Source organism: Agrobacterium sp. 22-226-1 (assembly GCF_053522345.1).
The window spans coordinates 57,467-167,334 of record NZ_JBNWCP010000013.1; the positions used below are offsets into that span (position 1 = coordinate 57,467).

Annotated in this window: 101 protein-coding genes (1 of these 101 cut by a window edge); 44 read left to right on the top strand and 57 right to left on the bottom strand. The window is 61.1% G+C overall.

Annotation, left to right across the window (positions count from 1 at the left end; translation table 11 throughout):
* The 7 genes from ACQZ5K_RS20190 to ACQZ5K_RS20220 form a co-directional block, all read right to left on the bottom strand.
* On the bottom strand, positions 1-368 hold the start of the coding sequence (locus ACQZ5K_RS20190) for a nucleoside hydrolase (RefSeq protein WP_448741208.1). The gene continues 553 nt to the left of window position 1, outside the view; only the first 368 of its 921 coding nucleotides appear in the window; its start codon is at positions 366-368; the stop codon falls past the left edge of the window.
* Between the two features lie 2 nt (positions 369-370).
* Entirely contained in the window at positions 371-1,396 is a 1,026-nt protein-coding gene (locus tag ACQZ5K_RS20195; RefSeq protein WP_448741209.1) for an ABC transporter ATP-binding protein, read from the bottom strand.
* On the bottom strand, positions 1,389-2,168 hold the full coding sequence (locus tag ACQZ5K_RS20200) for an ABC transporter permease (RefSeq protein ID WP_125146475.1): 780 nt from the start codon (positions 2,166-2,168) through the stop codon (positions 1,389-1,391). The genes ACQZ5K_RS20195 and ACQZ5K_RS20200 overlap by 8 nt, the downstream gene beginning before the upstream one ends.
* Positions 2,165-2,992 (bottom strand): ABC transporter permease, encoded by an 828-nt coding sequence (locus ACQZ5K_RS20205; protein WP_078053248.1) that lies wholly within the window; start codon positions 2,990-2,992, stop codon positions 2,165-2,167. The genes ACQZ5K_RS20200 and ACQZ5K_RS20205 overlap by 4 nt, the downstream gene beginning before the upstream one ends.
* A 164-nt stretch (positions 2,993-3,156) precedes the next feature.
* A complete protein-coding gene (locus ACQZ5K_RS20210) occupies positions 3,157-4,179 on the bottom strand; it encodes an ABC transporter substrate-binding protein (protein WP_137005542.1) in 1,023 nt (340 codons plus the stop codon).
* Entirely contained in the window at positions 4,176-5,237 is a 1,062-nt protein-coding gene (locus ACQZ5K_RS20215; RefSeq protein WP_137005541.1) for a LacI family DNA-binding transcriptional regulator, read from the bottom strand. The genes ACQZ5K_RS20210 and ACQZ5K_RS20215 overlap by 4 nt, the downstream gene beginning before the upstream one ends.
* A gap of 133 nt (positions 5,238-5,370) precedes the next feature.
* Entirely contained in the window at positions 5,371-6,291 is a 921-nt protein-coding gene (locus ACQZ5K_RS20220) for a LysR family transcriptional regulator (RefSeq protein WP_135399623.1), read from the bottom strand.
* Between the two features lie 96 nt (positions 6,292-6,387).
* Between ACQZ5K_RS20220 and ACQZ5K_RS20225 the strand changes: the two genes are divergently transcribed.
* Complete coding sequence (locus tag ACQZ5K_RS20225; RefSeq protein WP_137005540.1) at positions 6,388-7,575, top strand: acyl-CoA dehydrogenase; 1,188 nt, start codon at positions 6,388-6,390, stop codon at positions 7,573-7,575.
* 80 nt (positions 7,576-7,655) lie between these two features.
* Here ACQZ5K_RS20225 and ACQZ5K_RS20230 read toward each other — a convergent pair whose 3' ends face one another.
* Positions 7,656-9,722 carry a TonB-dependent receptor gene (locus ACQZ5K_RS20230; RefSeq protein ID WP_448741210.1) on the bottom strand — a complete coding sequence of 689 codons (2,067 nt, stop codon included), beginning with the start codon at positions 9,720-9,722 and terminating at the stop codon, positions 7,656-7,658.
* A 298-nt stretch (positions 9,723-10,020) separates the two neighbouring features.
* On the opposite strand from ACQZ5K_RS20230, the gene ACQZ5K_RS20235 reads away from it, so the two are divergent.
* Positions 10,021-10,797, top strand: coding sequence for an IclR family transcriptional regulator (locus ACQZ5K_RS20235; RefSeq protein WP_137005956.1), 777 nt, complete (start codon positions 10,021-10,023; stop codon positions 10,795-10,797).
* Positions 10,798-10,799: 2 nt separating this feature from the next.
* Here ACQZ5K_RS20235 and ACQZ5K_RS20240 read toward each other — a convergent pair whose 3' ends face one another.
* Complete coding sequence (locus tag ACQZ5K_RS20240) at positions 10,800-12,101, bottom strand: NtaA/DmoA family FMN-dependent monooxygenase (RefSeq protein ID WP_137005538.1); 1,302 nt, start codon at positions 12,099-12,101, stop codon at positions 10,800-10,802.
* Positions 12,102-12,314: 213 nt separating this feature from the next.
* Here ACQZ5K_RS20240 and ACQZ5K_RS20245 point away from each other — a divergent pair, with 213 nt between their 5' ends.
* The 7 genes from ACQZ5K_RS20245 (at position 12,315) to ACQZ5K_RS20275 (ending at position 20,424) form a co-directional block, all read left to right on the top strand.
* Positions 12,315-13,115, top strand: a complete 801-nt coding sequence (locus ACQZ5K_RS20245; protein ID WP_137005537.1) for an ABC transporter ATP-binding protein — start codon at positions 12,315-12,317, stop codon at positions 13,113-13,115.
* Positions 13,112-14,125, top strand: a complete 1,014-nt coding sequence (locus tag ACQZ5K_RS20250; RefSeq protein WP_137005536.1) for a FecCD family ABC transporter permease — start codon at positions 13,112-13,114, stop codon at positions 14,123-14,125. The genes ACQZ5K_RS20245 and ACQZ5K_RS20250 overlap by 4 nt, the downstream gene beginning before the upstream one ends.
* Positions 14,126-14,136: 11 nt before the next feature.
* Entirely contained in the window at positions 14,137-15,201 is a 1,065-nt protein-coding gene (locus ACQZ5K_RS20255) for a FecCD family ABC transporter permease (protein WP_137005535.1), read from the top strand.
* Positions 15,202-15,224: 23 nt separating this feature from the next.
* Positions 15,225-16,178: an ABC transporter substrate-binding protein gene (locus ACQZ5K_RS20260; protein ID WP_448741211.1), complete on the top strand. Its 954-nt coding sequence runs from the start codon at positions 15,225-15,227 to the stop codon at positions 16,176-16,178.
* 235 nt (positions 16,179-16,413) lie between these two features.
* Positions 16,414-17,253, top strand: a complete 840-nt coding sequence (locus ACQZ5K_RS20265) for a siderophore-interacting protein (protein ID WP_137005533.1) — start codon at positions 16,414-16,416, stop codon at positions 17,251-17,253.
* A complete protein-coding gene (locus ACQZ5K_RS20270) occupies positions 17,246-17,524 on the top strand; it encodes a phosphopantetheine-binding protein (RefSeq protein WP_448741212.1) in 279 nt (92 codons plus the stop codon). The genes ACQZ5K_RS20265 and ACQZ5K_RS20270 overlap by 8 nt, the downstream gene beginning before the upstream one ends.
* 62 nt (positions 17,525-17,586) lie before the next feature.
* Positions 17,587-20,424, top strand: a complete 2,838-nt coding sequence (locus ACQZ5K_RS20275; RefSeq protein WP_448741213.1) for a condensation domain-containing protein — start codon at positions 17,587-17,589, stop codon at positions 20,422-20,424.
* Positions 20,425-20,720: 296 nt separating this feature from the next.
* Here ACQZ5K_RS20275 and ACQZ5K_RS20280 read toward each other — a convergent pair whose 3' ends face one another.
* Both ACQZ5K_RS20280 and ACQZ5K_RS20285 read right to left on the bottom strand, forming a co-directional pair.
* Entirely contained in the window at positions 20,721-22,067 is a 1,347-nt protein-coding gene (locus ACQZ5K_RS20280; RefSeq protein ID WP_448741214.1) for a condensation domain-containing protein, read from the bottom strand.
* 60 nt (positions 22,068-22,127) lie between these two features.
* Complete coding sequence (locus tag ACQZ5K_RS20285) at positions 22,128-26,576, bottom strand: amino acid adenylation domain-containing protein (RefSeq protein ID WP_448741215.1); 4,449 nt, start codon at positions 26,574-26,576, stop codon at positions 22,128-22,130.
* A gap of 81 nt (positions 26,577-26,657) precedes the next feature.
* Here ACQZ5K_RS20285 and ACQZ5K_RS20290 point away from each other — a divergent pair, with 81 nt between their 5' ends.
* The 6 genes from ACQZ5K_RS20290 (at position 26,658) to ACQZ5K_RS20315 (ending at position 34,026) form a co-directional block, all read left to right on the top strand.
* Entirely contained in the window at positions 26,658-27,833 is a 1,176-nt protein-coding gene (locus ACQZ5K_RS20290; protein WP_448741216.1) for an isochorismate synthase, read from the top strand.
* An 18-nt stretch (positions 27,834-27,851) separates the two neighbouring features.
* Positions 27,852-29,477 carry a (2,3-dihydroxybenzoyl)adenylate synthase gene (locus ACQZ5K_RS20295; RefSeq protein WP_448741217.1) on the top strand — a complete coding sequence of 542 codons (1,626 nt, stop codon included), beginning with the start codon at positions 27,852-27,854 and terminating at the stop codon, positions 29,475-29,477.
* A gap of 96 nt (positions 29,478-29,573) precedes the next feature.
* Positions 29,574-30,443, top strand: coding sequence for an isochorismatase family protein (locus tag ACQZ5K_RS20300; RefSeq protein WP_448741218.1), 870 nt, complete (start codon positions 29,574-29,576; stop codon positions 30,441-30,443).
* 13 nt (positions 30,444-30,456) lie between these two features.
* Positions 30,457-31,212 (top strand): 2,3-dihydro-2,3-dihydroxybenzoate dehydrogenase, encoded by a 756-nt coding sequence (gene dhbA / locus ACQZ5K_RS20305; RefSeq protein WP_448741219.1) that lies wholly within the window; start codon positions 30,457-30,459, stop codon positions 31,210-31,212.
* Between the two features lie 62 nt (positions 31,213-31,274).
* Positions 31,275-31,985 (top strand): 4'-phosphopantetheinyl transferase family protein, encoded by a 711-nt coding sequence (locus ACQZ5K_RS20310; protein ID WP_448741220.1) that lies wholly within the window; start codon positions 31,275-31,277, stop codon positions 31,983-31,985.
* Positions 31,986-32,112: 127 nt separating this feature from the next.
* The gene (locus ACQZ5K_RS20315) at positions 32,113-34,026 is read left to right on the top strand and encodes a PhoX family protein (RefSeq protein ID WP_448741221.1); all 1,914 of its coding nucleotides are present in this window, start codon (positions 32,113-32,115) and stop codon (positions 34,024-34,026) included.
* Positions 34,027-34,130: 104 nt separating this feature from the next.
* Here ACQZ5K_RS20315 and ACQZ5K_RS20320 read toward each other — a convergent pair whose 3' ends face one another.
* The 14 genes from ACQZ5K_RS20320 to ubiT form a co-directional block, all read right to left on the bottom strand.
* Complete coding sequence (locus ACQZ5K_RS20320) at positions 34,131-34,826, bottom strand: cytochrome c3 family protein (RefSeq protein ID WP_448741269.1); 696 nt, start codon at positions 34,824-34,826, stop codon at positions 34,131-34,133.
* A 2-nt stretch (positions 34,827-34,828) separates the two neighbouring features.
* Entirely contained in the window at positions 34,829-35,320 is a 492-nt protein-coding gene (locus tag ACQZ5K_RS20325; RefSeq protein ID WP_374997448.1) for a nitrate reductase cytochrome c-type subunit, read from the bottom strand.
* The gene (gene napA, locus ACQZ5K_RS20330) at positions 35,290-37,794 is read right to left on the bottom strand and encodes a periplasmic nitrate reductase subunit alpha (RefSeq protein WP_448741222.1); all 2,505 of its coding nucleotides are present in this window, start codon (positions 37,792-37,794) and stop codon (positions 35,290-35,292) included. Before napA ends, ACQZ5K_RS20325 begins: the two co-directional genes overlap by 31 nt.
* Complete coding sequence (locus tag ACQZ5K_RS20335) at positions 37,769-38,056, bottom strand: chaperone NapD (RefSeq protein ID WP_003520944.1); 288 nt, start codon at positions 38,054-38,056, stop codon at positions 37,769-37,771. The genes napA and ACQZ5K_RS20335 overlap by 26 nt, the downstream gene beginning before the upstream one ends.
* Positions 38,049-38,549 (bottom strand): ferredoxin-type protein NapF, encoded by a 501-nt coding sequence (locus tag ACQZ5K_RS20340; RefSeq protein WP_448741223.1) that lies wholly within the window; start codon positions 38,547-38,549, stop codon positions 38,049-38,051. Before ACQZ5K_RS20340 ends, ACQZ5K_RS20335 begins: the two co-directional genes overlap by 8 nt.
* A gap of 7 nt (positions 38,550-38,556) precedes the next feature.
* Positions 38,557-38,742, bottom strand: a complete 186-nt coding sequence (gene napE, locus ACQZ5K_RS20345) for a periplasmic nitrate reductase, NapE protein (RefSeq protein WP_003585411.1) — start codon at positions 38,740-38,742, stop codon at positions 38,557-38,559.
* A 201-nt stretch (positions 38,743-38,943) separates the two neighbouring features.
* Entirely contained in the window at positions 38,944-40,131 is a 1,188-nt protein-coding gene (locus ACQZ5K_RS20350) for an NnrS family protein (protein WP_448741224.1), read from the bottom strand.
* Positions 40,128-40,880, bottom strand: coding sequence for an ATP-binding cassette domain-containing protein (locus ACQZ5K_RS20355; RefSeq protein ID WP_448741225.1), 753 nt, complete (start codon positions 40,878-40,880; stop codon positions 40,128-40,130). Before ACQZ5K_RS20355 ends, ACQZ5K_RS20350 begins: the two co-directional genes overlap by 4 nt.
* Positions 40,877-41,686, bottom strand: a complete 810-nt coding sequence (locus ACQZ5K_RS20360) for an ABC transporter permease (RefSeq protein ID WP_448741226.1) — start codon at positions 41,684-41,686, stop codon at positions 40,877-40,879. The genes ACQZ5K_RS20355 and ACQZ5K_RS20360 overlap by 4 nt, the downstream gene beginning before the upstream one ends.
* Positions 41,687-41,691: 5 nt before the next feature.
* Positions 41,692-42,675, bottom strand: coding sequence for an ABC transporter substrate-binding protein (locus tag ACQZ5K_RS20365; protein ID WP_448741227.1), 984 nt, complete (start codon positions 42,673-42,675; stop codon positions 41,692-41,694).
* Positions 42,676-42,822: 147 nt separating this feature from the next.
* Entirely contained in the window at positions 42,823-43,206 is a 384-nt protein-coding gene (locus ACQZ5K_RS20370) for a hypothetical protein (RefSeq protein WP_448741228.1), read from the bottom strand.
* Entirely contained in the window at positions 43,203-44,141 is a 939-nt protein-coding gene (ubiV, locus tag ACQZ5K_RS20375) for a ubiquinone anaerobic biosynthesis protein UbiV (RefSeq protein ID WP_448741229.1), read from the bottom strand. The genes ACQZ5K_RS20370 and ubiV overlap by 4 nt, the downstream gene beginning before the upstream one ends.
* Before the next feature lie 5 nt (positions 44,142-44,146).
* Positions 44,147-45,124, bottom strand: a complete 978-nt coding sequence (gene ubiU / locus ACQZ5K_RS20380) for a ubiquinone anaerobic biosynthesis protein UbiU (protein ID WP_448741230.1) — start codon at positions 45,122-45,124, stop codon at positions 44,147-44,149.
* Complete coding sequence (gene ubiT / locus ACQZ5K_RS20385; RefSeq protein ID WP_448741231.1) at positions 45,115-45,630, bottom strand: ubiquinone anaerobic biosynthesis accessory factor UbiT; 516 nt, start codon at positions 45,628-45,630, stop codon at positions 45,115-45,117. Before ubiT ends, ubiU begins: the two co-directional genes overlap by 10 nt.
* A 149-nt stretch (positions 45,631-45,779) precedes the next feature.
* Here ubiT and ACQZ5K_RS20390 point away from each other — a divergent pair, with 149 nt between their 5' ends.
* The 3 genes from ACQZ5K_RS20390 to ACQZ5K_RS20400 are packed head-to-tail and all read left to right on the top strand — an operon-like array spanning position 45,780 to position 48,288.
* Positions 45,780-46,130 carry a DUF488 domain-containing protein gene (locus ACQZ5K_RS20390; protein WP_448741232.1) on the top strand — a complete coding sequence of 117 codons (351 nt, stop codon included), beginning with the start codon at positions 45,780-45,782 and terminating at the stop codon, positions 46,128-46,130.
* A gap of 56 nt (positions 46,131-46,186) precedes the next feature.
* Positions 46,187-47,701: a UbiD family decarboxylase gene (locus ACQZ5K_RS20395; RefSeq protein ID WP_448741233.1), complete on the top strand. Its 1,515-nt coding sequence runs from the start codon at positions 46,187-46,189 to the stop codon at positions 47,699-47,701.
* Positions 47,698-48,288, top strand: coding sequence for a UbiX family flavin prenyltransferase (locus ACQZ5K_RS20400; RefSeq protein WP_448741234.1), 591 nt, complete (start codon positions 47,698-47,700; stop codon positions 48,286-48,288). Before ACQZ5K_RS20395 ends, ACQZ5K_RS20400 begins: the two co-directional genes overlap by 4 nt.
* Positions 48,289-48,292: 4 nt before the next feature.
* Here ACQZ5K_RS20400 and ACQZ5K_RS20405 read toward each other — a convergent pair whose 3' ends face one another.
* Together ACQZ5K_RS20405 and ACQZ5K_RS20410 are read right to left on the bottom strand one after the other, a co-directional pair.
* Positions 48,293-48,970 carry an NnrU family protein gene (locus ACQZ5K_RS20405; protein ID WP_448741235.1) on the bottom strand — a complete coding sequence of 226 codons (678 nt, stop codon included), beginning with the start codon at positions 48,968-48,970 and terminating at the stop codon, positions 48,293-48,295.
* A 12-nt stretch (positions 48,971-48,982) separates the two neighbouring features.
* Positions 48,983-49,138 carry a hypothetical protein gene (locus ACQZ5K_RS20410; RefSeq protein WP_003520964.1) on the bottom strand — a complete coding sequence of 52 codons (156 nt, stop codon included), beginning with the start codon at positions 49,136-49,138 and terminating at the stop codon, positions 48,983-48,985.
* A 136-nt stretch (positions 49,139-49,274) separates the two neighbouring features.
* On the opposite strand from ACQZ5K_RS20410, the gene ACQZ5K_RS20415 reads away from it, so the two are divergent.
* The 8 genes from ACQZ5K_RS20415 (at position 49,275) to ACQZ5K_RS20450 (ending at position 55,948) form a co-directional block, all read left to right on the top strand.
* Positions 49,275-49,808, top strand: coding sequence for a cytochrome c oxidase subunit 3 (locus tag ACQZ5K_RS20415; protein ID WP_448741236.1), 534 nt, complete (start codon positions 49,275-49,277; stop codon positions 49,806-49,808).
* 4 nt (positions 49,809-49,812) lie between these two features.
* Entirely contained in the window at positions 49,813-50,103 is a 291-nt protein-coding gene (locus tag ACQZ5K_RS20420) for a hypothetical protein (RefSeq protein ID WP_448741237.1), read from the top strand.
* A gap of 166 nt (positions 50,104-50,269) precedes the next feature.
* On the top strand, positions 50,270-50,722 hold the full coding sequence (locus tag ACQZ5K_RS20425; RefSeq protein ID WP_448741238.1) for a c-type cytochrome: 453 nt from the start codon (positions 50,270-50,272) through the stop codon (positions 50,720-50,722).
* Between the two features lie 24 nt (positions 50,723-50,746).
* Positions 50,747-52,093 (top strand): nitric-oxide reductase large subunit, encoded by a 1,347-nt coding sequence (locus ACQZ5K_RS20430; RefSeq protein WP_137411895.1) that lies wholly within the window; start codon positions 50,747-50,749, stop codon positions 52,091-52,093.
* Between the two features lie 64 nt (positions 52,094-52,157).
* Entirely contained in the window at positions 52,158-52,970 is an 813-nt protein-coding gene (locus ACQZ5K_RS20435; protein WP_174058660.1) for a CbbQ/NirQ/NorQ/GpvN family protein, read from the top strand.
* A gap of 16 nt (positions 52,971-52,986) precedes the next feature.
* Positions 52,987-54,885, top strand: coding sequence for a VWA domain-containing protein (locus ACQZ5K_RS20440; protein ID WP_448741239.1), 1,899 nt, complete (start codon positions 52,987-52,989; stop codon positions 54,883-54,885).
* Positions 54,886-55,030: 145 nt separating this feature from the next.
* Positions 55,031-55,336, top strand: coding sequence for a DUF2249 domain-containing protein (locus ACQZ5K_RS20445; protein ID WP_448741240.1), 306 nt, complete (start codon positions 55,031-55,033; stop codon positions 55,334-55,336).
* 78 nt (positions 55,337-55,414) lie between these two features.
* Positions 55,415-55,948 (top strand): DUF2249 domain-containing protein, encoded by a 534-nt coding sequence (locus ACQZ5K_RS20450; RefSeq protein ID WP_448741241.1) that lies wholly within the window; start codon positions 55,415-55,417, stop codon positions 55,946-55,948.
* Positions 55,949-56,032: 84 nt separating this feature from the next.
* Here ACQZ5K_RS20450 and ACQZ5K_RS20455 read toward each other — a convergent pair whose 3' ends face one another.
* Positions 56,033-57,265: an NnrS family protein gene (locus ACQZ5K_RS20455; protein ID WP_448741242.1), complete on the bottom strand. Its 1,233-nt coding sequence runs from the start codon at positions 57,263-57,265 to the stop codon at positions 56,033-56,035.
* A gap of 236 nt (positions 57,266-57,501) precedes the next feature.
* Here ACQZ5K_RS20455 and nirK point away from each other — a divergent pair, with 236 nt between their 5' ends.
* The 3 genes from nirK to ACQZ5K_RS20470 all read left to right on the top strand — a co-directional run bounded on the left by nirK (position 57,502) and on the right by ACQZ5K_RS20470 (position 60,519).
* Positions 57,502-58,644, top strand: coding sequence for a copper-containing nitrite reductase (gene nirK / locus ACQZ5K_RS20460; protein WP_448741243.1), 1,143 nt, complete (start codon positions 57,502-57,504; stop codon positions 58,642-58,644).
* 106 nt (positions 58,645-58,750) lie between these two features.
* Positions 58,751-59,668 (top strand): SUMF1/EgtB/PvdO family nonheme iron enzyme, encoded by a 918-nt coding sequence (locus tag ACQZ5K_RS20465; RefSeq protein WP_448741244.1) that lies wholly within the window; start codon positions 58,751-58,753, stop codon positions 59,666-59,668.
* Between the two features lie 149 nt (positions 59,669-59,817).
* Positions 59,818-60,519 (top strand): Crp/Fnr family transcriptional regulator, encoded by a 702-nt coding sequence (locus tag ACQZ5K_RS20470; protein ID WP_003522052.1) that lies wholly within the window; start codon positions 59,818-59,820, stop codon positions 60,517-60,519.
* A gap of 72 nt (positions 60,520-60,591) precedes the next feature.
* Here the strand turns inward: ACQZ5K_RS20470 and ACQZ5K_RS20475 are convergent, their stop codons facing one another.
* The 11 genes from ACQZ5K_RS20475 to ACQZ5K_RS20525 all read right to left on the bottom strand — a co-directional run bounded on the left by ACQZ5K_RS20475 (position 60,592) and on the right by ACQZ5K_RS20525 (position 72,261).
* The gene (locus ACQZ5K_RS20475) at positions 60,592-60,987 is read right to left on the bottom strand and encodes a c-type cytochrome (RefSeq protein WP_448741245.1); all 396 of its coding nucleotides are present in this window, start codon (positions 60,985-60,987) and stop codon (positions 60,592-60,594) included.
* 69 nt (positions 60,988-61,056) lie between these two features.
* Positions 61,057-61,617, bottom strand: a complete 561-nt coding sequence (locus tag ACQZ5K_RS20480; RefSeq protein WP_448741246.1) for a gluconate 2-dehydrogenase subunit 3 family protein — start codon at positions 61,615-61,617, stop codon at positions 61,057-61,059.
* Positions 61,617-63,302, bottom strand: coding sequence for a GMC oxidoreductase (locus ACQZ5K_RS20485; RefSeq protein ID WP_448741247.1), 1,686 nt, complete (start codon positions 63,300-63,302; stop codon positions 61,617-61,619). Before ACQZ5K_RS20485 ends, ACQZ5K_RS20480 begins: the two co-directional genes overlap by 1 nt.
* 154 nt (positions 63,303-63,456) lie before the next feature.
* Positions 63,457-64,311, bottom strand: coding sequence for a sugar phosphate isomerase/epimerase family protein (locus ACQZ5K_RS20490; RefSeq protein WP_448741248.1), 855 nt, complete (start codon positions 64,309-64,311; stop codon positions 63,457-63,459).
* Between the two features lie 129 nt (positions 64,312-64,440).
* Entirely contained in the window at positions 64,441-65,610 is a 1,170-nt protein-coding gene (locus tag ACQZ5K_RS20495) for a Gfo/Idh/MocA family protein (protein ID WP_065655239.1), read from the bottom strand.
* Positions 65,611-65,621: 11 nt separating this feature from the next.
* Positions 65,622-66,671: a sugar phosphate isomerase/epimerase family protein gene (locus ACQZ5K_RS20500; protein WP_448741249.1), complete on the bottom strand. Its 1,050-nt coding sequence runs from the start codon at positions 66,669-66,671 to the stop codon at positions 65,622-65,624.
* Positions 66,672-66,704: 33 nt separating this feature from the next.
* On the bottom strand, positions 66,705-67,727 hold the full coding sequence (locus ACQZ5K_RS20505) for a LacI family DNA-binding transcriptional regulator (protein WP_448741250.1): 1,023 nt from the start codon (positions 67,725-67,727) through the stop codon (positions 66,705-66,707).
* A 3-nt stretch (positions 67,728-67,730) separates the two neighbouring features.
* Positions 67,731-68,699: an ABC transporter permease gene (locus tag ACQZ5K_RS20510; RefSeq protein ID WP_065117786.1), complete on the bottom strand. Its 969-nt coding sequence runs from the start codon at positions 68,697-68,699 to the stop codon at positions 67,731-67,733.
* Between the two features lies 1 nt (position 68,700).
* On the bottom strand, positions 68,701-69,645 hold the full coding sequence (locus ACQZ5K_RS20515; RefSeq protein ID WP_448741251.1) for an ABC transporter permease: 945 nt from the start codon (positions 69,643-69,645) through the stop codon (positions 68,701-68,703).
* On the bottom strand, positions 69,642-71,135 hold the full coding sequence (locus ACQZ5K_RS20520; RefSeq protein WP_448741252.1) for a sugar ABC transporter ATP-binding protein: 1,494 nt from the start codon (positions 71,133-71,135) through the stop codon (positions 69,642-69,644). The genes ACQZ5K_RS20515 and ACQZ5K_RS20520 overlap by 4 nt, the downstream gene beginning before the upstream one ends.
* Positions 71,136-71,238: 103 nt before the next feature.
* Positions 71,239-72,261: a substrate-binding domain-containing protein gene (locus ACQZ5K_RS20525; RefSeq protein WP_448741253.1), complete on the bottom strand. Its 1,023-nt coding sequence runs from the start codon at positions 72,259-72,261 to the stop codon at positions 71,239-71,241.
* 304 nt (positions 72,262-72,565) lie between these two features.
* On the opposite strand from ACQZ5K_RS20525, the gene ACQZ5K_RS20530 reads away from it, so the two are divergent.
* A complete protein-coding gene (locus ACQZ5K_RS20530) occupies positions 72,566-72,961 on the top strand; it encodes a (R)-mandelonitrile lyase (RefSeq protein WP_448741254.1) in 396 nt (131 codons plus the stop codon).
* 157 nt (positions 72,962-73,118) lie between these two features.
* The gene (locus ACQZ5K_RS20535; protein WP_196379653.1) at positions 73,119-74,078 is read left to right on the top strand and encodes a LysR family transcriptional regulator; all 960 of its coding nucleotides are present in this window, start codon (positions 73,119-73,121) and stop codon (positions 74,076-74,078) included.
* Positions 74,079-74,227: 149 nt separating this feature from the next.
* Here ACQZ5K_RS20535 and ACQZ5K_RS20540 read toward each other — a convergent pair whose 3' ends face one another.
* Positions 74,228-75,478 carry a Zn-dependent hydrolase gene (locus ACQZ5K_RS20540; protein WP_448741255.1) on the bottom strand — a complete coding sequence of 417 codons (1,251 nt, stop codon included), beginning with the start codon at positions 75,476-75,478 and terminating at the stop codon, positions 74,228-74,230.
* A 547-nt stretch (positions 75,479-76,025) separates the two neighbouring features.
* Here ACQZ5K_RS20540 and ACQZ5K_RS20545 point away from each other — a divergent pair.
* Together ACQZ5K_RS20545 and ACQZ5K_RS20550 are read left to right on the top strand one after the other, a co-directional pair.
* Complete coding sequence (locus ACQZ5K_RS20545) at positions 76,026-77,342, top strand: MFS transporter (protein ID WP_233283611.1); 1,317 nt, start codon at positions 76,026-76,028, stop codon at positions 77,340-77,342.
* Positions 77,343-77,403: 61 nt separating this feature from the next.
* The gene (locus tag ACQZ5K_RS20550; protein ID WP_448741256.1) at positions 77,404-78,042 is read left to right on the top strand and encodes an RraA family protein; all 639 of its coding nucleotides are present in this window, start codon (positions 77,404-77,406) and stop codon (positions 78,040-78,042) included.
* 88 nt (positions 78,043-78,130) lie between these two features.
* Here the strand turns inward: ACQZ5K_RS20550 and ACQZ5K_RS20555 are convergent, their stop codons facing one another.
* The 3 genes from ACQZ5K_RS20555 to ACQZ5K_RS20565 all read right to left on the bottom strand — a co-directional run bounded on the left by ACQZ5K_RS20555 (position 78,131) and on the right by ACQZ5K_RS20565 (position 80,513).
* Positions 78,131-78,535 (bottom strand): RidA family protein, encoded by a 405-nt coding sequence (locus ACQZ5K_RS20555; RefSeq protein WP_448741257.1) that lies wholly within the window; start codon positions 78,533-78,535, stop codon positions 78,131-78,133.
* Complete coding sequence (gene lhpI, locus ACQZ5K_RS20560; protein ID WP_448741258.1) at positions 78,532-79,494, bottom strand: bifunctional Delta(1)-pyrroline-2-carboxylate/Delta(1)-piperideine-2-carboxylate reductase; 963 nt, start codon at positions 79,492-79,494, stop codon at positions 78,532-78,534. The genes ACQZ5K_RS20555 and lhpI overlap by 4 nt, the downstream gene beginning before the upstream one ends.
* Positions 79,495-79,613: 119 nt before the next feature.
* Positions 79,614-80,513 carry a LysR family transcriptional regulator gene (locus tag ACQZ5K_RS20565; protein ID WP_448741259.1) on the bottom strand — a complete coding sequence of 300 codons (900 nt, stop codon included), beginning with the start codon at positions 80,511-80,513 and terminating at the stop codon, positions 79,614-79,616.
* A gap of 136 nt (positions 80,514-80,649) precedes the next feature.
* Here ACQZ5K_RS20565 and ACQZ5K_RS20570 point away from each other — a divergent pair, with 136 nt between their 5' ends.
* Together ACQZ5K_RS20570 and ACQZ5K_RS20575 are read left to right on the top strand one after the other, a co-directional pair.
* Positions 80,650-81,423 (top strand): SDR family oxidoreductase, encoded by a 774-nt coding sequence (locus tag ACQZ5K_RS20570; RefSeq protein WP_020811096.1) that lies wholly within the window; start codon positions 80,650-80,652, stop codon positions 81,421-81,423.
* A gap of 150 nt (positions 81,424-81,573) precedes the next feature.
* Entirely contained in the window at positions 81,574-82,452 is an 879-nt protein-coding gene (locus tag ACQZ5K_RS20575) for a hypothetical protein (RefSeq protein WP_448741260.1), read from the top strand.
* A 19-nt stretch (positions 82,453-82,471) separates the two neighbouring features.
* Here ACQZ5K_RS20575 and ACQZ5K_RS20580 read toward each other — a convergent pair whose 3' ends face one another.
* Positions 82,472-83,506: a LacI family DNA-binding transcriptional regulator gene (locus ACQZ5K_RS20580; RefSeq protein WP_059761019.1), complete on the bottom strand. Its 1,035-nt coding sequence runs from the start codon at positions 83,504-83,506 to the stop codon at positions 82,472-82,474.
* A gap of 139 nt (positions 83,507-83,645) precedes the next feature.
* Here ACQZ5K_RS20580 and ACQZ5K_RS20585 point away from each other — a divergent pair, with 139 nt between their 5' ends.
* From ACQZ5K_RS20585 to ACQZ5K_RS20615, 7 genes are all read left to right on the top strand, one after another.
* Positions 83,646-84,680, top strand: coding sequence for a Gfo/Idh/MocA family protein (locus ACQZ5K_RS20585; protein WP_137005483.1), 1,035 nt, complete (start codon positions 83,646-83,648; stop codon positions 84,678-84,680).
* Positions 84,681-84,692: 12 nt separating this feature from the next.
* Complete coding sequence (locus ACQZ5K_RS20590; RefSeq protein WP_137005482.1) at positions 84,693-85,595, top strand: sugar phosphate isomerase/epimerase family protein; 903 nt, start codon at positions 84,693-84,695, stop codon at positions 85,593-85,595.
* Positions 85,596-85,657: 62 nt separating this feature from the next.
* Positions 85,658-86,890 (top strand): ABC transporter substrate-binding protein, encoded by a 1,233-nt coding sequence (locus ACQZ5K_RS20595; protein WP_448741261.1) that lies wholly within the window; start codon positions 85,658-85,660, stop codon positions 86,888-86,890.
* A 115-nt stretch (positions 86,891-87,005) separates the two neighbouring features.
* Entirely contained in the window at positions 87,006-87,908 is a 903-nt protein-coding gene (locus ACQZ5K_RS20600) for a carbohydrate ABC transporter permease (protein WP_137005480.1), read from the top strand.
* Positions 87,905-88,732, top strand: coding sequence for a carbohydrate ABC transporter permease (locus ACQZ5K_RS20605; protein ID WP_065655228.1), 828 nt, complete (start codon positions 87,905-87,907; stop codon positions 88,730-88,732). The genes ACQZ5K_RS20600 and ACQZ5K_RS20605 overlap by 4 nt, the downstream gene beginning before the upstream one ends.
* A complete protein-coding gene (locus ACQZ5K_RS20610) occupies positions 88,729-89,814 on the top strand; it encodes an ABC transporter ATP-binding protein (protein ID WP_137005478.1) in 1,086 nt (361 codons plus the stop codon). The genes ACQZ5K_RS20605 and ACQZ5K_RS20610 overlap by 4 nt, the downstream gene beginning before the upstream one ends.
* A gap of 54 nt (positions 89,815-89,868) precedes the next feature.
* Entirely contained in the window at positions 89,869-90,090 is a 222-nt protein-coding gene (locus ACQZ5K_RS20615; RefSeq protein ID WP_127756858.1) for a hypothetical protein, read from the top strand.
* 19 nt (positions 90,091-90,109) lie between these two features.
* Here ACQZ5K_RS20615 and ACQZ5K_RS20620 read toward each other — a convergent pair whose 3' ends face one another.
* The 7 genes from ACQZ5K_RS20620 to ACQZ5K_RS20650 form a co-directional block, all read right to left on the bottom strand.
* The gene (locus ACQZ5K_RS20620) at positions 90,110-90,736 is read right to left on the bottom strand and encodes a dual specificity protein phosphatase family protein (protein ID WP_135398367.1); all 627 of its coding nucleotides are present in this window, start codon (positions 90,734-90,736) and stop codon (positions 90,110-90,112) included.
* A gap of 48 nt (positions 90,737-90,784) precedes the next feature.
* Positions 90,785-91,699: an inositol monophosphatase family protein gene (locus tag ACQZ5K_RS20625; protein WP_175422200.1), complete on the bottom strand. Its 915-nt coding sequence runs from the start codon at positions 91,697-91,699 to the stop codon at positions 90,785-90,787.
* A 61-nt stretch (positions 91,700-91,760) separates the two neighbouring features.
* The gene (locus tag ACQZ5K_RS20630; RefSeq protein ID WP_137005474.1) at positions 91,761-92,882 is read right to left on the bottom strand and encodes an ABC transporter substrate-binding protein; all 1,122 of its coding nucleotides are present in this window, start codon (positions 92,880-92,882) and stop codon (positions 91,761-91,763) included.
* A gap of 49 nt (positions 92,883-92,931) precedes the next feature.
* A complete protein-coding gene (locus ACQZ5K_RS20635) occupies positions 92,932-94,080 on the bottom strand; it encodes an ABC transporter substrate-binding protein (RefSeq protein ID WP_127756862.1) in 1,149 nt (382 codons plus the stop codon).
* A gap of 14 nt (positions 94,081-94,094) precedes the next feature.
* Positions 94,095-95,219: an ABC transporter substrate-binding protein gene (locus ACQZ5K_RS20640; RefSeq protein WP_448741262.1), complete on the bottom strand. Its 1,125-nt coding sequence runs from the start codon at positions 95,217-95,219 to the stop codon at positions 94,095-94,097.
* Between the two features lie 33 nt (positions 95,220-95,252).
* The gene (locus ACQZ5K_RS20645; protein ID WP_003522023.1) at positions 95,253-96,386 is read right to left on the bottom strand and encodes an ABC transporter ATP-binding protein; all 1,134 of its coding nucleotides are present in this window, start codon (positions 96,384-96,386) and stop codon (positions 95,253-95,255) included.
* Positions 96,386-98,239, bottom strand: a complete 1,854-nt coding sequence (locus ACQZ5K_RS20650) for an ABC transporter permease (protein WP_137005472.1) — start codon at positions 98,237-98,239, stop codon at positions 96,386-96,388. The genes ACQZ5K_RS20645 and ACQZ5K_RS20650 overlap by 1 nt, the downstream gene beginning before the upstream one ends.
* A gap of 513 nt (positions 98,240-98,752) precedes the next feature.
* On the opposite strand from ACQZ5K_RS20650, the gene ACQZ5K_RS20655 reads away from it, so the two are divergent.
* Entirely contained in the window at positions 98,753-99,739 is a 987-nt protein-coding gene (locus ACQZ5K_RS20655) for a LacI family DNA-binding transcriptional regulator (RefSeq protein ID WP_137005471.1), read from the top strand.
* A gap of 48 nt (positions 99,740-99,787) precedes the next feature.
* On the opposite strand, the gene ACQZ5K_RS20660 is transcribed toward ACQZ5K_RS20655, so the two are convergent.
* The 4 genes from ACQZ5K_RS20660 to ACQZ5K_RS20675 form a co-directional block, all read right to left on the bottom strand.
* A complete protein-coding gene (locus ACQZ5K_RS20660) occupies positions 99,788-101,431 on the bottom strand; it encodes a Na/Pi cotransporter family protein (RefSeq protein WP_448741263.1) in 1,644 nt (547 codons plus the stop codon).
* Positions 101,432-101,513: 82 nt separating this feature from the next.
* Positions 101,514-103,199: a metallophosphoesterase family protein gene (locus tag ACQZ5K_RS20665; protein ID WP_448741264.1), complete on the bottom strand. Its 1,686-nt coding sequence runs from the start codon at positions 103,197-103,199 to the stop codon at positions 101,514-101,516.
* Positions 103,193-103,801, bottom strand: coding sequence for a dual specificity protein phosphatase family protein (locus tag ACQZ5K_RS20670; protein WP_448741265.1), 609 nt, complete (start codon positions 103,799-103,801; stop codon positions 103,193-103,195). Before ACQZ5K_RS20670 ends, ACQZ5K_RS20665 begins: the two co-directional genes overlap by 7 nt.
* 61 nt (positions 103,802-103,862) lie before the next feature.
* On the bottom strand, positions 103,863-104,702 hold the full coding sequence (locus tag ACQZ5K_RS20675) for an inositol monophosphatase family protein (protein ID WP_137005467.1): 840 nt from the start codon (positions 104,700-104,702) through the stop codon (positions 103,863-103,865).
* Positions 104,703-105,044: 342 nt separating this feature from the next.
* Here ACQZ5K_RS20675 and ACQZ5K_RS20680 point away from each other — a divergent pair, with 342 nt between their 5' ends.
* Complete coding sequence (locus ACQZ5K_RS20680) at positions 105,045-107,030, top strand: putative bifunctional diguanylate cyclase/phosphodiesterase (RefSeq protein ID WP_137005466.1); 1,986 nt, start codon at positions 105,045-105,047, stop codon at positions 107,028-107,030.
* A gap of 348 nt (positions 107,031-107,378) precedes the next feature.
* Here the strand turns inward: ACQZ5K_RS20680 and ACQZ5K_RS20685 are convergent, their stop codons facing one another.
* Together ACQZ5K_RS20685 and ACQZ5K_RS20690 are read right to left on the bottom strand one after the other, a co-directional pair.
* Positions 107,379-108,479 carry a hypothetical protein gene (locus tag ACQZ5K_RS20685; RefSeq protein ID WP_137005465.1) on the bottom strand — a complete coding sequence of 367 codons (1,101 nt, stop codon included), beginning with the start codon at positions 108,477-108,479 and terminating at the stop codon, positions 107,379-107,381.
* Positions 108,476-109,868: DUF4150 domain-containing protein (locus ACQZ5K_RS20690; RefSeq protein ID WP_448741266.1), on the bottom strand; the 1,393-nt coding region annotated here is incomplete at its 5' end. The genes ACQZ5K_RS20685 and ACQZ5K_RS20690, both read right to left, overlap by 4 nt.

Sequence of the window (109,868 nt, forward strand, 5' to 3'; positions counted from 1 at the left end):
AGCGGTCCGAGTGCGAGAATGCGCTTCTCGCCTTCCCCCTCCAGCCAGCCGCAGAGCGCGGCAAAGGCATCGCTGTTCGGCACGGCCGGCGCATCCGGCAGGCTTTGGCCGACGGTCGGAATGCCGTTATCGCCCAAAATGCATTGCGCGGTTTCGAGCGCACCCAGCACCGGCATGGCGCGGCCCTGATGGATCGGCATCGACCAGCCGAAGGCTGAGACGGCGCCTGCAGCATTGCGGCAGACCGCCTGAAGCGTTGTGTTGCCGAAGACCAGCGAAATGCCGTCAATGGCAAGGCCCGACGATTGCACCACCATGATGGCGGTGATGTCGTCAAAGCCCATATCGGTATCGATCCACACACCCATGATCAGTTGAACGCCTTGAGGCTTGCCGCCTTTTCGACCGGCAGGTCGAAGGCGAGCGTATCGCCGATTGCGTGGGAGGTCAGGGCAGCGTCCGTTTCCGCCTTGATGGGGCCGAGCGGCGTATCGAGCAGATATTCGCGGTTGTTGCCGGCAAAGGAGGTGCCGCGCACGGTTCCCTGGAAAGGACCTGAACCGAGGGTGACCATGCGCGGCCGCCAGGCCAGTCCGGATGCTGAAAGGACTGGTCCGGGAAGCGGTGTTGTGCCGTTTGCGGTTTTGAGCGCGCCGCCTTCCAGCGCGAAGATGTTTTCAAAGCCGACGAAATCCGCCACGAAGGACGAAACCGGCGCGTTGTAGATATCTTCCGGCGTGCCGATCTGCTCAATCTTGCCGCCCTTCATGACGACAATGCGGTCGGCGAGCGCCAAAGCCTCGATCTGGTCATGGGTGACGAAGATCATCGTCACGCCGGTTTCCTTCTGCACGCGCTGCAATTCGGTGCGCATTTCGAGCCTGAGACGCGCATCGAGGTTGGAGAGCGGCTCATCGAGCAAAAGCACCTTCGGTTCCATGACCATGGAGCGCGCCAGCGCCACGCGCTGCTGCTGGCCGCCGGAAAGCTCCGCCGGCTTTCGCGAGGCGAAGCTGGACAAGCCCACCGATTTCAGGCCGGAGGCGACCTTGTCCTCCAGCGCCTTGCCGTTCATGCCCTTGAGCTTCAGGCCGAAGGCAACGTTTTCATAGACCGTCAGATGCGGGAAAAGTGCGTAAGACTGGAACACCAGACCGACGGCGCGCTTGTTGGCCGCGACCCGCGTAATATCGGCCCCGTCGAGATCGATGCGTCCGCCGGCCACCGGCATCAGCCCGGCAATGGCGCGCATCGTCGTGGTCTTGCCGCAGCCGGAAGGCCCCAGAAGCGCGAGCAGCTCGCCCTTGCGGATATCGAGATCGAGGTCCTTGACGGCGACATTGCCGCCATAGGCGAGCGAGACTTTTTGGAGCGAAAGGTAATTTGCGTCAGACATAACGGGAGAACCCCAGGAAACGTTCGGCCATAAAGACGATGCCGATGGAAAGGAAGGCGAGCAGCGAGGAGAGTGCGGCCACGGAAGGATCGAAGACGATTTCCATGTAACCCAGCATGTCGATGGGCAGCGTCCGCACGCCCGGACCCGACAGGAACAGCGATACCGGCACCTGGTTGAAGCTCGTCACGAAACCGAGAATGAAGGCTGAGAGAATGCCGCCGCGAATATTCGGCAGCACGACGCGGAAAAATGCGCCGACCCGCGACGAGCCGAGCAGCACCGCCGCCTCCTCGATATCGGAACGCAGATTGTTGAGGCTGGCTGACACCACCCGCACCGCATAGGGGAGGATGAGCGCAGTGTGGGCGAGGAACAACGCAAGCGTGATGCCGATGCCGAAAGGCACGACGAAATAACGCAGCAGCGCGAGACCGACGATGATGCCGGGCACGATGATCGGCGCCGAAACGATGGTGCGCACGGTCTCGGCAAAAGGCAGCTTGTAGCGCGACATGGCGTAAGAAGCGGGAATGCCGAGGATGAGTGCCGTGAACGTTCCGCCGATGGCGAGGAACATCGACATCGCAAAGCTTTCGCGAAAACTTTCCACCGTGAAGACCTTGGCGATCCATTTCAGCGAAAAACCCTGTGGCGGAAAGGCGAGCGTATCGCCGGCCGAAAACGAGGCCGCGACGATGATGAGGAACGGCCCGATCAGGAAACCGACGACAAGCAGAAGCGTGAGCGGAATGAAGAGCTGCCGGGTCATTTCTTGTTCCTTGCGGTGGCGATGCGCTTCAGCAGGATATTGGCGGCAAAGCTCATGACGATCAGGATGAAGGCGATGACGCTGGCGGAGACGAAATTGTTGGAAACCGTCACCTGCTGGTAAAGCAGGGTTTCCAGCATCAGCACCTTGGAGCCGCCGAGAATGGCGGGCGTGATATAGGCGGTCAGCGAACCGGTGAAGACCAGCGTGCCGCCGACGACCAGCCCTTCCTTGGTGAGCGGCAGGATGACCTTCCAGAACACCTGCAGCCAGCTTGCGCCGAGAACGCGGGCAGCCGCAATCGTATCCTTCGGCATATTCTCAAGCGCGCTGATGAGCGAGATGATCATCAGCGGCAGGAACAATTGCAGAAGACCGATGAAGACGGCCGTTTCGGAAAACAGGATACGGATCGGCCCGTCGCTGAGGCCGACGGCCTGCAGCGCCTGATTGACGATGCCGGTTCGACCCAGAATGACGATCCAGGCATAGGTGCGGGCGACCGGCGAAATCATCAGCGGCAGCACGACCAGATTGACGACGTGCCCCTTCGCGCCCTGCGACAGGTTGACGATGGCGAAGGCCGCCGCATAACCCACCACCGCCGAGACGATGGTGACAAGCGCGCCGAGCTTCAGGGTGCGCAGGAAAACCGTCTGGTTCAGCGGATCGGTGAAGAAATCGGCGTAAGCCGACAATGTCCAGCCATCGGCGGTGCGAAAACCCTCCGACAGCAGGATGAAGACCGGCACAAGAAAGACCGCCGCCGCGAAAATTGCGGCGGGCAGGGCAAGCGCCAGCGCTTCGGCCCGGTTCTGAAACATGGGTTTATTCCCTGAACGGCCTGAGGGCCGGTTGTTTGTTCAGCCAGACGCGCCGGCTTACGATCAAATGGGTGGAAAAGCGGTCAGGGGACGACCGAACCGCTTTTCCGGGAATGGAGCCGCCCTGACGGACGTTCAGTGCCCCATTCCAAACGGTGAATGACTTACTGGCCGACCTTGGAATTCCACTCCGACAGCCACTTGTCGCGGTTATCCAGCGTCACGTCGGAAGGGATGAGCTGAAGGCTTTTTGCGGTTTCGTCGCCATAGGTGATGTTGTTCGCCACCTCGTCGGAAACCTTGACTTCCCTGTTGGTCGGGCTGTCCACCAACTTTTCGGCCAGCGCCTTCTGAACGTCGGTCGAGAGCCAGAAATCCATGAACTGCAACGCCAGTTCTTCGTTCTTCGTGCCCTTCGGCACCACGAGCACATTCATGCCGCCGGTCTGGCCTTCCTTGGGCGTTGCCCAGGCAAGCGGCAGGTCGAGCTTGGTGAAAGGCGCCCAGGAGAAGCGGCCGATCGGGGCTGCCCAGATTTCTTCCTGCTGCATCAACTGCACCAGCTGCGAGGACTTGACGTAGAAAGTGACGATATCGTCCTTCTTTTCGCCCACGGCCTCGATGGCGCCAGAAAGATCGGGCGTATCCTTGCCGATGGCCTTGCCGAGCATATAAAGCGCCGGCGGGCCCTGGTTGGTGGTGACATTCGGGAAGGCGACGTGGTCGACAATGCCGTCCTTCAAAAGATCGGCCCAGCTGTCGATCTTCATCTTGTCGGTGCGGTAAACGATTGACGTGGCGTAGAAATTGACGCCGACGCTCATGCCGTCGCCATTCGGATCCTTGGCGATGTCATAGAGCTTTTCGATATTCGGAACCTTGGAAGCATCGATCTTCTGGATCAGGTCCTTGCGAGTGGCCGACAGCGCATCCGCCATGGAAACGATGGCGAGATCGACCACCGGATTGGCCTTGTTGGCCTCCATCTTGGCCAGACGCTCGACGCTGTTGCCGGTCTCGACGACCAGCTTGCAGCCGCATTGCTTTTCGAAGGGCGTATAGACCAGCTCCTTGAATTCGTCCTGCGCGAAGGCGTAGACAGAAATCGTCAGCGTCTTGTCCTGCGCCTGCGCGGCGCCCATCGTCAGCATAAGGGCGGCGCCCGATGCAAGAATGATCTTTTTCATGGTGTGAGTTCTCCTGCTGTCGTTTTTTTGGCTTCAATCGCATCATGCTTTGCCTTGCCGGTGGAGCCGCGCATGATCAGCGCCATCGGTACTTTCGAGATATCCGCCGTCACATCGACAGCGACGCCGTTTTCGCCCGCGCCGTCAATCGCCCGCAGCAACGCGCCGACGGCCAGATCGGCAATGCGGCCCATATCCATGCGCATGGTCGTCAAGGGCGGGGTGACCACGGCGGAAAAGATGAGATCGTCGAAGCCGGTTACACTGGCCTCTTCCGGCACCTCAATGCCCTCGCGCTGCAATTCCGTGAGCACGCGCAACGCATGCAGATCGGATACAGCGGCAAAGGCGGTGAAACCTTCGGCAACCTTTTCTGCAAGACCAAGCCGGCAACCCGCGCCGCCCGCCTGTTCAATGGCGTCCACCCAGAGCGTTTGCGTCACGCACGCCTTGCCAAGACCATCGCGAATGCCGCCAAGACGGTCGTTCTGCACGTTGGAATCGCGGTTCTTGCCCACCAGCACCACCTTGCGATGGCCAAGCCCGGCCAGATATTCGCCCACCTGCCGGCCGCCATCCCAATGGTCGGCGGCGACCGTGTTGCCGGGCGTCGAGGGGCTGTCGATCACCGCGACGGGACAATCGACATCGGCAATGCGCGTGCCGCGACGGGGAACGATGACCATGCCATCCACACCGCGCTCGATCAGCCGGTTGATCGCATCCGTCTGCATGGCGATCTCACCGCGCGAGTCGGCGATGAGCACGCCGTAACCGGCAGTGACAGCCGCCTTTTCGATGGCCTGCGCGATCTGCGGAAAGAGAGGATTGGCAATATCCGGCAGAACCAGCCCCAGAACGCCGCTTCTGCCGGTGCGCAGCGCCCTGCCCGCCGAACTCGGCACATAGCCCAGATCGCTTGCCGTCTTGCGAATGCGCTCCACCAGCTCCGGCGAAACGCGGCCCTTGCCCGACAGCGCATTGGACACGGTTGCCGCCGACACGCCGAGTGCCGCTGCTATCGCGCTCAGATTGGTGGCAGGCCGTGACGACGCCATGATGGTCCGGAAAGACTGATTAAACGTTTAATCACGATAGTCGAGCAGGGCCGCGCTGTCGAGTCCGGAGGAGGGCAAAATCGGCGAAAACCCGGGCATAAAGTCTAACTGCCCGAAAAAAGTGCGATTATTTTTATGGGGCTTCGCTGTTCACTGCGCGGTATGCCTCCACCTGCCGCACCAGCCAATCGCGAAACAGCACGACCGGCACATGATTGGCGCGCGAAAGCGGCGCCACGGCATAATAGGAGCTGGGGCTTCTGGCCTGATGATCGAAGGCCTTTACCAGTTGCTTCGATTTCAGTTCGTTATCGATCAGAAAAAGCGGCATCAACGCCACGCCAAGCCCGGCGATGCAGGCCTGGGCCACGCTGGAAAACTGTTCGAAGCGCATGCCCTGCGGCAGGGCGAGCGACAGGCCGAGGCTTTCGAACCAGTGACCCCATGCGCCCGGCCGCGAGGCCATGTGCAGCAACGGGAGGGCGGCGATATCCTCTCCCTTTTCCACGGGATGGGCGCTGAGAAATTGCGGGCTGCACACCGGCGCGACCATTTCATGCATCAGAAAGGTGCTTTCCGCACCCGGCCAGTCGGCCTGACCAATATGGATCGCCATATCCAGCTGCTCGCGCTCGAAGTCGAACTGGCCGATGCGGGTGGCGAAATTGATGGTGATTTCGGGGTGGTTCGCCACGAAATCCGGGATACGCGGCAGAAGCCAGCGGGTGCCAAAGGTGGGCAGCATGGCGAGGTTCAGCGTATTGCCATGCGTTTTGGTCATGATCTGCAGCGACGCGGAGCGTATCTCGCCAAGGGCGGAGGCAATCGATTTTGCATAGGCGCGGCCCTCGGTCGTCAGCGCCACGCCGCGTGCACCACGTTCGAACAGGCGCACGCCAAGCTGTTCTTCCAGTGACATAACCTGCCGGCTGATCGCCCCCTGCGTCAGGGCAAGCTCATCGGCGGCGGCGGAAAAGCTTCCGAGCCGGGCCACGGAATCGAAGGCGGCGAGCGCGCTGGTGGATGGCAGAAGTTTGCGGCTGAGAGACGTCATGAGCCATTACTATATGTAATGCAAAAATGAGTAAACATGGCTTGTGCCGACTGGCTCGAATACCAATAATCCGGCCAGCAAATCCGGAGGCATCACGTGAGCGAACACGCAGCATTCAATTGGCAGGACCCTTTTCTGCTCGAAGACCAACTGACCGACGACGAGCGAATGATCCGCGACGCCGCCGCCGCCTTCGGCAAATCGGAACTCTTGCCGCGTGTCTCCGAGGCCTATCTTTCCGAAACCACCGAGCCTGAACTGTTCCGCCTGATGGGCCGCACCGGCCTTCTCGGCGTCACCCTGCCGGAAGAATACGGCGCGGCCAATGCCAGCTATGTGGCTTACGGCCTCGTCGCCCGCGAAGTGGAGCGGATCGACAGCGGATACCGCTCGATGATGAGCGTGCAGTCCTCGCTCGTCATCCATCCGATCTTCGCCTATGGCTCGGACGAGCAGAAGAAGAAATACCTGCCCGGCCTCGTTTCCGGCGAGCTGATCGGCTGTTTCGGCCTGACCGAGCCGGATGCCGGTTCCGACCCCGGCGGCATGAAGACCCGCGCTGAAAAGATCGCCGGCGGCTATCGCCTGCGCGGTTCGAAAATGTGGATTTCCAATGCGCCAATCGCCGATGTCTTCGTCGTCTGGGCGAAATCGGAAGCCCATGACCACCAGATCAGGGGCTTCGTGCTGGAAAAGGGCATGAAGGGCCTCTCCGCCCCCAAGATCGGCGGCAAGCTCTCGCTGCGCGCCTCCATCACCGGCGAGATCGTTCTGGACGGCGTGGAAGTGGGCGAAGACGCGCTGCTACCCAATGTTTCCGGCCTGAAAGGCCCGTTCGGCTGCCTCAACCGAGCCCGTTACGGCATTTCCTGGGGTGTCATGGGGGCTGCGGAAGATTGCTGGTTCCGCGCCCGGCAATATGGTCTCGACCGCAAGCAGTTCGGCAAGCCGCTCGCCGGCATGCAGCTTTACCAGAAGAAGCTCGCCGACATGCAGACCGAAATCGCGCTCGGCCTTCAGGCATCGCTCCGCGTCGGCCAACTGATGGACGGCCACAAGATGGCGCCGGAAATGATCTCCATCATCAAGCGCAACAATTGCGGCAAGGCGCTGGATATCGCCCGCCAGGCCCGCGACATGCATGGCGGCAACGGTATCCAGATCGAATATCACGTCATGCGCCACGCCCAGAACCTCGAGACGGTCAATACCTATGAAGGCACGCACGACGTCCACGCGCTGATCCTCGGCCGGGCGCAGACGGGCATTCAGGCTTTTTTCTGAGGCTTTATCTGCGTCGTTTCAAAAAAAGGCCTTCGAAGATCGCTTCGAAGGCCTTTTTGCTTTTCAAATCCGGCAATCGCTTAGAACGTGCCGCGAATACCGACGCCAAACATACGCGGTTCGGTCATGCTCGCCTCGATGCCGCCAATTCCGCGGTTTTCCTTCATCAGCGTCGGTGCGCGCTCATCGAAGACGTTCTTGACGTAAGCGTAGAATTCAAGCTCCTCCTGGAACTTGTAGCTCGCCCGCACATCCGCAATCGTATAGGGATCAATTGCATAAACGGCCTTGTTATCCGTATCCGAATAATAACCGTCGAGATGGCGCACCTGCCCCGAAACGGTGAATTTATCCGTCACATCCCAGCTTGCGCCGACGGTGAAGCTGTAACCCGGCGACTTGGCGAATTCCTTGCCGACATAGGCCGCATTGCTGGAAATCTCGTCGATTTTCGTCTTCAGCAGACCGGCACTGGCCTTCAGTGTCAGATTGTCGAGGACCTGATAATCCACGCCGATTTCCAGACCGTAAGCATGAGCTTCTTCGGCGTTGACCGTGTAGGATTCGCTGACGCCCGTGGAGACGACGACCGGTACGTTAAACTGAGCGTTCTTCATGTCCATGTAGAACAGGTTGCCGTTTACTGTCAGCGTATCGTCCAGCAGGCTGGCGCGGGTGAACAGCTCGTAGTTCCAGATGGTTTCCTTGTCGAAGGTGCGCCATTTGCTGGTCGTCAGATCGAATGCGACGCCGCCGGGATTGTAACCGCGGCTGATCAGGCCGCCCACCGTCCAGTCGTCATTGATGGCATAGGCCAGCGACGCCTTGGGCAGGATTTCCGAGAAGGTTTCGTCATAATTGACCGAGCTTCTGCTGGTGGCGCTCAGCGTCCGGTAACCGACGCGCTGAATCTGGTCCTGCTGGTAGCGCAGACCACCCGTCAGGGTCCATTGATCGGTCAGGCGATAGCTCAACTCGCTGAAGAGGCCGAGATTGTCCTTGGTATCGTTGAAGCGCGAGGTTCCGCGCAGATAAAGCACCTCGTCGGCTTTCGTATGTGCGTAATAAATACCCGCGACACCGCTCAGCACGTCTTCCTGATCACCGAAGGTCACGCGTGTTTCGTGGGACGTGTTCTTCAGGTCGATATCGGCATCACCCGTATTCGCAATACCGACCCGGCGTTTGGCGATGGACGAGGAGAACTGTGTCTGGTTGAACAGTTTCACGCCGTTTTCGAAATCGTAATTGATGTCGAGAATGCCGGTATTGGTGTACTGGCTGAAATTCGGCATCGTCGTGGTGACGTGGTTGAGATCCTCGAAGGGGCGCGACGCCGCTTCCTGGCTCGGCCGGTTGGAGGCGTTGTAGGAATAGGTGAGCTTCGTCGAAAGACCGGGAATTTCCGACGGTTCCCACAAAAGCTTGAAGCGACCGTTGAACTCCTTGAAGTTCTGGTCCGTGCCCTCATGGGCGAATGCGGAATTGATGTAGTCGATGAAGGTATCGCGGCCGGAATAATCGATCGCCATGCGTGCCGCCAGCTCATCCTCGATCAGCGGACCGGAAAAGGCGAAGGAACCGCGCTTCTGGTGATAATTGCCGATTTCCGCCTGATAGCTGGCTTCGGGCGTAAAGGTCGGGTCCTTGGTGTTGACGAGGATCGCGCCGGCAATGGCGTTGGCGCCCTGCGAGGTGGTCTGCGGGCCGCGGAACACCTCGATGCTTTCGACATCCCAGATAGAGCTCGCGCCATAGATGAACTCGTTATAACCGAGATAATGGCCGTCGACATTGATCGTCGCGCGCGGCACCGTGCCGGTGAAGAAGGCGATGGAGCCGGTGTTCGGTCCCTGCGTGTCCTGTCCGCGAATGATCGGGGCGCTGACATTGTCGGTATAAACGACGTTCGGAATATCCTTGATCGCTTCCGATACGGTCGGGTCGCCGGTCTTTTCCTTCTTGATTTTATCACCGGTTATGACTGAGACGGACGACGCCGTGTTCTTCATGTCGCGCGCCACTTTTTCACCGGTCACGACGATCGGCTTCAGGACGGTGGTGCCCGCCGTCGCTGCCTGCTGATCCTGACCGAGAACCGGCGTCACAAACAATGTCGCCAGCGTCAGCGCGCTGACCCCGCTCATCAAACGACCGTTAGAGCTAAACCCCATCACACACCCCTAATAAACATGAGTATTAAAGTCATATTCAAGTAACGGAAGCGTTATCCGTTTCGCAATAGAGAATGCGTTCTGTATTGCGGACAAAAAGGCTTCCGTAACGGGATGTGCCAAATTTACAACAAAGTTTACCGACCGCCGCTTCCTCACCCGCAGCGTTTCGAAAGGGAACAGCATAGTTCCGTCCGCAGAAATCGATTCCGATTTCCGGCCCGATGCGTTAGGCATGCTCAACAAAACGAGGGGAACGCGCTTGAACGCCATGGATGACGATTCGGACAATCTGCCGGAAAACGAGGGCGAAAAGCGCTCTGCCCTCATTCAGTCGGTGTCGATCGCGGCGCGTTTCCTCAATCTTCTCGCCAGATCGGACAGGGCGCTGGCACTTGGCGAACTGGCCAAACGCGCCGGTACCGGCCGCTCCACCGCGCATCGCTACATGCAAAGCCTCGTGCGGGAGGGGCTGGTGATACAGGACCCCGCAAGCGGCAGTTACGATCTCGGACCCGCGGCGCTCGGAATAGGCATCAGCGCGCTCAGGCGAATCAATCCGGTCGAAACCGCCGGCCGCCAGATGAATGCGCTTGCCTCCGAGATCGGCGCCAGCTGCGGCGTGGCGATCTGGACCGAGCGCGGCCCGACCGTGGTGCGGTGGGCGAGAAGCGCCAGCTTTTCCATCAGCACCGTGGCGCTCGGCGATGTTCTGCCGCTGGACAACAGCGCCTGCGGACTGGTTTTTCAGGCCTACCTGCCGCCGGACAGGATAGCCGCCGTGCGCAGGCTGCAACCGGCCGCCTTTCGCGGCTCCCGTCCCGATGCCGGCATTCTGGAAACCATCCGCGAAGCGGGTGGCGCGGAACTCAATGAACATCTGTTCTCCGCCCTGACCGGCAAGGCCGCGCCGGTTTTCGACGCCCAGGGCGAACTCTGTTGTGTCGTCACCACCGTATCCTTCGTGGCCACCGCCGAGACCGAACGGCATTTTTCCCGGCTGATCGAAGCCGCCGGACAGGCGACGGCCGAATCCGGCGGCGCGTAAGCCTATTCGGCCAGATGCTCCGCAAAGGTGCGGCCGGAATAGGCCGTGCGGAAAAGCCCGGCATCGGCGAGCTTCGGCAACAGCCGCTCCAGCACCAGCCGCATGGACGCCACCGAACCGCCGGGCACCGCGACGAAACCGTCGATAGCACCGGCAGCAGCCCATTCACGGATGGCCTCAAGGGCATCTTCAACGGTGCCGATGATCTGCCAATGACCCGACCCCATCACTTCCGGACGCCGCAATAATTCCTCAACATTCAAGATCTCCCGCTCGATCAGCCGGCGCAGCAGGCCGGCATGGGTGCGGCTTCGCGGCGTCTCCGGCGGCGGCGGCAGGTCGGAGGCGGTAACGATCCGCGTGAGCGGCCAGTCCGTGAGATCAAGACCCGTCATATCGCGAATGGAGGCAAAGGCGCGGGCGCGGTTGGCGCGGGCATGGGTCTCCGCAAAAAGTTCCAGTGCCTCCCTGCCGGTCTCCGCAAGGTAGAGGCTGAGGCCCGGCATCAGCTTCACACCCTCGGGGTTGCGACCGTGGCCCTCTGCACGCCGCCGCAAATCCGTCCTGAGTTCGATGGCCGCCTGCATGTCCGGCGTCGAGGCAAAGACAGCGTCGGCCACTGACGAGGCGAAATCACGACCCTCGGGAGAGGCGCCCGCCTGCACCAGCGGAATGCGGCTGGCATGGGACGGCAGGTTGAGCGGGCCTTTGACGCTGAAGTGCCTGCCCTCATGCGCCACCGGATGCACCAGCGAGGAATCGGCAAACCGCCCGCTTTCCCGGTCGAGTTTGAGAGCTTCGTTCGGAAAGCTCGCCCAGAGCTGCTGCACTACCTGCGTAAATTCGGCGGCGCGCTCGTAGCGTTCCTGCGGCGAAGGCATCTCTTTCAGGCCGAAATTTTCGTGCCCCTCAAGCGCCGTGACGATATTCCACCCCGCCCTGCCGTTGCTCAGCCAGTTCAGCGACTGGATCTGGCGGGCCACCACATAGGGCGGCAGAAATGTGGTCGAAACGGTGGATAACAGCCCGACATGGCTTGTTTCCCGCGCAATGGCCGCAAGAAGCATGGTCGGGTCCATGCTGGCAAATCCGCCGCCGGTCTCTAGCCCCTCTGTGCGCAGAAAAAGCGTATCCGGCCGAAACACAAAATCCACATGGGCAGCTTCCGCACGCTGCGCCAGATCGACGAAATAGTCGCTGGAAAACACCCCGTTTATATCGCTGTCCGCGCGCCGCCATGCCTCGCCGCTGAGCCAGGTTGGGGCCAGCGACATGCCGACATGAAGCTTGGTTGCGACTGACATGATGCACCTCGACTGAAATAACCGGCAGGAAATCCGCCCGTTGAATCGGCAAATTTCGATTTGTGGAGAGTTTTACTATAGTTTAGTGTCGCTACAAGACCACACCGTCGCGCCTGCCGGAAAGAATGCTTTTTCCACGGGTTCGATATTTAAATTCAAATACTTATAAAGACCGTGCGGCGTCTCGACGCATGGGTGCATGAATAACAGGAGTTGTATCCGGTGCTTGACGCCACGGACCTTCACGCCAGCTATGGACATGTTCCCGTCCTGCGGGGGCTTTCCGCCCGCTTCCGATCCGGCCGCGTCACCGCGCTGGTCGGCCCCAATGGCTGCGGCAAGTCAACGCTGTTGAAGACCATCATGGGTTTCGTGCCTTTGTCATCGGGGGCAATAAGGCTCGGCGAGCGTTCGATCGGCGAGATCGGACGCCGCGAACTGGCGCGGCGCATCGCCTATCTGCCGCAGGAGTGCCATTGCCCTGACTATATGACGCTCGGTGAGCTGATCGAGCTTGCCGGTTACGCCCGCTACGGTCTTGCGGGCGGCCCGACCGAACGCGACCGCGCGCTTTTTGCCGAGGCGCTGAAGACCGTCGGGCTGGAAGACAAGGCGAAAGCGCAGGTCAACACGCTTTCCGGCGGCCAGCGCCAGCGCGCCTTCATCGCCATGGTGCTGGCGCAGGATACGGACGTGATCCTGATGGACGAGCCGGTCAATCATCTCGATATGAAATATCAATATGCCGTTCTCGGCCTCGTGCGCGAACTGACGGACCGGCATGGCAAGACCGTCATCGTCGTGCTGCACGATCTCAACCTAGCCTCCACTTTCGCCGATGATGTCATCATGCTGAAAGCCGGGCGGGTTCTGGCGTCCGGGCCGGTGGAAACAACGGTCACACCCGAAAATGTCGCCGAGGTCTTCGATCTCGAAGCCGATATCTTCTCCCGGCAGGGGCGGCTCATCTGCGTGCCCCGGCTGGACCGGCAGGAACAGGCCATTCCGGCATGACCCCGAAAATAACGCTGATTTTCGCCGCCGCGCTGTTGCTGGCTGCCATCCTCGCCATCAATCTGCTGGTAATGTCAGGCGACATGCCGCCTGCCGAAATCCTGGCGACGCTCTGGCGCGGCGAGGCCGACAGCTATGAGCAGTCGGTGCTTCTCTATCAGCAAATCCCACGCTCGCTGATTGCCATCTATGTGGGGGCGACGACGGCCGTCAGCGGTTGTGTGCTGCAGGGGCTTGCACGCAACCCCCTCGCCTCGCCCTCCACCCTGGGGCTGAATGCCGGCGCGACGCTTTTTGTGATTGCCGGCGCGCTGGTGTTCGATTTCTCTCCGGAAATACAGGGCCTTGCCGCACTCGCGGGCGCTGGCTTCGGTTTTGCCGCCTGCTTCGTCGTCGCGCGTCTCGCCGGGAGGGCGAACGATCCGCGCGGCCTGTCGCTCATCCTTTCCGGCGCGCTGGTTTCCATGCTGCTGATCGGCGTGACCAACGCCCTGCTTCTCTCCAACCCCACACGCCGCGCCGAGTTCCTCAGCTGGGTGGGCGGCAATATCAACCACGTCTATGCCGAGCGCCTGTTCGATTTCTGGTGGATCGGCGCAATTGCGCTCGTCATATTGTGGGCGGTCGCCCGGCCGCTGACGCTGGTTCTGCTGGGCGCGGAAAAGGCCTCCTCCGCCGGTGTGAATGTCACGCGTATTTCCCGGCTCGCGCTCTTCGCCACCATGCTGGCCTCGGGTTCGGCGGTGGCGATCTGCGGCCCCATCGGTTTTGTCGGCCTCATCGTGCCGCATATGATCCGGCCGCTGGTTGGTGTGAATTTCACGCTTGCCCTGCCGGCCTCTGCGCTTGTCGGTGCAGGCCTCTGCGTGCTGGCCGATCTTGGCGCGCAAACCCTGTTTGCGCCCTATGTGGTGAATACCGGGCTGTTCATGGATCTGCTCGGCGGCCTCGTCTTCATCGTCATCGTCAAGCGCTTCTATCTGTCGCCTTCGGCGAGGGGGCTGTCATGAAGGGGGCTTTCATGAAACGGCATTTCGCTACCGACGGCAAAGCCGTCCTCCGGCTACCGAGCGGCCTGCAGATCGGCATCGGCAATCTGAAGGCCGGTCTTGCGCTGCTTGTGCTGGCATTGGCGCTCGCCGCCCTGTCCGTCAGCCTCGGCAATACCGAAACGGGCCTCGCCGATCTCCTGCGCGGGCTTGCCGGCAGGCACCTCGGCGACGATCAGGCCTATGCGCTGTGGACGGTGCGACTGCCGCGCATTCTGCTCGGTTTCATGGCCGGCTGGAGTGTGGCGCTGGCAGGCGCCATGCTGCAATCCGTCGCCCGCAATCCGCTCGCCGATCCCGGCCTGTTCGGTCTGAGCCAGGGGTCGATGACCACCATCATGCTGCTTCTGGTGCTGGTGCCGACCGCACCCAAGACGCTGGTGGCGCTCGCGGCCGTCGGCGGCGGTCTGGCCGTCGCCTTTCTTCTCATCGCCCTCGTCGGGCGGGAACGCTCGAGCGGCCTTGCCATATTGCTGATGGGCATCGCAATTGAATCGGCGCTTTCCTCCGTCTCCTCCGTGCTTCTGCTCTACACACCGGCCGAAACCTCGCTGTCGCTGGCCGACTGGATGGCGGGTTCGCTGTTTCAGGCAAGCTGGTCCACCATCCTCGTTTTTGCGCCCCTTTTCGCCGCAAGCCTTGTGGGCATTTTTCTCATCGGCCGGGCGCTCGCGGTCTTCGATCTCGGCAATGAAATGGCCATGGCGCTCGGTGAAACCGTCAGGCATTCGCGCCCACTCGTCATTGTTTTTGCGGTCATCCTCAGCGCCTCCTCGGTTACCGCCGTCGGCCCGCTGACCTTTCTCGGCGTTATCGCCCCGCATCTCGCCACCTTCGTTTCGCCCGCCGTCGGCCGCGCCAGGCTTTTCCTGTCGGGGCTTACCGGCGGCATTCTGGTCGTCACGGCCGATACGCTGTCGCGCGGGCTGGTGGCCGATACGCCGATGCCGATTGGCCTTGCGCTGACGCTGATCGGCGTGCCGCTTTTCATCCTCACGCTGCGCCTTCAGGCGCTGCGCAGAACCAATAGCCACTGAAGACATCGAATAAAGGGAATGCCATGCGAATTGCCATGCTCATCGCCGCACTTCTGGCCGCCGGAACGAGCCTCGCCGCCGAGCGCAGCGTGACCGACGCCGCCGGCCGCAGCGTCTCCGTTCCTGAAAAGCCGCAGCGGATCGCCGTCATGCACGAGCCGCTGCTCGGCGTGCCGCTGATGGATCTCGACGCCAATGTGGTCGGCGCCTATGGCCGCAACAGCGACGGCAAATTCGCCACCGCCATCGATTTCGTCGACACCGTGCTCGGTGAAGGCCGTACGAAACCGAAGGGTTTCGGCGCGGTCGGCCAGATCGACCTCGAAAAACTTCGGGCGCTGCAACCGGACCTGATCGTCGCCACGGAAATGGATGGCGGCAAGGCCGAACAACTCTCCACCGTCGCCCCCGTCTATCTGCAAAAGGTCAGCACCGGCCATGCCTATGGTTTCAGCGTCGAAGAAAACCTTGCCGCCCTGGTCGGGCGAAGCGATGTCTTTGCCGAGCGCCGGAAGACCTATGACACGAAGCTCGCCGCCGTCAAAAAGACGCTGGGCGACGATATCAAGGGCAAAACCTATCTCGCAATCCTGCTGACCGACCAGATCAATGCGGTGGGCGACATGTCCGGCGCGGTGCAGGCATTGGAGGATCTGGGTTATAGCCGCCTGAAGATCGACAACGCCGCCTCTTCGGGCGGAATGGGCTCGACCCTGATGATGCCGCTGAGCGCCGATGCCTTCGGCAAGCTCAATCCCGATCTGCTGGTGGTGATGAACAGCTATACCAGCCCCGCCCGCGGCGAGGCCGGAACGCGCGCCGCCCTTGAAAAGATCATTCCCGGCTGGGAGCGTTTCGTAAAACCGGCGCGCGAGAAAAGGATCGTTTTCCTCGATTCCACCAGGGTCACGACGCCTTCAATCCCGAGCGCCCTGCACACACTGGATGAAGTGGAAAGCTGGGCAGACCGCCGCTGAACGGCGTTATCCAAAGCCAATCCCGGCACGATTTATGTGCCGGGTATAAACTTGAGTTTTTGGAGAAAGTTATATTGCCGGGGCCGAAACCGCCTGTTATGGTTCGCGCATCTTGACGCAACGACGCCGGAATGTCGCGCCGGACGAGACTCCCCAATGCGCGATCGTCCGGCACGCCGACCCGGGACAGCGAAACCGCCGAACCCGTCGGCGATATCCCAGGAAAGACAACAGCATGAGCATGCCAGAAACCGTAGATTCCCCCATTCCGGACCGCACTCCCAAACGCCATCGCCACGCCGTCGCGCTGCGCGCGCTCAATGTCGCGCGCGTCGAAAAGCTCAGCCGGTCCATGGTCCGCATCGTCCTGACCGGGCCGGAACTGGAGGGCTTTGCGAGCCTCGGTTTCGACGACCACGTCAAGATGTTCTTTGCCCAGCCCGGCGAAACCGAGCCGAGCCTGCCGGTGATCGGCCCGAACGGCATTGAATTCCCGGAAGGTGCGCCGCGCCCGCTGGCGCGCGACTACACACCGCGCAGCTTCGACGTCGAAAAGGGCGAACTCGCCATCGATTTCGCCATCCATCACGACGGCCCCGCCAGCAACTGGGCGAAAGCCGCCAAAGCGGGTGACAAAGCGTGGATCGCCGGTCCGCGCGGCTCTTTCACCGTTCCCTTCACCTACGACTGGCATCTGCTGATTGCCGACGATACCGGCCTTCCCGCGCTGGCGCGGCGGCTGGAGGAAATGCCTGAGGGCACCCGCGTCGTGGCGCTGATCGAGGTCGAGACGGATGCCGACCGGCTGGAACTCACGACGAAGGCGGTTGCGTCTATCGTCTGGGTGACGCAGAGGACGGAGAACGGAACCGACCACGACACGCTGGTGGGCGCGCTGCGCAAGCTCGACCTGCCGAAGGGCGATTTCTTCAGCTGGGTCGCCTGCGAATCGAAGGCTGCAAAGGAGGTTCGCGCCCTTCTGGTCGAAGAATTCGGCGCCAACCCCAAATGGACTCGTGCTTCCGGTTACTGGCGGCGCGGCGCCAGCGGCGTTCACGATCATTTCGATGAATGAACCGGCAATCGCGGCGGACGCCATGCCGGAGGCGGAAATGATGATGACGGAACTCAAGGCCCTCATCGCCAGGGTTCTCGACGATGAAGTGCGCGACATCGAACCGGGGGACAACCTGTTCGGTCGCGGGCTTCATTCGCTTGCTCTCATGCGGCTGATGCCACCGCTTTCCCAGCTTGCCGGGACACGGCTCGATTATGAGGATCTGGCCCGGCAGCCCACGCTTGCCGCCTGGCAGGCGCTCATCGAACGGTCGCGCGCGGGACATTGATCCCACGACACAGCACTTTTCGCGCCGGAGCGCGATTCCCGAATATTTCCAAGGAGAGGACCATGGCAGCAGACAATACGCGTATGCTCGCACGTCGCATCGAAGAAACTTTCGACAGGGGGGATGCAGCCCCGCCGAGCCAATACGAAGAACGGGTCTGGTTCGAGCAGTTTCAGGATCCCGATCAGGTCTTCCGCACCCTTCTCGCCTATCGCATCGGTGAAGAGTGCGATCTGCTGCGTCTGACCTCGGCGCTGAAGACGGTTTGTGAGGTCTGGCCCGAACTTCGTGCACGCTTTGCCTTCGGCGAGGACGGCACGCTTGCCAAGAGCATCGAGGCCCCGTCCGCATCCATCGTGCAATTGCTGCATGTTCAATCGGCGGGCGAGGCCCTGACCTTGCTGCACGACCTGCAGGCAAGGCCCTTCGATGCCGAGACCGACCCGCCGTTTCAGGCCGTCGTGCTTTTGAGCGAAGGAGAAATCCTGCTCGCATTTCTGGTCCACGGCCTGCTCGGCGAAGTCCTCTCGCCGCAAATCCTGCTGGAAGGCATTACGGCGGCCTATGCCGGTGAGACACCGAAACCGCTTTCGCCGCGCGCGGTCGAAAGTAACAGTGTCGACCCGCTTCCGCTCGGCTGGCTGCAACGTCCGGCCTCCGGCTCGACCGTCGTGGCGCTGCGGCAAAACGGGATCGACAGGCCGGCGAGCCACGGCCACGGCGTCGATCTTCCCGCCACCATGCTCGGCCTCAACAGTTCCACGGCGACGAATGCGCTTCTGGCCCGCGCCGGATCGCGTTTTGCCCTTTTCCTCGCGAAAACCGGCGGTCCCGAGACAGTAACCCTGCGCCTGCAGCCCGGTGTCGGCGCTTTAATGCCGATGTCAGCCGAGGCTGCGGCACGGGTAGCGATCTCCCGCGACCAAACGCCCGAACAGGCTGAAAAAGCCGTGCTGTCCGGTCTGGAGCAGCGAAACGACAATGAAGGCGGAACCGCCACCTTCACGTTGCAGGCGCTTGCGACACCCGTTCAGGCCATATCGGAGCATGGGCTCCAGTTTGAGCACCTGCCCCTGCCCTCCCTGCAATCCGGTCTCGGCCTGACGCTTGCCGCCGGTCCGACAGCCGCCGGAGATATCCGCCTCGAACTGACGGGCGGAAGGGAGACATCGCCGCATGCGACGGCCTTCCTGCTGGAGCGCTTCGTCAGCCATCTCGAAGGCGGCGCTGATTTTTCCGACATCGTCCCTCAAAACGCCGTGGCGACACCGCAGCAGGCAGCCCTTTCGAGCGCTGCTTCCAGTGAGAGCGACGACGACACCGTCGCAACGATCCTTGCGGAATTCCGTGAAGCGCTCGTCTCGCCCGGCATGGGGCCGGATGACGATTTTTTCGATTTCGGCGGCCATTCGCTGATTGCGACGCGTATCATCGGACGTCTTCTCAGCAATCACGGCATTGAGCTGCGCTTCAACGACCTGTTCAGCTACCCGACCGCCGCTTCGCTCGCAAAACAGGCGACCCGGCTCGAAACCGCAGCACCCGCGCAGGCTGAGGCGACGGCGAGCGGCTCGCTCACCGCACCGCTTTCGCTGGCGCAGATGTCGCTCTGGAAGGCCTATGCCGCCTTCGGTTTCGGCGAAATCTTCAACATTCCTTTTGCGCTCGATTTCCTCGATCCCGTGGATGAGAATGCCTTCGAATGCGCCTTCCTCGATATCATCGAGCGCCATCCCGGCCTGCGGACCCATTTCTACGTCGAAGACGATACGGTTCTGCAAAAGATCGTGCCGATGCACGACCTGCCCGGTTACAAATGGTTCTGGACCAGCGAAGAAAGCGAAGGGGTGGACCGGCACGCGGAGGCCGGCTGGCGGTTCGATCTTGCGCGTGAACTGCCGATGCGGCTGCGCTTCCTTAAGGATGCGCAGACCGGCCGCCAGGTGCTTTCCTTCCTTTTCCATCACATCGTGCTCGACGAATGGTCGGTGAACCTGATGATGGACGAGCTGACCGAGGCCTACCGGGCAAGGGCGGCGGGCAAGGCCCCGGTCTTTGCCACCAAGCCGGCGCCCTTCCATGAATTTGCGAGAAAACAGGTCGCGTCAGGCGTCAATGCCGGCCACCTTGCCTATTGGACCGATATGCTGCGGGATGCGCCGAAAGGCCTTACCCTCACCGGACAGGATGGCACGCCGCACGAGACATCGCAGGACGAAGCGCCGGCAGGCGGCTGGATTGAATTCAAGCTGGAAAAACATGTCAGCGACGGGCTTTACGCCATTGCCAAGCAGAACAGCGCCTCGCTGTTCAACGTGGTTTACGCCGCCATTGCCGCATCGCTGCGCCATCTCGGCGGGCTGAGCGATCTCGTGGTCGGCACCTCAGCTTCAGGCCGCACCGATAGCGGTTATTTCGATACGATCGGTTATTTCACCACGGTTGTCGCCCATCGCGTGCGTTTCGGCGAGACCATGACCGTCGGCGACCTGATTTCTTCGGTGAAGAACACCATCAACGGCTCGCTGGAACACAGCGAAATCCCCATCGATCTCGTCGAGGAAGCGCTGGGCATGACGCCCGGCCGCGACCATCTGTTCGAGGTATTCATCCAGATCCACGCCAAGAACAAGCTGAACGGCACCCTGGCCGGGCCGGATGGCAAGCCGGTGGAGTTCCGCCAGATCGACCCCGACAAGCATGAATCCATGCTGGGGCTGCAATTCGAGGTGATGGAAGAGACGATCGGCGGCGAGCGCTCCATTCGCGTGCTGATGAGCTACCGTTCGGACCGCTATGGCCCGCAGGACGTCGAGCGGCTGCGCAACACCACCAGCGGCGTCTTCAGCCGCTTTGCCGAAGCCGGCGCTTCGAGCCGCGCGCTGACAACGCTCGCCTGAGCTGGAATTGGGCAGGAAAAACCCGGCTTCGCTTAGCGGAGCCGGGTTATTTTTTGCCTGTGAACGCTGATGAGAATGTATTGGCGCGGCCGCGCCGTCACCCCGGGCTTGGTCCGGGGTCCAGTGCGATCAAGTCCTTGATCGCGAGAGAGTCCTTTCACGGCGCAGACGCGCCGTGGCTGGATGCCGGATCTAGTCCGGCATGACGGAAAAGGGACTATCCGTCTTTATCGGCAACGTATGCCCGGCCTCACACTCTGAAGCCGGCCTGGCATTCACCCACAGGCGTCCCCCCTTCAAACCGCCAGACGGAACGCCATGGACGCCTCAGCCGCCGCAAGCGTCAGCGCCTCCTCGCGCAGCATGGCATCGAGGAACAATGGCAACTCCTCGCGGTAACGGGCGAAATCCTCCGCTTGCGTCAGCACCGAATCCGCATCGATATGCAGGTTCAGCTCGCTGCCGTCATCTTCGCCACGGAAGGTCAGGTTGAACCCGTCGCCGGGACCGTTGGCGAGAATGTGCCTGACAACGATAAGCCCGGCAAAGACCGGCGCGCTGAAGGGCAGGACATTGATGAGCGGCGAGAAGAAGAAGCGCCGGCCCTTCGGGATTTCCCGGTCGGCGGCGATCTGCTCGATGCGGTAGCGGCCATGCAGGCGCTGCTTTCGCAGATTGGCGGCGTTGCGCGTCAGAAATGCGCCGAGGCTCTCGCCCGGCTCGATGGCGAGATGGAAGGGCAAAATATTGACGAGCATGGCCGGCATATGCGCGCCGACGCTGCCCCAGCGGCTCATGAAGGGCAGCCACAAGGTCAGCACATCGCGATCCGGCCGCGGCAGGACACGGTGGAGATAAAGGCCGGATAGCAGCACCAGAAGGTCCGGCCAGCCGATCTCCATTGCGCCCGCCACCTGCTGCAACCGCGTGCTGAAACCCTGCGGCAAGGCCGCGTCCGTATGCAGGCCGCCGCCGCCATAGTCCTCGCAATCCTTGTTCAGCACCGGCAAATCGGCGGGTGCGGCAAGATAGGCCGCCCAGAAATCGCGGTCCTTTTCAAAACGCCGGCTTTGCTTATAGGCATCCTCTTCGGCAAGGAAATCGCCGAATGGGTGGAAATCCGGACCAGCTTCGCCTTTGCCGCAATAGTGCCCGTAAAGCTGGCCGCAGCGCTGCTCAACCAGCGTCAGGCCATAACCATCCACGACGATATGATGGGCGCGGATGTACCAGAGATAACGATCGTCGGCGATACGGTAGAGCAGCTGCGCCGAAAGCCTGTCGGTTCTGAGATCGAGCCTTGCTTCCACATCCGCGTTCATGCGCCGCAGCGCCTCTTCCAGAGGAGCGGCATCGCCGCGGAGATCGACAAGCTCCACCACCGGGGCATGGCTTGGATCGCAGCATTGCTGCGGCGTCTCGCCGTCCTCGCCGATGCGGAAACGGATCGACAGGACTTCGGATTCGCGCACGGTGCGTTTGATCGCCTCGATGAGCGCGCTTTCATTCACCGCACCGGAAAGATCGATGTAATGGGCGACGGTGGAAACCGGCTCGTCGGGATGGAAGGAAAACTCCTCCCAGAAATCGAGTTGCGGCTGCGTCAGTGGAAGCCAGCCGCCGGCAGGATCGATATGCGCCATCTGTTTTTCCTTGCACAATTTCCGTTATCGGGCGCGAAGTGCCGCCCGAAATGATTGGGTTCACGCCGCCCGGGCGGCCAGGAGCGAAGTCACCTGTCTGGCGTTGCGGCACCGCAAAAGCTGCTGCGGTGTGAGCTCCACGCCGAAGGCAGTGCGGATTTCAGCCGAGACTGTTTTCAGATGCGAAGGCAGAAGACCGAGCGCCAGCAGGTCGCTGTTTTCATCCACATTCGCCGGTTTTTTGCCCAGCACGCCGAGATAGATATCCAGCACCCGGCGGTCGCCCTGATCGACGGCGGGAGCCGCAGGGGCGGAGATTTTTGCCGGTTCCGCAGCACCGGTCAGCAATTCGCGGGCGCGACGGCGATCCGGCTTGCCATTGGCCGAGAGCGGCAGATCGTCGACCTTGAGAAACCGGCCCGGCACATGCGATTCCGGCAGATGCTGGCGGGCAAAATTGCGCAGATCGGCGGTCGACAGATCAAGGCCCGGTGCAACGACGTAAAGCACGCCGATGGCCGCCTCGCCCTTTTGTTCGACGCCGTAATCCACCACCAGAACCCGCTGGATGGAAGGATGGCGGATAAGCTCGTTTTCCACATCCGGCAGCGAAACGCGCACGCCGCGCACCTTGACGTAACCATTGACGCGGCTGGCAAACATGATCTTGCCATCCGGCCGGTAACGGCCCCGGTCTCCGGTGCGGAAGGCGCGCACGGGGTTTCCTTCCGGATCGGCAACCGTCACGAAATCCGTCTGGGTAATCGCGCCATCTTCGAGATAACCGATGGCCACATTCACGCCGGCCGTATGGATGCGGCCAACGACACCGGCCGGGCAATGGCCGCCCTGATCGTTGAGGACGAAATATCGATTGGCGGGCAGCGGGTGGCCATAGGGCACGGCCGCCACATCTTCCGCAACGATCTCGTGCCAGATGCTCCAGATCGTGGTTTCCGTCGGCCCGCCGAGCGATATCAGCCGCAGGCCGGGCTTCAATCTGCGAAGCTCTTCGATAATCATCGGCTTGATGTAATCGCCGCCCTGCGCGACGAGCCGCAGCGAAGCAAGCTGGTCGCCACGGCGGCAGGAGAGAAGCATTTCGAGAATGGCCGGCACCGAGCACCAGAGCGTGACGCCATGCTCGGCCACCAGTTCGTTCCAACGCACCGCATCCTTTTCCTCTCCCGGTTCCGGCAGCACCAGCGTCGCCCCCGCGACAAGCGCGCCGAAAACATCGAAGACGGACATGTCGTGATGCAGCGGCGTGACGGAGATCAACACATCGCCATCCGTCACCGCCCATTCCGCAAGTGTGCTGCCGATGACATTGGCCGTGGCGCGGTTGGAAAGCACGACGCATTTCGGTTTGCCCGTCGTGCCCGACGTGTAGAGATAATAGGCAGGCTCTTCGCTTCGGGAAAGCGCCGCTACCTCCGCCATGCTAACGTGTGCGCCAGCCGGTGCGGGTGCGGACAGAAGCGCCGCCGGATCGACAGCGTCGAAACCCTGCGGAACGCTGCGGGCGACGATGATCGCCGGGCTGCAATTGGTCAGCAAATAGCGCAGGCGATCTTCCGGCGAGCCGGCATCGACCGGCACCCAGACCGCACCCATCAGCGCTGCGGCGAGCGTGATGGCCGTATGTTCCGGGCTGCGCGGCAGGCACACGGCCACGACATCGCCGCGGCCGATGCCGCGCGCCTTAAGGCCCGCCATCGCCCCTGCCACCATCTGACCGAGTTCGCCATAGGCGATGCGCCGCTTGCCGCTGACGAGCGCCGTGCGCGACGGGTCGCCCTCGAAAAGATGGCCGGCGATCCGTTCCAGAAATGGCGGGCAGACGAAGTTTCCTTCGTCGCCGTTCAGCCGGTAGTGGGACAGGTCGACAATATCGCGTGCGTTGAAGGAGAAAGCGCCGCTATCGGCGATCGCGACAATAGCACGCTCGATGGCTGCGAGAATATCCGCCACCATCGCCGCATCGATCGCCTGCTCGGCATAGTCGATATCGAGCACGAGATCGCCCTGCGGATTCTGCGAAAAGCGGAAATCCAGCGCCACCTGTGGCGTCTGGGTTAGCCCGCCGGTCCATTGCATCGTCGACTCGGACGAAAGCGTCGGCCAGGTCAGACCGTTGGTGATCACCACCGGTAAGGCGAGCCCGCCCGGATTGGCATTGAGAAGCACACGATTGAGATCGATACCCGAAAAGGCGAGATGGTTCAGCCCTTCCAGCACATCCGTCTGGAGGCCCGCCGCCCGCTCCGCAAAGCTATTCCTGGCCGCATCCCATTGAATGGCGATGAAGCTGGAGCGGTTGGCGAAGGCGCCTTCCACCTGCGGCGCGATGGGAATGCCGACGACGAGCGCGCCTTCGTTGAGCCAGAGCGAGAGCACATCGAGAATAACGGCCGTCAGCGCCGAATTCTTGAACAGCCGCTCTTTCGCACCGATGCGTGAAAAGGCGGTGAAACGCTGTTTTTCGACAGTCAGGCTCCGGCGGCTGTAACGCGAGGTTGGAATGGTTTCGAGCGGTGCTTTCCACGGCAGTTGCGAGGGCACCTCGGCGTCTTTCAACTTTTCAGCCCAATAGGCGGCATCCCCGGCACGGGCCGCCGAGATATCCTCCTTCGGCGTTCCGGCCGTTGCGGCGGTTTCCGGCGGCACGACACCATCGAAGAGTTCCGCCGCGAGGCTGGCAATGGCCCGCCCATCAAGGATAAGCGCGTCGAAACGCAGGAAGACCACGATTCTATGCCCCGTCGGCCCTGCATCCGGCATAAGAAACACCGTGACCTGCCATGGCGAGGCTGCGAGATCGAAATGTGCATGGGAAAAATCCCGTCGCACCGTGTCGATCCTTGCCTCGGCTTGCGGAAGAGACAGGGCCGAAAGATCGACGAGATCGAGATTGATCTTCGGCTCGTCGGAGACCATCTGCACCAGCCGTCGCTCATCGATGCGGGTGCGCAGGCTTTCATGTCTCGCGACCATCGCGGCAAGCCGCGACCGCAGCAGTTCCGGGTCGATATCGCCCCGATATTCGCGGAACTCCTGCATGGCCACGCCGCTCAGCGGCAGATGGGTGCCGCGCCCGAGCAGATAGGCCTGTTGCAGGGGTGAGAGGGGACGTTCCATGGGTTTTCCTTTTGCCTCGGCTGCCGTTTCCGACCGCTTCGCGACCAATCGCTCCACGCTTTCGCAAGCGAGATCGGGGCTTTCCGCGATCCGCCGGAGAAGAGCGACGTAGGTTTCGAACAGGGCGCGCAGCCAGCGTTCCGGCAGCGCATCGAGCCGCACATCCCAGTTGATCAGCAACCCGCCATCCAACGCCGCTACCTGCGCATCCAGCGCCACCCCCGGCCCCTGCGAGACGGTGTGGACCATCGGACCGAACACCCGCCCGACCCGTTCCGAAAACAGCTCCCCGCCCGGAAGATCGACCCCGGCGGTGAAAACCACCGGCGAGGTCTGCAAACCACCGCGCTGGCGGGAGAGATCGCGCATGACGCTGACGCCCGGATAGGACTGGTGTGCGAGAAGCCCGTTCATCTCATCAAACAGCCGACCAAGCAGCGCATCGAGCGTTTCTTCAGGCCTGATATCGACGCCGAGCATGAGCACGTTGGAAAATTCGCCGACGATTTCATCGACCCCTTGCAACAGCGGTGCGCGCCAGAAAGCCGGCACGGAAAGCCGGAATTTTTCCGCCCTCGACGCCTGAGACAGCGCCAGTGCGAAAACGCCCAGCAGAAGGGTCGATGTCGTCACGGAAAAACGCCGCGCTGTCCGCTCCAGGCTGCCGCGCTCCGCCGCAGAAAGCAGCGTGGCGAGCCGGTCCGTGTGAACGGCGCGCAAGGGGTCATCGGACAGAAACGGCAGCGGCGGAGCGTCCGGAACATCGGCAAGCCGTTGCCGCCACCACAGGCGGTCCCTTTCGCGCAGGCCCCTCAAGTCCGGGTCGGACATGAGACGTTCCGCCCAGTCGAAAAACGACGGGGTCACCGGTTCGAAAGTCCGGGTTTCGTCTGCGTCTGTCGCCGTTTCGTAAAAGCGGGCAAGGTCTTCCATCACGATCCGCACGCTGGCCGGATCGACGGCCAGCATGTCTGTGTCCACATGCAGACGGCAACGTCCCTCCGGCAACAGGCTGAGCGAGATCGCCGCCGGTGCGGCAAAGCGAAGATCGGCCCGGCGATGGCTCCATTCCTCGCGCTTCGCCTCAAGACGGCGTGCAAGCGCATCCGAATCAAGCGCGGCCATGTCCTCCACATCGAGGCTGAGCGGCCGACCGGCAGGATCGACGGACTGATGGCCTTCAGCATCGATCCTGAGGCTCAGCATGGGGTGACGCCGGCAGAGCCTTTCGACGGCAACGGCCAGTTTTTTCGCATCCAACGCCTGCCCGTCGAATTCGAGGCAAAGATGCGGCGTAACTTTCCCGAGTATTCCATCCGCCTCGCGGCCGACCCAATAGGCCACCTGCATCGGGGTTAAATTTAGCATGTGAGTTTGTACCGGTTGACAAAACATGATTAGCATACTCAAGTATAAGCCATCGTCAACCACTCGCACAGGAGGCATCCCATGAAAACGGGAGCACTCAGGACGAATGACGTCGAATCCGACGAAATTACTGAATTTAATAGAGAATTTCTGTTCACTTCCGGCAGCGGGCAATTGCGCGCCAAGGGCATTCGCGAAAAGATAGCGATTCCTGCCCGGGGCGGCGAAGACATTGCCAGCCCGCTGCAGCAGGCACTGGCCGGCGCGTTCGAGCGTGCGCAGCGGGAGGGACAGGAGAACCCAATCGCCATCGGCGCGATCCCCTTCGATGTCAGCGAACCCTCATGCCTATATATCCCATACAACTATGAATGGAATTCCAAGGATGCGGAGCCGATCGTCGCCGATTCGGCCATGCCCGCCCTTGTCGGCCAGAACAGCCTGCCGGACGAGAGCGGTTTCAAGCATGCCGTCGAACATGCCATCGTCAATTTCCGCCATTCCGAAGTACGCAAGGCGGTGCTTTCCGTCATGCGTGAACTGACTTTCGCCTCCGAGGTCAATGTCGAAAGATTGCTGGCGAGTCTGGCCAAACAGAACCGCGAAGGTTACCAGTTCCGCATTCCGCTGCCCGATGGCGGCGACCTGATCGGCGTCAGCCCGGAACTTCTTATTCGCAAGCAGGGCGAGAAAATCACCTCGAACCCGCTGGCGGGATCGGCAAAACGCATGGTCGATCCGGCAGCCGACAAGGCCAATGCGGATCGGCTCTCGGCCTCGGAAAAGGATCATTACGAGCATAGCCTTGTCATCGAGGATATCCGCTCGCTGCTTTCGCCGGTCTGCGCGGAACTCGATGTTCCCGAAAAACCCTCCCTCATCAACACGGCGGCGCTCTGGCATCTTTCGACCCGCATCGAAGGCCGTCTCGCCGATCCGGAAACCAACGCGCTGCAGCTTGCCTGCATGCTGCACCCGACGCCAGCCGTCTGCGGCTTCCCCACCGAGCGCGCCCATCGCCTCATCCGCTTCGTCGAGCCTTTCGAGCGCGGCCTCTTCACCGGCATGGTCGGCTGGACGGATTCGCAAGGAAACGGCGAATGGGTAGTGACCATCCGTTGCGGCACCGTGCAGCGGGAAACCGTGCGGCTCTTCGCCGGCGCGGGCATCGTGGAGGCCTCGGAGCCCGAATCCGAATGGGCCGAGGTGCAGACCAAGCTCAAGACCATGCTGAACGCCTGCGGTCTTGCGGCCTAATTTTTCCAGGGACAAACCATGACAATCGAATTCCAACGCTGGCCCGAGGATTTCGCTCGCCGATACCGCGAACGCGGCTACTGGATCGACCGGCCGCTGAGCGGCATTCTCGCCGAACAGGTGGAGCGCCGGCCGGACGCCACGGCACTGATCTGCGGCGACCGTCGTTTCAGCTACGCCGATCTCGACCGGCAATCCTCCAATCTGGCCGGACATCTCTCCGCCGCAGGCATCGGCAGGGGTGATACGGCGCTGGTGCAATTGCCGAACATAGCCGAGTTCTATCTCGTCTTTTTCGCGCTCATCAAAATCGGCGCTGCCCCCGTCAATGCGCTTTTCAGCCATCGCCGGCTGGAAATGACCTCCTATGCGGAGCAGATCGCGCCGAAGCTGGTGATCGCCTCGCGCAGCCACGAGCTTTTCGCCGATGACATATTTGTGGAGGCGCTGAAGGCGGCCTCTCCAGAGCTTGCCGTGACCCTGCTGCTCGGCGAAACCGATCCGCAGCGAAGCCTGGAGCAGAAGCTGGCCGCACCGGCCGAAAATCCACCGGCTTACGCCCCTTCCGCCGCCGATGAGGTGGCGCTGTTCCAGCTTTCCGGCGGCAGCACCGGAACGCCGAAACTGATCCCCCGGACGCATAACGACTACGACTACAGCGCCCGGGCCAGCGCGGAGATTTGCGAACTTTCGCCGCAGACCCGCTTCCTCTGCGCCATTCCGGTGGCGCATAATTACCCGATGAGCTCACCCGGCGCGCTTGGGGTGTTCCACGCCGGCGGTGCGGTGGTCATGGCCGCCAATCCGGAGCCGCTCGCCTGCTTCGATCTGATCGAAAAACACGGCGTCGATATCGTGCCGCTGGTGCCGCCGGCGGTGGCGCTGTGGCTGCAGGCGGCTCCCGCCCATCGCGAACGGCTGAAGTCGCTCAAGCTCCTGCAGGTCGGCGGCGCAAGCTTCGCCGAAGCGCTCGCCCGCCAGGTGCCGGAGGTGCTGGGCTGCGATCTGCAGCAGGTGTTCGGCATGGCGGAAGGTCTCGTGAACTACACCCGCTTCAATGACCCCGACCATATCGTCTCCACCACGCAAGGCAGGCCGATCAGCCCGGACGACGAAATCCGCATCGTCGACGAGGATGGCAACGACGTGCCCGAGGGCGAAGCCGGCATGCTGGCGACCCGTGGTCCCTACACGTTCCGGGGCTATTACCGCGCCCCCGAACACAGCGCCCGGGTCTTCGACAAGGATGGCTACTATTATTCCGGCGACGTCGTGCAGCGCACGCCCGAAGGTTATCTGCGGGTCGTTGGCCGGGTGAAGGACCAGATCAATCGCGGCGGCGAAAAGGTCGCTTCGGAGGAGGTGGAAAACCTCATCCTGCGGCATCCGGATGTGACGCACGCGGCGCTGGTGGCGATGCAGGACGAACTTCTCGGCGAAAAAAGCTGCGTCTTCGTCGTGTCGCGCAATCCCGCGCTCAAGGCGCCGGCCATCCGCCAGCATCTCGCCGGTCTCGGCGTCGCAGACTACAAGCTGCCGGACCGCGTGCGCTTCATCGAGGCCATGCCGCTCACCGCCGTCGGCAAGATCGACAAGAAGCGCCTACGCGATCTGCTGACAGCCCCCGTCGCCATCAGCGCCTGACAAGCAGCGCCAACCGAAAGGGACGCTCAAAAGGGCGTCCCCAATTCCAAACATTACGCGCCGCCCGAGCCGGCGCAGCAAAAAACCGAGGTCACCATGACGATCCCCACCATTTCCGACTATCCGATGCCGGTTGCCGCGAGCTTTCCGGCCAACAAGACAAAATGGCAGCCCGATGCGAATCGCGTCGTACTGCTCATCCACGACATGCAGCGTTATTTCCTGCGGTTCTACGAGGCCGACGGCAAGCTGATGACCACCCTCATCGACAATCTCGCCAAGGTGAAGGCATGGGCCGTTCAGAACGGCGTGCCGGTCATCTATACCGCCCAGCCGCATAACCAGCCGCCCGGCGACCGCGCGCTGCTGAACGACATGTGGGGACCGGGTCTCACTGTCGTCGATCCCGAATTGCAGAAGGTGGTTGACAAGCTCGCGCCGACGCCCGACGACGTGGTGCTGACCAAATGGCGCTACAGCGCCTTCCAGCGTTCCGACCTTGCCGAGCGCATGAAAGGCTGGGGCCGCGACCAGATCATCGTCGGCGGCGTTTACGCCCATATCGGCTGCATGATGACGGCGGTGGAAGCCTTCATGAAGGATATTCAGCCCTTCATGATCGGTGACGGTGTCGCCGATTTTTCCGAGGCCGAACACCGCATGGCGCTGCAATATGTGGCGACGCGCTGCGGCGTGGTGATCGACACAGCAAGCCTTGTCGGCGCAAGCGAGGCCACCGGCACCCGCGAATGGCTGAAAGCCCGCGTCCTGCAGATGGTGGAGGATGAAAGCGATATCGACCCCGATGAGAACCTCATCTTCTACGGACTGGATTCGCTGCAGGTGATGAAGCTCGCCGGCGAATTGAAGGAGCGCGGTGTCACCGTCGGCTTCGATGAGCTGGCCCGTGTGCCGACACTTTCCGCCTGGTGGGCGCTGATCGAAGAAAAGCGGCTCGCAGCCTGAGCGGACGGACAAGATGACACAACAGAGATTTAGCGGGCGGCGCGTGCTGGTGACGGGCACGGCCCAGGGCATCGGCCGCCGCATCGCCGAACGTTTCATCGAGGATGGGGCCGAGGTCATCGGCCTCGACCTTCTGGCCGACACAGTGGGGGCCCCCTTTCGCCAGATCGCGCTCGACATCACCGACGCGGCGGCGGTGGAGACGACCTGCAAGGCGATAGAGAGCGAATGGGGCGGGCTCGATATTCTGGTCAATGCCGCCGGCATATTGCGGCTCGGCGACAGCGAGAGCCTGACGCCGGCGGACTGGAAAGCCTGCATGGATGTCAATGCCGCCGGACCGTTCTATATGCTGCGGCAATGGAGCGGCACCTTCAAGCGGCAGGGGCGCGGCGCCATCGTCAATGTTGGCTCAAATGCCGCCGTCGTGCCGCGCATCGGCATGATGGCCTATTGCGCTTCCAAGGCGGCGCTGGTCAGCCTCAGCCATTGCGCCGCCCTGGAGCTTGCGCCCTATGGCGTGCGCTGCAATGTCGTTTCACCCGGCTCCACCGATACGCCGATGCTTGCCGGCATGTTGAGCGATCCTTCCGGCAAGGACCGGCTGGTCGCGGGGCTGCCCGAGCAGTTCAAGCTCGGCATCCCGCTCGGCAAGATCGCGAGGCCGGACGATATCGCCGATACGGTGCTGTTCCTTGCCTCCGATCAGGCAGGCCACGTGACGATGCAGCAGATCGTCGTCGATGGCGGCGCAACGCTTGCGGCCTGAACGGCAGTGGGAGGGCGAAAGCGTGAGCGCATGATCTAGGCCGCTGGATGAAGGTGACGGACATGGCTATTGCAACGGCGTGTCATCGCAAAGCCGTCTCCGGCGATCCACCGGAGGCCATCTGGCCTTGGCCGGACGACAGCTGCGATTGCCATTGCCTCACCCTTCATTACAGCGCCGATGAGGGTTGCGGCGGCGAGGTCCCTCCCTTGCCGCCGCAGCTTTTACACGCCCTGCCCAAACGCAAGGCCGAGTTCATCGCCGGGCGTAGATGCGCGGCCGAAGCCATCCGCCGCCTCACCGGCCGCTCCACCTTTCCCGGCATGGGTGAGGACCGCGCCCCCATCTGGCCCGAAGGCGTGATCGGCGCGATTTCCCACAGCCATGAGCGGGCGATTGCCATTGCCGGCTCTTCGGGGCGGTTCCGCGGTATTGGCATCGATATCGAAAGGCTCCTGACCGAGGAAGAGGCCTGCGATATCGCCACGCAGGCCCTGACGGAGCGTGAACACGACAGCCTCGGCAACGCCATCGACCCCTTCATGACCGGAATGATTTTTTCGGCGAAGGAAAGCCTGTTCAAGGCGCTTTATCCGACAGTGAAACGGTTTTTCTTTTTCGAGGCGGCGGAATTATCCGGCTTCGACGATAACGGCTCGGCCTCGCTGCGGCTGACCGCCGACATAGGCGAATGGCGCAGGGGAACGAAGATTCCCTTCCGTTTCTGCCGCTTCGACGGCTTTCTTGTCACCCGCATCCTGATCGGGCGCTGACGAAAAACGCCGCCCCGGCGCAGGGAAAATGACCGCCGATACTGCCCTTTCCGTCATCCGAATGAAATATTGGGACGGTAGGCACCTTGCTGGAATGATTCCAAACAAGCAACGGTGGAGACAGACTATGACCGACATCGATACGAGCAAATTGTCCTGGGACGAGTGGGACGAACTGCAGAACCCGCCGCCGGCCGAAACCGATTTCGACCGCGTTGTCGAAACCGCGATTTCCCGCCGCGGCTTTCTCGGCGGCGTGCTTGCCTTCGGTTCGGCCGCGGCCGCCATGGGCACGCTCGGCAACCTGATGAGCAGCACCTCAGCCGAAGCGCAGGAAGCCACCGTTGGCCGTTTCCCCTTCAAGGCGGTTGCCGCCGCCACCGACAACACCATCCATGTCCCGGAAGGTTATAACTGGAAGCCGCTGGCGAAATGGGGCCAGCCGCTGTTCTCCAACGTTCCCGATCTCGACCCTGCCAAGGGCGTCAGCGTTGAAAACTCCGACAAGGTCTTCGGCGAAAACACCGACGGCATGGAACTCTTCGTGGTCGGCAGCCACCAGCTGATCGCCGTCAACCATGAATATGTGAACCCCGAAATCAACCTTCCGCACGCTGAGAAAGGCAACCCGAAGACGGCCGACGACGTGAAGATCCTGCAGAACATGCAGGGCGTCACCGTCATGGAAGTCGCGGAAGACAAGGACGGCTGGAAGATCGTTCTCGACAGCCCCTTCAACCGCCGTATCCACCACAATACGCCGATGAAGCTTTCCGGCCCGGCCGCAGGCTCCGATCTCGTCAAGACCGCCGCCGACCCAAAGGGTGTCGACTGTCTCGGGACCTTCAACAATTGCGGCGCCGGCCGCACGCCGTGGGGCACCTATCTCACCTGCGAAGAAAACTTCAACGGCTATTTCGGCACCACCGACGCCGCCTTCAAGCTGCCTGACGATTACAAGCGTTACGGCATCGTCGCCGAGACGCGCTACGCCTATGAGAAGTTCGACGAGCGTTTCGACGTCGCCAAGAACCCCAACGAACCGCGCCGCGCCGGTTACGTGGTCGAGATCGATCCTTCGGACGCCTCCTCCACCCCGATCAAGCGCACCGCGCTTGGCCGCATCAAGCACGAAAACGCCGCCGTGGTCATCGCCCGCGATGGCCGCGTCGTCGTTTACATGGGTGACGACGAGCGTGGCGAGTTCCTCTATAAATTCGTCTCAAACGGCATTTACGTGCCGGGCGGCGACACCTCGAAGCTGCTCGACGAAGGCACGCTTTACGTCGCAAAATTTTCCGATGACGGCGCCGGTGAATGGCTCGCCCTGACGCCTGAAACCACCGGCATGAAGATCGACGAAATCTGCGTCTTCACCCGTCAGGCCGCTTCCAAGGTGGGCGCGACGACGATGGACCGCCCGGAATGGGTCGCCATCAACCCGGTCGCCATCGAAGCCTATTGCGCGCTGACCAACAACAGCCGCCGTGGCGAAATGAAGGACGGCAAGCTGCGCGCCAATGCCGGCGGCGACGCCATGGCGATCAATGCCGCCAACCCGCGCGAAAAGAACGAATACGGCCAAATCGTGCGCTGGTATCCGGAAAATGACGACCATGCGGACGGCAAGTTCAAGTGGGACCTGTTCTGCATGGCCGGCAACCCTTCCGTTCACAAGGACGCCTATGCGGGTTCTTCGAACATCAACGAAGGCAACATGTTCAATTCGCCTGACGGCATGATGTTCGATAGCACCGGTCTGCTCTGGATCCAGACCGATGGCGAGGACACCAATGAAGGCAACTTCGCCGGCCAGGGCAACAACCAGATGCTGGCGGGCGACCCGGCCACCGGCCGTATCGAGCGCTTCCTCACCGCGCCGAAGGGTTCGGAAGTCACCGGCCAGACATGGTCCGGCGACAAGCGCACCCACTTTGTCGGCATCCAGCACCCGGACGCCCCCTTCCCGGATGGCGAAGGCAAGCTGCCGCGCTCGACCGTCATCGCCATCAAGCGCGATGACAATGTGAAGATCGGCTAAGCCACAGGCATATTGGCAACCGGATCGTCGCGACAGCCGCGATCCGGTGGCACTGACGAAAACGCCGTGCGCCCGAAGGGATGCACGGCGTTTTTTTCAGGCGATCAGAAAACGTTCCGATGCACATCCATCATCGCACGCCGCAGGTCGTCGACGGCAGAGGCCGTCGGCCCCGGCTGGTCGTTGAGCGCCGGCGGCATTTTCCAGCCGGGGTCTATGCCTTCCATATTGGGCAATTCATGAGCGATGCCTTTATGGCAATCGATGCAGGTGGCCTTGCCCGTCAGCAGATATTTGGAATGGATATCGGCGGCGCGCTGTGTCTGTTTGGTAAAGTCCATGGCAGCGGAGGAATGGCAGTTGCGGCATTCCAGACTGTCATTGGCCTTCAGGCGCGACCATTCGTGCTGGGCAAGCTCCAGCCGCTTGTCGAGGAACTTTTTGCGCGTATCGATGGTGCCGAAAATCTTGCCCCAGACCTCCTTCGAGGCCTGCATCTTGCGGGCGATCTTGTCCGTCCACTCATGCGGCACATGGCAATCCGGGCAGGAGGCGCGCACGCCGGAGCGGTTGGAGAAATGCACCGTCCGGGTCAGTTCCTCATAAACATTGGCGCGCATCTCGTGGCATGAAATGCAGAAGGCTTCCTTGTTGGTCATTTCGAGCGCGGTGTTGAAGGCGCCCCAGAACATGACCCCGCCGACGAAACCGCCAAGGGTGAGGAAGGCGAGGCTGAGCGTGCCGGCCGGCGTCGTCAGAACCGCCCAGAGCCAGGCGAGAAGTTTTTTCACACGGGCGATCATCATTCGCTACCCGCTGGTTTGACGCCCATTTCGCTCATGTCCTGAAACGTGTTGGGCACGAGCGGCCGTGTGTCGGCCTGCGGCACATGGCAGGCCGTGCAGAAATAACGGCGCGGCGAAACATCCGCCAGCATCTGGCCTTCGCGCGTCATGTAATGGGTGACGCTGATCATCGGCGCGCCGGAATCCTGCGTGAATTCGCGCTTGTGACAGGAGAGACAGCGGTTGGCATTGACCGAAAGCTGGTAACCGTCGATCGAATGCGGGATGACCGGCGGCTGCTCCGGATAGGCGCGCATGCGCCTGAAATCGTCGATCACCCATTTCGGCAGGGGTTTCGCAGGTTCGGTCTGCATGGCATCGCCGCGCGGACCGGACAATTCCGGCACCATCTGTGCAACGGCCCCCGTCGCGAGCGCCACGACCAGAAGCGTGGCGGCGATCCATCCGTGTTTCCTGATCATGCGACCGGCTCTATCTTGACTGCGCATTTCTTGAAATCCGTCTGCTTGGAGATGGGATCGGTTGCGTCGAGCGTCACCTTGTTGATGAGCTGGCTGGCATCGAACCAGGGAACGAAGATGACACCGGGCGGCATGCGGTTGCGGCCGCGCGTTTCCACGCGGGAGCGTATTTCGCCACGGCGCGAAATGATGCGGATTTCCGCGCCCTGATTGAGCCCGCGCTTGCGCGCATCGTCGGCATTCATGAAACAGCGGGCGCCGGGGAAGGCCTTGTAGAGTTCCGGCACACGCATGGTCATGGAGCCGGAATGCCAGTGCTCTAGCACGCGGCCCGTCACCAGCCAGGTATCGAATTCCGCATCCGGGGATTCCGCCGGCGGCTCGTAGGGCACGGCGATGATGACCGCCTTGCCGTCCTTGTTGCCGTAGAACTTCACGCCCTCGCCCGGTTTGACGTAGGGGTCGTAACCTTCGCGGTAACGCCAAAGCGTTTCCTTGCCATCCACCACCGGCCAGCGCATGCCGCGCACCTCGTGATAGGCATCGTAAGGCGCCAGATCGTGGCCGTGGCCGCGGCCGAAGGCGGCATATTCCTCGAAGAGACCCTTTTGCAGATAGAAGCCGAAATCCTTGGATTCCTGGTTCTGGTAATCCGCGTTGATCTCGCTTAACGGGAACTTGCCGACATCGCTGTCCTTGAAGAGCACCTCGTACAGCGTCTTGCCGCGATAGGCGGGATTGGCGTCCAGTATCTCCGCCGGCCACACCTCATCCGTGGTGAAGCGTTTGGAAAATTCCACCAGCTGCCAGAGGTCGGAACGCGCCTCGCCCGAGGCCTCGACAAGCTGGTGCCAGACATGGGTGCGCCGCTCGGCATTGCCATAGGCGCCTTCCTTCTCCACCCACATGGCGGCGGGCAGGATGAGGTCAGCGCTCATGGCCGTGATGGTCGGATAGGCATCCGAAACAACGATGAAGTTTTCCGGGTTGCGATAGCCCTGATAGGTCTCGTTCTTGGTGTTGGGACCGGCTTGGACGTTATTATTGACCTGCACCCAATAGAAATTCAGCTTGCCGTCATGCAGCATGCGGTCCTGCTGCACGGCGTGGTAACCCGGCTTTTCCGGGATAATGCCGTGCGGGATACGCCAGATTTCCTCAGCATGTTTGCGGTGTTCCGGGTTGGTCACCGTCATGTCGGCCGGCAGGCGATGGGCGAAGGTGCCCACCTCGCGCGCCGTGCCGCAGGCCGAGGGCTGGCCGGTGAGCGAGAACGGGCTGTTGCCCGGCTCGGAAATCTTACCCGTCAGCAGATGGATGTTGTAGACCATCTGGTTGGCCCAGACGCCGCGCACATGCTGGTTGAAACCCATGGTCCACAGCGACATGACCTTGCGGTTCGGGTCCGCATAAAGCTCGGCCAGTTCCTCCAGGAAACCGGCTTCCACCCCGGTCATGGCGGCGGTCTTTTCCAGCGTGTATTCGGAGACGAATTCCTTGAAGGTCTCGAAATCGATCGCTTCGGTCTTGGTCGGATCGGCGGAATTGGCGGCATTCACCTCAACCGGATTGTCGGGCCGCAGGCCATAACCGATATCGGTGACACCGCGCACGAATTTCGTGTGGTTCTTCACGAAATCTTCGTTGACGCGCCCGGTCTTGATGATGTGATTGGCAATGTAATTGAGGATGACGAGATCCGTGCCCGGCTTGAAGACCATCGGAATATCGGCAAGGTCCATGCTGCGATGGGTGAAGGTCGAAAGCACCGCCACCTTCACATGGTCGAAGCCCAGGCGCCGGTCGGCAATGCGGGTCCACAGAATGGGATGCATCTCCGCCATATTCGAGCCCCAGAGCACGAAGGCATCGGCATGTTCGAAATCATCGTAACAGCCCATCGGCTCGTCCATGCCGAAGGTGCGCATGAAGGCGTAAGCGGCCGACGCCATGCAGTGGCGTGCATTGGGATCGAGATTGTTGGAGCGGAAGCCGGCGCGCATCAGCTTGGTTGCCGCATAGCCTTCGAAGATCGTCCACTGGCCGGAGCCGAACATGCCCACGGCCGTCGGCCCCTTCTCCTTCAGCACCCGCTTGCACTGTTGCGCCATCACATCGAAGGCCTCATCCCAACTCACCGGCTCGAACTCGCCGTCCTTGGCGTAGACGCCGCCTTTTTTGCGCAGAAGCGGGGTTTGCAGGCGGTCCTTGCCATACATGATCTTGGACAGGAAATAGCCCTTGATACAGTTGAGGCCGCGATTGACCTCCGCCTGCATGTCGCCATGGGTGGCGACGACCTTGCCTTCCTTGACGCCGACCATGACGCCGCAGCCCGTGCCGCAGAAACGACAGGGCGCCTTGGACCACTTGATCTGCAATGCGGAAACCCCGCCTGGCACCGGCTGGGCGGCGGCCGGCAGCGCAATGCCCGCTGTTGCTGCCGCAATGCCGGCGGCATGGGCCTTCAATAGATCACGCCGCGTCAGTTCGCTGCTCATCGCCGCTTGTCTCCTCTGTGTCGACGTGTTCGAAAACCATGTTGGCGGCAATCACACCGTCGAGTGTCGAAATATAGGTGAGCGTATCGCCCAGCATGCCGGTGCTCGTGCCGTCTATGACGATGACGATCTTGCCGTTGCCCTCGCCATGAACCTCGACATTGTCGAGCGTTGAAAGCGTTGCCAGCACGGCGTCCCGCATCTGCGGCATCACCGCCACCACGGCGCTTGAGACATGATACCGGCCTGTATTTTCAGGCATATTGCATCTCCGTGGCTCTCTCTTTGATCTCGATCACACTGGCGGGGCAGACGGACACGCATGCCCCGCAACCGGTGCAGGCATCTTCCAGCAGTTCCGGAACGAAGGGGCCGCCACGGCGTGGCCGAAACCGTATGGCCTCGGTCGGACAGGCATCGCGGCAGGCCTGGCAATCGATATTGCCGAAGGCGAGACACCCCTCACCGATCGCCATGACATGATCGAAGCGCTGTGCCGCGGGGGCGGCAAAGACCGGCTCGGGACAGGCCTCCGCGCATTTGCCGCAAAAGGTGCATTCCCCGGCGGAGAAATCCACGCAAGGCAAACCGTCCGCCATGGCGATGATGCCGGTGGGACAGGCCTCCACGCATTTTGCACAACCGCTGCACGCGGCGAGGTCCCTCAACGCGACCCCGGGGGGACAGATGCGTGGTCTATTTTTTCGCCCGCCGCGCAGGAAATCGCGGCGGCTGAGAGAGACTTTCATCATCATCTCTCCCTCAATGTCCGGGCGGCCCCGGCGGGCCGTAAATGATCTGGAACATCCAGACAATAAAACCATAGGCTCCGACAAATCCGACCGCCAGAATGGGCCAGATTCCGAATGCCAGAACGGCGAAGGTCACAAGTTCCCTCGTCCTGCTTGGCTTTTCATCTGCGTGTTGAGGCGCGACTATTTTAGGCATATTCGCGTTTCCCTATTCGGTTGGAGTTATAATCGGCCAAAAAGAAAATATGTTCAACCACTTGATTTTATTGATTATTTATCAAAACTAACATTCATCAATATCCCTCCTCTAAGTCACTGATTTCACATTGTGCTTTTGCCGAAAAAATAAACAAACCCGTCGGAACAGTGATGTCGGTGCAGCGGGGCAAGGTCTCGCTCATCCGCATGCCCCCGCCTCATCGATGCCAAGCGCGCGCATGAAAGGCAGAAAGCCCTGCAACCAGACCCCGAAGCTCGCCGCCCACAAAACGGCGCTGAGGACATGGTGATAGGGCGATAATGTTGCGGCAAAATCGAATTCCGGCAGGATGCGCACCAGCCCGGCCATCGCCATCAGAAGGGCGGCCACATGCGCCTGCCATGGCAGATGCGTCAGGTTGCGGCCCGTATGCCGCAGCCCGGCAATGATGAAGACGGCCATGATGGCGCATCCCAGCGCCCCGACCGAGAGCAGATGCAGCCCTGCGGCGGGCGTAACGGAAAAACCGAGCCGTGTCGCGCCGAGCGCCAGAAAACCCACGCCCGCAAAGGCATTGCCGAGGCCAAGCAACAGCACTTCGGTCTTGAAGACGGCACGCCCGATGAACCATTCGGCCAGCCGGTCGAAAAAGGCGGCGCCGGCCGCAAGCGAAAGCCAGGCGCAGACATCGCTTTGCGGAAAGAAAAGTTTCGCCGCCATGTAAAGCGTCACCATGGCGCCGGCCATATGCTGGCGGCCGGGATGCGGCCGATAAGGCGTGGTCTCGCCACCCGGATCGAGCGCCAGATTGATGACAACCACATTGATACGCGCGGCGGAAAGCGAAAACAGCACGGTGAAAATGCACAGCGCCGCTTCCAGCAAGCGGGATGCAAGTTCGAGATCGCCGCTCCACCAGGCATAACGCACACCCGCTTCAGCCGCCGTAAACAGAAGAAGCCAGATAAGGAACGCCAGGTGTTTCATCGTGCGCCGCGCCAGCATCGCCCTGCCGATGAGAACAGAGAGCGCGAGCAGAAAGGCGAGATCGAAAAAACCTGCAAACAGGCTCCCTGCCTCCATCCCGAGAAAGCCGATAAGGCGGCCCGGCAGCCAGAGACCGGCGAGATGAAGCAGCGTTCGTCCCTGCGCCGGCTTCGTATCCGTCCATTCCGGCACCGCCGAGCCAAAAAAACCGGCAAGCGCCATGCCATAGGTGCCGAAGATCATTTCATGGGCGTGCCATTGCGATGCAGGCACCGCATCGGCGAAAGGCAGGGCATAACCACCGATGACGATCCACAGGAGGGGCCAGCCCGCACCGTGCAGTGCGGCCAGAGGGAAAAACAGCCGCAGCGCTTCGGAAAGGATGGGGGGCTGCCTCATCGCACCCGCTCCCTTGCTGAAAACAGTTCGGCGAAGGCCGGGCTCTCGGACAGGCGTTCCGCTTCGTCGAAAACCGCACGCGCCATGCGCCGGCCCGGCGAACCCGCGGGCTTATGCGCGGCAACGACTCGGCCATCGACGCCGGAGAGCACGATCAGCCTATCGGCAACCAGCAACGCCTCATGAAGATCATGGGTGACGAGAAGCGTGGAAAAACCGCGCCGACGGGCGGCGCCCACCAGAAGCTCCTGCAAATGACGGCGCAAGCCGACATCGACGGCGCTGAAGGGCTCATCCAGAAACAGCATGTCCGGCTCCACGGCGAGCGCCCGCGCAACGCCCGCGCGCTGGCGCATGCCGCCGGAGAGTTCCACCGGATATTTGCCGAAATCAGCCACCTCCAGACCGACCTCCAGCGCAAAAAGGCCCGCCCTTTCGCGCCGCTCCCGTTTCGGCATGCCGGCCGCCGCAAGGCCGTAGGCGATATTGTCGATAAGCGTCATCCACGGCAGCAGCCTCGGCTCCTGAAACACCAGCCCCTGCCGGCGATAATGGCGATGCACGCGGCCGCGAACAGGATCGATGATACCGGCTGCGATCTGTAAAATCGTCGTCTTGCCGCTGCCGGAGGGGCCGAGCAGCGCCACGGTTTCCCCCGGCGCTATGCCGAGATCGAAATTCTCGAACAGGCTGCGGCCGAGAAAGGCGTGGCCGACATGTTCGAAACGCAGGATGGAACGGTCGCTCATCGTTTGACACCCCATGGCAGCCCGGCGGCGCGCCAGCGCTCCAGCGCCTCGCGCAGCAGATGCAGCAGGCCGTAATCGGTCAGCAGCGCCAGCGCGACGGTGATGGTGAGCCAGGCACTGACCTGCGCGATGTCGAACAGCGCGCGTGCGGTGGCCAGTTCGCCGCCAATGCCGCCGGAATTCGAAAGGAGCTCGGCCATGACGGTTACTTTCCACGCGCTTCCCGCCGTCGTCGTCCAGGCCGGGAAGAGGTAGGAGAGCACATGCGGCATGGTGACGGTGCGCAGCCGGTAAAACCATGGAGCGCCGAAAGCCTGCGCCATCACTTCCAGCTGACGGTCCCGCTTGGCGACACCTTCCAGCGCACCGGCAAAGGACACGGGAGCCGAGGCGATGATGACGGTCATGACAGCCGTGCCGCCGGACGAGCCGAACCAGATGAGCGCCAGCACGATCCAGCCGATGGGCGGCACACCGAGCAGAACGGTGACAACAGGCTTCATCAACCGCATGGCCGCGAAAGAATAGCCCGCCAGCACGCCCGCCACCGTGCCGATGCCGGCGGCGATTGCAAAGCCGGTCAGGGCCCTGACAGCGCTCTGCGACAGGATGGCGAGGAAATCCGCCCGCGCCGCCAAAAGCCCCATTGCCGCGAAGGTCTCCCCCGGCGAAGGCAGGATGAAGGAGCCATAAATCTCATGCCCGGCCTGCCAGGCGGCGAGAAAACAGAAAATGCCTGAAAGCCCGGCCCAGCCCGCCCAGAGATAGCGGCCCATCCAGCCAAGACTTTCGAGAATGCGGTTCATGCCTGTTACACCAGATAAAACCCGTCATCCGGCCGCCGGCCGCCGATGATTGCCGGGTCGGCCTTGGCAAGCTCATCGTAAAACGCCTCGAGATCGCCGCGCGCAGCGCTCGCCTTCAGGGCGCATAGATGACTTGTCGGGAAGGAGGCGACGATGATTTCCGGCGGGAAACCCAAGGCATCGGCGGCCGCAGCCGCCGCCGCCTTTGGATCGGCCATGGCGCTGGCAAGCGCCGTCTCCATGGCGTCCTGCAAAGCCTCGATGCCGGCCCTGCCGAATTTTTGCTGGACCAGCGATGTCAAGGCGAGGCCAGCCTGCGGAATTTCAGCCTTGCCGGCCACCTTCGCCCATTCCCGCTGGATATCGATGGTGCGATGGACGGTCATGAAAAAAGACTTCGCCTTGATGAGCACGGCGGTCGCGGCCGGCTCGCTCAGCAGGGCGGCATCCACCCGTCCCGTCAGCAGCAATTGCGCGGCTTCCGGCGGCGAGGCGGCATATTCCAGCGTGATGTCGCCGGGCTTCAGGCCGTTTTCGGCAACAAGGCGGCGCAGCACGAAATCGGGCATGTCGTTCTTGAACGGCAAAGCGAGGGTCTTGCCGGAAAGGCTCTGGAGGGAGTTCAACGTTTTGTCTTTCGAAACGATATAGAGCAGGCCCGTGGTCAGCACGTTCAACAGCCCTAGGCCGAGACCGCGATTATGGAGATTGGCGACGCCGTAGCTCGGCATCACCACCGCTCCCATGGAGCCGGAGGCGACGGCGGCGCGCATTTCATCCGGCGTTTTCCAGGCTTTGAAGACGGCGCCGGGTGCGACATCCTTCAGGAACCCGCCCTTTACCGCATGGGCCAGCACGGCCGACGGTGCGGCCGGAGGGCCATAAAAGGTGAGCGGCGCTTCCGCCTTCGCAACATGTGGTGCGGCAAGTGTCGCGACCGCGAGCCCGGAAAAGGCCGAAAGAGCCTGACGACGGGTGAGATGGGCCATGGTCCTGATCCTTTCGCGCCGGAAGCGCCATGATGCGCGTGACGCCCGCTCAGACCGTTTTCCGGTCCCGGCGCGTCACCACCCCGGAAATGACATTTTGCAAGCGCCCGCTCTTTGCGCAGGATCAAACAGGGCCAAAAACAGGGATTATTCACCCTTCTTGAGTGAGAGCGCGTCCCGCAGGAGCCGCGAGCCCTCCTGAGCGGCGGCAGCGATATCGAGAAACATCAGGCTTGCGGTTTCGACCACACCTTCATCCGTCGTGTCGTCTTCGGCGAAATCGCACAGCATCTCGGTCAGGAGCGCGATCTTGCGACGCTCCTCGCGGGCGGCGGCCAGAAGCTTGACGATATTGCGCTGGCGCTCGAAATCCTCGAGTTCGCGCAGCGCCTCGTGCACCCTGTCGCGGCAGCTGCAATCAAGCGCGCTCTGCAAGACAATATCGCGCACCAGATGGATTGCCGCCGCGATATCCGCTCCGCCCGGTGCGGCTGCGGGCAGCTTTTGCTCGCTTTGCCCGTTCGTCGTCATGCATTCACCCCATGCGCCGTGTTGCGGGCACGGGCGATCCAGGCCGCCCCTTCCTGCCCGTGGTGGAAACCATTGGAAAAGGGCACGTCCGGGTAGATTTGCCCGAGACGTGCAAGACCGTCCTCCGCCTCCCGCCTGCCGGCCAGAACATCGTGATGGATTTGCGCCACCGCGACCATGTCGCAGTCCTGCGGCGACAGCCGGAAGCGGGAAATGCCGGCGGCGGCTAGGTCCTGCAATTCGCCAAGCAGCGACTGGCAGGTATGCGACACCGTCTGCACGCCGTTCAGCGCCAGAAACGACTGCCGGTCAAGCGTGCGTACCGGCAATCCATCCGGATCGTCGCCGCAGACGAACTGGCAATTATCCTTGATATTGCCCTTGGCGCGGGCATGGGCGCAGCGCGCCGAAATGGCGAGCGGCAGGCGGCCGAAGGCGAAGATCTCGAAGTCCACATCAGGCGTCTGCGCCACGATGCGCTCCACCGAGGTCATCGGCAGTTCCGGCGGCAGGCATATGGCGCTCGCGCCGCGAGACGACAGCAACCGCGCGGTCGCGGCATTATAGACATTCACCATCGGCCCGACGACATGCGGGGTGCCGTGCAGCATGCCGAGCGCGGAAAGATCGTTCGCCTCGACCGGATAGGGACTGTCGGCGATCAAGCCGCGCAGGTGGCGGCTTTCCCGCTCCAGCGTCACCAGTGAAAGCGTCGAGAGGATCACCTGTTTTCCGGCACTCTCCAGCCGCTCGATCACCTCCGCCAGATGCGGCTCGGTGAAATGAAACCGTTTGGAGCAGACGGTTTCACCGAGATAGACATGGCTGACGGGCGCTTCATCGGCGATGCGGAAATAGAAATCGCGCCATTTCTCCCCCTGCCAGAGATAGAGGACCGGGCCGAGCGCCAATGTGGCTTTTGCGGGTTTTGCCATCGCCGTCATCTCCAGCGTTTCTCATAAGCGCCGACGGTAGTGCGCTGGCCTTCGCTCAGGAGCCGGAGGCGGGAAAGCAGCCTGCCGCGCTCCTCAGCACCGGCGGCAAGCGCCCGGTGCAGGGTGGAAACCACTTCCGCCACATAGGCCTTTCCGCGTTGGCGGCCCTCGATCTTCAGTGCGCTGACGCCCGCCTCGCGCAAGGCATCGATCTGGTCCATCACATCAAGCGACACCGGATCCTCGAAGGCATAGGACCTGTCATCGGCGATCTCGAAACGGCCCTTGCACAGCGTGGGGTAACCCGCCGCCTCGCCAGCCGGAAAGCGGTTGATGGTGTAATCGCCGAGTTCCGATACCAGCGCCTGCCCGTCCTGCCGGTAGCGGACGTGGCTTGCCGGCGAGCAGACGCCGTTCATGTTGGGTGACTTGCCTGTGGCGTAGGAAGATAGCGAGCAGCGTCCCTCCGCCATGACGCAGAGACCGCCGAACACGAAGATTTCGATCTCGCAGCGGATTTGCCGCGCCAGCCGGGCGATGTCGGCAATCGTCAGGGTGCGCGGCAGCACCACACGTTTCGCGCCGAAGGCATCGACGAGGAAATTCACCGCGTCGGCATTGGACGCGGAGGCCTGCACGGAGACGTGGATACGCTGCTGCGGATGATGTTCCGCCACATGCGCCATCAGTCCGAAATCGGCAAGGATAAGCGCATCAGCCCCCGCCTTCACGGCATCGGCCGCGCCGCGATACCAGATATCCTCACTACCGGCGCGCATGAAGGTGTTGAGCGCCACGAAGGTCTGGACACCGCGCTTTTTCGCGTAAACGATGGCCTCGGCAAGTTCCTCGCGGGAAAAATTAAGGCCGGGGAAATTGCGGGCATTGGTTTCATCGCGAAACCCGCAATAGACGGCATCCGCCCCGGCATCCACGGCCTCGCGAAAGGCGGCGGGCGTTCCTGCAGGACAGATCAGTTCCATGCCTCACCTCCCCGTGTTTCGGATAGAACATGGCCGCGCAGGCGGTTCGCAAGGCCAGTTACCATCGGCGCGAAAGGTCCGGCAAATGCACCGAGATCGCGCGGCAGATCGATGCCGCTGTCATCGAGCGCATTGCGCAGCGCCAGCATCGCTTCCATATCGCCGGTGACGCTGAGATCGCGCGAGAAGAACAGCGCATCGGCATCCTGCCGCCCCTCCATCAGCGCGAGCAGCATGAAAAGCGGCCCTTCCACCGCCGCGTCCGTCTTGGGCAGGCGGGCCTTGCGGCTGACGGTGATGGCGGGACCTGCCGGCTCGACCATGAAGGCGAAGGGGAGATCGACGGGCAGAAAGGCGTAGCGCTTGCCACGATGTTCACCGAGCCGGACGAACATATCCGGATGCCGCTTCATGATCTGCGCCAGCATCGCCGCCGTCGCTCGCTGCACCACGGCAATGGGCAGAAAATTCATGGGGCGGGCGATGGCGGCGGGAAAAGGTCTCATGGAAGGTCCTGTCGGCTCAGTTGCGGGCGGCAACCTAACCGCAGCGTGCGGGTGGCGGTTTGAGCGAACGCAAAGACAGGGAAATTTTCGGGTGCGCCTTCACAAAAGCCGCTATAAATCATTCACTTGCCAAGCTAGGGAGGCCGCCCGTGTCCGATTTAAGGGTCAAAAGGATTTACGAACCCGCCAGCGACGACGACGGCGCGCGCATTCTGGTAGACCGGCTCTGGCCGCGCGGTATGAGCAAGGAAGATGCAAAGCTTTCCCTGTGGATGAAAGACATCGCGCCCAGCAACGAATTGCGCAAGAACTTCTCCCATATGCCGTCCCGCTTTGAGGAATTCACCCGGCACTATCATGAGGAGCTTTCGGCCAATCCCGATGCCGTGGCGCACATGAAGAAGTTGATGGCGAAGGGCCGGATCACGCTGCTTTATGCTGCCCATGATACCGAACACAACCACGCCCTCGTTCTTGCCGACTATCTTCGTTCGCACTGAAGCCGCATTTGCGGCAGCGCAAGGACATGCCGCATTGCCGCCTGCAAACAGGCGGCATGAGAAACGAAGCAACAGAAACGAGACCCGTCCGCACCGCCGATCTGCGCGGTTTCATCCGGCTGCTGGAAGAACGTGGGCAGCTGCGGCGAATTCGCCAGCCGGTATCGCTGGTGCACGAAATCACCGAAATCCACCGCCGCGTGCTTGCCGGTGGCGGGCCGGCGCTGCTGTTCGAGCAACCCGTCGACCATGAGGGCAAGGTGCGGGCGATACCGCTGCTTGCCAATCTGTTCGGCACGCGGCAGCGCATCGAATGGGGTTTGGGGCTGGAGACCGGCGGCCTGCCCGCACTTGGACGAACGCTCGCCGAATTGCGCGAGCCGCAGCCGCCGAAATCCATGGCCGAAGCGTGGGGTAAGCTGCCTTTGCTGAAGGCCGCACTTGCCATGCGGCCACGCAACGTCTCGCGCGCGCCGGTTCAGGAAAGGGTGCTGACAGGCGATGCAATCGACCTTGCCTGCCTGCCGGTGCAATGGTGCTGGCCGGGCGAGCCGGCCCCGCTCATCACCTGGCCGCTGGTCATCACCCGTTCGCCTGACGATCCCGACGATATCAATGTCGGCATCTATCGCATGCAGGTGCTGGGGCCGGACAGGGCGATCATGCGCTGGCTGGCGCATCGCGGCGGGGCGCAGCACCACCGGCTGTGGCAGGCGCACGGGCTGGATATGCCCGTTACCGTCGCCATCGGTGCCGACCCTGCCACCATTCTCGCTGCCGTGATGCCGCTTCCCGACCATATCAGCGAGCTTGGCTTCTCCGGCCTGCTGCGCGGCTCGAAAAGCCGCATCGCAAAAGCCTTGACCGTGCCGATGCCGGTGCCGGCCAATGCCGAGATCGTGCTAGAGGGCACCGTTTCGGCAACGGAAACGGCACTCGAAGGCCCATATGGCGACCATACCGGCTATTATAATTCGGTCGAATCCTTCCCGGTCATGACGCTCTCGGCAATCACCATGCGCCGCGATCCGATCTATCTTTCCACCTATACCGGCCGGCCACCGGATGAGCCTTCTGTTCTCGGCGAAGCCATGCTTGAGATTTTCCTGCCGCTCGTGAAAAAGCAGTTTACGGAAATCGTCGATCTGTGGATGCCGCCGGAGGCCTGCTCCTACCGCGTCATGGTCGCATCCATCGACAAGCGTTATCCCGGTCAGGCAAAGCGGGTGATGATGGGCCTTTGGTCGATGCTGCCGCAGTTCAGCTATGTGAAGCTCATCATTCTGGTCGATCCCGACATTGATGTGCGCAACTGGGCGGATGTCATCTGGGCGCTATCCACCCGTTTCGATGCTTCGCGCGATACGACGATCATCGACGATACGCCAATCGATTATCTCGACTTCGCCTCGCCGAAAGCCGGCCTTGGTGGCAAGATGGGTCTGGACGCCACCCGCAAGCTGCCGCCGGAAACGGAGCGCGAATGGGGCCGCGTGCTCTCCATGACACCTGACGTCATCGCACAGGTGGATCTGATGTGGCGTGATCTCGGCCTTGGAGAACGGCCATGATCCCGTGCCGCGTCGTGGTCGGCGTCACCGGCGCTTCGGGTGCCGGCATTGCGTTGCGCATCGTCGAGCGCCTTGCCGGGATGAAAAGCGTCGAAATCCATCTCGTCCTATCGCAATCCGCCAGACGCACTGTGTTGCATGAGGAAGGGGCGCAAGCCATGGGGCGGATGTTCTCACTTGCTGGCGTCAATCATACCGTCAACGATATCGGCGCGGCGATTGCCAGCGGCTCCTTCCCGACAACAGGCATGATCGTCGCCCCCTGCTCCATGCGCACACTTGCGGCCATTGCAACCGGGCTTTCGGACAATCTCCTCACCCGCGCCGCCGATGTGCATCTGAAGGAACGTCGGAAACTTGTGCTGATGACGCGCGAGACGCCGCTGCATCTCATCCATCTGCGCAACATGTGCACGGTGACGGAGGCTGGCGCCATCGTCATGCCGCCGGTGCCGGCCTTTTACAACAGGCCGCAAAGCGTCAACGATATTATCGACCAGCTCGCCGCCCGCGCCATCGATCAACTCGGCATCACTTCCGCGCCGCAGGCACCGATATGGCAGCCGCATATGGTGAAGGCGCCCTAAGCGATCAGAGATAGGCCATGGGGTCCGCGCCAAAGAGCGCGGCATGGCCGCCGGCCAGCAGCCACCACACCGTCAACCCTGTCAGCGCCGCGGCTAGCAGCATCGGCCCGTCCACGGCGAGGCGCGTTTTGCCGGAAAGCATTGCTGCAAAAGGGATCGTTGCATTTTTAGCAGCCGCCGCGCTCCATGCATTACCCAGTCTTTTCCGCGCGCGTTTTTCGGTCATCGCAATCCCGCCAAGCGAAAACAGCGCAAAGCCGCCGAACAGGATGACGGAGCGCAGATCGCCATTCGGCACGGCATGCCCCAACGACCAAAACAGAAAGCCGACGAGTACCGGGTGCCGCGTGATGCGCACGATTGCCCCCGGTCTATCTCCCTGCCGTACGGAAATGGAAAGCGGATTGACGCTGAAAAGGCCGGCCAGCACGAAAAACAGGCCAATTGGAGCAGCGAGAAACGTGACATGCGCCTGCCAGGGCGCGACATCCCAGAGCGGAATATAATCGACCGACAGCGCGGCATAAAATACCCAGCCCAGCGTCAGAAGCGAGACGACGGAATAACTCCCGAAATAGGCGGGCCTGCCGATGGCCGCGATCAGCCGGCCGCGCACGGCAGGCGCGGCGGGAATGGAGTGCAGCGCCACGAAAAGCGAAAGAGCGGCGACAAGTTCAAGCATGCTACTGCCTTCTCACTGGTTCAGGAACAGCACCGAAGCAATGGCCACGGAGGCAAGCACGGCGGAAACCGCACCCATGCGCTGCAACACACCCATACGGTACAACAGCACCGCAAAGCCAATGATAATAGGGGTTGCGACAATCAGCCCGACCTGCGCGTCGTTCATGGGAAGCTCCATTTTCCAGAGTTGCGCTTTGTCATGACAATAAGACTTTGCACGCTCCCTTCTTTGACCGACCGCAAAGACGGGGGGGTGAGGACGCCTAAGCGTGGCTTGCTGTTTTACAATTACGGACAAGGCCATGGCGATCAATACGGAAGAGGCAAGCGGAAACCTGCTTTTGTGGATTCTGGTCTGGAGCGAACTTGCCGCTTTCGGCGCGCTGACCGGCGCCTTCATCATTGCCTTCGCCCTCAATCCCGAGGCCTTCGCCGTCGCGCGCCAACATCTGCAGCCGCAGCTTGCCGGCCTCAACACACTGATTTTACTGGCAAGCGGCTGGCAAGCGGCCGTCGCGGCCAGCCGCTACACCGCGCTGGCGGGCAAAAGACGGGCACTTGTGCTTGCCGGCCTGCTGGGCTTCGCTTTCGTCGGTGTAAAACTCTATGAATATTCCACCGAAATCGCCTTCGCCTCCGATCCCGCCGATGGCGCTTTCTTCGAGCTTTATTTCCTGCTCACCGGCTTCCACCTGCTGCATGTGGTCTTCGTGGCCGTGCTGCTGTTTCTCGTCGCAGTCTTCCCGAAAAACGAGAACGTCACGCTGGTGACGACGCTGTGGCATGTCATCGATCTGGTCTGGATCGTCATTTTTCCCGTTATTTATCTGGTTTGACATCATGATCCACCGCACCTCCCGCCAGCTTGCGAGAAGTTTTGCAGCACTCGCCATTCTCGTTCTTGCCGGTACGGCCGTCGTGACATCGTGGAAGGCAGCGCTTCTGCCGCCGGTCGCCGCCGCCTGCCTGATGCTGCTTTTCGCGCTCATGAAATCCAGACGCGTCATCGACGACTTTCTCGGCTTTCGCGAAGAGCGTGGCCTGCTGCGCACAGCACTTCTGGCATGGCCGGCCGTCTTTGCCGCCGCAGCCTTGTTGCGGGCGTTCCTGCAGGGCATTTTGTCGCTCTGAAAAGGCGGACCACACCACCTCTCCACTTGTTTGCCAAATGGCAAAGAACGCCGGCGGCCAGCGGCTAGAAAGGGGCGAGACCCGAAGCATGCTGGCAAATCCCGGCATGAGGGTTCGATCAAGCCAGTCCGCATAAGCGGTCTTCCGGATGGAAAGGACCATTGGCATGGCAGAACGCCTGACCAAAACAGGAGCGCGAAACGTCTTTTACGGCGGCTCCATCTTCTTCTTCGCCATATTCGTCGGGCTGACCGCCCATAGCCATTATTACATGCGCATCACCTCGACGGATGAAAGCACGCTGACGGAAAGCGTCGCGCGCGGCAAGCACGTGTGGGAGAAAAACTCCTGCATCAACTGTCACACGCTGCTCGGCGAAGGCGCCTATTTCGCGCCCGAACTCGGCAATGTCTGGAAGCGCTACGGCGGCGTGGAAGACAAGGAAGCGGCGCGCGATTCCATCAAGGCGTGGATGGCCGCCCAGCCCACCGGCATCGAAGGCCGCCGCCAGATGCCGCAGTTCAATCTCACCGAACAGGAACTCGATGATCTCGTCGATTTCCTCGAATGGACGAGCCGGATCAAGACGCAGAACTGGCCGCCGAACGATGCGGGTTGAGGCTGACGGCAAGGAGATGACGAGATGAAATACCAGACGCAAAAAGTCGCCATGCTGTATTTTTACGGCGCAATCGGGCTGTTCGTGGCGCAGATCCTGTTCGGCGTCGTCGCCGCCACGATCTACGTACTGCCCAATACGCTTTCCGAGCTTCTGCCCTTCAACATCGTGCGCATGATCCACACCAATGCACTGGTCGTGTGGCTGTTGATGGGCTTCATGGGCTCGACCTTCTATCTTCTGCCGGAAGAAACGGAAACGGAGCTTTACAGCCCCAAACTCGCCATCGCGCAGTTCTGGATCTTCCTGGTGGCCGCCGCGGTTGCCGTGGTCGGATATATGTTCCGCATCCACGAAGGCCGCGAATTCCTCGAACAGCCCTTTGCGATCAAGGTCGGCATCGTGCTTGTCGTTTTGATGTTCCTGTTCAACATCACCATGACGGCGCTGAAGGGCCGCAAAACCACCGTCATCAACATCCTGCTCTTCGGTCTCTGGGGTCTGGCGATCTTCTTCCTCTTCGCCTTCTACAATCCCATGAACCTGGCGCTCGACAAGATGTACTGGTGGTACGTCATCCATCTGTGGGTGGAAGGCGTGTGGGAACTGATAATGGCCTCGATCCTCGCCTTCCTGATGATCAAGCTCAACGGCATCGACCGCGAAGTGGTGGAAAAATGGCTCTATGTCATCGTCGGCCTTGCCCTCTTCTCGGGCATTCTCGGCACCGGCCACCACTATTACTGGATCGGCGCGCCAGGTTACTGGCAGTGGATCGGTTCGCTGTTCTCGACGCTGGAAGTGGCCCCCTTCTTCACCATGGTCATCTTCACCTTCGTCATGACCTGGAAGGCCGGCCGCAAGCATGAGAACCGCGCAGCGCTTCTGTGGTCGATCGGCTGCTCGGTCATGGCCTTCTTCGGCGCCGGCGTCTGGGGTTTCCTGCATACGCTGTCTTCGGTGAACTATTACAGCCACGGCACGCAGCTCACCGCCGCCCACGGCCACCTCGCCTTCTTCGGCGCCTATGTGATGCTGAACCTTGCCATGATGGCCTATGCCATACCGGAAATGAAGAAACGCGCGCCCTATAATCAGTGGCTTTCGATGACGAGCTTCTGGGTGATGTGCACGGCCATGTCGGTCATGACCTTCGCGCTGACCTTTGCCGGCGTTGTGCAGATCCAGCTTCAGCGCGTCATGGGCGAAAGCTTCATGGATGTGCAGGACCAGCTGGCGATCTTCTACTGGATCCGCCTCGGCTCCGGTTTCGCAGTTCTCATTTCGGCAATCATGTTCATCTGGGCAGTTCTGGTGCCGGGCAAGCAGAAACAGGGCGACGTCGCCCGCCTCGTGCAGCCCGCCGAATGAGAAACGGACCGGCTCTCCTTTTCCCCCGGAGAGCCGGTCCTTACCATCAACCATGGAGATGACCATGAATACGATTTTCCGCCCCGCGCCGCAGCCTTTGCCGGACGCGCCGTTCTACACCCCGCTTGGCAATGAATGCACGCTGTTCGAAAGCGCTTGGGTGCGGCAATTGCCGCTGCTGCTGAAAGGTCCGACAGGTTGCGGCAAGACCCGTTTCGTCAGCCATATGGCAGCGAAACTCGGCCTGCCGCTTTCCACCGTTTCATGCCATGACGATCTTGCCGCCGCTGATCTGACCGGCCGTTACCTGCTGAAAGGCGGCGAAACCGTGTGGATGGACGGCCCGCTGACACGATCCGTGCGCCAGGGCGGCATATGTTACCTCGACGAGATCGTCGAGGCGCGCAAGGATGTGGCTGTCGTGCTGCATCCGCTCACCGACGACCGTCGCATCCTGCCGCTGGAGCGCACCGGTGAGGTCCTTGAAGCACCCTCCGGCTTCATGCTCGTCGTGTCCTATAACCCCGGCTATCAGAACCTGCTGAAAAGCCTGAAGCCCAGCACCCGCCAGCGCTTCGTCGCCATTGAATTCGATTTTCTGCCCAAGGAGCAGGAAATCGCCGTCGTTTCGCATGAAAGCGGGCTGGATGCGCGCGATGTCGAGCCGCTTGTCGATCTCGCCCACCGGCTGCGCGGCCTGAAGGGCCACGATCTGGAAGAAGGCGTCTCCACCCGCCTGCTCGTCTATTGCGCCAGCCTCATCGATACCGGGCTTCCCGCCCGTCAGGCCGTGCGCGCGGCGATGATCGAACCGCTGACCGACGAGCCGGATGTGAAGGCCGCGCTGCATGAAGTGGCGGATGCGATCATCCGATAGGCGGTGAGGATAAACCATGCTGGACTTTCTGGAATTGGAAGAAACCGTCGGCCGCGCCTGGCACAGGCTGATCGGCGAAACCGGCACATGGCTGCGCTTTCCCGATCACGCCGTCAGGCTGGAAGACATGCAGGCCGTGCTGGCCATATGTTTCCGCGGTTTTGGCGGTGAACATGCGGTGCAGATCGCCCCGGCGCGCGCCCGCACCTCCACACACCGGCTGAGGCTTCGCCAGCGCATGGGCCTCGGCGAAGAAAAGCTTGCTCAGCCCGGCCGCGATCATGCCACGCTGATGCTGCCGCCGGTGCTCGATCTATTTCCCGACCGCCACCTCAATCGCGATCTTTATCTCTGGCTCGCCGCCGCCATGGCGATGATGCCGCTTGAACCAGTCATGGCTGCCGATCCGCTGCGCAACGATCTTGCCCGGCTCGACCGCGCCACGGAACTGGCCGAGACCGTAACCCGTACTTTTCCCGGCATGAAGACCCGCTATCGCCGGCTTTGCGCCGCCATGCTCGCGGTGCGGCAGAAGCGGCCGCTGCCGCAGGCGGAACAGCAGGTGGAACAACGGGTGCTTTCCATGCTGGCCGATGCGGCAGGGATCGACGGTCTTGCGCCACCCGCCGGTCTTCCGGCCAAGGCGCCGCCGCGCTACCTGCCGATGCTGCCGGTGCCGCTGTGGCCGGACACGCTGCTGCGCGAAACATCCGAGGCCAGGCAGAGCGAAGACCAGCCGGCAGCGGGCGCCGCGCCGCAGGGGGCGGAGGCCGCCCGCCATATCGCCGTGCGCGAAAAGGCCGAGAACCGCCAGACCGAACGCAGCCCCTTCATCCTCAACCGTTTCGAGAAAATCCTCGCCATGGCCGAGATGGTCAATGTCGACCGGCCGGGTGACGATAGCGACGATGCCGACGGCAGTGCGGCGGACGAGCTTGACGATATGACGCTGGGTGAAAGAAAGGGGCGGCCCTCCGCCCGCTTCCGTTTCGATCTCGACCTGCCGCCCGAAGCGCTGAACCATACCCCGCTGACGGCGGAACTGACCTATCCCGAATGGGATTATCGCAGCGGTACCTATCTCGCCGACCATTGCCGGGTGATCGCCGGGCCGGCGAAAGACACTGAGACCGCGCCGGAACCCGACCCCGACACCAAAAGCCTCATCCGCAGGGTCAGGCGGCAATTCGAGGTGCTGCGGCCACGCCACGAAATGCTGCGAGCCCAGCTTGACGGCAACGATCTCGATCTTGACGCAGTGGTTCGCGCCAGAAGCGATATCGCTGCCGGTGGACAGGGCAGCGACCGCGTTCATATGGCAAGCCGCCCGCAGGCGCATGATCTTGCCGTGACGATCCTCGTCGATGTTTCCCTGTCCACAGACGCCTGGTTCGACAATCGCCGGGTGCTCGATGTGGAAAAAGAAGCCCTGCTGGTGCTTGCCCACGGGCTTTCCGCCTGTGGTGACAGTCACTCCATCCTGACCTTCACCTCCCGCCGCCGTTCCTGGGTGCGGGTGGAAACGGTGAAAGATTTCGATGAGCCGATGGGGCACGCTGTCGAGCGGCGCATTGCGGCGCTGAAGCCCGGCTTCTACACCCGCATCGGCCCCGCCATCCGCCATGCCAGCGCCAAGCTGCGTGAGAGGCCGGAGCGCCGCAAGCTGCTTCTGCTGCTGACGGATGGCAAGCCGAACGATGTCGATCATTATGAGGGTCGCTTCGCCATCGAGGACAGCCGCCGCGCGGTCTCCGAAGCGCGACGCTCTGGCGTCAGCGTCTTCGGCGTGACTGTCGACAGCAAGGCGCAGTCCTATATTCCGGCCATGTTCGGCCAGAACGGTTATGCCATCGTCAGCAGGATCGCCAAGCTGCCATCTGCGCTGCCGGCAATCTATCGCAGCCTTGCCGGCTGAAGCATGTCGCGCAACGGACCTGACGAATCTCAGGTTTGTTTGCGCGGCGACAATGTCTCCAGACCGCCCGGCGGATAGGTTTTTCCAGTCCGGCGGCCGGCCGCACCGCCGGACATCATTCCATCCGCGGCCGTGGAGCCAGCCTATGTCCGAAGCCCAAACCGCAACCAATATCGATGTGCGCATCATTCCGCATCGCGAACGCCATCCGCGCATTTTCGGTGCGCTCGGCGCGTTGACCGAGGGGCAATCGGTACAGATCACCAGCGATCACGATCCCCGTCCACTGCTCTACCAGCTGGCCACCAATTTCCCCGGCCAGTTCGGCTGGGAATATCTCGAACAGGGCCCGGAAGTCTGGCGCCTCGATATCGGCCGCCTGGAAGAACAGGCAGAAGGTTCCGAGGATGATATGTCCGGCTGCGAATGCTGCTGCGGATCCGAACATTGACCCCTGCCCCGGCCGTGTGGTGAAAAGACCTCTGGCGGACGGCTCATGCCGCCGCCAGCCGACAGATGAGGTGATGCAATGACGGAAATGATCAGGGAGCTCGATGTCCGGCCGCTTTTGCTGAGCGGCGGCGAGCCCTTTCCGGCCATCATGGAAGCCGTGGCCGGACTTGCGCCGGGTGAGGCGCTGCGATTATACGCCACCTTCCGGCCCGTCCCGCTGTTCAAGGTGATGGCGGAGCGCGGTTTCGACCATCAGGTCCGGGAAATTGGCGGCGGCGACTGGGAAGTGCTGTTCACGCCGCAATGCACTGAGACCGAACAGATTTCCGTTTCGCCGGCGCTTGCGGGCAATGCTGAGGAGCCGCAGATATGGCCCGATCCGGTCATCTATCTCGATCTCAGCGACGAAACGGCCGAAGGTCAGGCAAACCGCACGCTTGCCGCACTCGACCGTCTTCCGCCGGGCGCCGTGATCTTCGTGCTGATGCCGCAGGAGCCGACTTTCCTTTACCCGGACCTTCTGGCCCGGGGGCACCAATGGGCCGGCAATTTCGACGAGGCGCGCACGGCGTTTCGCATCTTCATCCGCGCCGGTGCCGGCGCGCATTAAGCCGGATACAAAATCCCTCGATAACGAAACGCCCCGGAAATTGCTTCCGGGGCGTTTCGTTTTGGCGGTTTAGCAACGACTCGACTACGCTTTCAGCGGTTTGCGCTCACGCGTCAGGATCGGCCCATATTCAACGCAGAAGAGACCGAAACCCACGATCCAGAAGAGCGCCGAGCAGGCGTAGAGATGCATCATCGCGCCGGGGAAGAACTCGGCTGCCGGTCTCAGCAGCGCGCAGGCGATCAGCGCGACATAAGCGGCGATGGTGACCCTGCTGGCCGCGAGCTTGCGCCCGGTATGGCCAAGGCTCGCTCTCGTCATGACAGCAAGCATCATGCAGCCGATAACGCCTACGGTGAATATGTGCAGGACCGAGCGCGTATCCATCACGTCAAGCGCCGCCAGCGCTATGGTGATGAAACCGGCGGGAATGAAGGCATAGGCCACATGCAGCACCACCAGCACCTGCTCCGGCCAGGTCGTCCAACCGCGCCAGCGGACCAGACGCACGGCGTGCATGAAGGCCGCCAGAAGCGCCGCCGGCACGGCCACGATGCTCTCGGGCTCTATTGTCCAGACGGCCAGCGCCGCGATACCGGTGAGGATGGCTGCGGTGTCGAAACCGTTATAGGGGACTGGAAAATCCGTGCGGCCGAAACGGTTCAGCCAGTTGCGGGTAAAACTCGGCACGATGCGGCCGCCGACGATGATGACAAGCACGGTATAGGCCGAGACCGCAAGGCGGGTCGCCATCTGGCTCAGGTCGCCTTCGATCGCCGCCACATGGAATACGATGTTAGCGACCGAAAGCGCCAGCAGCCCGCCCAGCACCTTCAGGTCCTTCCATTTGCGCCCGGCAATGACCTCACGCGCGCAGATCGCCAGAAGCGCCGGCAGGAAAAGCCCGTCCACGGCTGCGGCGGTGACCACGCCCACCGTCTCCGAAACAAGCAGGAAAAGCCGGCCGGCACACCAGAGCGCAAACAGCCATACCAAGGGTTTGCCCGACGCTGGCAGCCGACCCGTCCAGTTCGGCACGGCCGTTAGAAGAAAACCGGCCAGCACCGCCGAAGCGAAACCGAACAGCATCTCATGGGCATGCCAGTTTGGCGCGCCATAATCCCCGCCGAGGTCGATGAAGCCGGAAAGGGCTGCGATCCACAACACCATCGCCAAGATGGCCCAGAGGGCGCCGCCGAGGAAAAACGGCCGGAAGCCGTAAGAAAAGATAACCGGGCCGGTGCGCGCCAGCCCTCTTGGAATGCCGCCCTTTGGCCGGCTGCGCCCTTGGGTGAGAACGGTTTCGCTGCCACTCATTATAATGCTCCTTGCTTGGTCTTGACATATGTCTAGACCCAAGCCCGTCCGGCTTCTTTGCGAACAGGCAAAGAGGCGGTGCGACGCTTCCACACCGGCCTTCAGCCGCCTGCCAAAATGTCGCAGGGTGCCGAAAGCGAAGTTTGCTCCATCTCAAATTGTATTTCCGCCCCTCCGCTACAAATGCTGTGACAGAGCGAAACATGCTCTGCCCCAAGAGGGATAGGAGAAGAATGATGACGGAAACCTTCCACATCACACGGCGTAATATTCTCGCAGGCGCAGCATTTGCAGGGGCTATAGCTCCCGTCATCATGCCATCGGCAGCGAGCGCGGCAGAGGAAAAGAAGGCCGCAGCCAAGCCATTGACGAGCGCGGAGATTGCAGCGCTACCTCGCGTAAGGGTTGATCTCGTCAAACCGCCCTTCGTGCACGCCCACACGCAGAAAGCCGAAGGTGGACCGAAGATCGTCGAGTTCACGCTCACGATCAAAGAGCAGAAGATGATCCTCGACGACAAGGGCACCGAGGTCCACGCCATGACCTTCAACGGTTCGGTTCCCGGGCCTCTGATGGTGGTGCATCAGGACGACTATGTCGAACTGACCCTCATCAATCCCGATAGCAACGAGCTGCAGCACAATATCGACTTCCACTCGGCCACCGGCGCGCTCGGCGGCGGCGGGCTCACCATCGTCAACCCCGGTGAAAAGGCGATCCTGCGCTTCAAGGCCACCAAGGCCGGCGTCTTTGTCTATCACTGCGCACCTCCCGGCATGGTGCCTTGGCACGTCACCTCGGGCATGAATGGCGCGATCATGGTGTTGCCGCGAGAGGGCCTGACGGACGGCCACGGCAAGGAGCTTGTTTATGACAAGGTCTATTATGTCGGCGAGCAGGACTTCTATGTGCCGCGGGATGAGAACGGCAATTTCAAGAAATATGAAAGCGCCGGCGACGCCATGGCCGACACGCTGGAGGTGATGCGCAAGCTGACGCCGAGCCACATCGTATTCAACGGCGCAGTCGGCGCCCTGACCGGGGAACACGCCCTTCAGGCCGCCGTTGGCGAGAAGGTGCTGATCGTCCATTCGCAGGCGAACCGCGATACCCGCCCGCACCTCATCGGCGGCCACGGCGATTATGTCTGGGCGACGGGCAAGTTCCGCAACCCACCGGATCTTGACCAGGAAACCTGGTTCATCCCCGGCGGCACAGCGGGCGCGGCCTTCTATACCTTTGAGCAGCCCGGCATCTACGCCTATGTCAACCACAACCTCATCGAAGCCTTCGAACTGGGCGCGGCCGCCCACTTCAAGGTGACGGGTGAGTGGAACAACAACTTGATGCAGGCGGTGCTCGCCCCGTCGAGCATCTGACGCAAACCAGAGCGCGCCGCCAGCAGGTGCGGCGCGCTCCCCCTTCTGCTATGCGGCCTGAAAGCAGGCCCGAACTCTGGCGTCTTCTCGACGCAGGCAGGTTCCCATGGGCATTCCCGGCAACAGCCATTTCCCAAATGCCGTCTCGCTTCTTCTCCCGCTCTCGCTTGCCACGCTTCTGGCAACGGCCATCGGTTTCCAGTCCGGGATCATCCGCAGCGGCGCTGATGACCGCGTTGCCATGATGGCTCCACAGGTCGTTACGGTGCCCGCCGGACATTTCACCTACCGGGCGGAGGGCGAATATTTCCGCAACGGTTATGCCGTCGATGGCCCGATGGTCGACGTAACGATGCGGCAAAATCTGACGATCATGAAATATCAGGTGTCGAGCGCGGATTATGCGCGCTGCGTGGCGGAAGGCGGCTGTCAGCAGCCGGAGCCCGGCTTTGCCACTCCGGTCGGTGGCGCGATACCGGCAACCGGCATCAGCCAGGATGACGCCCGCGCCTATGCAAAGTGGCTGAGCGAGCGGACAGGCGAGGTCTGGCGCCTGCCGAGCGACGCTGAACTGGCCTTCGCCGCCGGGTCGCTTTTCCCGGATGAGACGCTCGGTGTGGCTGCGGACACTGAAAACCCCGCTTTGCGCTGGCTGGCGGATTACGAGCGACAGACCAGCCGAAAGGCCTCGGGCAACCCCGTTCCGCAATCCTATGGCAGCTTCGGCGAAAACGAATATGGCCTTGCCGATTTCGGCGGCAATGTCTGGGAATGGACCTCGAGTTGCAGCCGCCGCGTGACACTCGGCAAGGATGGCGAGGTAGTCGACACCGTCGCCTCCTGCGGCATTCCCGTCGCCTCGGGAAAACACCGGGCGGCGATGAGCGCCTTCGTCAAAAACCCGAAGAGCGGCGGCTGCGCCGTCGGCGTGCCGCCGGATAATCTGGGTTTCCGGCTGGTGAGGGATACGCGCTGGTATGCGCCGCTTCTTGAAAAGCTTGGCGCAGTCGCTCTGTTTTCTTGATAATCGTCAATAAAAACAATCGGTTGATTCATATCATTTGATCTTCTTCAGCACGTGATAGTGCTGTATTGTGAGGATACAGAAGAGGCCGACACCCCGGTGCCCATTGCGGGAACCAGGGCGGCGGCCAATCACCGGAAAGGGTGCAAGTGAAGATTGACCGAAGCGTCATCCGGTCGCTGGCCTTGTTTGCCAAGATGGCCGACGATGAGCTGGACGGACTGCTGACCCACGCCACATCCCGGCTGGTGCCGCCGGGCGAAGCCATTTTCGAGCAGGGCCAGCCAGCCACGCATTTCTTCCTGCTCATTCACGGCCGCCTGAAGGTGACGCAGGTGACCCATGACGGCCAGCAGATCATCGTACGCGTTGTGCATCCCGGCGATCTCTTCGGTTTTGCCCGGGCACTGCAACGGTCCGATTATCCCGGCACCGCCACGACGGCTGCCGAAAGCGTCATACTGTCCTGGCAAACCGATCTATGGCCGCAATTCGTCGAACAGAACCCGCACCTCGCCGTCTCCGCCATGCAGACCATCGGCCAGCGTCTCGAGGAAGCCCATACACGTATCCGCGAAATGTCGACGCAGGAAGTGGAGCGCCGGGTGGCCCACGCCGTGCTGCGCCTCTCCCAACAGGCGGGCCGCAAGGAGCTGGACGGTATCCGCATCGACTTTCCGATCTCGCGACAGGATATAGCCGAAATGACCGGCACGACACTGCACACCGTTTCCCGCATCCTCAGCAGTTGGGAGAGTAAGGGGCTGGTGCAGGGCGGGCGGCAGAAGCTTCTGGTCTGCAATCTGCCGGGCCTCGCCCAGCTGGCGGAGGGCGAAGCGAGCCAGGTCTAGCGCGCAGGCGCCTGCCGCCATGCGGCTAGTATTCACCCAGAGCAACGCCTCGACCGGACGGCCCCGCCGTTCTCACTCAGCCGGCTTCGAAGCGGCGCTTTGGATATAGCCGATGAGATTGTCCAGATCTTCCGGCTTGCTGATGCCGGCCAGCGCCATCTTGTTGCCGGGTATTTTCTTTTTGGGCGCGCTCAGGAAATCCCGCAATTCTTCCGGTGTCCAGACAAGGCCGTCCTCGCCCGCTTTTTTCATCGCTGCCGAATAGGTATAGTCAGGCACGCCGCCTGCCGCACGGCCAATGATGCCGTTAAGCTGCGGGCCGACCCTGTTTTTCGCGCCCTCGCCGATGGCGTGGCAGGCGGAACAGCGCTTGAACACCGCCTCCCCCTTGGCAACATCGCCCTCCGAAAGAGCGGGAACGGTGCTTGCGGTCAGCATAGCCGCCGCGATGATTACTGTCTTGCGCATCGTGTCATCCTTGTCTTGCCGCTTGAGTGTGGCCCGTCTGCAAATGCGGACGGGCCAACAGTTCTCTCTTCAGGTCGTGCCCCAGGCGGGCGTGCCCTTCTTGTAGGGAACGCGATCTTCGAAACCGCCGGGAATCTCGTCGTAGACGAGAACTTCCGTGGCCCCGATCTTCGAGGTGAAGAAGCCGAGCAGCGTCAGTTGCTTGACCAGCGTGAAGGCGTGCGGCTTTGCAGGCGTCTGTTCCGCCTTGGCCTGCTTGTCCAGCGCGGCAAGCAGCGCCTGCCGCTGTTCCGGCGTCAGCTCCAGAAAGCCCTTCTTGTGTTCGGCCTGACTACGCTTTTCGATGTCGGAAATCGCCGAAAGGAAAAGTGTCCGCTGTTCGTCGGTATAACAATCGGCCGCATAGACGGCCATGAATGCACCCACTTCAGCCTCCTTCGCCCCCGGCGTGGAGGTGCGGGGAATGATGGTTTCCGCCACCTCGTCCAGAAAGCGGATTTCTTCGGCGGTGAAGACGTGGGCAGCGCCGGCGGGCTTGGCGGCGTTTTCGGCAGCCGTGAGGACATCCGCGCCGATCAGCGGAAGGCCGGTGGCAATGGCTATCAGTTTCAGCAGTTCGCGTCTGTTCATCACAGGTTCCCCTTCTTGCGTTCGGAAACGGCAAAATCGGCGGCACGCGCCGTCAGCGCCATATAGGTCAAGGACGGGTTAACGCAGGAGGCCGAGGTCATGCAGGCGCCGTCGGTGACAAAGACGTTCTGTGCATCCCAGACCTGGTTGTTGCCGTTGAGGACGGAGGTTTTCGGGTCGCGGCCCATGCGGGCCGTTCCCATTTCGTGAATGCCCATGCCCGGCGCATAGCTGCCCCGCGAGGGCTTGACGTTCTTGATGCCGACCGCCTCGAACATTTCGACGGCGTCATTGACCATGTCTTCGCGCATGTCGAGTTCGTTCTGCTTCATCTCGACATTCATGGAAAGGACCGGAAGGCCCCACTTGTCCTTCTTGTCATGATCGAGCTTCACGCGGTTGTCGTGATAGGGAAGCATTTCACCGAAGGCGGTCATGCCGATGGTCCAGCCACCCGGATCGGTCAGGGCCTCCTTGTAGTCGGCGCCGATATTGAGTTCAGCGATCTCCCGCTCCCAGCGCGAACGGCTGGCCGAGCCCTGATAACCGAAACCGCGCAGATATTTGCGCTTGTCGTCGCCGGTATTGCGGAAACGCGGAATGTAGAAGCCCGCGGGGCGGCGGCCCTTGAAATAGAAGTCTTCGAAACCTTCCACCTGGCCTGTCGCGCCCATGCGGAAATGGTGATCCATCACGTTGTGGCCGAGTTCGCCGGAGCTGCTGCCGAGACCGCCTTCCCAGACATCGGTGGCGGAGTTCATCAGCACCCATGTCGAGTTCAGCGTCGAGGCGTTCAGGAAGATGATGTCGGCGGTGTATTCGTAGGTCAGGTTGGTTTCGGCATCGATGATCTCGACGCCACGCGCCTTCTTCTTGTCCTTGTCGTAAAGGATTTCCTTGACGATGGAGAAGGGCCGCAAAGTGAGATTGCCGGTGGCGACCGCCGCAGGCAGGGTCGAGGCCTGCGTGCTGAAATAGCCGCCGAAGGGACAGCCCAACCGACACTTGTTGCGGAATTGACAGCGCGTGCGCTCCTGATCGGGAAGTTCCTGGGTAATGTTGGCGCAGCGCGAATTGATGAGGTGGCGCGTGCCCTTGAACGCCTTCTTCAGCCGGCTGGCCACATCCTGCTCGACGAAATTGAGCGGAATGGGCGGCAGGAATTCGCCATCGGGGAGAATATCCAGCCCCTCGCGGCTGCCGGAAATGCCTGCGAAGCGCTCGACATAGTCATACCAGGGGGAGACGTCTTCATAGCGGATTGGCCAATCAACGGCGATGCCTTCTTTCGCATTGGCCTCGAAATCGGTCTGCGACCAGCGATAGGTCTGGCGGCCCCAGAGCAACGAGCGGCCGCCGACGTGATAACCACGGAACCAGTCGAAGCGCTTTTCCTCGACATAGGGCGTTTCCTGCTCATCGGCCCACATGCCGAGCGTCGCCTCTTCCAGCAGGTAGTCGCGGCTGAGAACGGGGTATTTCGCCTTCATCTCCTGCGTGGCGCGGTTGCGATGGGGGTAATCCCAGGCTTCCTTGTCGGCATTCTGATAGTCGGTGATGTGCTCGATATTGCGGCCGCGCTCCAGCATCAGAACCTTCAGGCCCTTTTGCGTGAGTTCCTTTGCGGCCCAGCCTCCACTGATGCCCGAGCCGACAACAATCGCATCATAATGATTGTTTGCCATGATAACTCCTCCGATGTGAGCTTGGAAAAAACGACAAGACAAAGCGCTTCCCGTCGCGGCGCGGCGCGGCGGAAAATGGTCATCCGTCTGTCGAACCTCATGCTCCCCGCCGAAACCGGCCGCCGGGGAGCGGTTCTGGTTTTACTGGCAGTGTTTACTGAATGGTCGGAAGGCGTTCATTGAGGAACGCGTTGCCCTTGGTCACCACCGCTTCGGCATCGAGCGGAAGATCGTGTTCAAGGATGAACCATTTTGCGCCGGCATGTTTGGCCGCCGGCAGGATCGTTTTCCAGTCGAGAACGCCGGTGCCGAGTGTGGCGAAGCCGCGCTCGTTTTCCGCCGTGCCGGCCGGTGCATTGTCCTTGGCGTGGATGGCGAAAACCTTGCCCTTCAACGTGCCGAGGAATTCGGCCGGATCATTGCCGCTGCGCGCCACCCAGGCGACATCGACTTCGGCCTGCAGCTTCGGGCCTGCCGCGTCGAGCAGCAGTTCCAGCGCTGTCTTGCCGTCGAATTTGACCATCTCGAAGTCGTGGTTGTGATAGGCCATGGAGAGGCCTGCTGCGGAAAGCTTGTCCGCGTAACCACCAAGCTCCTTGCCGAAGGCGGTCCAGCCGGCGGCGTCCTTCGGGCGGTCTTCCGCCTTCAGGAAAGGCACGGTAATGACCGGGTTGCCGACGGCCTTCTGCTCGGTGATGACCGCATCGAGATTGCCGCGCAGCTTGTCGATCGGCACATGCGAGGAAATGACCTTGATCTTGTGCTTTTCCAGCAATGCGTTCAGTTCGCCGGCGCTGACCTTCTGCATGTCCACGGTTTCCACGGCGGAGACGCCAGCGCGGTTGAGAATGGCAAGCTGTTCTTCCAGCGTTCCGGAATTGCGCAGCGTGTACATCTGCGCGGCAATCGGCAGCACCTTGCTGTCATCGGCAAAAACCGGATTTGCGAAACCGGCCGCCAGTCCAACCACGAATGCCATGCCAGCGAATTTTGACTTGAACGTTTTCAAACGCGTAACTCCCTTTCCGTTTGATCAATATGACGACACGCGTGCCCTCGCCTTTCCCGGCCGTCTGGCCGGGTCATGCCGGGCACCGCCTCCTGTGCCCTGCGTCGTCCGTGCCCGATATTGGGCGAGCTAGATGTCGATCCCGACCCAGGACGAGGTCCGACTGGACCGGACGGCCGCATCGATGAATGCGAGACCCGCAAGGCCGTCCTCTATGCCGGGATAAATCACATCCCCGGCGGCCGTTTTTCCCTCCCTCTTTGCGATGATTGCATCTGCGGCTTCGCGGTAGATCGTCGCAAAACCCTCGAGATATCCTTCCGGGTGCCCCGATGGCACACGGCTGACACGGTTGGCGGCATCGCCTGCACCCGCGCCATTGCGGGTGATCAGCCGCTTCGGCTCGCCATAAGGCGTGAACCACAGCTCATCCGGCACCCGGTGGTGCCATTCCAGCCCGCCCTTGTCGCCATAGACCCGGAGCGACAGGGCGTTTTCGTTGCCGACCGCGATCTGGCTCGCCCAGAGCATGCCTTTTGCGCCGCTTGCATAACGAAGCAGAATATTGGCGCTGTCATCCAGCTGTCGGCCCGGAACGAACGACGTCAGATCGGCATAAAGGCTTGTCGGGATTTCACCCGTCACAAAGGCGGCGGCGTTGAAAGCGTGCGTGCCGATGTCACCGATTGCCCCGCCTGCGCCGGACCGGCTGGGGTCGGTGCGCCATTCCGCACCTTTTGCGCCGGTCTTTTCAACGGCTTCAGTCAGCCAGTCCTGCGCATATTCGGCCTGAACGTGGCGTAGCTTGCCGATGTCGCCACGCGCCACCATTTCCCGCATCTGCCGCAGCATCGCGTAGCCGGTGTAATTATGCGTCAGGATGAACAGGCTATCGGATGCCCTGACGATCTCGGCCAGTGCCTTCGCTTCCTCCAGTGTCGCGGTGACCGGCTTATCGCAGATGACGTGGATACCGGCGTCGAGAAAGGCCTTGGAGGGGGCGAAATGCAGATGGTTCGGCGTGACGATGGCGACCGCCTCGATACCGTCCTCGCGTCCAGCCTCGGCCGCCGCCATGTCCTCAAACGAAGCATAGGACCGCTCCGGCGCAATGCCGAGCAGGGTCGCCGAAGCGGCAGCACGTGCCGGGTCGGAGGAAAGCGCGCCGGCCACCAGTTCGTAACGGTCATCCAGCCGGGCCGCGATGCGGTGCACCGCCCCGATGAAAGCGCCCTGACCACCACCGACCATTCCGAGACGGATACGGCGGCTATCGAATTTCTTTGTAGCGGAGGACATGGCTATCCCTTTCAAAGTCCAAGAAGGCGGCGATTGGCGGCATCATCGATGCCACTCTTGGCGAAATCGTCGAAGGCCCGCTCGGTCACGCGGATGATATGGTTTTCAATGAAGCCGGCACCTTCGCGCGCGCCGTCTTCCGGATGCTTCAGCGCACATTCCCACTCCAGCACCGCCCAGCCGTCGAAGTCATATTGGGTGAGCTTGGAAAACACCGCGCCGAAATCGACATGCCCGTCGCCAAGCGAGCGGAACCGCCCCGGCCGGTCGACCCAGCCTTGATAACCGCCATAAACACCGGAACGGCCGGTCGGATTGAACTCGGCATCCTTGACGTGAAAGGCGCGGATACGCTCGTGGTAGATGTCGATGAAATCGAGATAATCCATCGCCTGAAGGACGAAGTGCGAGGGATCGTAGAGGATGTTGGCGCGCGGGTGATTGCCGGTGGCCTCGAGGAAGCGCTCGAAAGTGATGCCGTCATGCAGATCCTCACCGGGATGCAGTTCGTAGCAGAGATCGATGCCATTCTCCTCGAAGGCATCGAGAATAGGGGTCCAGCGTTTGCCCAGCTCCGCAAAGGCCAGTTCAACGAGGCCCGCCGGGCGCTGCGGCCAGGGGTAAACGAAGGGCCAGGCGAGCGCGCCGGAGAAGGTGGCGTGGCTTTTGAGGCCGAGATGCTGCGAGGCTTTCGCCGCATATTTCAGCTGGTTGACCGCCCATTCCAGCCGCGCGTGAGGTTTGCCGCGCAGTTCAGCGGGTGCAAAACCGTCGAACATTTCGTCATAGGCCGGGTGAACGGCGACAAGCTGGCCCTGAATATGGGTCGAAAGCTCGGTGATCTCGATACCCATCTCGGCAAGCCGGCCCTTGATATCGTCGCAATAGGTCTTGGATGCAGCGGCCTTTTCCAGATCGAAGAGTTTGGGATCGGTCGGCACCTGAATGCCCTTGTAACCGAGCGAAGCCGCCCATTGGCCGAGATTGTCGAGCGTGTCGAAAGGGGCCTCGTCTCCGGCAAATTGCGCGAGGAAAATCGCCGGGCCTTTGATCGTCTTCATGTCCTTACACTCCTTGCATTCACAGTCTGGCCGCTATCGATGCGGCGGGCGGCAGGGCGCGACCGAGCCGCGCACCACCAGTTCCGTATCCAGCACGATGGTTTCAGCCGTGCGTTTGCCGTTTAGCCGGTCCACCATCAGCGCCATGGCCTTGCGGCCCATTTCCTGCCGGGGCTGGCGCACCGTCGTCAGCGGCGGCTCGAAAGCATTGGCGAAAATGATATCGTCGAAGCCGATGACGGAGACATCGGCCGGAACCGAAACGCCGCGCGCACGCAACTCGCTGATCGCGCCAATCGCCATCTGGTCGCTCGAGGCGAAGATCGCGGTGAAGGCAATGCCGCCTTCAAGAAGGCTGCCAATTGCCTGACGTCCGGCCTCGATGCTGTAATCGCCCGTCACGACAAGTTCGTCGGCATAAGCGATGCCGGCTTCGGCAAGTGCCGCGCGATAACCATCAAAGCGCTCCTGCGCCAGACTTTCCGGGACCGGACCGGCCAGATGCACGATCCTTTGATGTCCCGCCTCGATGAGGTGGCGCATGGCGTTTTTGGAGGCGGCGCCGTTGTCCACCTTGACGGTCGGCAGCGCGAGGCCGGGCACGGTTTCCGACGCGATGACAATCGGCGGCAGCGCATCGCCCTGTTCGAGAAGCTCGGCGGGAAACTGGCCGGTCATCAGGATCAGGCCGTCGGCATGTTTCTGGCGCACCATGTCGATATGGGTCGCCACGCGGTTCTCGTCGTTGCGGGCATCGCCCATCAGCACCTTGAAGCCCGCTTCGCCCGCCGCTTCCTCAACGCCCTTGTAGATTTCGAGATAAAACGGGTTGCCGATATCGCGAACGAGAAGGATGACAGTGTTGTTGGACTGACGCCGGAAGCTTGCCGCCTGCGCATTGGGAACGAAGTTGGCCTGCCGGACGGCGTCGAAAACCTTCTTTCTGGTTTCCGGGCGAACCTTGTCGGGTTGCTGCAGCGCCCGCGATACGGTCGCAATCGAAACGCCCGCAAGAGCTGCCACTTCCCTGATATTCGAACCTTGGTCTTTGCTCATCTGTCACACACGCAACTGCTTTTGGCGGCCATAAAGCAGCATCAGCGCTAGCAACGTGACACCGAATATGATCTGCCGTGCCCATACATCGAGGTTGAGCGTTATCAGTACGCTTTGCAGAATGGTGAGCGCAACTGCCCCGGCCATGGTTCCGACATATCCGCCCGCACCGCCAGCAAGCGAGGTGCCGCCGATGACGACCGCGATGATCGACGGGAGCACATATTGGTCGCCGACGGAGATGAAGGAGGTGCCGGTGTAACCGATCACGCACACCCCGGTCAGCCCGGCGAACAGGCCGGAAAGGCCGTAAAGCAGCGTGCGGATCAAAGAGACGGGCAGTCCGGTGAGAGTCGCCGCCCGCTCATTCGAGCCGATGGCGTAGATGGCGAAACCGAAGGCGGTGCGGCGCAGCACGAACAGCATGATCGCGGCAATGCCGAGCCAGACGAAAAGCACGCCGGGAATGCCGAAGATGAGCGGCCGGTTGATGAAGCCCGCCAGCAGGGGTGCCGCCGCGCCCGACGGAACACCCTGCGAATAAACGACCAGCCCACCCTGAATAACCGCCGTCATGCCGAGCGTCATGACCAGCGGCGGAATGCGCACGAAGGTAATGCCGAGGCCGTTGATGAGGCCGATCAGGAAGGGGATGCCGCCGGCAACGAGAATGGCAAGCGGAATGCCCGCATTCTGGCCGTTCATCATATTGCCGGCAAGAACGGCACCAAGCGAAATCATCGCGCCGACGGAAAGGTCGATGCCTTCGCGACCGCCGAGGATGACGAGGTTCTGACCCGCCGCGACGATGCCGAGAATGGCGGCAATCGTCAGCAGCCGCACAATCTGCGAGCCCTGTGCGAAGCCGGGCGACAACAATTCGCCGACCAGCAGCAGGAAGACCGATGCGCCAATGGCGATGGTCAGGGGATCAGTAAGGAGGGTTTTGATTTGCAAGCCGGGATTCGTCATATCAACGCCTCGTCACCAGAACACCGCCGGCCAGCGCCGTCAGCACGATCAAACCCTGCACCAGTGTCTGGTACTCGAAGGGCAGGCCCGCAAAGAAAATCACATTGCCGATCATGCCGAGCACCAGCGCGCCGGCGATAGACCCGGTCGAGCTGCCGAAACCGCCGGAAAGTGCGGTACCGCCCAAAACCACGGCCGAGATGGAAGACAGCGCCAGACTTGCACCCAGCAGCGGGTCGCCCGAGGCCGTCTCACCCGTCAGGCAGAGCGCCGCCAGCGCCGAAAACAGGCCGGAGATCATATATGCGCCGATGCGGATGCCCGAAAGGCGCAGGCCCGTCTGGAAGGCCCCGGTGCGATTGCCGCCAACGGCCAACAGGTGCGTATGAAACGGAATACGCGACACGATCAGCGTGAAGGCGATGCCCCCAATCAGCACCCAAAGCACGAAGGGCAAGCCAATGAAGCTGCCGGAATAGGTCTGCCAATAGTCTTCCGGCACCGGAAGACCCGCCTGCGGCAGCACCCAGATCGCCAGACCGGCAAAGATGATACCGGTCGCGAAGGTCGTGACAATCGGCTGGAAACGCAGGCCGGAAATGAAGAGGCCATTGACCAGCCCACAGAGCAGCCCGACAGCTGCGCCCGCCGCCATGCCGGCAAAGACGGCGCCCGTCGTACCACCCAGCGCCGCGATGACGCTGACGGTGACGACATTGGCAAGCGCCACGATGCTGCCGACCGACAGATCGATATCTCCCGCCAGAATGACATAGGTCTGGCCGATGGCGACCAGGATCAGCGGCAGAAACGTCGTCAGGTTCGATTGCAGCACGGAAGGCTGAACGAAGGAAGGCTGCAGAAACGTGTTCACGGCGATGAGAAGCGCCAGTACGACGAGGGTGATGACCCATGGCTGCCTGCGCAGAAAACCGGAGGCGCTCATGCAGCATCTCCATAGGCGGCGCGGGTCATGTTTACGGATGTCATGTCGGCTCCGGTCAGTTCCGCAGAAATGCGTCCACCGTTGAACACAAGAATGCGGTCGGCATATTCGAGGATTTCCGCATCCTCCGAGGAATAAAGAAGGATGGTCGCGCCAGCATCGGCCTGCTGCCGCATCAGGGCGAAGAGATCCACTTTCGCGCCAAGATCGATGCCTTTGGTCGGATCGTCGAGCAGCAGCAGTTTCGGTGCGGTGGCGAGCCAGCGGGAGATGAAGATTTTCTGCTGGTTACCGCCCGAAAGCGTGCCTATCGGCATATCGAGGCCGGCAAACTTCGTCTTCATGTCATCCGCGACCTTCTGCACGCGCGGCTTCAGCGTCGCGGGACGGACCAACCGCATCTTTTCGCGCACCATCAGCGCCGCGACGAGATTTTCGAAGATCGACCGGCCCTGAAGGGAAGCGTCACGGCCACGGTCGCCAGAGACATAGGCAAAGCCGCTATGAACCGCCTGCGAGGGCTTGCCGATGGTGATTTCACGGCCCTCAAACCGGATTTGGCCGGTAGCAAATGGGCTGGCACCGAAAAGACCCTTCAGCAAGGCCGACTGGCCCTGACCCTGCAAGCCGGCCAGACCGACGATTTCGCCCGGATAGGCTTCGAGAGTGACACCGCGAACGCCCTCACCCGCCACATCCGTCAGCTTCAGGCTCGGCGCAGCAGCCGAACGCCCGTTCTGACGGGCAGGAGCGGCCCGAACATCGCCGACCATGTCATGCACGACGGCTTCGCGGGTGGTTGCCGCCGTATCGAGTTCGGAAATCGTCGCACCGTTGCGCATGACGGTGATGCGGTCGCAGACGGCGAAAACCTCGTCGAGACGATGGGAAATCATGATGGTGGAGACACCGTCGGCCTTCTTGGCCCGGAGAATCTCGAAAAAGCGCTGGGACTGGCGGCCATCGAGCGCCGCCGTCGCCTCGTCCATGATCATCAGGCTAGCATTCTGGGCGAAGACCTTGAGGATTTCGACCAGCTGGCGCTGATCCGGCGGCAGATTGCCAACGATTGCGTCCGGCTCTAGCCCCTCGCCCGCCACGCCGTCAAACAGCGCGATTAGTTTCGCCGCTTCGGCTTTCAGGACTTTGCCGTCAACAAAAATGCCACGTTTCGGCTCGCGGCCGAGAAAGATGTTATCGGCGACGGAAAGCTGCGGAATGAGGCTCAGCTCCTGATAAAACAGGGCGATGCCGGCATTTTCCGCGTCACGCGGGCTTTTGAAGCGCACTTCCGCGCCGTTGAACCGGATCGTGCCGCTGGTTGGCGCGACCGCGCCCGCAACGATCTTGCAAAGCGTGCTCTTGCCGCAACCATTGGCGCCCAGCAGCGCGTGAATTTCACCGCGACCGACGGTCAGCCTGCCGGCGGAAAGCGCGCGCACGGCGCCAAAATTCTTCGTTATGCCGGCCGCTTCCAAAGCGTTCGCCATCGCAAGTCCCCGAATAATGCTTGTCACAGGCGGATGGCCAAGGCCCGGTCCGCACTCGAAATTCTGGTTCGGGCCGGCGCTGGCCGCCGACCCGAAACGGCTCTTACTTGAAGAACTCGCCGGCCTGTTCCGGCGTCACGGTTGCCGTGACGGACCAGTAGCCAGGCTTACCATCGGCGGCCTTGATATTCTCGGCAAGGTTGTCGTTGCTGACGAAGGGGATCGGAATATAGATGGCGTTACCATAAGTGCCGCCGAAAATGCCGTCCTTGAATTCCTTGCCCTGCAGCTTCAGGACAGCGACGTTGAGCGCGCTGGCCATGACACCGGGAGGATTGACCGAAGCGCCGGAATTGAACTTTTCCTTTTCCCAGCGGGTCATGAAGTCCTTGCGGATTTCACCGGTCGCGGCAATGTCCTTGGTCTTGCCGGCGGCTTCAATGGCGCGCCATGCGCCGTCCGCCATGCCGTCCTGAACCCAGACGCCGCTGATATCGGGATAGGTGGCAAGCAGGTTCTGCATGGCCTGCTGGCCCTGCGCCTGATCCCAGCTCGCATTGGCTTCGTTCAGCACCTTGATGTCAGGATATTTCTTGAACACTTCGCGGTAACCGGCGACGCGGGCTTCGTTTGCCGGGTTGCCGGCGATGCCGTTGATGGCGACGACGCTTCCCTTGCCCTTCAGCGCATCCGCAAGCCACTGCGCGGACTGTGCCGCCCATGCCTTCTGATCGATGCCGACATAGAGCGCATCCTTCGAGGACACTTCGGCGTCGGTTGCGATGACGAGAATGTTACGCGCCTTGGCCTGCGCGAAGATCGGATCGAAGGCCGTCGGGCTGCCGGGGTTGATAAGGATTGCATCGACGCCCTGGTTCATGAAATTGCGGATATGGCCGATCTGCCCCTGCACATCGACATTACCGCTCTGAACGACAACCTCAACCTTGACGCCCTTTTCGCCCCACGCTTTCGCGGCAGCCTGAGCCTCTTCGATCATCTGCGTGCGCCATTCGCTGCCGACGAAAGAATTGGAAAGACCGATCTTGAAGCTCTGCTCCTGGGCATGCGCCGACGTGCCCGCCGCCAGCACCAAAGCGGCAGCAGCCATCAAATGTCTAAACATGAAATTTGCTCCTCCAAGCACGGTTTTTGACTAATGAAACCGTTTACATCGGCGAATGTAACCGTTTTCATAAACGAGTCAATCCCGAGAATGATTTTTATCCAAGGGCGTGGAACGGCGACGGATGAGCAGTTGCGACCTGCGGAAAAGGCTTGAAAAATCGAGACATGGGCCGGGACCGGCGCGGCACGGAGCTTCTGAAAATGTCCTTGTCCGGCAGATCATGCCGGTTTTCATTTCACTGTGGACAATGGCAGGATTCCCGCTTCAAATCCCCTCGAGTCAGCAATCGGGAGAAAAACCAATGGAAATATTGCGCGCAGGAACACGAGCATCGGCGAAAGGCCCCGAGGCATGGTTCACGGGGCAGGTGCGCATCGATCCCCTCTTCAACCCCTTTGATGCCGAGCGGGTTCAGGGCGCTCAGGTCACCTTCGAACCCGGCGCCCGCACCGCCTGGCACACCCATCCCCTCGGCCAGACCCTGATTGTGGTTTCCGGCCTCGGACGGGCGCAGCGCGAAGGCGGCCCGGTGGAGGAAATCCGTCCCGGCGATACCGTCTGGTTCGCACCGGGAGAAAGGCACTGGCACGGGGCAGCACCGAATGTCGCCATGACCCATATTGCACTTCAGGAGGTCAAGGATGGCAAGGTGGTGGACTGGATGGAACAGGTGACGGATGACCAATATGGCGGCTGACGCGGCCGCGCCGACGTGGTGGGCCGCTTTCCGCAGGCCCGCCGGAGAATAAAATCGCGTCCCCGGCCAAAAGCGCCACTCTTTGCAGCCGGTGGACGTTTTTCGCCGGCAAAAATAGCTATAAGATGCAACCGCAATTCATTCGAGGAACGCATCGTTGTCACGTTATGCCCCCCGCATCCAGCATCTGAACTGGAACCTGCTGCGGACCTTTCTGGTCATTGTCGAGGAAGGCAGCATCACGCGGGCGGCCAACCGGCTTTTCGTGCGCCAGCCCTCGGTAACCGCCGCGCTGCAAAAGCTTGAGGAAACGCTGGGGTGTCAGTTGATCCAGCGCGACAGCCGCCGTTTCGTGCTGACGGTTCAGGGCGAAATGCTTCGTCAGGAATGTGCCGAAATTTTCCTGCGGGTCGAGCGCATCGGCGAAAAACTCTCGACCGAGGCGGACGATCTGACGGGTCAGGTGCGTGTCCTCATCGTCACCAATCTCGTGCTGCCGCAGCTCGATCAAGCGCTGCGCCAGTTGCGGCGGCGTCATCCATCCGTCACCATCCGCATCGATGTCGCCAATACGCAGGATATCGTTCGCGCCATCGGCCAGAAACAGGCCCCATTCGGCATTTGCCTGCTGCCGAAACCGCTTGCCGGAATGGACTGCAAATTCCTGCTCAGGGAAACATTCGGCATTTATTGCGGTGCTTCCCATCCCTTTTACGGCCGTGGCGACATCACCATGGAGGAATTGCGGCAGGAAGCCTTCGTGGCCTTTACCTGCAGCCAGGAAGGCGGCGCGCTGGAACCGATGATCGCCCTTCGCGACGGCGTGGGGCTTGGCAAATGGACCGTCGGCTCCAGCCCGCATATGGAAGAGGTTCGGCGAATGATCATCGCCGGCATCGGCGTGGGTATTCTGCCGCTGGATGCGGCGCGCGGCTTTGAGGAAGACGAGCTTTGGCATATCCCGCTGCTTCAGGATTCGCTCGGAGCCGACGCCTACTTCCTCCGCAACCCCGATATGGACCTCGGCGGCGCCGAGCGGGCATTTCTTACGATTTTCGAAAACGAGCTTTTCGATGCGCAGGCGGCGGCGGCCCTTGTGGAAACAGAGGGCGAATAGGAAAACGGCGAAAAGCGATCCCGCTTTTCACCGTTCCATTTAAAGCATTTTCCAGCCAAAGCGGACCCCGGCACTGCCGGCCGGGAATACGCTAAAACAGAGTGTTGGGGCCTTTTCGCGCTTCGCAGAAAAGCGAAAGCGCCCCAGCTTCAGTCGGCGCGGTTCGCGCGCTCCAGAACGGCCTGAACCAGCACGTTAACGCCGGGCTCGATGTCGGCAATCGTGACGTTTTCCGCCTCGTTATGGGAAAGACCGCCCTCGCACGGGGTGAAGATCATCGCCGTCGGCAGATATTCGGCGACATGCATGGCGTCATGCCCGGCCTCGGTAAGGAGGTCCATCGAGGAATAACCGAAAGCATCGGTGGCATTGCGGATGAGTTCGATGCAGCCGGCGTCGAAATGCATGCCGCCATAGGCCCAGCCTTCCTTGACGACGATCTTGCAGCGCGACCGCTCTTCCAGCTCGGGAAGTCTCGCCTTGAAGGCTTCGAACATGGTGCTGACAACGGCGTCGTCGGGGTGGCGCATGTCGCAGGTCATTTCAACGAAATTCGGCAGCGCACCGAGGAGATTAGGTTCCGCCCTGATGCGCATCGTCGTGGACTTACCGCCGGTCTCGTGATTGGCCCAGCCGATCTCATTGATCGCCAGCGTCACCTCAGCGGCACCCACCAGCGCATTCTTGCGCGCCGGCATCGGCGTCGGGCCGACATGGCCGGTCTCGCCGTGCACTTCCACCACGAAACCGCGCACGCCGAAAGCGCCGGTAACGATTCCGAGTTGCTTGGCCGCTGCCTCCAATCGCGGCCCCTGTTCGATATGCAGTTCGAACAGACTGTCGAAAGCCTCCGCCGAAATCGCGTCTTTACCCTTGAAGCCGATGCGCTCCAACTCGCCGCCAAGCGTAAAGCCATCGCGATCCCTGCGGGAATAGGCGAATTCCGTCGCCTTGGCGCCGGTAAAAACCGCCGAGCCGATCATCGGCGGCTCAAAACGCGCGCCCTCCTCATTGGTCCAGTTCACAAGGGTGATCGGCCGGCGTGTGGCAACCGCATGGTCGTTCAGCGTGCGAACGAGTTCCAGCCCGGCCAGCACACCAAGAATACCGTCGAAGCGGCCGCCATGAACCTGCGTGTCGAGGTGGCTGCCAACCAGCACGGGCTTCGCATCCGCATCGGTTCCCGCCCGTTCGGCGAAGATATTGCCGACGCCGTCGATCCTGGCCGTCAGGCCCGCCTCCTCGCACCAGTGAATGAACTGGTGACGCATCGCCGCATCCTCGTCGGAAAGTGCCAGCCGCTTCAGGCCGCCCTTTTCGGTCGCGCCGATTTCGGCGGAACGCATCAGCGTCGCCCAAAGGCGTGACATGTCCGGCCGGATATTGCTCAATCTCTTCATTTCGGTCCCCTGTTATGGTCTCGCGGCAGCAATGCCCCGGCGTAGCCGGCAGCCCGCAGACGACCTCTTTTCACTCCGTGGAATGACAAAGGGGATAAGACCAAACCGGAAAATTCAAAAATAGATAGATTCGATACTTAGAATAAGAGTGGCGGTCCTTGCGGCCGAAAAAGAAATTTCGGCCGGTCAAAAGACAGGCAGGGACTGCGCAGCCGAGCGGCAAAGAAAAACAGCGCCTGCGATATTTCCCTGATTTTATTATCTATTTCAAAATTCATAGACGGCGCCGAGATGCCCGAGAATGCCCAGGATTTGGTCTATAGCGCGGCCCTATGGAAGAAATCTGCATTATCTATTTGTCGGGAGCCTCCCGCTTTCCCATCATTGCGCAAAACAGGGGAACATCGCAGCATGTCGGACTGACGGAGAGAACCGAAAACGGTTGCTCCGCCGGAAATGGCTATCGTCATCTCATGCCTTCGGCGTGAGGCCGCTCCGCTTCGTCGTTTCCCCGTTTTCCTTCACAGCAACATAAAGGGGAATGTTCATGCAAGGGGAAACCGCACTCGTGGGCTCGGTCGAGAAACAGCCGGTTGGCGTTCGGCGGATCGCCGTCGCAAGCGTCATCGGCACCACCGTCGAATGGTACGATCTTTTCGTCTTCGCCACCGCTTCGGCACTGGTCTTCAACAAGGTCTTCTTTCCGAGTTTCGATGCCCTCGTCGGCACGCTTCTGGCCTTCGGCACCTTCGCCTCGGCCTATCTCGCCCGCATCGTCGGGGCAGCGCTTTTCGGCCATTTCGGTGACAGGATCGGCCGCAAGTCGATGCTGCTCGTCTCGCTGGTCATGATGGGTGTCGCGACCTTCGCCATCGGCCTTCTGCCGAATTACGAACAGATCGGCGTCTGGGCGCCCATCCTGCTTCTGGCGCTGCGCGTCGTGCAGGGTCTCGCGCTCGGCGGCGAATGGGGCGGCGCGGTGCTGATGGCGGTGGAACATGCGCCGCAGAACCGGCGCGGCCTTTATGGCTCCTGGGTGCAGATCGGCGTTCCGGCCGGCACATTGATCGCCAACCTCGCTTTCCTTGCCATCGGTTTCACCATGGCGCCCGAGGACCTGATTTCCTGGGGCTGGCGCATTCCGTTCCTCGTCAGCATTCTTCTGGTCGCTGTCGGCGCCTATGTTCGGCTCAACACCGCCGAAACGCCGTCCTTCGCCAAGGTGAAGACGGAAGAGGCGACCGTGCGCGTGCCCTTCTTCGAACTGCTTTCCAAATCCTGGAAAACGGTCCTTCTCGGCGGCATCGCCACCATGTCCACCGGATCGTCCTTCAACCTCATCGTCGCCTTCGGTTTGAGCTATGGCACGCAGGCGCTCAACATCTCCCGCAACGAGATGCTGGTGATCGTACTGATTTCCTGCATGGCGTGTATTTTCCTTTTGCCGCTCTTCGGCCTGCTTTCCGACAAGGTCGGCCGCCGACCGGTCATTCTCGGCGGCATTCTGGCCGAAGCGCTCGTCGCTTTCCCGATGTTCTGGCTGATGGATACCGCTACCTTTGCCGGCGCACTTGCGGGCTACCTGCTGATGATGACGGCCTTTGCCGCCAATTACGGCCCAATCGCCACCTTCCTCGCCGAACTTTTCGGCACCAAGGTCCGCTATTCCGGCCTGTCCATCGCCTATATGCTCTCAGGGGTTCTGGGCAGCGCGCTTACTCCCGTCATCACCACCTGGCTGCTTTCCGCCACCGGCAGCGGCGCATCCGTCGCCTGGTACATGATCGGCTCCGCCCTGCTCTCGGCCGTCGCCCTGCTGGCGCTGACCGAGACCGTGAAACGCGATCTGGCCAAGACCAACTGATCCATATTGCCATATCACAGACGCCGGCCTCCGCGCCGGCGTCTTTCTTTTGGAGACACCCATGGAAAGTCCCGACACAATCAACCAGGCGCTCGAACTGCTCCGGAGCGTCGAGACAGCAACAATCGGCCATTTCAGATCGGATGGATTCATGGATCCGGCGATGCAATGCGTGATCGACGGCGTTCGCATCGCCGGTCGCGCATTGACCGTCAGCCTGCCGGGAGACGACGGGACGGCGCTTCCGCATGCCCTTTCCCGCGCCATGCCCGGCGATATCCTCGTCATCGCGCGACTGAGCGACGACCGGCACGCCTGCTGGGGTGCGGTCATGACCGCCGCAGCACTCGCGCGCGGTGTCACCGCCGTCATCCTCGATGGTTATGTCACCGATATCGGCTCGATCCGCAGCGCCGGCCTGCCGGTCTGGTGCCGGGGACGCTCGCCCATCACCACCAAGCTCGGAGGCCGGGGAAATGTCGAGGGGCCGGTCGTCTGCGGCGGGGTCAGGGTTCAGAACGGCGATATCGTGCTGGCCGACGAAAACGGCGTCTGCATTTTGCCACCCGAGGAAGCATTGGCAACGGCACGGCAGGCTCTCGCCATTCAGGAAAAGGAGCCCGGCATCGTCGCAAGGATCGAAAAGGGGGAAGATATCGTGGCGGTTTATGGACTTTCACCGCTGGAGCAGTCCACGTAAAACCGGCCCGTAATCTTGCGCCCCTGGAAATGCCTGTGGGCGCGTCAGCCGATCCGGCCGACGCGCCCTTTTTCATGCCCGCCTGCCCTCAGAGAACAGCAAGGCACTCGATTTCGATATCGAAAGGCAAGGACCAAGGTTTGATGGTTGCCGAAGTGCGCGCCGGAAAACCGGCTGCGAAATATTCGCGGTATATGTCGTTCACTGTGCCCATCAGCGCTGCATCGGTGACATAGATGGTGGTCTTGATCACATCTTCGAAGGTGGCGCCCGCTGCGGCCAGTGTCACCCGCAGGGCTTCCAGCGAGGCCCGGGTCTGGGCGGCGATATCGCCCCTGACGATGTCGCCCGTCTCAAGATCGACGGGCGGCATGCCGCAGGTGGCGACGATGTTGCCGGAGCGGACAAGCGCCGAGGTCGGCGCACCCAGCAGGCGGATCGCCTCTGAAACCACCGGCACTTCAAGGATTTCGCGTTTGGCCATGTCTGTCATCCTTTTCCGTTCAGCGTCGCAGCTTCATAAACCAGGGTGGCCGCCGCAAGATCGGCGAGCGCGGTTCCGACAGCCTTATAGAGCGTGATCTCATCATCGCTACTGCGCACAAACCGGTTTGCCCTGCAAAGTCCGGCAAGCGTCGACCTGACGCTCTCCTCCGAAAACAGGCCCGCTTCGATCGGCTGAACGAGATCGCCCGCTTCGTGCAGCGCTTCCTCCGTATCGATAAAGACCGAGGCGCGGCCTATGGCTTCGTCATCCGCCTCGCGCATGCCGGGCGTGAAGCCGCCGATGAGATCGACATGCGTGCCGGGGCGCAGCCACGCGCCACGGATGAGCGGGGTGGTGGCGAGCGTCGCGGCGCTGACGATATCGGCCTCGGCAACCGCCCTTTCCAGATCATCGACCACCGTGGCCGCAAGCCCCGACGCCTCGATGCTTTGCGCCAGCCGCTCGGCATTGCCACGATCGATATCCCAGACAGCCACCTGCTCGAGCGGTCTGATGGCCCGATAGGCGCCGGGGATGAGGCTCGCGACGCGGCCGGCGCCCAGCACCAAAAGCCGGCTGGCATCCTTGCGCGCAAGATAATCCGCTGCAAGCGCCGACGCCGCAACGGTCCGGCGGCCGGTGATGACATTACCGTCCAGCGTGGCCAGCTGAATGCCTGTCTGCGCATCGTAAAGCATATAGGTCGAGGTCAATCCCGGCAGGTTTCTGCCAGCATTTCCGGGAAAGACGGTGACGATCTTGATCCCCAGATAACGTGTGGACTGCCGTGCGCCGTGCCAGGCCGGCATCAATAGCAGTGTCGCGGCGGCTTCATTTGGCACATCGATCGTGTGGTGGTGCCGCACTGGCATCTCGCAGCCTTCCGCAAAGGCGGCGGCAAGAGCCTTGATCAGCCCGTCAAACGGTAAAAGCCCGGCTGTTTCCTGTGAATTGATCGTGAGCATATGCGCCTCCCTTCAGATTTCTGGCGGAGGTCAAAATGGCGCAAGCGGCTGCACTTTATAACGCCGAATCTCGCTATGATAAAAATAGGCTGGAGCATCGCCACAACAGGCATGTTGGGCTACAGAAGCCGTCGCCGCAGCAGCGCCTCCAGCCATTCCGCAAAGACCTGCAGCCGCCGCGACAGATGCTGTCGGTGCGCATAAAGCAACGTCATCGGCATCGGCTCAGCCCGATGGGCCGGCATGACCTCGATGAGTTCGCCGCTCTCCAGATGCGGCCTGACGTCGTAAGCCGGTATCTGGATCAAGCCGAGACCGGCAAGACAACAGGCGATGTAGGCTTCGGCATTGTTGACGGTGACGCGGCCGCGCATGGAAAGCGAATGCAGCGTCTCGCCTTCGATCCATTCCCAGTTTTCCACCCGCCCGCTGGAGGGCGACGCGTAATTGACCGCCCAATGGCGGGAAAGATCGTGGGGCGTTTTCGGCGTTCCATGACGCGCCAGATAGGAGGGGCTTGCGACATTGATCAACAGCAGCTTGCCTATCGGCCGCGCGATCAGACCGGAATCGCTGAGCGGTCCGACGCGCAGCACGCAATCGATATTGTCTTCCACCAGATCGACGGCGCGGTCGGTAACGCCGAGGCCTATGTCGATCTGCGGATAAAGGTCGAGAAATTCCGGCAGCGCCGGTGCGATGACCAGCCGTCCGATCCGGCCCGGAACATCGATCCGCAACCGGCCCGAAGGCTGCGCCGCCGTCTGCCGGAAGAGATTTTCCGCATCTTCGACATCGGCGATCAGCCGCTGGCAGCGCTCGTAAAAGGCCGAACCATCCTCGGTTGGCGAGACCTTGCGCGTCGTGCGGTTCAGCAACCGCGCACCGACACGCCCTTCCAGTTCCTGCACCGCCGCCGAAACCGAAGAGCGCGGTATGCCGAGCGTATCGGCGGCCCGCGTGAAACTCGCGCAGTCAACGACGCGTGTGAAGATGCGGAACAGGTCGACACGGTCCAACCGAAAACACCCTATTGTGCGGCTTTTCTGACAAGTTATGTCAGAATAAGCGCCTTTATCACGCAAAGCTAGACGATATCCTGCTGCAACGAAAGCGGCCGCCAGTTGGCCGAGCACGGCAAAAGGAGGCCGACCCATGACAGACCATTCCCTCAAGGGCAAAACCGTCATCATCGCCGGCGGCGCGAAAAATCTCGGTGGATTGATTGCCCGCGATTTTGCCGGCCAGGGCGCCCGCGCCATCGCCATCCATTATAACAGCGCCGCAACCAGGGCCGACGCCGAGGCAACAGTGGCCGCCGTGAAGGCGGCCGGCGCTGAGGCCGTCGCCCTTCAGGCCGATCTCACCACGGCAGGCGCGGTCGAAAAGCTGTTTGCCGATACAGTCGCCGCCATCGGCCGCCCGGATATCGCCATCAATACCGTCGGCAAGGTGCTGAAAAAGCCGATCCTCGACACGTCGGAAGCCGAATATGACGAAATGACTGCCGTTAACGCCAAGTCGGCCTTCTTTTTTCTCCAGCAGGCCGGACGCCACGTCAGCGATAACGGCAAGATCTGCACCCTCGTGACATCGCTTCTGGGCGCCTTCACCCCGTTTTACGCCAGCTATGCCGGCACCAAGGCCCCGGTGGAACATTTCACCCGTGCGGCCGCCAAGGAGTTTGGTGAACGCGGCATCTCGGTGACGGCAATCGGCCCCGGACCGATGGATACGCCATTCTTCTACGGTCAGGAAACGCCGGAGGCGCAGGCCTATCACAAAAGCGCCGCCGCTCTTTCCGGCTTCTCGAAAACCGGTCTCACCGATATCGAGGACATCGTTCCCTATATCCGCTTCCTCGTCACGGATGGCTGGTGGATGACCGGCCAGACCATTCTGGTCAATGGCGGTTACACCACGAAATAGTCGCTGCCGGATGACACAGCGGCTCAGGCCACCGGCTCCTTCCGGGGCACAAAACCGCGATGCCAAAAATATCGAACGCCATATGGCCTGAATTATATATGCCGGTGTAAAAACCCCTCATCCTGTTGATGGAAACCTTGGGGGTATCGGATGAATTCCGGGCGTCGTGGCGTTCTCGCATTTCTGGGCGGCCTTGTGCTGGCAAGGCCGTCTCTCAGCGCGGCATCGGGCAAGCCGGCGGCCTTTGCCAAATCCCGTTCCGAATACAAGCCCCGGCACATCCTCTGTTTTCTCGGTGCGGAAAATGGGCTGGCGGCGCTGCAGAAGAGCGCCCGCGCCGCCATCGATGATTTTGCGCCCGATTTCAGCCTGGATGAAGACTATTCACAGGATGAGCCGGACGACCGAATGGAACGCTCGTTCAATGTCTGCTGGGATCGCGTCGACCCCGATGCCTACCAGCCGGAGGATGAGGAAGCCGTGGCCGCGCACGGCTCGGTTCTTTATGTGCTGAGCCCATCCATGGATGCCGAAACAGCCGTGATGACATCCGCAAAGGCCCTCGGATTCGTACAGCACATGCTCGATCACGGCGCTGTCGCCGTGAAGGGTGAAAGTGCGGGCGTCGCCCATGGCGCAAGGCGCTGGAAGCAGCTTTACGAGCAGTCGCGCGGCGAAGCGGCCGCCGATGACGGGATGGCGCTTGCCAGAACCTGCCGTTTGGCTTTCGCACGCCGCCCCATAGGAGACGATGCCGAAGGCATGACGAGCGTCGGGTTTCACCTGATCGGCTTGCCCGATGTGCAGATACGCTTTACCAAAAAAGACGGGGATCAACCGTCAACCAACGCCGAACAGCTGAAGATCGCCGCCTTGATAGACGATATCGCCGAGCAAATGGCGCGTGAAGGCGTTGAAGCCACCCTGAAGGACCGTCGCGCCACCCTCTCCGACGACGAACGATATGAGGAAGACGAATATAAATTCAATCCTTTCGGCGTCGTGAGCGTTGACGGCTTCAAGCTTTGACGTTCCCGCGCAGCGGCGGCTATGGGGCGGGGGCCGGGTCGCTCTCGCCGGCCACCAGAAGCATGGGCCATACGCAATGGCGGGCCTGATCGGGGTAAAAGGGCGCGTAGGCCGGCATGGTCGATAACAGCGTCTGGGCCACCGTCACGCCGAGATCATGCAGGGACATGCGGAAACTGGTCAGCCGTGGTTCCAGAAACTGGCCGCGCGGGCCATCGCGGAAGCCGATGACGGCGAGATCGCGCCCCGGTTTCAGGCCCACTTCCGCAAGCCGGCGATAAAGACCGACGGCCATCAGTTCGTAGATCAGCACGATCGCCGTTGGCCGAGGCCGCATCTGCAGCCACTCGCTGGCGGCGTGATAACCACCCTGCTCGCTCGATTTCGCTCGGATGACCAGTGAGGAATCGTAGGCGATGCCGTTGTCCTCCAGCGCGCGCCTGTATCCTTCCAGAAAAACATAACCGAGATTGATATCGCTGTCGGGCACCGCAACCGCAATCGAACGATGACCGGCAGCGGCAAGGCGGTCGACCGCATTTTTCGCGACGCCCTCGAAATCGAGATCGATCCAGGCGTGAGTGTCGCTGGAAGCGGTCCGCCCGAGCGCCACGAAAGGCAGCCGGGTCTGCTTCAGGAAGTCCACACGTTTGTCTATCCGCCGCGTCGCGGAAATGATCATCGCATCGACCATGCGGCGCGCCACCATGCGCTTCAAATATTCATCCGGATCCTCTTCCCCCGGACAGGGCAGAACGATGAGATCGAGATTATGTCCGGAAAACACGCTTTGCAGACCGTCCGTCACACCGAGGAAGAAGTTGTCGGAGTTCTCCACGGTCTGCGCGTCGCTGCCGGTCATCAGGCCGATGACATTGGTGGTTCCCTGCCTGAGGCTGCGGCCGGACTGGTTGGCGACATAACCCAGCTTTTCCGCCGCTTCAAGAACACGCCGCCGCGTTTCTTCGTTCACATCCGGCTTGCCGTTCAGGGCACGGGAAACAGTGCCTATCGATATCTCCAGATAATCGGCAAGCTGACGAATTCCTTTCATGCACTCCCCTCCCAGGCCCGGCGCGCAATCGACGCGCCCCTTAACGGTCTTGACATATCTAACATCATCGGCATAGTCTCGTAAACGTTTACGACGCTCTGCGCAAAGAGGAGTTTGCGAAAGAGTCCGGGGAGATGAGATGACATTCAATGCCGTTTTATGCGGGTGCGGAGCCATGGCCAAAGGCTGGCTGCGCGCCATTCAATCCACGCCGGAAATCGCCGGCGCGATCAGGATCGCCGGTCTGGTCGACCTGAACGAGAACACCGCCCGCGCGCTTGCAGAAGAATTCGCCCTCACCGACGCGGTCATCGGTACGGATCTCCGCAAGGTTCTCGCTAAAACGAAAGCCGACATCCTTTTTGATATCGTCATCCCGCAGGCGCGCTTCGCCGTGGTTGAGGCCGGTCTCGAGGCCGGGTGCCATGTACTCAGCGAAAAGCCGCTTGCCGCCTCGATGGAGGAAGCCGGCACGCTAGTTGAACTGGCAAAAAAAGCCGGCAAAATTCATGCAGTGGTGCAAAACCGGCGATTTGTGGCCGGAATTCGGCGGCTGCGTCGCGCGCTGGAAGACGGCGTCATCGGCGATTTGACGGCCATCCATTGCGATTTTTTCCTTGGACCCCATTTCGGCGGCTTCCGCGAAGAAATGAAGAACGTCCTGCTCCTCGACATGGCGATCCACACCTTCGATGCGGCCCGTTTCGTCGCCAATGAAAAACCCCTCTCCGTCTTCTGCGTGGAAAAGAACCCGGCCGGCTCATGGTATGCCCATGGCGCAAGCGCCAACGCCATTTTCGAGTTCTCGAATGATGTCGTCTTCACCTATCGCGGCTCCTGGTGCGCCGAAGGCGAGCGGACCAGCTGGGAAGCGCGCTGGCGACTGATCGGCTCCAAGGGCATGATCCTCTGGGACGGGGAAGACAATTTCTCCGCCTCCGTGGCCGGCGACGAACAGGGGCTGCTGCGGGGCTTTAGGACCGTAAACGTTTCCGAGGTCATTTCCGAGAAGGACACGCGTGGCCATGCCAGCGTCATTCTCTCGTTCCTTCAATCCATCCGCACGGGTGAGATGCCGGAAACGGCCTCCTTCGACAACATCAACAGCCTTGCCATGGTGATCGGCGCGATTGAAAGCGCCCGCCTCGGCCAGCGTGTTTCAATTGCAGCATAAGGACTGAAAGACGTGAGCAATCCGGCAACATCCATCCGCATCGGCACCATGGTCAGCGCCACCAAGGGACAGGCGGCCGAACGCATCGGCCAGATCGCCGATCTCGGCTTTGAAAGCTTCGAGCCTTTCTTCTGGCAGACCACCAACGGTCAGGACCTTGCCGAACTCGGCAAGCGCTGCCGCGAGGCGATCGGTGAGCGCGACATCACCATCAGCACGCTCGGCATGTTCGGCAATCCACTGGAGGAAACCGACATCGACCTTGAGACATTGCAGGGCTGGAAAGACTGCATCGACAATGCCCACCATTTCGGCGCGACCTGCGTTGCGGGTTTCACCGGCCGGCTGCGCGGCAGGCCGCTGCCGGAAAGCCTTCCCCGATACAGGCAAATCTGGAGCGAGCTTGCAAAACGCGCCGCCGACAAGGGCGTGAAGATCGCCTTCGAAAACTGCGCCATGGACGGCAACTGGCAGACCGGCGACTGGAACATCGCGCACAATCCCGACGCATGGGAACTGATCTTCAACGAAACGCCGGACGGACATATCGGCATCGAATGGGAACCCTGCCATCAGATGGTCTATCTGATCGACCCGCTGCCGCAGATCCGCAAATGGGCGGACAAGATTTTTCATGTGCACGGCAAGGACGCAACCATCCGCTGGGATGTCATTCGCGAGCACGGCATTTTCGGCAAGGAAAAATTCGTCTTCATGCGCACGCCGGGTTTTGGCGACAGCAACTGGACGGACATTATTTCCGAACTGCGCCTCGCCGGCTGGTCCGGCTCCATCGACATCGAAGGCTGGCATGACCCCGTCTATCGCGACGCGCTGGAAATGACGGGCCAGGTGCATGGTCTCAACTATCTGAAGAAATGCCGCGGCGGCGATTTCGTCGTCGATCCGACATAACGGAAACCTTTTGGGAGAAGGTTTTCGAAAATTGCAGAGACGATAACCAAGAGGAGGAGATTATGGGTATCGCGAAATGCATGATGGCCGGCGCGTTTCTGCTGGCGGGCGTGTCCGCCAGCGCTATTGCGGCGCAGGCAGAAGATGTGACGTTGACCCTCTGGTCGCTGGATCGCGATATCCAGCCGGCGCCGAACCTCATCAAAGAGTTCAACGCGCTCAACAACGGCATCAAGATCGAATACCGGCAATTGCAGTTCGACGATGTGGTAAGCGAATCCATGCGCGCCTATTCCACCGGCAATGCGCCCGACATCATCGCCATCGACAACCCCAACCACGCCATGTTCGCCGCACGCGGCGCCTTTCTCGATGTGACCGACATGATCGCCAAGTCGGACGTCATCAAGACGGAGAATTATTTTCCGGGACCGCTGAAATCGGTGATGTGGGACGGCAAATATTTCGGCGTGCCGAAGGCCACGAATACGATTGCGCTTTATTACAACAAGGACCTGTTCAAGGCCGCAGGGCTGGACGCGGCAAAACCGCCGCAGACCTGGGACGAGCTGGTGGAAGCGGCGCGCAAGCTGACCGACCCCTCAAAGAACATCTATGGCATCAGCTTCAGCGCCAAGGCGAATGAAGAAGGCACCTTCCAGTTCCTGCCCTGGGCGCAGATGGCGGGCGCGACCTACAAGAACATCAATACCGAGGGCGCCGTCAATGCGCTCGAAACGTGGAAGCTGATGCTGGATGAAAAGCTGGCATCGCCGGATACGCTGACGCGCAGCCAGTGGGACTCCACTGCCACCTTCAACGCCGGCAACGCCGCCATGGTGATTTCCGGCCCATGGGAAATCGACCGCATGCTGAAGGACGCCAAATTCGACTGGGGTGTTGCTTTGCTGCCGGTGCCCACGCCCGACGCCCCCCGGTCTTCGGCGATGGGCGACTATAACTGGGCGATCTTCTCCAAGACGAAACATCCGGAAGAGGCCTTCAAGGCAATCGAGTTCTTCGCCTCTAAGGACAAGGACATGTTCAAGAACTTCGGCCAGTTGCCGGCGCGCTCGGATATTCCGGTTCCGCCAACCGGCAATGCGTTGAAGGATGAGGCGCTGAAGACCTTCGTAGAACAGCTGAAATATGCGCAGCCGCGCGGCCCCTCGCCCGAATGGCCTAAGATTTCCAAGGCGATTCAGGACGCCATTCAGGGTGCGCTTTCGGGACAGATGACGCCGAAAGCCGCGCTCGACCAGGCTGCTGAAAAGATAAAGCTGGTCGAAGGCTGATCTATCCGGGCGGGCGGCCGGTTTTCTCCGGCCTCCACCCAAGGGGTTCCTCCCGGTGGGGCTGCCTGCCGCGACAAGCGGCGGCGGCCCCGACTGGAGCTTGCGAGGATGTTTCATGAAACAACTGTTTTCCAGCGTCAGTGACGGTCGCGGTTTCGATATCGTCCTTGTCGCCTTTCCTTTGGGCTTCCTGTTCGTCATGGCGGGGCTGCCGCTCATCTACAACATCGTCATGAGCTTTCAGGAAGTCGACATGTTCAGTCTGGGCACCTTCGTGCGCCCCTTCGTCGGCTTCAAGAATTACATCGACCTGTTCCGGCAGCCGGAAACATTGCCGATCCTTTTCAACACCGTCACCTTTGTCGTGGCCTCGATTGCCGGGCAATTCGCCATCGGCTTCGGCCTGGCGCTGTTCTTCTGGGTCAATTTTCCCGGCGCCACCTGGCTGCGCGGCCTGTTTCTGGTGTCCTGGGTCATGCCCGGCCTCGTCGTCGGCGCGATCTGGAACTGGATCCTCTCGGGCGATTTCGGCGTGTTGAATTTCTTCCTGCGGGAAAGCGGCCTGATATCGGGCAATATCTTCTGGCGGTCGGATGCGAATTTTTCGCTCTGGGCCGTCGTCATCGCCAATATCTGGCTCGGCACCTCCTTCAACATGATCCTGCTTTCCGTGGGCCTCGCCTCCATCCCCGGCGACCTCTACGAAGCCGCGGAGCTGGATGGCGCCAATGCCTGGCAGCGCTTCTACACCATTACCCTGCCGATGATGCGCTCCACCATCGGCGCGATCGTTTCGCTCGGCCTGATCTTCACGCTGCAGCAATTCGATCTTTTCGCCGCCATTACCGATGGCGGACCGAACAACAGCTCCAACGTGGCGCAATATTGGGCCTGGGACCTGTCGTTCCGGCAATATGATTTCGGCAAGGGCGCCACGATCTCTGTCATCATGATCGTTTTCGTCATGCTGGCCTCCATCGTTTATGTGCGCTCCACACGGCATGAGGTGCGCGGATGAGCATCACGACCCGCAACCGTCTGATGCTGGCCATCGCCATCGTGCTCGCCATCATCTACCTCTTCCCGCTTTACTGGATGTATCTGACCTCGCTCAAAAGCGGCTCGGAAATGTTCGCCAATCCGCCCGCCTTCTGGCCCACGGACCCGCAATGGCAGACCTATGCCTATGTCTGGAACAGCCGCAACATGGGCCGATACCTGTGGAATTCGGTGCTGATCGCCTCCAGCGCGGTGCTGCTGATCACCATTCTCGGCGTCGGCTGCGCCTATGTGCTGGCGCGCTATCGCAATGTCTGGGTGGATATCGGCCTGTTCCTCATCCTCATGCTGCAGGTTCTGCCGGCATCGCTGATGATCACACCGATCTTCGTTGGTTTCTCGCAATTCGGGCTTCTGGATTATCCGCGCCTGTCGGTCATCCTCGCCATTGCGGCGAAAAGCATGCCCTTCTTCGTGGTGCTTGTGCGCGCCACTTTCATGGCCGTGCCGCAGGAGCTGGAAGAGGCGGCGCTGGTGGACGGTAATTCCCGAGTCGGCGCGTTTTTCAACATCGTGCTGCCGCTTGCCAGAAACGGCATTCTCGTCAGCGCCATCCTCATCTTCATGCAGGCCTTCGGCGAGTTCGTCTATTCGAAATCGATGATCCAGGCGGCCGAACTACAGCCGGCGAGCGTCGGCCTCAATTCCTTCATGGGCCCCAACACCAGCGAATGGAACAACATCATGGCCTATGCGACCATGTATGTGACGCCCATTCTCGCCCTCTTCATTCTCTTGCAGCGCCGCATCGTTTCCGGCCTGACCTCAGGAGCGCTCAAATGACCCTTCAGATCGAACTTTCCGGCGTCAACAAATATTACGGCGCCTTCCATGCGCTGAAGAACATCAACCTTTCCATCGAGAAGGGCACCTTCGTCGCGCTTGTCGGCCCGTCGGGCTGCGGCAAGTCCACGCTTCTGCGCTCGCTCGCCGGGCTGGAGACCATATCGGCCGGCGACATGCGCATTGCCGGCAGGCTCATGAACGGCGTGCCGCCGCGCAAGCGCGATGTGGCCATGGTGTTCCAGTCCTATGCGCTTTACCCGCATATGACCGTGGAGGAAAATCTCACCTATTCGCTGCGTATGCGCGGCGTCGCCAAGGCCGAGGCCCGCAAGGCGGCGGAAGAAGTTGCCGCCACAACAGGTCTTTCAAAGCTGATGAAGCGTTATCCGCGCGAACTTTCCGGGGGCCAGCGCCAGCGCGTGGCCATGAGCCGGGCGATCATCCGCAACCCGCAGGCCTTCCTGTTCGATGAGCCGCTTTCCAATCTCGATGCGGCGCTACGCGTCCACATGCGCAAAGAAATCCGCGCGCTGCACGATCGCCTGCATGCCACTTCGGTCTACGTCACGCATGACCAGATCGAAGCGATGACCATGGCCGATCATGTCGTCGTCATGCGCGATGGGGTCATCGAGCAGCAGGGCACACCGCTGGAACTATACGACCGCCCGGTCAATCGTTTCGTTGCGGGCTTCATCGGCTCGCCGGCCATGAATTTCATTCCGGCGACCGTCAGCCCGGATGGCGCGTCCCTTCAGCTCAGCTTCGGCGAAAGCGAGCCGCAACAATCGATCGGGAATCCGGCCTCCCTGCCGCCCGGCAAAGATGTGATCGTCGGTATCAGGCCGGAACATATCCGGCCGGCCGCAGCAGACAGGGCGGCATTGACGCTGCCGGTTTCCGCCGTGGAAACGACCGGTTCGGCCACCTTTCTCACAACGGGAACCGCCATCGAACTGGTCATCGCGGTGCAGGGACGCAGCGCAGTCAAGGCCGGTGAAACGATCGGCCTCGACATCGACCCGTCCGATATGCATTTGTTCGATGCGGAAACGGGCGTCGGCCTCCTGACCCGCTGAGCGGCGGTTTTGCCGGCTGTTTCCTCCGCCGGCAAACACGAAGCGTGGAGTCGAATGACCATAAACGGGAAAACAGTATTCTTTATCGGCGCGGCCATCCTCGCCGGTCTCGTCGTCATCCAGCTCAAGGATGTCCACATCGCCATCGGGGAACGCGCCATGGGAGGTTACGACGGTTCGAGCAACCCGGAAGCGGCCTCCCGCGCCGAGCGGGAAGCAAAAGAGGCAGCCGCACGTGCCGAGGCTGCGGCAAACGCGCTGGAACCGCAAAACTGACCAGACAGTCTTCCGCCTTTCAATGCGCGGCGTCGATCATGGCAATCCAGCCGGCGGCCCGGCGGGCAGCATCCGCAAGCACGGGTTTCGGCGCCTTGTACCATTCGTTCTCCGGCAATTCGCGTTTCAGGCGAACGAAGCCGATGGCGTCATCCAGCGTCGGAAACTCCGTTGGCAGCGTGAGATGCAGGAAAAGCGCAACGACGGCGACGGAACGCGAACGGCCGCCCCGGCAATTTATGAGCACGTTGCCACGCTCCCGCCGGGGATAGGAGGGCTTGTCGGGCAATATCTGCTCCAGCGCCGCTCGCAGGATATAATGGGCCGCAACCATCTGGGTATCGGGATTTCCGCTCCCGTCGATCAGGCCGATCTTATAATAGCGGATTTCGCCCGGCCCATAGACGCTGCCTTCGTGGTCGGAAACGACCTGTGACTGCTCCACGAAATTGAAATCCAGATTGACGGCGCAATTGACGACGGTGGTAATGCCGTTCTGGCGTAGAAGATTGAGGTCGCTCGCCCCCTCCTTACCGGAAATGAAGAGATCGACGCTGTAAAGCGGATGCTGCTCATAGATGCGGCTGAGCTTCGGCAGCTCGCCTGTTTCTTGCTCTCGGAATGGGGTCGGTCGCGATTGCGGCATGTCATGTCTCCATCGGCGTCTATACGGCCGCCGTCATCTATTGCGTCTTCAGGCCTTCGCGGCCGACTGGTTCAGTTGCATCGCTGCATTGGCGATGCGGCTTTCGGATATGGATCGCGCCACCCGCTGCAATGTCGGATAGCTGGCCCCCTCACCCGTGGCGATATAGCCCGGGCAAAGGAAATCGGCGGAACCTTCCGCCACCTTTCCGAGGGTCAGCGGCTCATAGGTTCCGCCGGCGTTTTTGAGAATGAGAATGGCGGCGGCCACATCCCACGCATTGACGCCGAAACCGGCGGCCGCATCCGTCCAGCCGGCCGCGACATGGGCAATGCTGAGCGCAGCGCTGCCGGGTCGGCGCAATGTCGAAAAGGTCTCGGCGAGAGTGCCGAAATTGGCGAGCGCCGCTTCCCGCCCATCCAGCCGGAAATCGCGCGAGACGGGATAGCCTGTGATGAGCGTCGCCCGCGTCTCATCTGCAACGCTGCGGGAATGCAGCCTTTCGCCATCAAGATAGGAGGTTTTGAGATCGGCGGAAAACATCTGGTCCGCCACGGAATCGTAAACCGCGCCGGCGACGGCTTCTCCATCGATGACGGCAGCGATGGACACGCACCAGAAAGCAAGGCCGCGGGCGAAATTTGCCGTGCCGTCTATGGGATCGACATACCATTGCACCTCACCGCTACCGATCTGGCCGCCCTCCTCGCCCATGATCGCCGAATTGGGCTCCCGTTCGAGAATGACGGCGCGGATGGCAGCCTCGGCGCGCTTGTCATGGATGGTCACGATATCGTGGAGATCGACCTTGTAATCCACCGCCATATCCGACCGAAACGCCGCCAGCAGCGGATCGCGCACGGCACGCGCCGCTGTTTCAGCGATCTTCATCAACCGCACAGAGCGGGAAAACGCATCCTCGTCTCCAGGTTTCCGTTCGCTCAATGAGGTCTGCATCGGCATGTCCAGTCCGTTCGTTCGCAAAGAGGAGGAGGCGGCGCGGCACGGGCCGCGCCAGCCGGGGTTATTTCGTATAGTTGACGCGCCAGAAATCCTGCCATTCCTCGCGGCGGTCGAAATCATCGAGACCGGTGGCGGAATCGTAGCCCATCAGCCGGTCAGCGACCTTCATCAGCCCCGAAGGCTCGTCATCCGGCATCTTGATGTCGGTATTGGTCGGCAGCTTGCCGTCCTTCATCTGCGGGGCGATGCCCTCTTCCGTCAGGACGTAATGGATAAAGAGCTTGGCCGTGTTCGGGCTTCTGGTCTTGGAGGCCATCAGGCCGAGCTTGATATAGGTCCAGCCGACCCAGGGATCGAGATCGGTGCAGAGGCCGAGCTTGTAGCCCTTGTCGGCATTGTCGCGAAATTTGGCCGAACTCAGCAGGCCGAAGAAGGGCTGCTTCTGACCCGGCGCGCCCACCGCCTCCGCCACCGGGTCGTCGCCATCCGTGGCGAGCGGACCATTCGCGGCCAGCGCCTTGATCCAGGCGGCTGCCGCACCCTTTTCCTCCATCTCCTTGCCGGAATGGGCCTTGTAGGCTGCCGCCACCTTTTCATTGCCGTGGGCTTCAAGCTGGTTGAACCAGTCCGTATAGGTGCTCTTGCTGAGCGGATCGACCATGGCGACCTTGCCTTTCCATTTCGGCTCGGTCAGTTCCCAGATATTCGTCACCGGGCATTTGCCATAGGCTTCGGTATTATAGGCCCAGACGTTGGCATTGGTGGAAATGGCCAGCGGGTTTTGAAACTGCGCCGGGATTTTAGAGGCCATGTCGCCCGGCAGATAATTCTCGACGAAACCTGCCGGCAGAAGCTGGGCGAGCGCCGAAGGCGCATCGGTGATCAGCACCACATCGCCCTGCACATTGTTCGACTGGCTTTCGCGGATAATCATCTCCAGCTGGCTATTGGCGGAAACCTTCACTCCCGTCGCCTTCAGCCCGTATTTGGCGCTGAATTTATCGGCCATCTCAACGATCTTGCCGGTGCTGTCATAGATGTTGATCGGCTTCTCCTGCTTCGCAGCCGCAAGAACAGCATCGAGATCGAAAGTCTCTTCAGCCGTGGCAGTCAGTGCGGAAACGCCCATAATCGCTGCAGCTGCGGCCATGGCCGAGGCGGTTCTCAAATTGGTTCTTCGCATCGTTTCCCCTCCCAAGGAAAAGACAGGCGGGCTCGCACCCGCCTTCCGTTTATTTTTTGTAGTTCACACGCCAGAAATCCTGCCAGCCTTCGCGCTTGTCGAGGTCGTCGGCCGCCGTTGCGGCGTCGAAAGCCATCAGCTCATCGAGATGATTGGCGACCTTCGAGGGCTCATCCGCCGGCAGGGCTATTTTCATATTGCCGGAGAGTTTACCGTCAGCGGTCTGCGGCGCGATGCCTTCTTCCGTCATCAGGTAATGCAGGAAAAGCTTCGCCGCATTCGGGCTTTTCGTTTGCCCGGCAATCAGCCCGAAACCGGGATAAAGAAAGCCGGAAAAGGGCTTTACGCCGCTGCAAAGACCGAGCTTCAACCCCTTGGCCTCGTTGTCACGATACTTCGCCACCGAAGTGATGACGAAGAAAGGATCGGCCTGCCCCGGCGCACCGGCCGCATCCGCCACCGAACTCGAATCCGTCAGCAGCGGTGCATTTTCGGCAAAGGCTTTCACCCAGGCCGCGGTTGCGCTTTTTTCGCCCGTTTCCAGCTTCCTGCCGTAAAGGTCCTCATAGGCCCTGGCGACATCGGCATCGTGATGGGTTTCGATCTGGTTGAACCAGTCGGCATAAAGCGGCTTGTCGAAGAGATCGAGCATGGCGAGCTTGCCCTTCCACTTCGGCTCCGTCAGCTGCCAGATGTTGGTGACCGGGCATGCGTCGTATTTCTCGGTATTGTAGGTCCAGACATGCGGATCCGAGACGACCACGAGCGGATCGCGCAGCTTTTGCGGAATATCGCCTTCGAGATCGGGCGGCGTCCAGCTGGTGGCGATGCCTTCCGGCAAAAGCTCGCCCATGGCGGAGGCGACATCGGTTGCCACGCTGACATCACCGACGACATTGCCCGCCCGATGTTCGCGGATCATCAACTCGACCTGCGTTGCCTCATTCACCTTCTTGCCGCTCGCCTGCACGCCGTATTTGGCGGTGAAGGCCTGTGCCGTATCGACGATCTTGCCGGTCACCGCATAAACCGTGATCGGCTTTTCCTTCTTCGCGGCGTCGATGAGCGCATCGAGATTGAAGGCATCCTGCGCATGGGCGGCCCCGCTGAGCGCCAGCGAAAAGCCGAAGCAAAGTACGGAGGCGGTCCTCCGTCGCCTGCGCTCATTGCCATTCTTGTTCTGAGTAGTGATCGTCACCAGATGGTCCCCCGTTATTTTTTGTAGTTCACACGCCAGAAGTCCTGCCAGGTTTCACGCGCGTCCCAGTCTTCAAGGCTGGTCGCCATGCTGTAGGGCAGAATGTCATCGAGAACGGCGCCGATACCCGACGGCTCATCCGCAGGCAGGCTCACTTCTTTGTTGGTCGACATCTTGCCGTCGATCGCCTGCGGCGCGATGCCTTCGGCGGTCATGATGTAGTGAATGAAGAGCTTCGCCGCGTTCGGGCTGTTCGTGCCCTTGGTGATCAGCCCGACGCCCGGATAGAGCCAGCCGACCCAGGGATTCAGCTCCTTGCAGAGGCCGAGTTTCATGCCCTTCTCGGCATTGTCGCGGAACTTCGCCGAGCTGATGAGGCCCATGAAGGGCTCCTTCTGGCCGGGAGCGCCTACGGCTTCGGCGGCGGCCGCATCGGCGTCGGTCAGCAGCGGAGCGTTGGCGGCAAGCGCCTTCACCCAGGCCGCAGTCGCGCTCTTTTCCCCGGTTTCGAGGTCCTTGCCGTGAAGCGCCTTATAGGCCGCCTTCACCTCGCCGTCGCCGTGGCTGGCCATCTGGTTGAACCAGTCGACGTAGGAAGCCTTGCCGAGCGGATCCTGCATCGCCACCTTGCCCTTCCACTTCGGGTCGGTCAGTTCCCAGATGTTGGAAACGGGGCATTTGTCGAAAAGCTCGCTGTTATAGGCCCAGACATTGGCGCTGGTGACGACGGTAAGCGGGTCCTGATATTCCGAGGGAATATTGCCGGCCATATCCGGCGGCAGCCAGCTTTCGACGAAACCGAGCGGAATAAGCTGCGCCATCGCCGCAGGCGCATCGCTGATGATCGAGACATCGCCCTGAATATTGTTGGCGCGCGCCTCGCGGATGATCATTTCCAGTTGGGCGGAGGCCTTCACCTTCGCGCCCTCTGCGCCGACACCATATTTTGCCGCGAAGTTCTTCGCCATTTCGACGATCTTGCCCGTGCTGTCATAGACGGTGATCGGCTTTTCCTTTTTCGCCGCCTCGATCAGGGCATTGAGGTCGAAAGGTTCTCCCGCCTTCGCCGCGCCGCCAAGCGTTGCGGCGATCGCCGTTGCGCATAACAGCCGGCTCAGGCACGTCATTGTCCGCTTCATACTGCTTCTCCTTCAGCCGTCTCGGCGGCGTTTTCAGTTGTAGGTGCTGTTGCGCAGAACGGCGTCCGCCTCGGTGATGCGCTGACCCCTCACGTCAAAGGCGTGCAGGGCCTCGGGCGGCACGTGGAAGAACACGCGGTCGCCGCTGTCGATACGCGGCAGGGAATGGGTGGTCAGGAACAGCGTATGGTTCTCGCTTCTGAGTTCGAGAATCCAGCTACCGCCGGTCGGCAGCACGCCGGTCACCGTCATCTCGCCGGAGAAGCTGCCCTGCGGCACATCCTCGGGCTTCATCGCATAACCCATCGCCTCTGGCCTCATGCCGATCGAGGCGATGCCGCGCAGTTGCGGATAACGCGTTGCGAAATAGGCTTCCGCCCTGTCGGCTATATCCGACACGCCGGGCTGGCCGAAGGTCAGGATATTGATCGGCGGGCTTCCTACGAATTCGGCGACGAAACGATTGGCCGGACGGTCATAGATATCGTTCGGCGTGCCCATCTGTTGCAGTGTGCCCTCGTTCATGACGGCGATGGTGGTGGCAAGCGTCATGGCTTCCCACTGGTCATGCGTCACGAAGACGATGGTGGTCTTGAACTCTTTATGCAGCCGCTTCAGCTCGGCGCGCATTTCTAGCCGCAGGCGGGCATCCAGATTGGAGAGCGGCTCATCGAGAAGCAGAACGCCCGGATTGACCGCAAGCATGCGGGCGAGCGCCACGCGCTGCTGCTGTCCGCCGGAAAGCTGCGACGGATAGCGGTCGCGATATTTGGCGATATCGAGCGCCTGCATGACGCGCTCCACCCGTGCTTCGCGCTCCGCTTTCGGCAGCTTGCGCAGGCGCAGACCGAAATCCGTATTGCGCTCGATGGTCAGATGCGGCCACAAAGCGTAGCTCTGGAAGACCAGACCCATTTCACGTTTTTCCGGCGGCACGAAGATGCCTTCGGTAACGGAATCGATCACCCGGTCGCCGACGCGGATTTCCCCGCCGGAGAGGTTTTCAAGGCCGGCGATCATGCGCAGCGTCGTGGTCTTGCCGCAGCCGGAAGGGCCGAGCAGACACATGAACTCGCCGTCGCGAATTTCGAGATCAAGATCGGAAACCGCATTTGCGGAGTTCACGCCATAGTTTTTCTGCGCACCGCGCAGGTTGATGGTAGGCATCAGCTTCCAAGTCCTTCTGCAAGATTTGTGCGGGTCAGCTTCTGGGCCAACAGCGTGCCGAAATAGGCGATGGCGGCGATGATCAGCACCACGGCGTTGGCGGCCTGCGTGTAGTGATAGTCGACCAGCCGCAGCGAATAGGTGGTCAGAACATCCGTGCTTGGCACGGCGAGGATCACGAAGAGGCTTAAGCCCTTGATGCCAGAAATGAAGGGCAGGAGAACCCCGGTCACCAGCGATCCCTTCTGGATCGGGATAACGATGGAGATCATGCGGCGGAACCAGCCCGCGCCGGCGATCTGCGCCGCCTCTTCCGGATCCTTTCCAAGCTGCGTCATTGCTGAAATGCCGGCGCGCGAGGCATAGGGCATCTGGTCGGCAATCAGCGCCAGGATGAGGATCGTCACCGTGCCATAAAGCGCCGGCATCGGCCCGCGCGGAACGGCAAAGAGCGACAGATAGGCGGCGGCAAAAGCGATGCCGGGCACGAGATAAGGCAGGAACGTCACCTGTCGCAGATAGACCGACAGGGCCTGCACCGGTGTGCGGATGACGACATAACCGACAAGCAGGCCGAGAATACCGGATGTGAGCGAGGCAAGACCGACGATCATCATCGTGTTTTTCGCGGCTGCCCACAGATCGGGGCTCAGGAGCACGCCGGTCTGCAAAGCCACCGTGTTGAGATTGCTGCCGATCCAGTAATCGAGCGTGAAGTTGTCGAACGTGAAGCGGGCCGGCATTTTCATGACGGTCGAAAGCGCCAGGGTCAGAAGCGGCAGACCGACGCTGAGGATGAAGATGGCAGCCGCAAAGCCGGTTGCCGGAAGCCGCATCTTGCCGAGACGGCTCTGCCGGTTCATCGAACCCTTCGAACCGATGGTCACGAAACGGCGGGCTTCGCGAACGAGGCGGGCGTCGATCATGAGCGTAATGATGCCGATGAGCATGATCGAGGCCGCAACGACGCCGGCAACGCCGGTCTGGCGCGAAGCAATGCTGCGGAACAGCGAGGTGGACAGGACCTCGAACTTCACGGGCAGCCCGAGAACATAGGGCACGCCGAACTCGCCGAGGCACTTGGCGAAGATCAGCACCATGGAAGAAAGCAGCGCCGGGCGCATCAGCGGCAGGATGACCTGCAACGCCACCTGATAACGATGGGCGCCGAGAATGCGGGCGGAATCTTCAAGCTGCGAGTCGAAGCGGCGAAGCGCCGAGCCGAACAGCAGGATGACGAAAGGCGTGTAGTGCAGGGCAAGGATAATGGTGATCGGGAAACGCCCATAAGCCACCCAATCCGGCGGAGTGAGGCCTATCGCCTCGAACCAGCCGGGCTGACCGCCAACGGTGCGATTTTTAAACAGCGTCGTCCAAGCAAGCGCAAAGGTCCAGGCCGGCAGCATATAGGGCACGATCAAGGCGGTGGCGAACCAGCGACGGCCGAACATGTCCGTCCGGCTGATAAGCCAGGCGAGCACGGTGCCGATGACGAGCGAAAGCGCAATCGCCCCGAATGCCACGGTCAGCGTATTGAAGAGCGGACGCCAGAAAAGATCCGATGCGACGGGCGAAAAAAACGCCCTGTCGAGATAATAAAGCGTGAGATCGCCGACATCCTTGCCGAGACGCCGTTCGTGGCCGAACTGGACGCGGACGGCGTCGAGAATGATCGAAATGATCGGAACGACGATCAGATAGGTGAAAAGCAGCGCCGTCAGGACGCCGATCAGCGTCGTCGGTTCCCTGAGCGCGACCTTGAGACGATACCGCCAGGCCTGCCATGCCGAAGGCGCGGTCGCCGGGGGACTTCCCAGCGCCTCCGCCTTCGTCGATTCGCTTAAAAGAGCCATTATCTCTCCCCATATGGCCACGCAATTGCCGCCACACGCCGGCAAGCACCCGCCTTCGCGCGACCCTCAGAACAGGCGGCGCGTGCGTTGACCTTCAGCAATGCGTCAATGCTTCACAAGCGGGCGTCCAGCCCACAAATAACGATGATCCAGCTCCTCCCGAAAACATCGCCGGCAAGGTCGATGTAGAATAAAAATTCCATATCTTCCTTGACCTTGGAATGCATGATCCGTCTTAAAAGACATTTTGTCAATGAAAAAATGCACACGTGATCACTAACTTATTTATTTGTTTTAAAAAGGTTTTTTGTCACAAAACTGTAATTTTTGAACGAGCTTGCGTGGGAAACGTTTTTCCCCTGCATGGCGACAATGGAACGGATGAGGCATTTTCCTGGAATGCAGGCGGCCTTTTCTCAGCCTTGCCGAGCGCGGGTGAAAAATTTCAATTGGAATAGCCGACATCATATGGCCTGTGATATCAGGCATAGGATTTCGCAACGGGGGAGTTGAATGGCGAGAGGGTTCGTGACGGCCGAAGAAGTGGCGAAAAAGGCCGGGGTTTCGCGCTCCGCCGTCTCGCGCACCTTCACACCCGGCGGCAGCGTATCGAAGGCCGTCCGGCGCAAGGTACTGAAAGCCGCGCAGGAACTCGGCTACCGTGTCAACCGGCTGGCGCAGGGTCTCAACAATGACCGCTCCAATCTCATCGGGGTCGTCGGCGCCAACCTCAGCTCTCCCTTCATTTCAAAGCAGCTCGATCTCCTCAGCATCGGCCTTCTGCGTCGTGGCCTGCAATGCCTGCTGCTGAATGCGGCGGATGCCCGCAAAGACATTGCGCCGCTGATCGAGCTTCTCTTCGAATTCCGTGCGCAGGCCATCGTCGTTCTCTCCGGCGAACCGCCGGCCTCGATCGTCGATGAATGCATCGCCAATGGCGTACGCCTCATTCTCATCAATCAGCGTCTTGATCGCACCGATACAAATATGGTGCTGAGCGACGATTCCCGCGGCGCCGATCTTGCCGCCATGCGGCTTGTGGAAGCGAAATGCAAAAAGGTCGCGGTCATTTCCAGCGGCAGCCAGACGCCGGCACAGTTGCGCCGCGCCGCCGCCTTTACCCAGCGCATGACCATCGAAGGCATCGCGGTCGTTCCATGGTCCGGCGGGCCGACGAGCTATGACAGCGGTTATCAGGCCGGCTGCGAGTTGCTATCCGACAAGACGATAGACGGCGCTTTCTGCGTGACCGATCTGCTGGCGCTCGGTTTCATGGACGCCGCGCGGCTGGAAATGGGCCGCCGGGTGCCGGAAGATCTCTCGATTGTCGGCTTCGACGATATTCCGCAGGCGGGCTGGAAAAGCTACCAGCTGACCACCGTTGCCCAATCCTTCGACGCATTGACCGAGAAGGTTTTAACCGCGCTCGATAGCGATGAGCCGGAAACCCGGCTTCAGGTCGTACCCGTTTCCATGGTCGAGCGTATCACCGCGCGCTAGAGCAAATGCGTTCCGGGCATAAGCCGTCATGCGGCTTTACCATATCCCCTAACCGACCTGCTTGATGCGGCTTTCGATAAGAAGGCCGCTTTCATCGAGGATCGGATGGGCGACGGCGGCAATATGGGCGTTGATGCGTTTCAGATCGCGCAACATGTCGAGATGCACCGAGCTGGTCTGAATGCTGTCAGCCCGCCCGTCGCGCAGGCGCTGGAGATGGCGCTCCGACGACTGCTTTTCGAGGCGCCGCACATCTTCCTTCACCTCCACCAGCCGGCGTGCAAGCGCGGCATTGCGGGTTGCGAAGACGGATTGCGCCATGCGGATATTGTCGAGAGTGACGGTAAAAAGACGCTCAAGCTCGCTCTTGCCATCATCGGAAAACCGCAGTCCGAGATCGATCTTCTTGGCTATTTCCGGGCGGATGCCTTTCTCGATGATATCGCCGATATGTTCGAGATTGATGGCATATTCGACGATATCCATCGCACGCCTCTGGTCTTTCCCGCTCAAGCCGTCCTGCCCCACCTTCGAGACATAGACCTTAATGTCGTGCTGTATCCGGTCGACCCGGCCTTCCAGCGCGCTGATATCATTGAGTTTCGCAACGTCGCTGTCACGCATGGCTTCGCCCGCCTGCCGCAGCATGCGCTCGATCAGATCGCCGACCAGAAGAACCTCGCGGCTCGCGCCGGCAAGGGCGGCAACCGGCTGATCGAGATCGTGGCTGTCGAGATAGCTGCGATGGCTTTCGCTTTTCTCTTTTTCCGGAAGCAGCGCCGTCGTTACCCGCAGCAACAGCGGTGAGAGCGGCCAGGCGATGGCGGCGACGGCCAGGTTGAAGAAAAGATGCGCATCGACCGCGAGATTGGCGTGAGAAAAAGGCGACATCTCCAGCAGCGCAGCGCCATATCCGGCAAGAGGCAGCGCCGCGAGACAGCCGATTGCCCTGACGATGAGGTTGCCGACGGCCACCCGGCGCGCTGCAACCGGTGCTCTCAGCGTCGCCAGCACCGGCGGCACCGCGCCGCCGAGATTGGCGCCGAGCACCAGAACGATCACGAGGCTCGTTTCAACCCCGCCGCTTGCGGCAAGCGACAGGATAAGAACGACAATCGCCAGACTGGAGGAGGCGAGCGCGGCCAATATGGCGGAGAAGATCAGAGCCACCGGCCAGGCATTGCCGAGCATGCCGATGAAGAGACCGAGCGCCGGCGATTGCCTTATGGGATATGTCGCAGCCGAAAGAAGATGCAGCGAAAGCAGCATCAGGCCGACACCGGCGAGCGCCGCACCGGCCCCCTGCCGTTGCACCGATTTTCCGCGTGACAGGACAACACCGGCAAGGATGAGCATCGGCGACAGCCAGCCAAGCCCAAGCGCCACAATCCAGGCGGTCATCGCCGTGCCGACATTGGCCCCGAGCAACACGATCTGCGCCATGTCCGGCGCGATGAGGTCCTTTTCGACGAAGGAGGCGACCATCAACGCCGTGGCGGTCGAACTCTGCAAGGCGATTGTCGCCACGAGACCGGCGATGAAAGAACGAAACCCGCCCCGCGTGCCGGCCGCAAGGCCGATGCGGAGCCGGGCGCCGAAGGCGCGCGACATTCCGCCCTTGATTTGCCCAAGGCCGAAAAGCAGCAGCGCCACTGCGCCGAACAGATTGATGCTGACCACGACAGATTCCATCGGATCACCCCGCTTGTCATTCTCGCCGCCGGTCTGGGCTCAGACCCACCATGGCGGCCGCACTTGTTGCAAACACCTCAGTTCAAACCGCCACCCGTTCATGCTGCGGCGCGAGCCCAAGCTCCAGATCGCGCGGGCTGCCTTCGGCACGCTCGAGAAACAGGCCGAGGGCTCCGAAGAAGATTTCGAGAAAGCTTTCGACCGAACCATCATGACTATCCGGCTCGCGACCGAAGCGCTCCGCCAGCGTTCGATAAAGGGAAAGCCGTTGCGGCGCGATGTGCGGCAGTGCCAGACCTGCGCCCTGCCGCAGGCAATACCAGTCGGCAATCAGTTCGAATATCGGCAGGTCCAAGGACAGGACAGCAGCGTCAGACGAGGATCGGCCTCCCCCTTCAAGCAGGTGGAGAACCTCCCGAACGCTTTTATCGGCGATTGCCGTGACAACCTCGGCCGGCCATTCCTTGGGGAAATAACGGTGCCTGATCAGCGCCCGCTTGTGGCCCAGCAGAAATTCACCGTAATTGCCGGCGGCAAAAGCCCGGTCGTTCGCCTCGCCCGCCAGCGCTGTCTCCTGTGCGTAACCACGGCAAATGCGGCCATTGACCGGCAGGGCAGCCATCTCCACCGTCTCGACAAGGATTTCCTGCCGCGACGGGTGGACGACCTTGAAGGCGGGCGGAAAGGCGACGAGCGACGGTACGGCGATATTGGTGAGCGAATTTTCGCCTTCCCCGCGCCGTGTCACGCCTTCCACGTGCAGATGCCCGCTGAAATGAACGGCGAGCCCGGCCTGTAACAGCGCATCCTCCACCGCCTTGCGCGGCGTGCGGCGCACGACATTGGTTTCACCGAACAGGGCGCCTTCCGCACCGCTTGCGCCATCGAAAGGGTCGAGCGCCGGATAGTGGGAAAAGCCGAGCAATGTCTTGCCGTGCAGCTCCGCCCTGCGGCGCACATCAGCGATCCAGTCGATGAGGAAGGGCTTGCAGCGCAAAAGCGCATTCCAGCCACCGGAGGTGCTGTCGATGAAAGCCGCCTCCTCGCCCGCTTCGAACTCACCATCGAGCGGCTCGAAAATATTGGCGTCGATCATCAGCAGCCACAGGCCCGGCTCCGGCTCGACCAGATAGGAGGCATCCATCAGGCGGTAAACATTGCGCCCATCGGGTGAGCGCACCGCGTACAGCCGGTCCTCCGGCGCATCGGAAACACCGAAAGGGGTTTCCCAATGCAGATAATCCGGTTGGCGGAAATAACCGAAAGCCGCCATCGGGCCAAGGCCTGCAGGATAACCTCCGCAATACATCCCGTCGTTCACGACGACGGGCTCACCGGCCCGCCGCGCATCGCTTGAAACGGAAAGGCATTTGCCGTTCTCCGTCAGAAACTCCTTGGTATGGTGCCGGCCGCACGGGCCGAAAATATCATGGTTTCCGGGCAATGCGTAAAAGGCCGTGCCGTGGGCGTCGCTGTGGCGTTGCAGGATGTTCTTCAGCGTCTCGGTCGTTACCCGCTGGCCATCATCGGTATAGTCGCCAAGCAGCACCACATGGCGAATGCCGCGCTGCCGCACCTCTTCCAGCGCCGCATGCAATGCATCGGCGCTTTCGTTGAAAACTCGGGTGGATTCACGCGTATCCGACCAGCTGCGCATGGTGATGCGCTGGCCATCGATTTTGATGCCGGGAAATCCGAAATCGGCTGCTGTGTCATGGAAATGCGCGTCGGCGATGACGGCAACGGAGGGAAGCGTGCGTGTCAGCATGGTTGAGCGGTCTTTCTGCCCTCGACCATGTCGATCCAGTCGGAAGCACGTCGGGCGGCGGCGTAAAGCATCGGTTTCGGCGTCTCGAACCATTCGTCAGGCCGCAGTTCCCGATTCGTGCGGATCACGGCCAGCGCATCATCGAGGGTAGGATAGAGATCCGGCTGCTGCTTGTGCAGGAAAAGCGCCACCAGTGAGACGGAACGGCTGCGGCCGCTGCGGCAATTGACGAGCACATTGCCGCCATCGGCAAAGGGATAGGTTTCCCGCTTCGGCATGGTCTGGCGAAGCGCGCCGTCGAGAATGTAATAGGCGCCCAGCATCATGGTGTCAGGGCTGCCCTCGCCATCGATAAGGCCGAGCTTGTAATAACGGATATCGCCATAACCCACGGCGCGCCTGTCGCCCTCTTCCGCCACCGCCTGCACGAGATTGATATCCAGATTGACGGCGCAATTGACAACGGTGGTGATGCCATGCCGGCGCAGGAGCCCCAGATCGCTCGCACCATCGCTGCCGCCAATGTAAAGCGCGGCATTGTGCGGGCCAAGCCCTTCCGCAATCAGGCTGATTGCAGGCCGGGCATAAACGGGTCCATCCATTTCATTCCTCCACATGCATGAAGCACGAGGCCCCCCTCTGCGAAAGAGCCTCCGCCATGAATCACGCCGATGCCGCCCGCGGACGATCCGACAGCTGCCGCGCGGCCAGCGCTATATTCGATGCCTGGCTGACGCCTTTGGCAACACCGGCGGCTGCGGCCAGCACCGGCCCGCCCTCCCTGAGACTGCCGATCTCCAGAAAAGGGCACACATCGCCGCCAGCTTCGCTGACGAGTAGCAGCCCTGCAAGACAATCCCATGAATTCATGTGCAATTCGAGATAGCCATCGGAACGGCCATCAGCCACATAGGCAAGCGCCAGCGCGCCGGAGCCGGCGCGGCGGACATTGGCGCCCATATCGAGCAGGTTCCTGACGACATCGAGATAGGTCGCATTCGCGATACGGGTGGACCACCCCATCTCGATCGAAGCAGCATCGAAGCGTTCCGTTTCCGCAGTCCTGATCGGTTGCCCGTTGCGCGTCGCTCCCTCGCCGCGGCGGGCGAAATAAAGCTCGCCAAGGGCGGGATTATAGATCGCCCCGATTTCGGTCTGGCCGTTTTCGACATAGGCGATGGAGATGCAGAAATGCGGAATGCCACGGGCAAAATTGGCGGTGCCATCGATGGGATCCACGACCCAGACGCGCTCACCGATCTCGCCGCCGCCCTCTTCCCCGAAAAAACTGTCTTCCGGGAAAGCGGCCATGATCGCGCCGCGAATATGCGCTTCGGAGGCAGCATCCGTCACCGTCAGAAAGTCCTGCGGCCCCTTCATCGAAAAGCTGCGCGTCGCCTCGCCCTGAAAACCTTTCAGCACCAGCTCCCCGGCGGAAAGAATAACGCTGCGGCACAATTCGGCACGCGCCGCCAATGTATCGCGATAGTGGATCGAATCCATGCGCAAGAACCATTTCTCAAAGTTTGAACACGCGTTCATATTGCACGCGCGTTCAAACTTTTCAAGGGGCGTTTAAAGGGAGCTAACGAACATTGGAAGCGGGCAGGCCGATCATGCCAATTCGATGGATTCGCCGCAACACGTGGCATGAAGCAAAGGGTTGCTTCACCCCCTAACAATATCCCCGCAGGAAACATTTAATACTGAAAACATTGGAATGTTGCGAAACGCAGCGCCTGCATCTTGCGGTTGACGCAGTTGTCTGTCGGTTAACCCTGTGTATTTCCAATGATGTAACGGGAATTATGTTACAAATGCCGTTCTGTATTTGAAGAGCCGTGAATGAAAATACTGACCGCCACACAGAAACTGCAGGACTTCATGTCCGTCCGGTCCGACAATCCTGATCTGCTGAAAGCACAGTACCGCGCTTTCACCCGACAGATGCCGATGATGTATTTCATCCTGCTTTCAAGCACATGGGCGCTTGCCGTGACGCATATGCGATTGGCGCCGCCTTGGCTCACCGTTGGAGTTCCCGCCCTCTTCACACTCGGCTGCACTCTCAGGGTCACCTTCTGGTGGAGGACGCGCGGCATGGATCCCGAACCGCGGGTGGCGCATGCAGCCCTTCGGCGCACCAATCGCCTCGCTGCCGGCATCGCAATGGCATTCACGCTCTGGTCTTTCCTGCTGGTGCCCTATGGGGATGCCTATACGCAATCCCACGTCGCCTTCTACATGGCGATTACCGTCATTTCCTGCATTTTCTGTCTGATGTATGTGCGCTCGGCCGCCTTCACGGTGACGCTCATCGTCAATGGCGCCTTCATCGCCTTTTTTCTGGCATCGCGGCAACCGACCTTTGTTGCCATTGCCATCAACGTGCTGCTGGTCTGCATCGGCATGATGTCCATTCTGCTGACCAACTACCGCAATTTCGAGCGCATGGTCATTTCACAACAGCGTACGGAAGCGCTCAGCAACGAAAACCTGCTGCTTGCCAATATCGACAGCCTGACGGAACTGCCCAACCGCCGCGCCTTTTTCGCTCACCTTGAGGCCGAGCTCGAAAAAGCCAGGGCCAACGGAACCCGGCTGGCGCTGGGTGTCATCGATCTGGACGGGTTCAAGCCTGTCAACGATCTTTACGGACACTCCGTGGGAGACAGGCTGCTTGTCAATGTCAGCAAACGCCTCACCGCCAATCTGAAAGCCAGCAGGGCCTTTCGGCTGGGCGGTGACGAATTCGCCATCGTCGCCCCGATCATACCGGATGACGCGCAACTCGTCACAAATGCCAATGCGATCTCCGAGCAGTTGAGGGCGCCTTACCATATGCCGGAAGGCACCGTGCATGTTTCCGCTTCCATGGGAATTGCCGTGTTTCCAAACCTCGCCTCCACGCTTGAACAGCTTTTCGACAGGGCGGATTATGCCCTTTACCACGCCAAGAAAACCCGGCGTGGCGATGCCGTTCTGTTCGATGCGGAGCACGAAAAGCAGATCAATATCGAAGCCCGCGTCGAGCACCTGCTCAAACAAAGGGATATGGAAAACGAGCTTTCGGTCGTATTCCAGCCGATCGTCGATATACGCGACGGAAGAACGGCAGGTTTTGAAGCGCTGGCGCGCTGGCACAGCCCGGTTCTCGGACATGTGCCGCCTTGCCAGTTCTTCCCCATCGCGGAACGGGCCGGCATCGTCGGTTCGCTGACACGGCCGCTTCTCAAGATGGCGCTCGCCTCCGCCGCCAAGTGGGAACCCTCCCTGCGCCTGTCGTTCAACCTTTCGGCCCAGGACCTCAATTCCCATGAGGGCGTGCTTTCCCTGCTCGGCATCATCGAAAACAGCAGCTTCGATGCACGACGGCTGGACCTTGAAATTACCGAGACGGCTTTTGCCCATGATTTCGAACAGGTCAGGCAATCGGTCGAAATGCTGCGCCGTCTCGGCTGCGGCATATCGCTGGACGATTTCGGCACCGGCTATTCCAGTCTGACACGACTGCATGCATTGCCGCTGACCAAGATCAAGGTCGACCGCAGCTTCGTCACGGACCTGCACGAAAAACCGGCCAGCTACAAAATCGTAAAATCCCTTCTCACCCTCAGCCGGGACATGGAACTGGAATGCGTGGTGGAAGGGGTGGAAACACCAGCCGAGCTTACCGCACTCCAAGGCCTCGGCGCCACGCTGGTGCAGGGCTATATCTATGCGCCGCCGCTTCGGGAAGAGGATGTCGGTGCGTTTCTTTCGGGCCAGGCGAGTCCCAAACATCGCACCAAATCCACAGCTCTCAAAAATCCAAACAAGGCTTGGTGGTAAGCTCCGATGCCCTCTCCAAGTAAAACTTCCCCAGCGCCGGAATAGGCATCACCGATGAGCCAGCCTGAGTCAGGGATACATCAGGCGCCAAAGAGACAATACGTGCCTCATCAAGGTCATACAGCCCTATTGCAGTGTCCCGGTGGCCCATGTGTCTCGGTATTGTGGTTCGCCGCTGTAGTTGTGTGTGTGTGGGGGGGGGATGCTCATGCCATTTCCTTCCCGGTCCACGTTGCTGCGATTTTAGGAGGCCTCAGGCAGACCCGACAGAAAACTAATCTTGTCCAAACTGCATGCTCACCTCAGCTGCCGCACCAATAACATTCGAAGCCTTCGGAAGCTCGCAACTCAGAGATCTGGGTGTTCTATCCGCTCCCAAGCCGCACCATCGAAGCGGAAAACATCTTTCGATGCGACGACCCAAAGCACGTTTTCGATCACCTGCGCAAAAAACGGACCATTGTCGATAGATTCGTTATCATCACGATTGCTCAAGCGCGGAAGAGGAGGATCAAATCTGCCAAAACTTCCTGTCTTGGGATCATACTCATAAAGACCGCCGGGACGAACGCTCGCCGCCATGACGAGTTTTTCCCGATACGGAGTGATCATGTGAAAGAGATTATGCTGCTGCCGTAATGCGACAGGCGAAAATCCCCGTGTGTGACTTCCGTGTATGAGAACACCTTCTCTCCCACATATCCAGACACTGTCAGGATTCTCGATGTAAATTCCGGTCAAAGCGGCTACCGGAATTGGAATTTTCAGTTCGTGCAACTCGTGACCATCCCAGAAACAAAGGACCGGTTTGGTACCGGGCCCCTCCTCCCCGCAAAGATAGATGGCTTCTTCCGACAACCCGTTTATGTCAAAGAACAGTATATCGCGGGAGGCTGGATTGAGGGCCGACCGAGTGACCCATTCCTGCCATTCCGGAGAAAGAAATTCCGGCTCTTTTTCAGGCTTTGCTTCCTCCTGCGCATTTGGGTTCAGCAACAATTTATCGGTCAGAAGACGCCAATCATTGTTCCCCTTGCGAACATAGATTTGCCCCCCCTCTCCGCAGGCATATAGGTGTTGCCCGATCTCGCGGATGCGAGTGAGACGCCCATAGCCTTTCGAATCGTCACTCCAACTACCGGCTCCCTGAATTTTCTCTTGAAAATTCTCCTTCCAGTAGGTGTGAAAAACGTCACCCTCCGACGACAGCAAAACGAAATAACCATCTGGCGTAGCGTGCTCAGCGCTATGATACACAGTCATGCTTTGAATATGGAAACCGAAGTCGGAATACGTCCAGTCCTGCGGCGGCACGTCGTCACGATCATACCGATAAAATCGGCCATCAGGATCGAAAGGTTCAGCATCGTCTCTCGTTGCGACAACGGCGAGCGTTTTGCCCGACCTCGCATATGCTCTCGTAAAATCGATAGGCAGCTTGGTTTTCATGGTTTTCTGGTCGCTCCTTCAACAGCTCCAGACTTCAAAGCCGATATGGTTTCTTCAGGAAGGGGAGGATATTGTTTAGCTCGTAAAAGCTGGAACGGATTTTTTCCAGCATATTGGGTCGTCAGGGCTGCCATAATCTCTTTTGCACAATCGGGCCTCACGCTTATCATAGCCTGGGCCGACGCCTGAACTACTTTATGTAAGGGTGCAGTGAAAGGTGGCGTTGAATTTCTACCGGCATTTTCGATCGCCTTGTCCGCCAGATGACCACCCCAGTGCTCGGTTTGCTCTACCCGGGCATTGCCAATAACACATATAGCCATACCATCATTAAGGCTGGGCATATTCGGAATGCGCTTATCGGCCTCCTCTCTCGCGCCATAACGAAGCGTCCAGTCCGGAACTATATGGTGAGCCTGCATGCCGTACTGACCACAGACGCTCTTCATCTTGCCGTAACGGTCGACTTGACACTTCTTGCGGTATTCGTCCCGATCGGAGACACGTACGGTTTCGCTCTGGGGTAATGCCTGTGGCCGACTTTCTGGTTCCTCACGCACTCGCTGCCGATGTCGACGGAGCTCCTCCATCGCCCAATCCCGCATCTCCCAGCTGTCGTGTCCGGCGTCGACACCCTCGTCGAACATTTCTTTGATCCGCCGCTCCTGATCGTCCCGTGGGACGACGTCAGACAGATTTGCACCATTATCGGGGATAAGGACGCTTGATAATATCCCGATGACATTTAGGCGGCGGGCCCAAATGCCCACCCTCGCGAGACGGCCAACTTTTGCAAGATCGCTCACAACCCTGTGAGGCGGGGTACGATACCACTGAGGCGCTCGGGCGGGTCCCGGGGTTATCACCCTTCCCGGACCACGAGGAACAGTCTGGGGGACAGTCGGCCTTGTCGCTGGCATTCCTCCGCGAAGTGCTTGCGCAGAGTTTTGAGCAGCCCCAGTCGTCGCTGCGGCAGCCGATCCCGCATAAGCGTATTTCTCGCCCTCTTTAAACGGCTCGGGCGACGCATCGCTCATAACCCGGTCTTCGTCCGACCCGTCCTGCCATCTGAGCGACCCCCGCACCGGATCATCATCCCTGGGAGGATCATAGGTCTGCGTGCTGCGGACGAAGATCGCCTCACCCTGGGTATTCCTGCTGTTCATATAAAAACGGTCGAGGTGTCGAATGACGTGCGAACCTTCGGCACGCACCTGATCGGCGTGCCCGATGGGTTCGCAGATGCTTTCCACCGTACCGGATTTTACCCCCTTGCGGCTGCCGGGCGCATCGCCGTGCACATGTGTCGTACACGAACGCATCACCATTGCCTTTTTGCCGGTGAACCGAACAGACGGCGTATAGTTTTTATCATGGCCGCAAAAATCC

What these genes read in the sequence shown, in the direction of transcription:
- ACQZ5K_RS20195 (WP_448741209.1), bottom strand. Translation starts at nt 1,396, where the DNA reads ATGTCTGACGCAAATTACCTTTCGCTCCAAAAAGTCTCGCTCGCCTAT.
- ACQZ5K_RS20200 (WP_125146475.1), bottom strand. Translation starts at nt 2,168, where the DNA reads ATGACCCGGCAGCTCTTCATTCCGCTCACGCTTCTGCTTGTCGTCGGT.
- ACQZ5K_RS20205 (WP_078053248.1), bottom strand. Translation starts at nt 2,992, where the DNA reads ATGTTTCAGAACCGGGCCGAAGCGCTGGCGCTTGCCCTGCCCGCCGCA.
- ACQZ5K_RS20210 (WP_137005542.1), bottom strand. Translation starts at nt 4,179, where the DNA reads ATGAAAAAGATCATTCTTGCATCGGGCGCCGCCCTTATGCTGACGATG.
- ACQZ5K_RS20215 (WP_137005541.1), bottom strand. Translation starts at nt 5,237, where the DNA reads ATGGCGTCGTCACGGCCTGCCACCAATCTGAGCGCGATAGCAGCGGCA.
- ACQZ5K_RS20220 (WP_135399623.1), bottom strand. Translation starts at nt 6,291, where the DNA reads ATGACGTCTCTCAGCCGCAAACTTCTGCCATCCACCAGCGCGCTCGCC.
- ACQZ5K_RS20230 (WP_448741210.1), bottom strand. Translation starts at nt 9,722, where the DNA reads ATGAGCGGGGTCAGCGCGCTGACGCTGGCGACATTGTTTGTGACGCCG.
- ACQZ5K_RS20235 (WP_137005956.1), top strand. Translation starts at nt 10,021, where the DNA reads ATGGATGACGATTCGGACAATCTGCCGGAAAACGAGGGCGAAAAGCGC.
- ACQZ5K_RS20240 (WP_137005538.1), bottom strand. Translation starts at nt 12,101, where the DNA reads ATGTCAGTCGCAACCAAGCTTCATGTCGGCATGTCGCTGGCCCCAACC.
- ACQZ5K_RS20250 (WP_137005536.1), top strand. Translation starts at nt 13,112, where the DNA reads ATGACCCCGAAAATAACGCTGATTTTCGCCGCCGCGCTGTTGCTGGCT.
- ACQZ5K_RS20255 (WP_137005535.1), top strand. Translation starts at nt 14,137, where the DNA reads ATGAAACGGCATTTCGCTACCGACGGCAAAGCCGTCCTCCGGCTACCG.
- ACQZ5K_RS20260 (WP_448741211.1), top strand. Translation starts at nt 15,225, where the DNA reads ATGCGAATTGCCATGCTCATCGCCGCACTTCTGGCCGCCGGAACGAGC.
- ACQZ5K_RS20265 (WP_137005533.1), top strand. Translation starts at nt 16,414, where the DNA reads ATGAGCATGCCAGAAACCGTAGATTCCCCCATTCCGGACCGCACTCCC.
- ACQZ5K_RS20270 (WP_448741212.1), top strand. Translation starts at nt 17,246, where the DNA reads ATGAATGAACCGGCAATCGCGGCGGACGCCATGCCGGAGGCGGAAATG.
- ACQZ5K_RS20275 (WP_448741213.1), top strand. Translation starts at nt 17,587, where the DNA reads ATGGCAGCAGACAATACGCGTATGCTCGCACGTCGCATCGAAGAAACT.
- ACQZ5K_RS20280 (WP_448741214.1), bottom strand. Translation starts at nt 22,067, where the DNA reads ATGGCGCATATCGATCCTGCCGGCGGCTGGCTTCCACTGACGCAGCCG.
- ACQZ5K_RS20285 (WP_448741215.1), bottom strand. Translation starts at nt 26,576, where the DNA reads ATGCTAAATTTAACCCCGATGCAGGTGGCCTATTGGGTCGGCCGCGAG.
- ACQZ5K_RS20290 (WP_448741216.1), top strand. Translation starts at nt 26,658, where the DNA reads ATGAAAACGGGAGCACTCAGGACGAATGACGTCGAATCCGACGAAATT.
- ACQZ5K_RS20295 (WP_448741217.1), top strand. Translation starts at nt 27,852, where the DNA reads ATGACAATCGAATTCCAACGCTGGCCCGAGGATTTCGCTCGCCGATAC.
- ACQZ5K_RS20300 (WP_448741218.1), top strand. Translation starts at nt 29,574, where the DNA reads ATGACGATCCCCACCATTTCCGACTATCCGATGCCGGTTGCCGCGAGC.
- dhbA (WP_448741219.1), top strand. Translation starts at nt 30,457, where the DNA reads ATGACACAACAGAGATTTAGCGGGCGGCGCGTGCTGGTGACGGGCACG.
- ACQZ5K_RS20310 (WP_448741220.1), top strand. Translation starts at nt 31,275, where the DNA reads ATGGCTATTGCAACGGCGTGTCATCGCAAAGCCGTCTCCGGCGATCCA.
- ACQZ5K_RS20315 (WP_448741221.1), top strand. Translation starts at nt 32,113, where the DNA reads ATGACCGACATCGATACGAGCAAATTGTCCTGGGACGAGTGGGACGAA.
- ACQZ5K_RS20325 (WP_374997448.1), bottom strand. Translation starts at nt 35,320, where the DNA reads ATGCGCAGTCAAGATAGAGCCGGTCGCATGATCAGGAAACACGGATGG.
- napA (WP_448741222.1), bottom strand. Translation starts at nt 37,794, where the DNA reads ATGAGCAGCGAACTGACGCGGCGTGATCTATTGAAGGCCCATGCCGCC.
- ACQZ5K_RS20335 (WP_003520944.1), bottom strand. Translation starts at nt 38,056, where the DNA reads ATGCCTGAAAATACAGGCCGGTATCATGTCTCAAGCGCCGTGGTGGCG.
- ACQZ5K_RS20340 (WP_448741223.1), bottom strand. Translation starts at nt 38,549, where the DNA reads ATGATGATGAAAGTCTCTCTCAGCCGCCGCGATTTCCTGCGCGGCGGG.
- napE (WP_003585411.1), bottom strand. Translation starts at nt 38,742, where the DNA reads ATGCCTAAAATAGTCGCGCCTCAACACGCAGATGAAAAGCCAAGCAGG.
- ACQZ5K_RS20350 (WP_448741224.1), bottom strand. Translation starts at nt 40,131, where the DNA reads ATGAGGCAGCCCCCCATCCTTTCCGAAGCGCTGCGGCTGTTTTTCCCT.
- ACQZ5K_RS20355 (WP_448741225.1), bottom strand. Translation starts at nt 40,880, where the DNA reads ATGAGCGACCGTTCCATCCTGCGTTTCGAACATGTCGGCCACGCCTTT.
- ACQZ5K_RS20360 (WP_448741226.1), bottom strand. Translation starts at nt 41,686, where the DNA reads ATGAACCGCATTCTCGAAAGTCTTGGCTGGATGGGCCGCTATCTCTGG.
- ACQZ5K_RS20365 (WP_448741227.1), bottom strand. Translation starts at nt 42,675, where the DNA reads ATGGCCCATCTCACCCGTCGTCAGGCTCTTTCGGCCTTTTCCGGGCTC.
- ACQZ5K_RS20370 (WP_448741228.1), bottom strand. Translation starts at nt 43,206, where the DNA reads ATGACGACGAACGGGCAAAGCGAGCAAAAGCTGCCCGCAGCCGCACCG.
- ubiV (WP_448741229.1), bottom strand. Translation starts at nt 44,141, where the DNA reads ATGGCAAAACCCGCAAAAGCCACATTGGCGCTCGGCCCGGTCCTCTAT.
- ubiU (WP_448741230.1), bottom strand. Translation starts at nt 45,124, where the DNA reads ATGGAACTGATCTGTCCTGCAGGAACGCCCGCCGCCTTTCGCGAGGCC.
- ubiT (WP_448741231.1), bottom strand. Translation starts at nt 45,630, where the DNA reads ATGAGACCTTTTCCCGCCGCCATCGCCCGCCCCATGAATTTTCTGCCC.
- ACQZ5K_RS20395 (WP_448741233.1), top strand. Translation starts at nt 46,187, where the DNA reads ATGAGAAACGAAGCAACAGAAACGAGACCCGTCCGCACCGCCGATCTG.
- ACQZ5K_RS20400 (WP_448741234.1), top strand. Translation starts at nt 47,698, where the DNA reads ATGATCCCGTGCCGCGTCGTGGTCGGCGTCACCGGCGCTTCGGGTGCC.
- ACQZ5K_RS20405 (WP_448741235.1), bottom strand. Translation starts at nt 48,970, where the DNA reads ATGCTTGAACTTGTCGCCGCTCTTTCGCTTTTCGTGGCGCTGCACTCC.
- ACQZ5K_RS20410 (WP_003520964.1), bottom strand. Translation starts at nt 49,138, where the DNA reads ATGAACGACGCGCAGGTCGGGCTGATTGTCGCAACCCCTATTATCATT.
- ACQZ5K_RS20415 (WP_448741236.1), top strand. Translation starts at nt 49,275, where the DNA reads ATGGCGATCAATACGGAAGAGGCAAGCGGAAACCTGCTTTTGTGGATT.
- ACQZ5K_RS20420 (WP_448741237.1), top strand. Translation starts at nt 49,813, where the DNA reads ATGATCCACCGCACCTCCCGCCAGCTTGCGAGAAGTTTTGCAGCACTC.
- ACQZ5K_RS20425 (WP_448741238.1), top strand. Translation starts at nt 50,270, where the DNA reads ATGGCAGAACGCCTGACCAAAACAGGAGCGCGAAACGTCTTTTACGGC.
- ACQZ5K_RS20430 (WP_137411895.1), top strand. Translation starts at nt 50,747, where the DNA reads ATGAAATACCAGACGCAAAAAGTCGCCATGCTGTATTTTTACGGCGCA.
- ACQZ5K_RS20435 (WP_174058660.1), top strand. Translation starts at nt 52,158, where the DNA reads ATGAATACGATTTTCCGCCCCGCGCCGCAGCCTTTGCCGGACGCGCCG.
- ACQZ5K_RS20440 (WP_448741239.1), top strand. Translation starts at nt 52,987, where the DNA reads ATGCTGGACTTTCTGGAATTGGAAGAAACCGTCGGCCGCGCCTGGCAC.
- ACQZ5K_RS20445 (WP_448741240.1), top strand. Translation starts at nt 55,031, where the DNA reads ATGTCCGAAGCCCAAACCGCAACCAATATCGATGTGCGCATCATTCCG.
- ACQZ5K_RS20450 (WP_448741241.1), top strand. Translation starts at nt 55,415, where the DNA reads ATGACGGAAATGATCAGGGAGCTCGATGTCCGGCCGCTTTTGCTGAGC.
- ACQZ5K_RS20455 (WP_448741242.1), bottom strand. Translation starts at nt 57,265, where the DNA reads ATGAGTGGCAGCGAAACCGTTCTCACCCAAGGGCGCAGCCGGCCAAAG.
- nirK (WP_448741243.1), top strand. Translation starts at nt 57,502, where the DNA reads ATGACGGAAACCTTCCACATCACACGGCGTAATATTCTCGCAGGCGCA.
- ACQZ5K_RS20465 (WP_448741244.1), top strand. Translation starts at nt 58,751, where the DNA reads ATGGGCATTCCCGGCAACAGCCATTTCCCAAATGCCGTCTCGCTTCTT.
- ACQZ5K_RS20475 (WP_448741245.1), bottom strand. Translation starts at nt 60,987, where the DNA reads ATGCGCAAGACAGTAATCATCGCGGCGGCTATGCTGACCGCAAGCACC.
- ACQZ5K_RS20480 (WP_448741246.1), bottom strand. Translation starts at nt 61,617, where the DNA reads ATGAACAGACGCGAACTGCTGAAACTGATAGCCATTGCCACCGGCCTT.
- ACQZ5K_RS20485 (WP_448741247.1), bottom strand. Translation starts at nt 63,302, where the DNA reads ATGGCAAACAATCATTATGATGCGATTGTTGTCGGCTCGGGCATCAGT.
- ACQZ5K_RS20495 (WP_065655239.1), bottom strand. Translation starts at nt 65,610, where the DNA reads ATGTCCTCCGCTACAAAGAAATTCGATAGCCGCCGTATCCGTCTCGGA.
- ACQZ5K_RS20500 (WP_448741249.1), bottom strand. Translation starts at nt 66,671, where the DNA reads ATGAAGACGATCAAAGGCCCGGCGATTTTCCTCGCGCAATTTGCCGGA.
- ACQZ5K_RS20505 (WP_448741250.1), bottom strand. Translation starts at nt 67,727, where the DNA reads ATGAGCAAAGACCAAGGTTCGAATATCAGGGAAGTGGCAGCTCTTGCG.
- ACQZ5K_RS20510 (WP_065117786.1), bottom strand. Translation starts at nt 68,699, where the DNA reads ATGACGAATCCCGGCTTGCAAATCAAAACCCTCCTTACTGATCCCCTG.
- ACQZ5K_RS20515 (WP_448741251.1), bottom strand. Translation starts at nt 69,645, where the DNA reads ATGAGCGCCTCCGGTTTTCTGCGCAGGCAGCCATGGGTCATCACCCTC.
- ACQZ5K_RS20520 (WP_448741252.1), bottom strand. Translation starts at nt 71,135, where the DNA reads ATGGCGAACGCTTTGGAAGCGGCCGGCATAACGAAGAATTTTGGCGCC.
- ACQZ5K_RS20525 (WP_448741253.1), bottom strand. Translation starts at nt 72,261, where the DNA reads ATGTTTAGACATTTGATGGCTGCTGCCGCTTTGGTGCTGGCGGCGGGC.
- ACQZ5K_RS20530 (WP_448741254.1), top strand. Translation starts at nt 72,566, where the DNA reads ATGGAAATATTGCGCGCAGGAACACGAGCATCGGCGAAAGGCCCCGAG.
- ACQZ5K_RS20540 (WP_448741255.1), bottom strand. Translation starts at nt 75,478, where the DNA reads ATGAAGAGATTGAGCAATATCCGGCCGGACATGTCACGCCTTTGGGCG.
- ACQZ5K_RS20545 (WP_233283611.1), top strand. Translation starts at nt 76,026, where the DNA reads ATGCAAGGGGAAACCGCACTCGTGGGCTCGGTCGAGAAACAGCCGGTT.
- ACQZ5K_RS20550 (WP_448741256.1), top strand. Translation starts at nt 77,404, where the DNA reads ATGGAAAGTCCCGACACAATCAACCAGGCGCTCGAACTGCTCCGGAGC.
- ACQZ5K_RS20555 (WP_448741257.1), bottom strand. Translation starts at nt 78,535, where the DNA reads ATGACAGACATGGCCAAACGCGAAATCCTTGAAGTGCCGGTGGTTTCA.
- lhpI (WP_448741258.1), bottom strand. Translation starts at nt 79,494, where the DNA reads ATGCTCACGATCAATTCACAGGAAACAGCCGGGCTTTTACCGTTTGAC.
- ACQZ5K_RS20570 (WP_020811096.1), top strand. Translation starts at nt 80,650, where the DNA reads ATGACAGACCATTCCCTCAAGGGCAAAACCGTCATCATCGCCGGCGGC.
- ACQZ5K_RS20575 (WP_448741260.1), top strand. Translation starts at nt 81,574, where the DNA reads ATGAATTCCGGGCGTCGTGGCGTTCTCGCATTTCTGGGCGGCCTTGTG.
- ACQZ5K_RS20580 (WP_059761019.1), bottom strand. Translation starts at nt 83,506, where the DNA reads ATGAAAGGAATTCGTCAGCTTGCCGATTATCTGGAGATATCGATAGGC.
- ACQZ5K_RS20585 (WP_137005483.1), top strand. Translation starts at nt 83,646, where the DNA reads ATGACATTCAATGCCGTTTTATGCGGGTGCGGAGCCATGGCCAAAGGC.
- ACQZ5K_RS20595 (WP_448741261.1), top strand. Translation starts at nt 85,658, where the DNA reads ATGGGTATCGCGAAATGCATGATGGCCGGCGCGTTTCTGCTGGCGGGC.
- ACQZ5K_RS20600 (WP_137005480.1), top strand. Translation starts at nt 87,006, where the DNA reads ATGAAACAACTGTTTTCCAGCGTCAGTGACGGTCGCGGTTTCGATATC.
- ACQZ5K_RS20605 (WP_065655228.1), top strand. Translation starts at nt 87,905, where the DNA reads ATGAGCATCACGACCCGCAACCGTCTGATGCTGGCCATCGCCATCGTG.
- ACQZ5K_RS20610 (WP_137005478.1), top strand. Translation starts at nt 88,729, where the DNA reads ATGACCCTTCAGATCGAACTTTCCGGCGTCAACAAATATTACGGCGCC.
- ACQZ5K_RS20615 (WP_127756858.1), top strand. Translation starts at nt 89,869, where the DNA reads ATGACCATAAACGGGAAAACAGTATTCTTTATCGGCGCGGCCATCCTC.
- ACQZ5K_RS20620 (WP_135398367.1), bottom strand. Translation starts at nt 90,736, where the DNA reads ATGCCGCAATCGCGACCGACCCCATTCCGAGAGCAAGAAACAGGCGAG.
- ACQZ5K_RS20625 (WP_175422200.1), bottom strand. Translation starts at nt 91,699, where the DNA reads ATGCCGATGCAGACCTCATTGAGCGAACGGAAACCTGGAGACGAGGAT.
- ACQZ5K_RS20630 (WP_137005474.1), bottom strand. Translation starts at nt 92,882, where the DNA reads ATGCGAAGAACCAATTTGAGAACCGCCTCGGCCATGGCCGCAGCTGCA.
- ACQZ5K_RS20640 (WP_448741262.1), bottom strand. Translation starts at nt 95,219, where the DNA reads ATGAAGCGGACAATGACGTGCCTGAGCCGGCTGTTATGCGCAACGGCG.
- ACQZ5K_RS20645 (WP_003522023.1), bottom strand. Translation starts at nt 96,386, where the DNA reads ATGCCTACCATCAACCTGCGCGGTGCGCAGAAAAACTATGGCGTGAAC.
- ACQZ5K_RS20650 (WP_137005472.1), bottom strand. Translation starts at nt 98,239, where the DNA reads ATGGCTCTTTTAAGCGAATCGACGAAGGCGGAGGCGCTGGGAAGTCCC.
- ACQZ5K_RS20655 (WP_137005471.1), top strand. Translation starts at nt 98,753, where the DNA reads ATGGCGAGAGGGTTCGTGACGGCCGAAGAAGTGGCGAAAAAGGCCGGG.
- ACQZ5K_RS20660 (WP_448741263.1), bottom strand. Translation starts at nt 101,431, where the DNA reads ATGGAATCTGTCGTGGTCAGCATCAATCTGTTCGGCGCAGTGGCGCTG.
- ACQZ5K_RS20665 (WP_448741264.1), bottom strand. Translation starts at nt 103,199, where the DNA reads ATGCTGACACGCACGCTTCCCTCCGTTGCCGTCATCGCCGACGCGCAT.
- ACQZ5K_RS20670 (WP_448741265.1), bottom strand. Translation starts at nt 103,801, where the DNA reads ATGGATGGACCCGTTTATGCCCGGCCTGCAATCAGCCTGATTGCGGAA.
- ACQZ5K_RS20675 (WP_137005467.1), bottom strand. Translation starts at nt 104,702, where the DNA reads ATGGATTCGATCCACTATCGCGATACATTGGCGGCGCGTGCCGAATTG.
- ACQZ5K_RS20680 (WP_137005466.1), top strand. Translation starts at nt 105,045, where the DNA reads ATGAAAATACTGACCGCCACACAGAAACTGCAGGACTTCATGTCCGTC.
- ACQZ5K_RS20685 (WP_137005465.1), bottom strand. Translation starts at nt 108,479, where the DNA reads ATGAAAACCAAGCTGCCTATCGATTTTACGAGAGCATATGCGAGGTCG.